Raw genomic sequence first — 113,675 nt, 5'->3', positions numbered from 1 at the left:
TGCAGCACAATACCTGGAAGACAATCCAGCAATCATGGAAGAAATTGAAGCAGGCATTCGTGATCAACTGCTGGTTAAGCTGGAAGACAAAAAAGCTGCCGAGCCTGAAAAAGAGCCTGCAGTTTCTGATGAGCTGCCACCACTGGAAGATTAATTTTTCCAGCCATGCCAAGTGACCCGTCAAGCGAAACCAGCCACAGTGAACTGCAAGCGTGGCAAAAGGGGCTCAGGGAAAGAGCCTTTCGCTTACTCGCCATGCGTGAACACAGCCGTCATGAGCTAGCCGAGAAACTATTTAAGCCCCGCAATTCGCCATCCAAGCACCAACTGCTACCACCACCGGAAGACCTGAGCTCTCAGGCCATTACTACCGAAATTCAAACCCTCTTGGATAAGCTGGAAGCTAATGACCTGTTAAGTGATGCACGCTTTGCTGAAACCCTCACCCGCCAGTATCTTCGCAAGGGCAAGGGCCTGCTCGCGCTCAAGCAGGCTTATCAACAACATCAGCTCGACCGAGCGATTACCCAACCACTGCTTGAAGGCCTGAGTCACCGCTGGCAAGAGCAAGCTTACAGAGTTAGGGAAAAGCGTTTTGGTAATCAGCCTCCAGCAGATCAAAAAGAAGCCGCCAAAATGCAACGCTTCCTGGCTTCACGCGGCTTTACACCCGAACAGATCCGAAAAGCTGTATTCCTTGAATAGCCTAGCACTTAGGACGATTATCATTTTTTTTTGAACCCCGTATAATAGTGCGCTACTAATACGCCAACCGCACCTACTAATAGAGAGGCAAGATGAAAAGCGCCGAAATTCGTGAGGCTTTCCTGAAGTTCTTTCAATCCAAAGGCCATACCGCTGTGCCCTCCAGTTCTTTGGTCCCCCAGGATGACCCTACCCTGCTGTTTACCAATGCCGGGATGAACCAGTTCAAAGATTGTTTCTTGGGCCTGGAGCAGCGTGGCTACACTCGCGCCACCTCCACTCAAAAGTGTGTGCGTGCTGGCGGCAAACACAATGACCTGGAAAATGTTGGCTATACCGCACGCCACCATACCTTTTTTGAAATGCTGGGTAACTTCAGCTTTGGTGACTATTTCAAAAAAGATGCAATTCATTACGCCTGGGAATTTTTGACCGGCGTACTCAAGCTGCCTGCTGAAAAACTCTGGATCACGGTTTACGCTTCCGATGACGAAGCCTATGACATCTGGAACCAGCAAATTGGCGTGCCTGCCGAGCGGATTATCCGCATTGGTGACAACAAGGGCGCGCCCTATGCTTCAGATAACTTCTGGGCGATGGGCGATACCGGCCCCTGCGGTCCTTGTACAGAAATTTTCTACGACCACGGTGAAACGGTCTGGGGTGGCCCTCCAGGCAGTCCTGAAGAAGATGGCGATCGCTATATTGAAATCTGGAATGTCGTCTTCATGCAGTACAATCGCAGTGCTGACGGCGAAATGAACCCGCTGCCCGCGCCTTCTGTCGATACCGGCATGGGCCTGGAAAGGGTTTCTGCCGTGCTTCAAGGCGTGCATGCCAACTATGAAATTGATCTTTTCCAAAACCTGCTGCAGGCCTGCGCCCAAGCCATCGGTTGTGAAAACAACGATGAACCCTCTTTACGGGTGGTTGCTGATCATATTCGTTCCTGCAGCTTTTTGATTGCCGACGGTGTGCTGCCTTCCAATGAAGGCCGGGGCTATGTGCTGCGCCGGATTATCCGCCGGGCCTGCCGCCATGGTCACAAGCTGGGCGCTGAAGGCAGCTTCTTCTACAAAATAGTTCCTGCCCTGGTTGCAGAAATGGGCGCAGCCTTCCCAGAACTGAAAAAACACCAGGCCCACATCGAAAAAAACCTGCGTCTGGAAGAAGAGCAATTTGCCAAGACGCTTGATAAAGGCATGAAAATTCTGGAGCAGGACCTCGCAAGCATCCAGGGCGATGTTATTCCCGGTGAAATCGCCTTCAAACTTTATGACACCTACGGCTTCCCACTGGACCTAACCGCTGATATCGCCCGTGAGCGTTCACTTACGGTGGATGAAGAAGGTTTTGAAAAAGAAATGCAAAACCAGCGCGAAAGAGCGCGCAGAGCCAGTCAGTTTGGTGTTGATTACAATGCCACCATCAAAGTTGACCGGGCCACTGAGTTCACTGGTTACGAGGCTGCTGAAGGTCAAGGCAGCATTCTGGCTCTCTATAAGGAAGGCCAGCCGGTTGATTCCCTGAATGAAGGGGAAGAAGGCCTGGTGATTTTGGATCGCACCCCCTTCTATGCCGAATCCGGTGGTCAGGTAGGCGATTGCGGCCAACTTCTGGCCAGTGGCAGCCGCTTTGATGTGCGTGATACAACTAAAGCAGGCGAAGCTCATGTTCATCATGGCCTGATTGCTGAAGGCTGCCTTAAAAAAGGGCAAACTCTGACCGCCAAGGTCGACAACAGCATTCGTCACAAAACCCGCCTTAATCACTCAGCAACCCACCTGTTGCATGCCGCCCTGCGCAAAGTCTTGGGAGAAGGTGTTCAGCAAAAGGGTTCTTTGGTGGATTCCCAGCGTCTGCGTTTTGACTTCAGTCATCCTGAAGCAGTTAAACCAGAAGAACTGGCCGAAATTCAGCAGCTGGTCAACGCTCAAATCCGGGCCAATGTGGCCACCCAAGTTGAGCTGATGGATCTGGACACCGCCAAGGCGCGCGGTGCCATGGCACTCTTTGGTGAAAAATATTCTGATGAAGTCCGGGTTCTAACCATGGGTACCCGCGAAGCTGACCAACCCTTTTCCATTGAGCTTTGCGGCGGTCTGCATGTTGAGCGCACGGGTGATATTGCCCTCATGCATATCACCAGTGAAGCGGGCATTGCTTCTGGTATTCGCCGTATTGAAGCGATTACCGGAGAAGCGGCTCTCAATTATTTGCTCAACCGTGAGCAGCAACTGGAGCAGGCTGCTGCCCAGCTAAAAGCCAAACCTGAACAGCTACTGGAACGCCTGGAAAGTAATCAGGAGCGCACCCGTCAACTTGAAAAAGAAGTTCAGCAATTGAAGAAAAAGCTGGCATCCGGTGCAGGTGGAACTGACCTCACTGCTGATGCCAAAGAAGTGGGTGGCATCAAGCTCCTAGCCACCCAGGTCGAAGGCGCAGACATGAAAACCCTGCGCGAGTTGATGGATCAACTCAAACAAAAGCTGGCACCTGCAGTCGTTGTGCTGGCAGCCATTGAGGGCGACAAGGTCAGCCTGGTGGCCGGAACTTCCGGTGAAGCCAAGGATCGCCTGCACGCAGGCAAGCTGGTCAATCATGTTGCTCAACAAGTCGGCGGCAAGGGTGGTGGACGCCCCGACATGGCACAGGCAGGGGGGACAGATACAGCTGCCCTGCCCAGCGCCCTTGCATCGGTACACGCCTGGGTCGCTGAACAACTGGGTCAGGATTAATTCACCAATAACCCGATATAACCCAAAAGGATCTCTATGGCACTTTATGTACAGAAATTCGGAGGCACCTCAGTCGGTACACCCGAACGCATCAAGAAGGTCGCCGAACGCGTTGGTCGCTTCCGCAAGGAAGGCCATGATGTGGTCGTCGTTGTTTCCGCAATGAGCGGCGAAACCAATCGCCTGATTGATTTGGCAAAACAAATCCACGAAGAACCCTCACCCCGTGAGATGGATATGCTGGTTTCTACCGGTGAGCAAGTCACGATTGCCCTACTGGCAATGGCACTGGAACAACAAGGGGTTCCTGCCACTTCTTATACAGGAGCTCAGGTAGGTATTGTCACTGACCAGGCGCATACCAAGGCTCGTATTAAAGAAATTGACACTGATGCTATCCGCCAAGACCTGAATGAAGGGCGTGTCGTTGTCGTTGCTGGCTTCCAGGGTGTTGATGAAGAAGGCAATATCACGACCTTGGGTCGCGGTGGCTCAGACACGACCGGGGTTGCTTTAGCGGCTTCCCTGAAAGCTGATGAATGCCAGATTTACACTGATGTGGACGGGGTTTATACCACTGATCCACGCATTTGTAGCCAGGCCAAGCGTCTGGAAAGCATTACTGTGGAGGAAATGCTGGAATTGGCCAGCATGGGCTCCAAGGTTCTTCAAATCCGCGCTGTTGAATTTGCTGGTAAATATAAGGTGCCTTTGCGCGTCCTTTCCAGCTTTGAAGACAATGAAGGCCCTGGCACACTAATTATTGCAGACGATGAGGAGACTCCCTCGATGGAAGAACCACTGATTTCCGGCATTGCCCACCATACCAACGAAGCCAAGCTGACTGTTTTGGGCGCACCTGATATTCCTGGTGTGGCAGCTAAAATCCTGAGCCCCATCGGTGACAACAACATCGAAGTGGACATGATTGTTCAAAACGTCTCCCCCGATGGTAAATCAACTGACTTTTCCTTCACCGTAGCCCGTGGTGACTATAAAAAAGCTCAGGAAATCCTGGAAAAAGTTGTTCAGGAAATGGGGTCCGGCAAGGTGGTTGGTGATACTGCCATTGCCAAAGTTTCCCTGGTCGGTGTCGGCATGCGCTCTCACGCCGGTGTTGCCAGCTTGATGTTCAAAACCCTGGCTGAGAACAGCATTAACATTCGCATGGTCTCTACCTCTGAAATCAAAATTTCAGTCGTGCTGGACGAAAAGTTCACCGAACTGGCTGTGCGTTCACTGCACACCGCTTTTGGACTGGACAAAGAAAGCCAAGACTCCTAGGCTAAATTAAAGATACATATCCGCTAAATAGCAAAAAATGATTTAACATTTATATGCCTTTAGCGGATAATGTATCAGTTAATGCTGAAAGCGCATGACAGTCTCTGGAGAGATTGATTCAGTATTAGCACCCATTAAAGAGGTGTGTACAGACTAGCTGGCTCACCTCTGCCTGTTGAGACTAAACTTCTCTGGACTGCTTGATAAGGAGATTCCACCATGCTCATTCTAACCCGCCGTGTTGGTGAAACCCTCATGATTGGTGATGATGTCACCGTGACTGTTTTGGGTGTCAAAGGTAATCAGGTTCGTATCGGTGTTAACGCCCCCAAAGAGGTGGCTGTGCACCGTGAAGAAATCTACCAACGTATCCAGCGTGAAAAGGAAGAAGAGGATAATCCAGGCAACAACTAAGCCTGTAACTCCCTTCGCTTCTGAGCCACGGTTGCAAAAGATGAGCAAGCTTTTGTGCCGTGGTTTTTTTATGCCTACCACCCAACTCCTTGGAAGCTAAAGTTTTTCCTTTCAGGGGTAGACAAACCTAAAGCACGTGGTATCATGTGCGCCGTGTTGGAGAGGTGGCCGAGTGGCTGAAGGCGCTCCCCTGCTAAGGGAGTATAGGGCAATCCCCTATCGAGGGTTCGAATCCCTCTCTCTCCGCCACTTTAGTTTTCTTGTTACGCGCTCGTAGCTCAGCTGGATAGAGTACCTGGCTACGAACCAGGCGGTCGGAGGTTCGAATCCTCCCGAGCGCGCCAATAAGAAGACGACCCTACTGCTTAGCAGATTAATGCGCGCTCGTAGCTCAGCTGGATAGAGTACCTGGCTACGAACCAGGCGGTCGGAGGTTCGAATCCTCCCGAGCGCGCCATTTCTTAAAGTCCCCTTAATTCCTTATTTAAAACGCCTTCCGTCCAGAAGCTCTTGTACCCGTGGCTGCATGATTAATTCCATAGCCAAAGGCAACTTGGGCCCCGGAATCACCAATGTCCGGGGACGTGACATAAAGCTATCCTGAATCATCGACAGCAAATAGGGAAAATCCACCTTCTGATTTTCCCTGAAGTTAATGACCACCAAGCTTTCATCGGCCGTAGGCACACTTTGGGGTTCAAAAGGGTTGGCGGTATCGACTACGGGAACTCGCTGAAAGTTAATGTGCGTGCGTGAGAACTGCGGCAGGATCAAACGCATGTAATCTTCCATGCGCGCTTGAATGGTATTGATCACCGCTTCCTGAGAGTAACCTCTAAGCTTGGTATCCCGATCGATCTTCTGAATCCATTCCAGGTTAATCGAGGGGGCTACGCCGATCAAAAGATCAACGTACTGGGCAATATTGATATCCTCAGTCACCAAACCACCATGCAGGCCCTCATAGAGCAGGAGATCCGTGCTTTCCGGTAAAGACTCCCAGGGCGTAAAAGTACCTACCTGATGCCCCTGTTCGACCAGCTCTTTGTCTTCTGCGTGAATATAGTGCCGATAAGTGCCTGTACCCTGCTGTGAATACTCCTGAAAAAGAGCTTCCAGGCGATCCAGCAAATTCGCCTCAACCGCAAAATGCGACAGAGTTTCTTCACGTTCTGGCTGGCTACTCAAAAGAGCATCCAGCTCCATTCGTGTATAGCGATGAAAGCTGTCACCATGCACAAAGGCGGCAATAAGGCCTTGATTGCCAAACATCCGGGCAAAAGCATCCTTAATGGTCGTGGTGCCAGCTCCTGAAGAACCGGTCAGAGCAATGATCGGATACTCACGGGACATGATCAGATCCTTCCAGACAAACGCAGAAAATTTTCAGGAACAGGAACAGCCTGGTGACTGACATAATCGAAAAAAACCATTCCGGTTTTAGCCATAGCAACCAGTTCACCATCACTACGAGTGACTCTATGCAAAACTTCAACGCCTTTTCGGCCTAGTTCACCCAAGGCTAAATCAATGGTCAGTTGATCTGGGTAGAAAGCCTCTTTACGATAATTCACGATCATATCAGCAACCACCCAACCCACAGTGCCACCATCAATACTTAGCTCAGTAATTTCAGCAGAGGCCAGCCAGCTACAACGTGCTTCGTGCAGAAAACTAACCAGGGTGTCATGCCCAAGGTGCTGACCATAGTTGATATCACTGATTCGCAGGGCCTGCCGGTGACTGAACACCGGGTCTGCTGGAAATTCTAACTGAACTCTTGCCACAAAAAGTCTCCTCCGACAAAAAAGCCCAGTTAGACTGGGCTCTAAGTATTAACAATTCATTATAAACGAGCGTTTAATCAAGTCAGCTTAACTCCTGCCCTGTTCACGAGCAATAGCACGATACCCTATATCTTTGCGATAAAAGACATCTTGCCAGTGGATTTTCTCAGCCAGCTGGTAGGCGCGCTCTTGCGCTTCTGAAACACTATTACCCAAAGCTGTAGCGCAAAGCACGCGCCCGCCACTGGTCACCACCTGCTGATCCTGCATGACTGTACCCGCATGGAATACTTTGGCATCTGCAGCTTCTTGCTCAGGCAGGCCACCAATCACCTGACCCTTGGCATAGCTGCCTGGGTAGCCACCCGCAGCCAGTACAACACCCAAAGAGGCCCTAGGGTCCCAGTCTGCCTTGACCTGATCCAAACGTCCTTCAAGCGCCGCCTGACAAAGCTCAACCAGATCTGAATTCAGGCGCATCATAATGGGTTGGGTTTCTGGATCACCAAAACGACAGTTGTACTCGATGACCTTGGGCGCTCCGGAAGCATCAATCATCAGGCCAGCATACAAGAAGCCGGTGTAGTCATTGCCTTCAGCGGCCATGCCTTTCACTGTCGGATAGATGACTTCATCCAAAATACGCTGGTGTATCTCAGGAGTGACGACCGGAGCCGGCGAATAGGCACCCATGCCACCGGTATTCAAACCGGTATCACCGTCACCGACCCGCTTGTGATCCTGACTGGTGGCCATGGAAAGTACGTTTTTACCATCCACCATGACAATAAAGCTGGCTTCTTCACCTTCTAAAAATTCTTCAATAACCACACGGGCACCGGCATCACCAAAGGCATTACCTGAAAGCATATCTTTAACAGCTGCTTCAGCTTCTTCCAGAGTCATGGCAACGATAACGCCCTTGCCAGCAGCCAAACCATCTGCTTTAACAACAATAGGAGCACCCTTTTCACGCAGATAGTCAAGCGCAGGCTCTACCTGGGTAAACACACCATAGTAGGCGGTTGGAATCTGGTGGCGAGCCAGAAAATCCTTGGTAAAAGCTTTTGAACCTTCTAGCTGGGCAGCGCCCTTGGAAGGACCAAAAATAGCCAGACCCTGTTCTTGGAAGTAGTCAACGATTCCCTCTACCAGAGGCACTTCAGGGCCTACCAGTGTCAAAGCCACCTGCTCTTTCTTGGCCAGTTCGGCAAGCGCCTGAAAATCCAGCACGTCCAGCGCAACATTGGTCATCTTGGGTTCAAGCGCTGTTCCCGCATTACCCGGAACAACCAGAACCTGAGAAACCTGTGGAGACTGGGCTGCTTTCCAGGCCAGGGCATGCTCCCGACCACCGCCGCCGACTACCAATACTTTCATGCGTGCATTTCCTCTTAGAAACGGATTGAGACTTACCAGAAAGGCCTATTATGGCAGATTTTCCCGTTTCAGGCTTGCAGCCAAAATTCCTAAACTGAAATTCAATGAAACGCTGTTTACCCAAAAACCAGTGGCATTTATCAGCATTTAACAGGTTTTTCTGCTGTCTTTGAGCCCTTATATACATTTTCCAACTTTTTTCAATATTGTCATTTGACGCTTATTGTGCAGTGCACTATATTCAAGTCACTTGTTGCAGTGCAGCAAAGAAAACTTTCCCAACGAAGAGGTACCTACTATGTTCGATAAAATGATGTCTGATATGCAAGCCATGATGAAACCCTACCAGGAAAACTTTAGCGGCAAGCAACTGAAGCCTGTCACTAACCTGATGAAAATTCAGGCTAAAGCTTTTGAAAAACTGGGCACTGAGCAAACGCGTTTCTACAGCGAATGTGTAGAAGCCATCAGCAAGCAAGTTGAAGGTCTGGGCAGCAAAGATCCTGCTGGCCTGCAAGAAGCTCAATTCAACTTTGCTCAGGATATGCAAGATCGCGTTGGTCGTCTGTTCAAAACCAACATGGATATTCTTAGTGAAGCCCGTGATGGCGCAACCACTGAGCTGGAAAGCCTGAAGACTCAGGTTCAGGAAAAAGCCACTAAAGCGGCCTAAGCTTTAAACCCGGTTTTTGCAGCTTGTTAAACAGCAAACTCCCTCTGCCTGTAAGACAAGCTGTTTTTTTGCCCAGCTCCGGCTGGGCTTTTTTATGCTTAGGAGGCTTCTGATTAATATTACGAGCGCAGGTAAGACAAGGCGAAATTGAACGAAAAGCGGAGTTTACACGAAGTAAATGAGCATTTTGAGGCCAATTTCGACGCAGTATTAGCAAGCGCAGTAATTAATCAGAGCTTCCTTCGCGGTTGCGGGGTGCTTCATAATCCTCAGAAGAATCAGCCTCGTCTTCTGAAGTTCGCTGGGAGGCTGCGGGGTTGGATAGATTTTTCCAAAGCAACAGGTTCTGCTCAGCAACCTTACGCATCAACTCCATCGGGCTGGCTGTCGGCATAGGTGAGCCTTTCATCACCTGCTGCATCTGCTGACGCAGAAGTTTCTGCTGCTCCATAAAGGTACTGATACTCTGCTCCAGGTAGCTGCTCATGGAGGTTTGCATGCTATCTCCATAAAAGCGAATGAGCTGCTGCAGCACCTTGTTACTAAACATGGGGGTCCCTTCCTGACTACCGCCCCGGTTTTCCTGTTCTGTTATAATTTGCAGGAGGATATTGCGGGTCAAATCTTCTCCAGACCTGGAATCCTCAACACGAAAGTCTTCACGATCCACGATCAACTGTCGAATATCTTCCAGAGTCACATAACGGCTCTCAGAGGTATCATAAAGACGTCGGTTGGCATATTTCCGGATTACTCGCAAAGGGCACCTCACTCAGGAACGCAAAACCATTTTATTGGTCGGTAAAAAGACATTCTATCACCCAATTTATTTTATTCACCTTATCCCTGCAGGCTTCTTGTTATCTTGCCTGGTTTCGCTAGACTAGTAGGAAAGTCTAAGGAGAACATTATGCTACTTAAAATCCGTAAAAGCAGTGCAATTTACTTTATTACCAACGACACCCCAAAAGGTCGCCTAATCAACCTCAGTAGTCACCTTTACTTGAACTTACATCAGATTACTGAACTTTCCCACTACACCCTGAAAACCTCGCTCGACAAGCAGAGCCTGGATGGCAAAAAATTAACCCTGACGCCTGAAACCAAAGTGCTCCACGTTACCCTAGCACCTACTTTTGCATCCTGGGAGGAAACCAAAGACAAGAAGAGCCGCAGGATTCATGAAAGACGCTTTTACACCCTGCATTTCTTGCCTGAAGCACTACAGGAATACCTGGCCATCCGCCAGGCGTTGAATGGCCAGATCCTTAATGATGACTAATGCCTTAGGCTAATTAAAAGGGCAGACAAGCTGTGCTGCCGGTCTTTCCATGCAGACAGAGTAGTAGTTTTGATTGCGGCGGGTCGAGAAGCTACGTCCTTGCTCACTGCTCTGGGACCTTAGTTGGCCTTCACTGGCCAAGGTTTGCCATTGCCCAGGCTGCAGGCTGATCCGACTTTCCACTTCGCTACCTGCTAAAACAGGTGGCGTGCCGGAGCGGGTCCTGGAATCTTTGGCTAGGTTGCGGCCACTGAACTCCAACACCACCTGCTCTCCTCTTAGCCGGGCAATCACCCAAACGCCACCGGCCATCCACTGGTAAGACTCCTGACTTCCCCAGGCCCTCACATCAGTCACTGGAATCCAAAAACCTCTTTCCAATCGGGCTGGCACCCCTTCAGTCAAATGCAAACTGATCAGGTCACTGCGAGCGGTTGAGTATTGACGACTTCCCGACCGCTGCCGCTCCTGCAAATCCTGCCGGCCCTGAGCAAACAGTAGCCTGAACTCTTCCTGGGGTTGATCCAAAGCTGCCAGAATTTGCTCTAGCTGCTCTAATTGGTCGGCAGGTCCTGTAATCAATAAACGCTGCCCCTGCTCGGAAACAGCGACCTGATCGCTTATATGCGGCCTTAGACCGGTAAGAACCTCAGCGGCTGAACGCTGCTCCAGATCATAGACCAGTAGTGAGCGTGAAGACTCTAAGGAAGCTTGCTCAGAAGCAACCACAGGCATTGCAAACAGTAACACCAGCATTAAAAGTAGACGCATTTTCAAATCATCCTGTCAGTAACCGTCTTAAACCACTAAGCGTGCTAAATTAATCAACGTTATTTCACCGGCAGTTACACCTTTACCAAGGCAGAGGTCTAGAAGTTTACCGTACAAAGGCTCTAGAATAGCCAGTAGGCTGCGCAAGTTGCCTTTTTTAATTTCAACCTGTTGAAGGGAAATAAGGAAGATGATGTCTCAGCCCAATCTACTCGATAAAAATAATGCAAGTCCAGTCACTCGCTTTGTTCGCAAACGCTACCCCTTAATCAATCTCAAGCTGCCGATCAGCTTCTTGCTCGACTCAGGAGCTTTTGACCTCGAAACTTCGGAAATCTCTCATGAAGAAGTCAGAGTTAGTTGCCCCGCAGCTGAGATTCCCAAGTTGGTTCCAAGAACAGCCCACCATCGGCCTGATGAGAAAATTCTGCACTCAGTACAGATCCAACTGAATAATAAACAGGTTTTGACCTTAAAGCTGCAAGTCAGCTTTTGCCGACGTTCTTCCCAAAAAGCCTTCAAGGTTGGCTTGAGATTCCACTCGATCAATGAAGAAGATCAGCGCAGCCTTCAGGTTAGACTTGAGCAAGCACTAGCTGGCAGTGCCCGGCCTGCCAGCATCATTAATTAAACCAGAGAAGGCTAAACCAGCTTGAACTTACTGCTTGTTGACCCGCTGGAACTGAATGACAATCAGCAAATCCGGCTCACTGGTCGGCGCCACCAACACCTTAGGGATATCCATAAGCTGCAACCTGGTGATCAACTGAAAGCAGGCGTACTGAATGGCCTGGCAGGGACTGCTACCCTGCTTGAGCTGGAGCAGGACTCCAGCTTATTAGCTTTGGATGTGCATTCACAACCACCCGCGCCCCTCCCCGTTACCCTGATTCTTGCCTTACCCAGGCCCAGAATGCTGGCACGCAGCCTGGAGCATCTTGCTACCTTGGGAGTTAAAAACATCCATCTTCTGCAAACAGCCAAAGTGGAGAAAAGTTATTGGCAGTCCCCTGAGTTACGGCCTGAAAAAGTTCACCAGCACCTGTTACTTGGGCTCGAACAAGCTAGGGATACGCTATTACCCACTGTAGAGCTTCATCAGCGCTTCCGTCCTTTTGTTGAAGATCTACTGCCCGAAATTAGTCGGGACACCTATAAGCTGGTTGCCCATCCGGGCGATTATCCAGCCTGTCCGCGTGGACTAGAAGAACCCACCACCTTAGCGATAGGCCCAGAAGGCGGGTTTGTGGATTTTGAAATAGAAAAGCTTGTCGAGCAGGGGTTTCAACCTGTTCAAATAGGTGAAAGAATCTTGCGCGTAGAAACAGCTGTCACCGCTCTTCTGGCAAAACTCTTCTAATTACTACATAGCCCGGGCAATCCAGGATGCAAAAAGACTGAAAACAGCAATGAAGCTCAACTGAAAACGCAGCTTGGCGTACCAACTGGGCCAGCCGCAGCCCTTCTCAGCAATCCAAGCCAAGAGCAAGCCCAGCATTAACACGATCAACCCATACTCAGCAGGCATCAGCAAAGCCATCCAGGCAACCAAAGCAGGAAAGCAGCTCCAAAGCAGGCGACCTGCAGAGCCAGTCTGAATACCATACCCCCAGTGAATACCCGTCAAGAATGAAAGGATCACCGCAGCATAGGCCATCTGCGCACTAATTGAATATTGGGGATAGGGTTCAGGCAGAAAGAAAGTAACTGCGGCCAGACCAACAAAGGGAATCAAGCCTGCGTAGCCAAGAAGATAGCCTGTTGATCGCAGCTTAACTCGTGATTCCCCCTGAAAGGCCGAAGAGTTCAAAGGCATGCTTAACTTCTCCTTGTGGACAGATAAGATCAGAATGCCTAGAGAATAACCGCTAAATAGCCGGGGGTACAGCCCCGGCTAAGGTCTCAAATCCTGCGTTTCTTACGCTTCAATTTAACCTTGGGTTTGATATCCAGGTTTTTGCGGTAAATATCCAATTCTTCAGCTGTTTCCATACCACTGATCAATCGGTGAGTTTCTGGATCATAGCTGGATTTAAGCTCATCCTTAACGCTGCCCTCCCACAAGGGGACACCAACAAAATAACCAGCACGGCCTATCGCATGGGCAGCTATGGGTGCGGTAATCAAAATAAACAAAATGACCGCCACGGCCTTGGTAACAACGACACTTTCAGCAAAAAACAGAGCCGCCGATGTCATAACCAGGATGGCCCCCAAAGCACCTGCCTTGGTACTGGCGTGCATACGTGTTGGCAAGTCAGGCAACCGCAGGATGCCCAAAGCCGCCAGGAGCATAAAGAAGGCACTGGACAGAAGCAGGAACATAATCAACCATTCAATCATGACGTGGACCTCCGCGTTCCAAGAAGCGAGCAAAGCCAATAGCTGCAAGAAAAGCCGTCAGGGCCATGACTATAGCCACATCGATAAAGCTAGATGTTTCTGTATGTATGGCGTGTACCCCTATCATACCGACCATAATAGAGGCAATCAGCTCCAAAGCAACGACACGATCAGGAAGGGTAGGCCCCTTGACCAGACGAACAAAAACAATGACAAGTGCCAGACTCATCAAGATAAAAGTCAGATAAACCACAAAACTCATCTTAAAACCTCCAGGGCTCGCCTTTCCATTTCTTTGAGATCTGCCCGCAGAGATTCTTCATCATCAAGGAACATGGCATGAATGAAAAGAACGCGCCTATCATCCGAAACATCCAGACTTAAGGTGCCTGGCGTCAAGGAAATAAGATTGGCAACAAAAGTAATTTCCATGTCTGTTTTTGCTTCCAAAGGCAGGGCAATCACGCCAGGCTTCATATACCAGACGGGGGTCATTACATCATAAGCCACCTTGATATTGGCTTTGATCAGCTCTGCGAAAAAGAAAAACACAAAGCGAATCAGGTTGGGAAAGCGCCGTGAATAGCCATTCAAAAGCGTAATATGTCGTTGCAAAATGCATAGGCTGACATACCCAAAAATGAAGCCGACCAGAAAGTTATAACCTGTGAAGTGACCTGTCAGAACCACCCAGATCAGAGCCAGCATCAGGTTCCACATAAAGGCAATCATTGTCCACCTCCCAACACCGCCTCGATATAACCATCAGGATTCAATAGCTGAGCTGCTGAGGCTTCAGCCAACTCATAGATGGGTTGTCCATACAAACCAATAAGAAGTGTACAAACTGCCAACAAGACAATGGGTACGTACATGTAAATCAAACCGGTATCGGCTTGCTTGCCTGTTAAGCGATCCGTGTTGGTCCCTTCAGGTACGGCTTTCCAGAAGGCTTCGGCCCAGATTTTAATCATGGAATAGAGCGTTAGCAGACCAACCAACAAGGCCACAAAGGTAATCAGCCAGGCTTCGGCTTCAATGCCCGCCCGGATAATAATGAATTTGGCAAAGAAGCCGGACAAAGGCGGCAGACCAGCCAGTGACAGCGCCGGTATCAGGAACAGGATTGCCAGGAAAGGCCGCTCCTTGTAGAGCCCACCTAGCTTCTTCAGATCGTAAGTACCCAACAAGCGATGGGCGACGCCACTGACCAAAAAGAGGTTGGTTTTCACAATAATATGGTGCGTGATGTAGAAAACCCCACCGACAATTGCCAGAGGCGTATAGAGTGCCAAGCCCATCATCATATAGCCGATCTGACTGATGATGTGGAAGGAAAGGATACGCCTGAATTCAAATTGAGCAGCCGCCCCCAGAACACCTGTAAGCATTGTCAGACCAGCACCCCAGAGCAACAGGGTATGCGTGAAGTCAGGATCATGAGCAAACATCAGGGTGAAAACCCGGAACAGGGCATAGACGCCAACCTTGGTTAAGAGGCCAGCAAACAGAGCGGAGACAGCAACCGGTGGCGTGTGATAGGAAGCTGGCAGCCAAAAGAACAAGGGAAAGGCACCCGCCTTGATCCCAAAGGCAACCATGAACATCACGGCAATCACATCCAGCATGCCGGTATCTTCAACTTCACGCAATTTGACTGCGATATCCGCAAAGTTAAGCGTGCCGACCATGCCATACAAGAGACCAATCGCGGTCAGGAAAATTGCCGAAGACAGCAGGTTCAAGGTGACATACTTGATTGCACCTTCCATCTGTGAGCGCTCACTACCTAAAATCAGCAGCGCAAAAGAAGCCACCAGCATCACCTCAAACCAAACATAGAGGTTGAAGATGTCGCCGGTTAGGAAGGAGCCAGCAACACCGGCAAGCAGCAGATGCATCAGTGGGAAGTAGCCAAACTTCTCATAGCTCTTGGAAGTAGTCGCCAAGGAATAGATGGCAATGGCAAAGCCCATCATCCCGGTCAACAGCACCATGATGGCACTGAGCAAATCAGCAACCAGAGTAATCCCAAAGGGTGCTTGCCAGCCCCCCATGTGCATAACCACATGGCCTTCTTCAATAACAGAAATCAGCAGCCAGATGCTGGATGCCAAAAGGGCACCAGTACCCAAAACTCCGATCCAGCGCTGTATCCAACTGCTGCGCCAGGCAGCTAAAGATAGAGCCCCACTAGTCAGGGCAATGAAAATGGGTAATGCGACCTCAGGCCTCATGTATCTGTTTCCTTCATCTGATCCAGGTCATCGGCTTTGACAATTTCATAGGCACGGTGAATCAAAACCACGGCAAAGGCCAGAACACCAAAGGCTATAACGATAGCCGTCAGTATCAGTGCCTGGGGCAAGGGGTCCGCCACCGCACCCGCTGGTGCCATGGCGCCCTCGGGAATCAAGGGGGGCGCCCCACGTGTCATACCTGAAACGGTAAAAATCAATAGATTGGCTGCGTTTGATAACAGCATCAAACCAATTACCAATTTAACGATACTTCGTCTGAGCATCATGTAGATCGCTGCTGCATAGAGCAGGCCCACTACAATTGCCATCAAGGGTTCCATGCTCGACTCCTTAAATTTCTTCGGATTCAGCTAAAGCCATTACAAAGGTCACCACTGTACCTATAACGGCCAAGTAAACACCGATATCAAAAATCAAAGGTGTTGAAAGTTTCAATTCAGCACCTCCTGGCAATTCCAAAGGCCACCACTGGGCCGTCAGAAAAGGCTGTCCATGCAGCAGTGCAGGAAAGGCCGAAGCTACGCCAAACAAGAGTCCTATACCCACTAGGGTGCGTGGATCGATGCGCATCAGATCACGCGTGACTTCAGAGCCAAAGGCGAACAGGTAAAGTGAAAAAGCAGCAGCAGCCACCAGGCCGGCGATAAATCCACCACCTGGCTCATCATGCCCGCGTAGCAGCAAGAACATTGAAAAAATCAACTGTAGTGGCAGCAGGAAACGGGCAGCCGCATAGAGTATCAAGGTTCCCGGTTTCATCATGATGCAGAACCTCCATCTTGCTGTTTTGTCTGCGGCTTAATGGCTTTATCGGTTTCCAGTGGAGGCAGTACCAGGCTACCTGCCAGCTCATTGGAACCTGGATCTGTTTCAGGGTGAAGTTTCAACATTGCATAGACACCTATTGCTGCCAAAGCCAAGACGAAGATTTCACCCAGGGTATCCAAGGCCCTGAAGTCCACCAGAATCACATTAACGATATTGCGTCCATAAGCCAGCGGCTGACTTTGCTCAATCATGTAACTGGAAATGCTGGGGAAGATTTGCACATCAATGGCAACCATCATCAACAAGGTCATCAAGCCACCTGTCAGCAGGGCAACCACCACATCGCGTGCACGCTGGGCAGGCGTTGAAAGACTGACAAAACTGGGCAGTTTAAACAGCACCAACACCAAGAGGATCACCGTCAGGGTTTCAACCAAAACCTGAGTAATACCCAAATCAGGTGCACTGAAGAGGATGAAAATCAGTGCTACAGCAAACCCAAACACGCCCATGGAAGCAACTGCACCCAGGCGAGAACGGGTGGTGCAAACAACAGCTGTTGCGCCTACCAGAAGACCGACAACGATCAGCTCATGAATCTGGAAGCTGACATCCCAGTTCCAGTGCAGCTGGTAGCGGTAGAAGAGCGTATAGCCAACCAGACCGACCAGAGTGACCAGGATCACACTCAGGTAATTACGCATGGAGCCATTCTGCAGCAGGCGGGTTTGGCCTTCAGCTGACCAAACCAGAAAGTCCATCATCTTGAAGTAGCCTGCTTCCGGCCCACGGGCAATCAAAGGGTTCAAAACTTCCAAGCGCTTGCGGAAAGCATCCCAACGCCAGAAGATCAGAGCGCCTAGGGCCAAGCTGGCCAGAGACATCAGCAGGGGAGCATTAATGCCATGCCAGAGATACAGGTGTACGTCCAGCGGCCGCCCAGCCACTGAACTGGCCGCAGCTTCAACCAACAGGTTTCCGGCCATACCTGGTAAAATACCAAATGCCAGAGAGATGGCGGCCAAAACCACCGGCCCTGCCAGCATTGCCCATCCCGCTTCATGAGGCTTTTTGGGTGTTTCTTTCAAGGCTCCATAAAAGGGTTTGAAAGCAATAATTGCAGCGACTGCAATGACAAAAGCTGCAGAGGTCAGAGCCAGCACCAGGGTGTAGGTCAGTAATACGGAACCACCCAGTGCGGCTTCAAACATCAATTCCTTGGCTACAAAACCAAACAAAGGTGGCAAGCCTGCCAGAGACATACCGGCAACCAAAGCTGCCAGTGCCGTCACTGGCATGACCTTACGTAAGCCACCCATTTTGGTGACATCCTTGGTTCCCGTGGAGTGATCCAGAGCACCAGCCACCATAAACAAAGCGCCTTTATACAAAGAATGGCCGAGTAGGAAGGCTGCAAAGGCGATCATAGCTGTTTCCGTGCCTATCCCCAGCAGCATCGTCAGGGTACCCAAAGCCATCACGGTGGAGTAAGCCAGTAGCTTCTTAACACCGGTGCTTCTCACGGCCAGGAAGGCACCCACAAACATGGTGGTCGCACCGAACAAGGGTAAAAGAATTTGCCAGGTCTCGGTGCCACCAACAGAGGGGTGCAAACGGGCCAAGAGGTAAATACCCGCCTTAACCATGGTTGCCGAGTGCAGATAGGAGCTGACCGGAGTTGGTGCAGCCATTGCATTGGGCAACCAGAAATGGAAAGGAAACTGTGCTGATTTAGTAAAAGCACCACCCAAAAGGCAAAGCAGCATAGGCAGGTAGAGCGGGTTATTAGCAATGACCTCACCTTGAGTCAATATTTCCTGCAAGGAGTAGCTACCCGCTGCATTGGCAAGCATCACCATACCTGCCAGCAGGGCTAGGCCACCGCCAACAGTAACGATCAAACCCTGAAGAGCCGCTTTGCGGGCTTCGGGATCCTTATGGTTAAAACCAATCAACATGTAGGAGGTGATACTGGTCAACTCCCAGAACACAAACAAGGTGATCAGGCTGTCTGCCAGAACCAAGCCCAGCATGGATGCCATGAAGGACAGGAGTACGACATAAAAGCGTGCCAAGTCCTGATGACCCGCCAGGTAGCCACTGGCATAAAGGAATACAAAAGTACCTATGACGCTGATCAACAGGGCAAACAGCAACGAAAGCCCGTCGAGCATCATGGTCAAAGAAATATCCAGACCTGGAATCCAGGCCATTTCCTGAACGATTACCTCTCCGGCCATGATGTCGGGAATAAAACTGGCAAACCAGACTGCCAAGGCGGCGGGCAGAAGTGCCAACACCAACCCCAGACGCTGGCGGAAAAGGTTATTCAGAAACGGTGTTAGGGCTGCCAGAAGGAAGCCTGATAGCACTGCAAACTGCATAGTTTGAGGTTCCCTTATGAATGCAATGACTGACTCATGGGTCGAAATTTTAAGCAAGTCCTGCCTGCCCATTGGCTGAACAGACAAATCAGACTAATACACTCAGATTTGATCGACAAGCAAAACTGCAATGCCTACCTGGGTAGGAATCCTTGTTGATTAAATAAGAAGAAAAGTTTTCAAAAATGCGACAAATTGCCCTAGCTGCCTTCCCCTTTCCTCTTACCAACCCTGAGTATGTTGATTAACCAGCTCATACAAAAGTTGTATATGGTCAGGTGAAGCATTCAAGGCTGGAATATAGCTGAAATCTTTTCCACCTGCCTGTTCATAAATCTCCCGATTTTCTTCTTCAATCTCTTCCAGAGTTTCCAGACAGTCAGCGCTAAATCCAGGACAGATCACACTAACGCCCCGAGTCTCTTTTTTACCCAACTCCGCCAAGGTGTAGTCGGTATAAGGCTGCAGCCAAGGCTCACGGCCGAAGCGGGACTGATAAGTCAGCATCCACTGATCTTCACCCAAACCCAGCTCACGGGCTAGGAGAAGCGCTGTCGTTTGGCAGTGGCGCGCATAGGGATCGCCTTGCTCGGTATATCTTTGCGGAATACCGTGAAAGGACATCAGCAGTTTTTCTGGTTCCCAGCCCTGCTTTTTCCAAGCTTCACGAACGGAAGCAGCCAGAGCCCGGATGTAAGCAGGATGCTGATGATAATCACGTACAAAGCGTAATTCAGGCAAATGGGGACAGGATTTAAGGCTTTTAGCAAGACGGTCAAATACAGCAGCCGTAGTGGTTGCTGAGTACTGGGGATATAAAGGCAGCACCAAAAGACGTTCAGCGCCGGAAGCACGCATTTCTCGACCAATTTCTTCCATCGAAGGGGAACCATAGGTCATTCCCAGGAAGACAGGAATTTCCTCGCCCATGCATTGCTGCAAACGCTCTTTCAGCGCCTGTTGCTGCTGACGGCCTATCGCTAACAAGGGCGAACCCTGGTCAGTCCAGACGCTTTTATAGTTTTCAGCAACTCGGCGTGGGCGAAATCTCAGAATAATGCCATTGAGGATCAGCCACCAGAGGGGCCGCGAAACATCAACAACCCGCTGGTCCCAAAGAAACTCAGCAAGGTATTTTCTGACCGCTGCAGGTGTTGGTTCATCAGGTGTTCCCAGATTAACCAAGAGGACAGCAAAAGGCGGTGGGGTGCTAGTGGACACTCAGTAACTCCCTATCACAAATTAGTAGCGTACAAGTTACGTACAATACTAACCTCGACAGGGTGAGGTCACAACCCGAAGTTGGTTGCCAAGGTTTTTTTTACAGGCTCAGAGGAATGGCAGCCGTTAAAGGATCAGAGTAACGCGGCTCACGCCCTAGAACCTCATCATGCGCTACCTGGCTGATCAAAACGGCTTTTTCAACGCCAAAACGTTTAAGCTCGCCCGTGGCCTGATCCAGACTGCGATAGACTTTTGGCTGACCACGCCAGCCTTTCAGCAGGTCCATATCTTCGCCCCAGCGAATTTGGATCAGGTAAAAACGACTAGCGGCATGGCTGATAATGCGCAACTCGACATCATCTCTTAGTTTCATGAGTTGTTTCAGATCTTTTGCTTGCATAGCAAACTCCTTGGACAGATACAAAGTTAAAGGCTTCCATAGAGAACTAAGGCCCTACTGTTTAGTAAGAATTTCTTGCAACAAGTTCCCATACTTATACAGTTTTTTTACACCTTTTAGCGGCTCTATACCATACAAACTAGTCTCCAGCTGTGACCAAGTGATGACATCTACTTAAGATTTCAATTAAAATTCCGCCCTGTTATCTGGATAAGTATTGCACTATAGTTGTATCTGTCTGCAAATTAAGACGCAAAAGCACTCTTTTTTTCTTAGGGAGAAACATCACTATGACTGATGAAAAAGATAAGCAGTCACCCCAGGATTCGACGGATCCTATGGTGCCTGATGGTGAAGTTAACCCCATAGACACTGACTACCAAATCGGCCAGGACAATATTGCTGTTCAGGTTGGCCCTTTTGGTTTGGATATCCATAATCGGGTATTTGCCATTTCAGGACTGGCAGTCATTGTCTTCGTTCTCCTGACGCTGATTTTCCAAAACCAGGTAGCTCCTCTCTTTGGAGACCTCCGTGGTTGGCTTACTTCCAACCTGGATTGGTTCTTTATCAGTGCGGCCAATATTTTTGTTATTCTCTGTTTGTTTCTAATTTTTTCTCCTTTGGGGAAAGTACGCCTTGGTGGCACTGAAGCTACGCCGGATTTCTCTTATCTAGGCTGGTTCTCAATGCTCTTTGCGGCTGGTATGGGTATCGGCTTGATGTTCTTTGGTGTTTCAGAGCCTCTCTCCCACTTCACCACCGCCTATGGCGGCACCAGCATGGAAAATGGTGTTAGAACCGACTGGGCACCCTTAGGTGGCGCTGCTGGCGATGCTTTGGCCGCCGAGCGTCTGGGCATGGCCGCGACCATTTACCATTGGGCCCTGCACCCCTGGGCTATCTATGCCGTACTTGCTTTGGGCCTGGCACTTTTCTCGTTTAACAAAGGTCTTCCCCTGACCATACGCTCTGTTTTCTACCCACTGCTGGGTGAGCGCGTTTGGGGCTGGCCTGGGCATGTCATTGACATCCTGGCCGTGTTTGCAACGCTATTTGGCTTGGCAACCTCTCTGGGGCTCGGTGCTTCCCAGGCAGCAGCTGGCCTGAACTATCTGTTTGGCTTGCCTGAAGGCAATACGATGGAAGTACTTCTCGTTGCCGGCATTACCCTCATAGCACTGGTTTCAGTCATGGCCGGCCTGGAAGCTGGGGTCAAGCGTCTTTCTCAAATCAATATGGTCTTGGCCGCACTTTTGCTGCTCTTCGTTATCATTGTTGGGCCTACTCTGGCGATCATGACGGGCTTTGCAGCTAACCTGGCTGCTTACTTCCAGCATCTGCCTGCTCTGGCTAACCCCATCGGGCGTGAAGATACCAACTTCTCCCAAGGCTGGACCGCCTTCTATTGGGCTTGGTGGATTTCCTGGTCACCTTTCGTCGGCATGTTTATTGCTAGGGTTTCACGGGGTCGCACCGTACGTGAATTCCTCGTTTCCGTACTACTGATTCCTTCTTTGGCCTGTGTTCTTTGGATGTCGGTCTTTGGTGGCACAGCTATCAGCCAGTATCTGGGCGGCTTTGAAGATGTTGCCAGTGCTGACCTACCCCTCCAGCTCTTCACCATGCTGGATGTACTGCCCTGGGCTCAGGTGACTTCTTTTGTTGCCATTATTCTGGTGGTTGTCTTCTTTGTTACCTCCTCTGACTCAGGGTCACTGGTTATCGACACCATTTCAGCGGGTGGCAAAGTGAATGCCCCAACTCCTCAGCGCGTGTTCTGGTGTACTTTTGAAGGCCTGGTTGCCATTGCCCTGATTCTGGGAGGCGGTTTGGTGGCCTTACAAGCCATGGCAGTATCCACTGGCTTCCCCTTCACCCTGGTTCTGCTAGTGTCCTGTGTGGCACTCGTCAAGGGCCTGGCCTCAGAACCCAAAGCGGTGTAAACCCTCGGTAACTTGCGTTACCTGAAAGACCAGGCGGATACTTGTTTTCAGGTATCCGCCTTTTCTTTTAACAATGACTATGGAGGCGTGGTAATGGAAGCAGAACATCTAGAAATAGTGGACTTTTTACGACGTTTTCCTCCTTTTAGTAAGCTACCTGAAGAAGTGCTTGCCAAAACCGCCAGTCATGTGGAGGTTGGTTATTTCAAAGAAGGCGAACAAATACTGGAATTCGGTCAAAGCATTGATGCCCTGCATGTTGTTCGCAGCGGTGCTGTTGAAGTCTTCCGACGCAATGGTGACCTTTACAATCGACTCAGTGAAGGTGGCTTTTTTGGTGAGTTTGGCCTGCTTAGAAATGGCAAGGTTCGCTTTCCTGCTGTCGCCCTTGAAGACAGCCTGATTTATTTTCTTCCCGAAGCTGTCTTTACTGAGCTTTTTGAAAACCACGAGCTCTTTGCTGATGCCGTTGAAGTCGAAGATAGAACCCGGCTGCGCCAGGCTGTTTCCCGCCGGGAAGATGCTAACCAATTAATGACTTCGCGGGTCATTCGTCTGGTAACTCGCGAACCTGTTACCATTGAAAGTACCCTTAGTGTACGCGCAGCAGCCCAGCGCATGAGTGAAGAAAAGGTTTCCTCGCTACTGATCACTGACACTGAAAGCCAGGACATCGTAGGCATTATTACTGACAAGGACCTGCGCAATCGGGTGGTTGCTGCCGGACTGGGTTATGACCTGCCCGTCTCGGAAATCATGTCGGTCAACCTGATTACCATCAATGCCCGCCAGTTTGTTTTTGAAGCTATGCTAGAAATGCTCAGGCATAACCGCCATCACTTACCGGTAATGCGACACGGTAAGGCCCTGGGGGTTGTTGCTCTAGCTGACATCATTCGCTATGAATCCCAAAACAGCCTATTCGTTGTCAGCAGTATTTTCCGCCAACACAACATTGAAGAGCTCAGCACCCTCGCCAAGGATGTCAAAGCCAGCTTTGTGCGCATGGTCAATGAAGATGCTAACTCGCATATGATTGGTAGTGCCATGGCAGTCATCGGCCGCAGCTTCAAACAGCGGTTGCTTGAGTTGGGTGAGGAACTTTTGGGGCCACCTCCGGTTCCTTACTGCTTTTTGGCCTTGGGCTCTATGGCTAGAGACGAGCAAACCCTGGTCACCGATCAGGATAATGCGATGATTCTCGATAATCGCTTTGATCCCAAAGAGCATGATGAGTATTTTTTCAAACTCGCCGAATTTGTCAGCAACGGATTGGCTGCTTGCGGTTATACCTATTGCTCCGGCGATATCATGGCGACCAATAAAACCTGGCGCCAGCCACTCAAGGTATGGGAAAAATACTTTAGTGACTGGATAGGCCACCCCGACCCGGCCGCCCTGCTGCACAGTTCAATTTTCTTCGACCTGGATGGTGTTTGGGGCAAGGTCGAATGGGCCGATAAACTCAACGACCTCATTCACCGCAATACCCAGCGCAACCCCCGTTTCCTGGCATGTATGGCGCGCAATGCTCTGAATCGCACCCCCCCCTTGGGCTTTTTCAAAGACTTTGTGATGGAAAAGGATGGTAAGCACAACAACTCCATTAACATGAAGCGGCGGGGGACAGCACCTGTAGCCGACCTGATTCGCGTCCACGCCCTGGCCGTTGGCTCCAAGTCGAGAAACTCCTTTGAGCGTCTTCAGGACATTATTGCAGCCAATATTCTCCCCAGTGGCCGCGGACAGGATATACGCGATGCCCTGGAGCTGATATCACGGGTTCGAATTCGTCACCAGGCCCTAGCTGTTGAGGAGGGCCGGGAACCTAACAACAATGTTGCACCAGAAAATCTGTCTGACTTTGAGCGCAAGAATCTGAAAGATGCCTTTCAAATCCTCAGTAATGCGCAAAAGTTCTTAAAATTCCGTTACCCCCTCTAGGGAGGCAGGCATGTTTTATCTCGACAAGGAAAAGCTCGGCTTGCCTGGTAAACAAGAACCCCAGCTACAGGCTGCCGATTCCGAGGTTCCTGACTGGCCGAGCCGATTTAAGGTGCTGCACCAACACGCCAAGGACAAGCGCCTGCAAGCCTTCTATGATGCAGGTGTCGTTGCTGGCGATACGCCCTTGGCAGAAACACCTTTGCTCGCCGTTGATTTTGAAACCACCGGCTTCAACCCCCGTAAAAACAGCATTGTCAGTATCGGATTGGTGCCGATGACGCTTAAGCGCATACGCTGCCATGCAGCCAAGCATTGGATCGTCAAACCCCTTAGTGGTCTTAGCCAGGAGTCTGTTGTCATCCACGGCATTACCCACAGTGAAATTCAACATGCACCGGATCTCAGTCAAGTTATAGATGAATTGCTGCAGGCCTTTGCTGGCCATGTGATGGTTGTGCACCACCGTGGTATTGAAAGGCCTTTTCTAAATGAAGCTCTGAAAGCACGGCTGGGTGAAGGGATTGAATTTCCAGTGATTGATACGATGGAATTGGAGGCACGCCTGCATCGCCAAAAAAGACTCAGCTGGTGGCAACGCTTTCTTGGACGCCAACCTCTGTCCATTCGTCTTGCCGATAGCCGTAACCGCTATCATCTGCCCTGGTATCGGCCGCATGATGCCCTGACCGATGCCTTGGCAACGGGTGAATTGCTGCAGGCGCAAGTAGCTCACCGCTTTACACCCGAAACTCCGATCAACGACCTTTGGAAATAGTTTACTTCAAGCAGCCTGGTCCAACAGCTCACTGGACCAGGTTCGGCTATACAAATAAATATCATTGAGGCGTTTGGTCAGTTTCGGTGACTTGTTAGCCAGGCTACCCTTCTCAAAAGCCTCAACCAGTCGCAGTAGTTTGCCATAGGGCCCTTCCCGTTTCATTAGAGCGGCGACCAACTGTTTATCCAGCGGTAGTTTTTCCAGCAAGGTGGAAAGCCGCTCCCCCATCAGCACATCAACCTTGGATAGCATACCCACCATAAAAGCACTGCGCGGGTCCAACTCCATGCCTTTGGCCAGATTTTCACACATGGAAGCCCGCGTCAGGGTTAAGAGCATCACTAGGCGGCTGCAAGGGCCATTACTGGCTAGCATCAGAGTCGTAACGATGCTGCTCATCCGGTCTACCCCCAAGCGCTTTAACGCCTGAGAAATCGAGGTAATTTCTTCCCGGCCCCGGTTCATTGCCGAGTTGGTATAACGCAACAAGAGCACACAGAGGTGAGGGTCCTGGGCCAGAAGTCTTTCCAGCTGTTCATAGTCAGGCTCTTCTTTTTGTAGCTCAGCCAGAATGCGTACTTCGGCAGTGCGATTTCCACCACGTTTGCGGCCTGTTTCAACAATAGATTCAGGCTTGGAAAAGAAAAAGCCCTGAAAGAAGTGAAAACCTAGCTCTTTACAGCGATTAAAAGTCAACAGATCTTCCACCCGTTCAGCCAACAGCTTCACCTTATATTCCTTGAAAACTTCCAAATCCAGCTGTTCAGGAATATTGGTAATCATGTCTATTTTAATAATATCAGCCACTTCCAGCAGTGGGCGGGTTGCATCGCTCAATTCAAAGTGATCCAGGGCGATAGCAAAACCCTGCTGTTTAATTTCTTTAATTTCACTCAAAAAACTGCTATCAACACGAGCATCATTTTGGATTTCTATAACCAACTGATCCTTGTGCTCAGGAAGTAGTTCAGGGCGGCGCAACCATTCGCGTGGCGCATTAAAAAATAGCGTTCGGTCACCAATCAAACGGTCCAGGCCGATCTCATGAATCGCCGCATTAAGTGCCCTGGCAGTAGCCTGCATGGGGTCACTAAAGTGGGAACTTTTCGAATGATAGCTGGATCGATAGAGTAGCTCATCAGCCACGTGCTGCATCTTTTGGTTACATATAGGCTGCAGAGCAATGCAGTAATCTGCTGGTGTTTCATTACCTGTCTCAACCATTGTCCACCATCCTGTAGAAAGAACTGACCTATTGGCATGTTAGTTAAGCATCCGGTAAACAGCAATGAACAGGAAATTTAATTTCCATTAAACCTGCAGACATAAACGGCTGCCCTGCACGTCACTTAGTACATCAATACGCTGATTTAACTGTTCTTTTAGCTCGCTAACATGGGAAATCACGCCAATCATGCGCCCCCCTGTTTGCAGCTCCATAAGGGTAGCCACTGCAAGGTCAAGTGTCTCAGTATCCAAGCTGCCAAAGCCTTCGTCAATAAACAGGGTTTCCAAGCGTACCCCACCGGCATAAGCCTGAACCACCTCTGACAAACCCAGCGCCAGAGACAAGGCTGCCATGAAGGATTCGCCACCGGATAGGGTCGCTACGTCACGACGCCTGCCCGAGTAGGCATCATGAACCTGCAGATCCAGGCCTGCTGCTCCGCGACCTCCCGTTTCTTGGGAGCGCACCAGTGAATAGCGGCCTCGGCTCATATGATCGAGTCGCCGTGAAGCCAGGGCCAGCACATCATCCAAGAGCACGCCCAGAACAAAGCGCTGGAAACTGATTTTACTGCCGCTGGCACCAGTGGCCACATCAGCCAGGGTTCCATAAATCCGGTAGCGGTCTTCCAAGGTTTGGTTTTCCCTATGCGCTTTTTCCAAGCGCTTAGCGGTTTCTTGCAATTGATTCCAGCGCTGATCGAGCTGCTGAAACTCCGTTTGCAACGCCTCGAGTGCTTGTTCGGCTGCAGTTTCCTGCTGCTTGAAATACTCCAGATCCGGGTGTTTTTGCTCAGCCAGCGTTTCTTTCAACTGATCCAGCTTACCTTCCAGTTGATGTTTTTTATCCTTCCAGGCATTGACCTGCTGGCTAAATACTTCCAGCTGCTGATCTTCCAGCAGAACTGCCTGCCAGGAGACGCTATTCTTAAAGCCGCTCGCCTCTAGTGCCTGCTCCCAGTTTTGTGCCGCTGTCTTCTGCTCTTCAAGGCTAGTACTTAGCTGTTCCTGTAAGTCTTTTTCTTGCTGAACCCAAGCAGCCAGCTGTTTGTCTTGCTCCTGGTCTTGTTGCTGGGCTTGGCTTTTGGCCTGCTCCAGAGCCTGGAGTTGCTGAGAGAGTTTATCCAATGCCTGGGCTAAAGCTTGACGAGTACGGAGTTGGGCTGGCAGCTCCTTTTCTAATTGGTTCAGGAGGCTTTGCTCGGTGACCAGCTCATCATTTGCCTGCTGCCAGCGATTTTGTACTTGCAGTAGCTGGGGTTCCAGTTCATTGAATTGCTCCTGGTACTGGCGCTGCTGCTCTGTCAGTTGCTGCTGGCGTTGCTGAGCAATTTTTAGCTGCTGCTCCTGTTGCACTAGCTGCTGAAAACTTGCCTGCAGGATCGCCAGGGGTTGCTCTGCCAACTCCTGCAAACCCGCAATGAGCTCCTGCTGCTGGCGATGATTTTCCTGCAACTGGTAATCCAGCCCTTGGCAGTGGGCGGTCCAATCCTGAAGCAGCTTGGCAGCCTTCTCCACCTCCTGCCGAGCAGTCTGCAGCTGCTCTTTACTAACCAAGCCTTGAGGGTTGGTCGGCTGAGCAGGTGCTGGGTGTTCCTGGCTACCACAGACCGGGCAAGGTTGACCGGGAAATAATTGCTGGGCCAGTTCAGCCGCCTGCCCCAGATGCCAGTGATATTCAGTCTCTTGAGCTTTTTGTTGTTGCTCCTGCCAAAAGCGCTGGGCAAGCTGCTCTTGCTCCTGTGCAGAGCGCTGATCTTCGCTTAGCTTTTGCTGCGCAAGGCGCAGTTCCTCCAAACGCTGGCGGCTTTGCAATTGCTGACTTAAGCGCTCACGTTGCAGAGGCGCTTCGGCCAAATTCTGCTGCTGTTGCGCTAGCTGGCTGAGTTCTTCTTCAGTAGCTTTAATCTGCTTTTTAAGTTGCTGCTCTTGAGCTTGCAGGTCAATGAGGGTGTCATTCGCCTTTTTTGCCTCCTTTTGAGCCAGGTTAACCTTCCGCTCTTGCTCGGCTAATTGCCCCACTTTTTCCTGATAACTCTGTAAGCGATGCTGCCCTTGCAGCAGGCCAGGGCGCTGGTTGCTATCGGCTTCTTCCGCCAACAAGCGAGCCTTTTCAGTCTGCTGTTTGTTGGCCAGTGCCTGCTGGTATTTTTGCTGGCACACCTGAAGCTGGTTTTGTAGTTGCTGGTGATGCTTTTCCAGACGATCCAATTCATTTTTTTGCGGCTGGATTTTTCGTGCCTTAGCATCCAGCGCCAGCTGTTCCTCTTGAACCTGAATAGCGGGCTGCTGGTCGAGATGCGACTGATACTGCGTCTTCAATTGGTTCAGAGTTAAAAACTGGGCTTGCAACTGCTGGGCTGAATTACTGGCTTTGACCGCCTGTAGGTGCTTTTCCTGAGCGTCTTTTTTCTGAACCAGTAGCTGCTGGTGTCGGGGCTTTAGCTCTTGTAGCTCCTGGGCGACTTCCTCTTCCGTGTGCAGCTTACAGCTTTCCAGAATCCCACTGATCCGCAGCTTATGATCCTGCATCTCCCGCTGAATCTGGCCCGCTCTGGCTTTGAGCTTATCTTCCAATTGTTTATAGATTTGGGTTTGAAACAACTGGCTGAAAATGGCCTCGCGATCGCGTGAACTGGCCAGAAGTAACTCACGAAACTTACCCTGGGGCAACACCATAACCTGGCGAAATTGATCAACAGTCAAACCCAGCAGTTCCTGAATATGGTTGATCACTTCACCTGCTTTAGTGCCCAACAGTTTTTCGCCTTCCTGAGCATCCAGTTGATAGAGCTCAACTCGGGCAGCCTGGGTTGTCCAGCCTTCTCCTTTTTGCTTGGGCCTTTCCTGTTCGGGAGCTCGATAAATGCGATAACTGCGCTGCCCCAGACTGAAAGTCAGCTCAACCCAGGTCAGATTCTTGGCTTCAGCACGGTCACAACGCATCTGGGCACCACTGCGATCATTACCCGTCGTCTGGCCATAAAGTGCAAAGCAGAGGGCATCCAGAAGAGTGCTTTTTCCTGCCCCGGTGGGACCATTGATCAAAAACAGCGGGCTTTCACCCAGGCGGGTAAAATCCAGTTCTTCACACCCGGCAAAGGGGCCGAAGGCTTGTAGGCTTAACTGACGTGGTTTCATCCCTGAGCTTCCTCCTGACGAATTTCTTCAAGCACATCCCGAACAACTTGTAGCTGCTCATCAGAAAGCTTCGCACCCTGCACCTGATGGAAAAAATCCTGGAACATATCCACCTCGCCGCGCTTGAGTTTTTCGCGCGCCAGCTGCAAGTCACTGGTGCTGGTAAAGCCGGTTTTTTCCAAGTGCAGAACATTGGGGTAGACTCGGCGCAGCTGAGTCATGGGCTCCAGCAGAGCTTCTGAATCGGTCAGGCGCACCAGCAGAAAGTCTTCGTTATGAGGGTCACTTTCGCCCTGTTCGAGGAGGCTTTTCAGATCACCCTCCAGAATACGCAGGTCTTTGCGAGGCTTCAGGGGCAGGAGTTCAAAGCCAACCAGCCCTTCTTGATTGATTTCCACCAGCGTTAGGGATTTGTTCTGGGTCGCTTCGGAAAAGCTGTACTTCATCAAGGAGCCACTGTAGCGAATAAACGGCTTGCCCTTGTACTGGGGTGAGTGCAAATGGCCCAGGGCCACATAATCAAAATCCGCCAACGGCTGCCAGTCCACCCGATCCGCCCCACCGATGGAAAGAGGTCGCTCCGAATCGGATTCGGCAGCACCATCTAAAAAGCAATGGCTTAGCAGCACCTTGGGGCGATCTGTTTTCGCCGCCTGCTTGACTTGTTCAACCAGAAATTGATGAGCTGAATTAAAGCAATGAACCTGCCCGTCCTCTAGCTGGTCTGCAAAAAGCGTTCTTACTTGAGCGGGGTCGGCATAGGGCAGGCCATAGAAATCAACCTGAACGCCATCTGTTTCCAGGGTCACTGGCTGGTCAACAGTTTTTAGGTCCGCCAGAATATGCAGGCCTGCCGACTGCAACTGGCGCGAGCCAAAACCCAGGCGCTCAGCACTGTCATGGTTGCCAGAAATAAGAATCACCGGAATCTTCAAACCCTGAATCACCCGATCCAAAAACTCATCCAGCACCTCTACTGCACTGGCAGGCGGAACCGAGCGATCATAGATATCCCCGGCAATGACCAAGGCATCTGCTTCTTGCTCCTGCAAGTGGCTAAAAACCTGATCCAGCAAATGCTGCTGGTCGGCAAGCAAAGACGTTTGATGAAAAATGCGGCCCAAATGCCAATCAGACGTATGAATAAACTTCATGCCCTTAGCACCCCTGGAGATCAGGGACACAACTACCTGCTGCTTTTAACTCGGCCAATCGGGTTTCCAGAGGAACCGGCTGATAACCCTGAGCCAATAGATGGTTCATTCCACCTTCAAGGTTGATCACCTGATAGCCCTGCTGACTTAAAAAATCGCTGATGGCACTGGTGCGATTCCCACTTCGACAAATAATCGCCAGAGGTTCCTCTTTACTGACATGCTTTTCAAGCTGCTCAAGAAAAGTCCGGGCATCGTATTGTCCCTGTTCATCAAAGAAGGTCAGTGGCAGGGCGCCTTCGGCCAGTCCGGTTTCCTGCCATTCTGAAGAGGTGCGTATATCAACCAAAGCCACACCTGAATCCAAAAACGCCTGGTCAGGATAGATAGAAGTTACTTCCGCCTTAGCCTGCAAGGCAAAAAAGCCTACGAAAACAACAGCAAGAATTAAACGCATAGTAAGCACCCAGCCAAAACCCCAGAAGATATAAGTCTTTCAAGTTTAGCAGCTCTAGGGGCAGGTGAGCAGCCACCTGATTACCACTTGCCGCTTCAGCTTCTGTGATACATGCTATAAAAATGAAAGCACTGTTAGCTAAGGAGCAGAAATGCATATTGAATTTTTAGGCGCGGCTCAGGAAGTCACCGGTTCCTGTCACCTGGTTGAAATTGGTCGCAGCCGAGTCCTCCTGGATTGCGGGCTGGTTCAAGGCGGTGGCAAAGCAAAAGATGGCGAGGAAAATGCCGCCGATTTTCCTTTCGACCCGGCCAGTATTGATGCTGTAGTGCTGAGCCATTCCCACCTGGATCACTGTGGCCGTATTCCGCTGCTGGTCAAACAGGGTTTTAAGGGCAAGATTTACACCCAGCGCGCCTGCCAGGAGATGTGCCGGGTGATGTATATGGATGCAGCGCATATTAATGAGCGGGATGCCTTTACCCAAAACCGCAAGCGTGAACGCAAACACCTGCCACCCATAGAGCCCCTGTTCACTAAAGAAGATGCTGAAAAAGCCCTGAGGCATTTTCGTGGTATGGATTATGAAAGCAGCCTGCAGGTTGCTGAGGGAGTAACCGCAACCCTCTTTGATGCCGGGCACATACTGGGTTCCTCCATCGTGCAGCTGGATGTCGATGACGGCCAGGGCCATCAAAGGCGCATCCTCTTCACCGGTGACCTGGGCCATGCCGGGGCACCCATACTCCGTAACCCAACCTTCTTACATCAGGCTGATGTTGTCTTGATGGAAAGCACCTATGGTGGTCGCTGCCACCGCAGTTGGGAAGAAAGCTTTCAGGAAATGGCCGAGGTTCTGAAAAAAGCCCGCGAAGGCGGCGGTAACCTGCTGATTCCTGCCTTTGCTGTCGGACGCACCCAGGAGTTGCTGTATCTCTTTGCCAAGCATTATAAAGAATGGGAAATGCACAACTGGCAGATTTTCCTGGACAGCCCCATGGCCATTGAAGCCACGGAAGTCTATTCGCATCACAGTGACCTTTACGATGCTGAAACTCGCAAGCTTTGGCAGAAACACCAGTACAAAAACCTGCTACCCAACCTGACCATCACCCGCTCGCCAGAAGAATCGATGGAAATTAACAAGCACAAGGAAGGTGCGATTATTATTGCCGGCAGCGGCATGTGCGAAGGGGGACGAATTCGCCATCATCTAAAAAACCATGTCTGGCGTGAAAGCACCCACTTGGTTTTTGTTGGCTTTCAGGCCAGAAATACTCTGGGGCGTCGCCTGATCGAAGGCGTCAAAACCATTAAACTTTGGGGCGAGGAAATCGAAGTAGCAGCCAAAATTCATACCATCAATGGCTTTTCTGCCCATGCTGACCAGCAGGGTTTGATTGAATGGTATCGGCAACTTGAAGATTCACCGCCGCTGTTGCTGGTTCACGGCGAAGAAGAAGCCCAACAGGCCTTGATTGAAGCCATTAAGCCCTGGACCCAGGCACGTGCGCCTGAAGCGGGTGATCGTCTGGATTTACTGGACCCTTTTGCGCCGCTAAGCAAAGGCTCGTAAAACGGCCTGCTTCTCAGCAGCTGCCAGTCAGAAAAAAGTAAAACACCGAGTCTGACTGGTAGCTAAACACAGGGCTCAAGCAATAGTTTTAGGACGCTTAAATATTAAAAATAAGGGGGAATGGACTACTTGGGAAGGCTGCAAGGTTTCACTTCGATGGTGCCCAGGAGAAGACTCGAACTTCCACGACCTTTCGGTCACTGATACCTGAAACCAGCGCGTCTACCAATTCCGCCACCTGGGCTTAAAGTGATAACCTGCGGTGTTGAGTGATGGTGCCCAGGAGAAGACTCGAACTTCCACGACCTTTCGGTCACTGATACCTGAAACCAGCGCGTCTACCAATTCCGCCACCTGGGCAACTCAACGGCTGCGTATTCTACAAGTTAAATTTTTCTGTGCAAGCTCTTTTTAATCTTTTTATCGCCATCAACATGTTAGACTCAAATCACTGCAAAAAACATTTTGCCTCTATTTTAAGCGAGAAGGAAGCCCAGCATGACAGCAATCTGGCCTTTGGAAAAAGACCCTCAAGCACTCAGGGAAGCCGGCACCTATGACAACCCGGTTCCCAGCCGCGAATATCTCCTCCAGTGTCTTGAAGAAGCCGGGCGGCCCATGACTCATGAGCAGCTCTGCGCCGCCTATGGCATGACCGACGAGGATTCAATTGAAGCACTCCGGCGTCGACTGATTGCCATGGCAAGAGATAACCAGCTTTTTTCCAATCGCCGTGGGGCCTATGCCCTGATCAGCAAGCTGGATTTGATCAAAGGCCGTGTACAAACGCATCGTGATGGCTTTGGCTTCCTGATTCCTGAAGGGGGTGGCGGTGATTTGTTTTTGCACAACAAACAAATCCGTAAAGTTTGGGATGGCGATCTGGTACTGGTCCGTGAAGATGGCAAAGATGGCCGTGGTCGCCGGGAAGGCATTATTGTCGAAATCCTCGAAAGAGGGGTCACACAACTGGTCGGCCGCCTGAAATTTCAATCCAGCGGTTTTGCCCTAGTGATTCCTGAGAACCCCTCCCTTCATCACGAAGTCCTGATTCCACCCGATCAGTTAATGGGGGCCAGTGAAGGTGAGATGGTTCAGGTGGAAATTCTGGAGCACCCGGCACCGCGCAAGAAGGTTGCTGGTCGTGTGGTTGAAATTCTGGGTGATTTCATGTCACCGGGCATGGAAATCGAAGTTGCCCTGCGTAGCTACGACCTCCCCTTCACCTGGCCCGATGAAGTCACTCGTGAAGCCAATGCCTTGAGTAGCAAGGTTCTCGAAGAAGACAAACAGAATCGTGTTGATCTGCGCAACCTCCCCCTGGTCACCATTGATGGTGAAGATGCCAGGGATTTTGATGATGCGGTCTACTGCCAAAAAAGCACCACCGGCGGTTGGAAACTTTGGGTTGCCATTGCTGATGTCTCCCACTATGTCCGGGTTGATTCACCCCTGGATCGGGAAGCACGCAAAAGAGCCACTTCGGTTTATTTTCCCGGGCAGGTGATTCCCATGCTGCCTGAAGCCCTTTCCAATGGCCTCTGCTCTTTGAACCCTGATGTTGACCGTCTGTGCATGGTCTGTGAAATGAACATCAGCAAGGACGGTAAGCTGACCCGTTATAAATTCTATGAAGCTGTCATGCGCTCACAGGCAAGGCTCACCTATACACAGGTTGGCGCCCTTCTGGATGAGCCTGAGTCAGATACCGCTCAATACCTCTATGAGCATCATTCAAAACTGCTGCCTGGACTTTATGAGCTCCACAATCTCTACAAAGCTCTGCGTGCAGAAAGAGATCAGCGCGGTGCGATCGATTTTGAAACCCGCGAAACCCGCATCGTCTTTGGTGCGGACCGCAAAATTGAAAAAATCGTGCCCGTTGTCCGTAATGATGCTCACAAAATCATTGAGGAATGCATGCTGGCTGCCAACGTGGCGACAGCACGTTTTCTGGAAAAACACCAACTGGCCGGGCTCTATCGCGTCCATGAAGGTCCCAAGGCGGAACGCTTGGAAACTCTGCGTGCCTTCCTGGGTGAGCTGGGTATTCATCTGGGTGGTGGCGACAAACCCACCCCTCAAGACTACCAGGATGTCTTTGAAACCATTCGTGGTCGGGCCGATGCAGACATCATTCAAACCATGATGCTCAGGTCCATGCGCCAGGCGGTTTACACACCCGTCAATGAAGGGCACTTTGGTCTGGCCTATCCCGCCTATGCCCACTTTACCTCTCCGATACGTCGCTACCCAGACTTACTGATTCACCGTGCCATTCGCGGCCTGCTAAGAAGTGATAAGCAAACCACTAACGTCAAACGTCTGGACTCCACTCCCAAAGAAAGCCTGCAAAAGTGGCTGCCTTACACCCCTCAGCAGATGTTGGAGCTGGGCGAACACTGCTCCATGGCTGAAAGAAGAGCTGATGAAGCCGTTCGGGATGTCACTGACTGGCTGAAATGTGAATTCCTTTCAGCCCATGTCGGCGAAGTCTTTATGGGCCGGGTCGCTTCAGTCGTCGGCTTTGGCCTCTTTATTGAGCTGAATGATTTCTTTGTCGAAGGCCTGGTGCATATCAGCTCCCTGCCGGGTGACTACTATCGCTTTGAACCAGAAAAACAGCGACTGCGCGGTGAACGCAGTGGCCGCAGCTGGCGTCTGGGCGATCAGGTTGAAGTCATCGTCTCACGAGTTGACTTGGATGACCGTAAGATTGATTTTGATCTAACAGAAAGCCTACCCACACCGGCACGCCAACCCAGGCAGCGTCAGCCAAAACGTCAGCCGGTCAGTCCGGTCGTCACCAGCGAACCTCAAGTTGCCCTGGAGCCCGAAGCACCCGGCAAGAAAAAAACCAAAAAGAAAAAGGATAAAGACAAAAACAAGGAAGCAGGCAGCAAACGTAAAAAAAGACCCGGTAAAAAAGAACGCGAAAAAAAGAAAAAGGCTAAGAAAGACTAAGCATGTCAAAACCAGCATTCAGGCGTAAGCCCAACAAAAAGAACCTAACCGAAAACGGCCAGGTTGCAGTCTTTGGTCTGCATGCGGTCACCAGCCTCCTTAAACACCGCCCACAGCAGGTTTTTAGCCTCTGGGTGATGGAAGGGCGTCTGGATGCCCGAATGCAACCCCTGCTTGAGCTGGCTCAAGCCCAGGGGCTGGAAGTGGCCACCAAGACCCGCGAAGAACTTGACCAGCAGGCAAGCGGCGCTCACCAGGGCATTCTCGCCTGGGCACAGCCCCGCCAAGCGGGCAATGAAACCGAGTTGGAAACCCTTTTAGAGCAAGCTGAAAAAGCTCCCCTACTGCTAATACTGGATGGCGTGACGGACCCCCATAACCTGGGGGCCTGTCTGCGTACCGCCGAAGCAGCCGGTGCCGATGCCCTGGTTCTTCCCAAAGACAAGTCCGCAGGCCTGAATGCCACTGTCCGCAAGGTCGCCTGTGGTGCTGCTGAAACCCTGCCCCTGATTCAAGTCACCAACCTGGCTCGCACCCTGCGCAGCCTGGCTGACTATGGAGTCTGGATTCTGGGCACAGCGGGTGAAGCCAAGCTTTCAGTTTACGAGGCCGATCTGGACCGCCCCCTCGCCCTGGTGATGGGTGCTGAAGGCAAAGGGATGCGCCGGTTGACCCGGGAACACTGCGATCAACTGGTTCACCTGCCGATGGCCGGGGAGGTTTCCAGTCTTAATGTCTCCGTTGCTTCCGGCATCGTCCTTTATGAAGCCGTACGTCAGCGCTTGCCCCAGGCAGGCCCGACAGGTTAGAATGCCGCGCTTGTCTGGGGTACTTTTGGAAATTGACCCGGACAGTAACAGGCTCCATCCTGTTATCCAGCACTAGCAGTTTCCTCCTTGCTTTTTGCTTCAGGCTGCACGCAGCCGCTGTAAAAGGCTATTAACCCGTAAGGAGCATTCCATGCGTCATTATGAAATCGTTTTCATGGTTCACCCTGATCAGAGCGAGCAAGTGCCTGCAATGATCGAGCGTTACACAGGCCTGGTTACTGAAAACCAAGGTCAGGTTCATCGTCTGGAAGACTGGGGCCGCCGCCACCTGGCTTACCCTATCGACAAGATTACCAAGGCCCACTATGTTCTGATGAACCTTGAGTGCCCTGAAAACGTAATCAGCGAACTGGAAGAAATTTTCCGTTACAACGATGCCGTTATCCGCAATCTGATTGTTCGTATGAACGAAGCTGTCACTGAGCCTTCTCCTATGAAAGCCAGCGAATCGCGTGAAGACCGTCGCCGCGATGATCGTGACACTCGTCAAGAAGAGTCTGAAGAACAAACTTCTGAAGACACTGCTGAATAAACCCGAATATCAGGAGAAGCAAAATGGCTCGTTTTTTCCGTCGTCGTAAGTTCTGTCGTTTCACTGCTGAAGGCATCAAGCAAATCGACTACAAAGATATCGATCTGCTGAAAGGCTACATCACCGAAACTGGCAAAATCGTTCCCAGCCGCATTACCGGCACCAAGGCCAAGTATCAGCGTCAGCTGTCAACCGCCATCAAGCGTGCTCGTTACCTGGCCCTGCTACCCTTTTCGGATAGCCACGAGTAAGTCCAACAACAGGGAACACCCCTGAGAGCAGACAAGCATGCGTTTTTTTGCAGAATTTGTCATGAAAAGCCGCAGCAGGGCCGCAGGCGCGGCTGTGCTGACTGCCTTTTTACCCGTCCTGTCCCTGATCAGCGGTGCCATCCTGGCACTCGTCTGGTTGAGAATGGGGCGGCACGAAGGGCTCTACCTGCTTTTCTGGGTCAGTTTGCCAGGGGTTTATTACCTCTTTGCACAAAACAATCCTGACCTACTACTGCTTCTGCTAGGAACTGCCCTGCTTGCCGAAATTCTGCGGCAGACCCAAAACTGGCCCCAGGTTCTCCTGGCCGGCATGGGTCTGGGCAGTTTGGTGGCTCTGGGCTACCAATGGCTACCCGACGATATCCAGGAACATTTCATCCAGGTACTCGTCAATCAGGGCGGCTTGGTGCAGTTTGATGAACTTAGCGCCAGCGACCAACAGCAGGTGATGGGCTTAATGTCCCTGCTGCTGAATGGTGTTATCACAGCAGTACAAATACTGTTGATCTTCATCAGCCTATTTCTGGCCCGCTGGTGGCAAGCCCTGCTTTACAACCCAGGCGGTTTTCAAGAAGAGTTTCACCAGCTGAGAATGCCCAGCTGGTTCCCGATCGCTTTTGGTGTTGTCATCCTGGCTGTTGCTCTAGGTATCCAACTGCTGCTACCACTGGTTCCACTGCTCTTTGTTCCTTTGTTAATCGCTGGTTTGGCCCTGATTCACTGGGTTGTAGCCATCAAGCAATACAACACCTTCTGGCTGGGCATGTTGTATGTACTGCTTTTATTTGCCCTGCCTTACTTGAGCGTTCTTTTGGTGCTGATCGCCATGGCGGACAGTCTGATGAACTTTCGTCAACGACTGGCGCCCCCTCCCCCACCCGCTGATAAGGGTGATGACGGGGACGCCTAACGTCTAGAGGATATAAACATGCAAGTCATTCTATTGGAAAAAATTGGTAAACTTGGCGCCCTGGGTGATGAAGTCAGCGTAAAAAACGGCTATGGCCGTAACTACCTGATTCCACAAGGCAAAGCCGTTCCTGCGACCAAAGAAAACCGTGAAATGTTTGAACAGCGCCGCGCTGAACTGGAAAAAGCGTCTGCTGAGCGTCTGGCGACTGCCGAAGCACGTAAAGCTCAGCTGGAAGGCCTGGAAAGAATCACTCTGGCCTCCAAAGCGGGTGACGAAGGCAAGCTATTCGGTTCTATTGGTCCTCGTGACCTGGCCGAAGCGGCTGTCGCTGCTGGTATTGAGCTGAACAAAAGCGAAATTCGTCTGCCAGAAGGCCCTCTGCGCATGACTGGCGAATACGAAATTCTGGTTCAGCTGCACCCAGAAGTAGAAAGCCTACTACGTGTCGCTGTTGTTGCTGAGTAAAATCAACAACGTTAGGGGCCTGCTCTTTTGAGGCCCCTGGTAAAATCCAAGGCACGGGCTCACCCTGTGCCTTTTTTGATTGATCCTATGGAGTTGCGGCCATGTCCAGCCCGGAAGCCAGCACTGACAAAGAAACCGCTCAGGTCAAAATGCCTCCCCATTCGCGGGAAGCAGAACAGTCAGTATTAGGTGGCTTGCTGCTTGATAATGCCTCCATGGATGCCGTAGCTGAGCTACTGGTCGAAACGGATTTTTATCTTAAGCCTCACCAGCTCATCTTTCGGGTCATGCGTGACCTGAATGAAAAGCTAACCCCTTTTGACCCCCTGATTCTTAGTAACAGCTTGAAAGAGCTGGGTCTTTTAGAATCCATTGGTGGGACGGCCTACCTTTATGAGCTGGGCAGAAACACACCCAGCGCCAGCAATATTCGGGCTTATGCCGAAATCGTTCGCGACCGCTCGGTAAGAAGGCGCTTGATTGAAGCCGCAAACCGTATTGCTGAAGCCGCCTTTCACCCCCAGGGACGCAACACGGATGAACTGCTCAATGAAGCAGAACAGCAGGTCTTTAAGATCGCAGAAGAAAGACCCAAATTCGGCGGTCCTCAGCATATTACCGACATCGCCAGCAATGTTGTGGAAATGCTGGAAACCCTGGATATCAACTCCACCGGGATTACCGGGCTACCCACGGGCTTTACAGACCTGGATGAAATGACCTCAGGCCTGCAGCCAGCCGATCTGGTCATCGTCGCCGGGCGTCCTTCGATGGGTAAAACCACTTTTGCCATGAACCTGGTAGAAAATGCTGCTGTTCATACGGGCAAACCCGTTCTGGTCTTTTCCATGGAGATGCCCTCTTCCCAGCTGATGATGCGTATTGTTTCTTCGCTGGGCCGGGTTGAACAAAACCGTTTACGCACCGGCAACCTGGAAGATGAAGATTGGGATCGCATCACTTCAACAGTGCGCCTGATCAAAGACACCAAGCTGTTTATTGATGATACTCCCGGTCTTTCACCCAATGATATGCGGACCCGTACCCGCCGCCTGGTTCGGGAGCAGGACTGCAACCCTGCTCTGATCATGGTCGACTATCTTCAGTTGATGCGGGTTCCTGGAAATTCCGAAAACCGGACCAATGAAATCTCGGAAATTTCACGCTCACTCAAAGCCCTTGCCAAAGAATTCAGCTGTCCTGTGGTGGCCCTTTCGCAGCTTAACCGGGGTCTGGAGCAGCGAACCAATAAACGCCCCATCATGTCGGATTTGCGTGAATCAGGGGCGATTGAGCAGGATGCGGATGTCATCGCCTTTGTTTATCGGGATGAGGTTTATCATCCAGAAAACCCGGATAATAAAGGGCTTGCAGAAATTATTATCGGCAAACAGCGTAATGGTCCTGTAGGGAGCGTGCACCTACTCTTTACCGGCCACTTCACACGTTTTGAAAACCTGGCACCTGAAAGTCTGGCTCAATACCGTGAAGCTGGCATCATCTATAGCGACTGATCAACATATCACGCAGCGCCTGCGCCGGCGATCATAGTCCAGTTCGATCCAGGCGAAGGCCTCGGCCTGGGTAAAAACACCGATCCATTCATATCTTCTGTCTGCAGCATAAATGACTTCCACCTGGTGCTCCTCCACCCGTTTGATACCATAACCACTCCACGGGCTGCCGAAATAGCCGACAAATTCAGGCTGCTGATTTGCTTCCGGGTTTTCCAGCCAAGCCGCAAATTCTTTAGCATCCAGTTCCAGGGCAACACAGGTTTTAGGCTCTTCAAGAAAGCGAGATTTCTGCACAGCCAGGTTGGCCGTGTCGTTAAATGCGCCCAAATGAAGAGCTTTGCTGCTAGAGACTCCAGCTAGCTCTGGCTGGAAAGCATAAAGGTGAAATTCGCCAGTTAGAGGCTGACAATATTGCCAAAACTGCCAAGGCGAGTTCTCGCCTCCTCTGGACACCAGCCTCGTTTTTTCATTATCTGTCGAATTCATATACCACCCAGCCTAAGTAGCCCTAAACCTGGCGTTTGTTTTCAGCCAGCCAGCCCACCAGAAAGAAGAGAGCCACCACTAGCGGACCCACCCATTTAACAGGAACCAGTGCCAACCAGTTCGCCAAGACCGGCGTAAACAAGACGGTTAGTGCACCATAGCCAAAGGCACACATAAGCACAAAGCCCAGAATACGGACCAGCTTGGGGTAGGGCCTTAATTGTTTCTTGACCAGACGGTTCAAATTATCCCCATAAATAACCAAGAGGGTCGCCACCAGAGCCAGAGCAATGCTGTTGATGTGCGAAAACGTCCAGTAGCCTGAACGTATCAGAATTTCATTGATAATATCCATTCAAAGTTTCTCACTGGTTGACATAACTGATGCATGATAAGCATCCACAACCTAAGTGCAACTTCCATCGATGTCATTTTGTTACTCCTAGGTATTGGAGGTTACTCCCAGTCGGGTTAGAGTAGCTTCCTCAGGATTAACCCCATAAAGAACAAGGTAAGGCTTCTGGACCCATGACTCACACAACCAATAATTCAAATAAATTAGCCAGCGCTCACATGCTTCCTGATGCGGAAGGTTTTTTTGGACCCTACGGTGGTCAGGCCATTCCCCCTCACCTCAAAGTCATCATGGATGAGATAGCCGCTGCCTATTTACAGATTCGGGAAACTCAGGCCTACCAAGATGAACTAACCCAGCTTTATCAACACTATGTGGGACGCCCCAGCCCTATCTATTTTGCCAAACGGCTGACCGAGGCCTGTGGTGGTGCCAAGATCTACCTTAAGCGGGAAGACCTTAACCATACCGGTGCCCACAAAATCAATCATGCTCTGGGTGAAGCCCTGCTTGCCAAGCATATGGGTAAAAGCAAGGTCATTGCTGAAACGGGTGCAGGCCAACATGGTGTCGCCATGGCAACCGCTTGTGCCCTGGTTGGCTTGCCGTGTGAAATCCACATGGGGGCTATCGATGTCGCCAAAGAACACCCCAATGTTGTCAAAATGAAAATCCTTGGCGCCAAGCTGATTAGTGTTGAAACAGGAACCCGCACACTTAAAGATGCGGTTGACAGTGCTTTTGAAGAATACTTGAAAGACCCAGACAACTATTTTTATGCCATAGGTTCAGTTGTTGGACCTCACCCCTTCCCAATGATGGTCCGTGATTTTCAATCCATTATTGGCCGCGAAGCCCGTCAGCAGTTCCCGGAAATGACTGGCAAACTGCCTGACTATGTTGTTGCCTGCGTCGGCGGCGGCTCCAACGCCATGGGACTTTTCTCGGGCTTTCTGGATGATGAACAAGTTAAACTGGTTGGTGTGGAACCCTCCGGCAATGGCCTGGGCAAAGGCGAGCATGCTGCCACCCTAACCTATGGTACTCCTGGCACCATGCACGGTTTTCATTCCTATATGCTGCAGGACAAGGAAGGTCAACCCGATCCTGTTTACTCCATTGCCTCTGGACTCGACTATCCTTCAGTAGGGCCCCATCATAGCTATCTTAAAGATCTTGGCCGGGCTGAATACCATGCAATCAATGATGACGGCTGTCTGGATGCTTTCATGAAACTTTCCCAGCTGGAAGGCATCATCCCCGCTCTGGAGTCCGCCCATGCTCTGGCCTGGGTCATGCAGGAAGCCAAGAACCTGGGCAGTGAAACTCAGGTGCTGGTCAACCTGTCAGGCCGGGGTGACAAGGACGCTGATTTCGTTGCCGATAAGCTGAAACTTTGAGCACTAAAATCTAGCCTCGTGCCAGCTGCCCTGGATCAAGGTTCTTCTGCCTTCCAGGCAGTAAAATGAAAAAATTATGCTGTCTGTATCCAGGCAGCTGGCATCAAGAAGGTGGAGAAAAAGAATGAATAAGTGGCTGGCCAACACCTCGATTCAGACCAAGGTTAATGCGGCCCTGCTTGCAGTTCTGCTGCTGGTTATGATTGCATCCATGCTTTTCACTATCCGGAGTGAAAGAGCCATGGTCGAGGAAACCATGTACCAGAATGTCCAGGATATGGCAGACACCTATCTGGATACCCTGAATATCATGATGCTTACCGGTACCCTGGCCCAGTTTCGCGAAGTTCATCGGGAAAAGGTACTCAGCCAGCCAGGTATGACTGAAGCAAGAGTGCTCAGAGCAGACCCAGTTATCCAATTCTTTGGCGAAGCAGCTGATATTGACCAGCCAGTGGATGAGCTGGATCAGCGTGCACTCAGAGGTGAAGCCATTCAGGAAATCCGTTCAACAGATGAAGGACGTATCATGACGGTGCTGCGTCCTGTCTTTAATGAAACGGATTACCGGGGCACCAATTGCATGACCTGTCATGTCGGAACCAAGGGCGAACTCCTGGGAGCCATCCGACTCAGTTACAACCTCTCGGATTTGGATAGACGCATCAACCTTAACCTCTTGCAATTAGGTGGCATTCAGTCCCTGCTTTTTGTCGCCGGGCTACTGCTGATATCCTGGGTTGTTTATCGCCTGATTCTCCGTCCCCTGCGCCGTATTCGTCGGACCATGCGCAATGTAGAGGAAAACTCTGATTTAAGTGTCCGTGTTCGGGGTATCAGCAGCAATGATGAAATAGGCAGCCTGGCTTCCAATTTCAACTCCATGCTCGACCGCTTTGCTGCCAGCATCAAACAGGTTGCGGCGACAACCCGTACACTTAAGAATTCCGCCCACACCATTTCATCAGTTGCTGAAGAAACCGTCAGCGCCGTTAATGCCCAACACAGTGAAACTGAACAAATGGCCAGCGCCATGGAGCAGATGCAAGCCAGTGCACAGCAGGCACGTGAACATGCCCAGCGCACCTCCCATGCTTCCAGCGAAGCTAACAATGAAGCCAGCTCCAGCCGCACGGTTACCCAAGCTTCGATTGCAGGCATTCACCAACTGACCGAACATATCAGCAAGGCCTCAGAGGTTATTCAGGCTCTGGATCACTATAGCGATGATGTTGGCAAAGTACTGGAGATTATCACTGGGATTGCTGAACAGACCAACCTGCTGGCGTTGAATGCGGCTATAGAAGCAGCCAGAGCGGGTGAAAGTGGTCGCGGTTTTGCCGTAGTTGCCGATGAAGTTAGATCCCTTGCCAACCGTACCCATGAAGCCACTCAAGAGGTCCGCCGCACCATAGATCGCCTACAGGAAGAAGCCAAGGGTGCCGTAAGCATGATGGAAACCGCTCAGGAAAGTGCCCACAAGAGTGTGAGTGATGTCGAACAGGTTGGTAAGTCCCTGAGCCATATTGCCGATGCTGTCAGCAACATCAGCACCCTCAACGCACAATTAGCCAATGCTGCAGAAGAGCAGCAGGAAGTTGCTGGCAGGGTTAATACCCAAGTCAGTCACATAGGCACCATTGCCCAGCAAACCTCTGCTGATGCACGCAAGTCCTCACAAGTCAGTGATGACCTGGTCAAGTTAGCAGACCATCTGGAAGAGCTGGTGGAAGGTTTCAAACTTGACTAGAAGAAGTCAGCCCGGCTATTAAGCCGGGCCAGCTTTAACCTTTGAGGGTTTTGCTACCGATGACATCACCAACGGTTGCCATAAAATAGACAGGATCAAAGGAAGGAGGCAGCTTGTCATGGATGATAAAGTACATAAACACCGCATGTAGCGCACCAAAGCGATAAAAAATTCCACTGACCAGGCGTGAAAAACGCTTCGGCTCATGACGCTGAAGCTTCAGCTTGCTCTTGGCTGCCCCAAAGAGGTAACCATAGGTGGCGCCAACAATCTTCTGATCTCTTTTCAAGCTACCGCTACTCACTAGTTGCTTTGACAAGCGCACAGCATCACGAATAGAGCGGCCCAGGGAAAAAGAAAGCTGACGACTGATATTCTGAGGAATCTCGGCTTTATCAGCGAGCAAACGATGCTTTTCAGTCAACACAGCATGCGCTTTAGCCAGGTGCAGTGAGATATCACCCTTGGCGGTTTGCCGGTAAAAAACATGGTCGCTAAGATGCATAAACAACCCCCGCTGGTTGAAAAAGCTCACACAACGGTTGATAACATCTTTGAAAGAGAAAAATGGCATGGTTGCCAAAGGGACCACTACCAACAAGGTCACTAGCATGCCTAAACTCAGAACCAGGGTTCTTCGTCCTAGAATCATCCCCTGGAAAAGTCCGAACAATGCTAGAGACAAGGCAACTAACACCAGGATTGCTAGAACGAGGCTATTCAACAAGTGGTTGACCAAAAACTTTCGGCCGTCTTGACTTGACAGAATTGCAACAAGAAAGCGCTGCGTTTCTCGAAGTCGAAAAGTGATTTCTGAAGCCATTTCTGGGTACTCCGGAACTTCCTACACGGCTGGAACTACTGACCAGGATGACACTACACCCGGAAAGGATATTTTACCAAATATCCACTCCAAAAGGGTGATTTGTGACCTGAGTCTCTGTAATTTTTCGATAAACCCCTTTAGACTAGAGAGTCAAGATTTCTTCCTGGTCATGGATACTATTCCGATGCTTGAAAAAGACATTGTTCTTGTCGTTGATGATTCGGCAACAGCTCGTAATGCAATTATCAATGTGCTTCGTGATCGCCTTTATTGCAAGGAAATCCATGAAGCAGCTGATGGCAAGGAAGCGCTCAGGATGCTTAAACAACACCCTGAAATTGATTGGATCTTTTGTGACTGGGAAATGCCAGTCATGGCAGGGGATGAGCTGCTCGCTGCAGTTCGCAAAGACCCCCAAACAGCCCACCTGCCTTTCATCATGATTACCTCCAAGGGTGACCGGGATTCCCTGGTCACTGCCGTACAGCTGGGCGTCACCTCCTTTGTCATCAAACCCTTTACCGCCAAAAAGCTGGTCGAGAAGGTGTTTCTAGCCCGTGGACGCATGGAAAGACGCAATGCCGAGCGCATCAAGGCATCCCGTGGCCAAAAGGCTCAATTGAAGTTTGCCAACAAGCAGCCGGTTGATAGCGATATGATTGATATATCCTTATCCGGCCTGCTGACCATGTGCAACCATGAAGAGGTACGCGATATCACCATCTTTGATCGCATGGAAGTCAAAGTCTACATGCCACATACAGAAGAGGAAATTCTTCTGCCTTGCCAGGTTATCCGGCTAGAGGCTGACCCTGCCCACCCATCAAGGGTGGAAGAAATACGTATCGCCACTCGCTTTATGCCGATGGAAGGCACGGTGCGCACCCAGCTGGTTGACTATATAGAGGCCACACGGCGAATTGCCAACCGTGAAGAAAAAGCCGTCAGCTAAGCAAGCCTTCGGCTTTAAGTAACTCTAGCGCAGCTGAAACTCGCGCTCTTCTTGGACTTCCTGGCCCTGTTGGTCTTTCCAGCTGAAGACCGCAGGGGTAGAAGTATCTAGCTTTAATTGAACACGGATATAAGGGTTGGCAGCAGTACCTGTGTGCAAACCAGCACGGAAGACTGTTTCTCCACCCAATTGCAGACGAAACGCCTCTATCAGGTTTTGATCAATCAACTTACCTTGGGCATCTTCACGCAACCCGGTTTCCATCGGATGGTTGATCAAAGTGCGCACATCCAGCGCCTGGCCTGCTGACATACGGCGAGGTAAAGCAATGCGTGGATTTTGCATGCCTGCTTCAGCATCTTCATCACTTCTCATCAAACAGCCACTGACAGTCACTCTGACTTCCCGCTCTGTCACCCAGGTGGCGCCTTCCCGGCTTTTGGCCACTGCAATGACTGTCTGAGTTTCATTCAACCTGACTCGGGTTGCCACTTTTGGCAAAACCCGTGGGTCCATAAAGTGGAACTCAATAATTTCAGGATTAGGGTTACCTGTTGAAAAAACATGAATGGATTCAAGCTGATCCCCTGACTTCAACTGCCCCTCAAAACTGACTTCCAAAGCCACGGAAGAGCCATCTTCAGAAACCAGGGGGAGATCCAGTTTGAGACCTGAGGTAGCAGGCTGGCTGCCATCCAAGAACTTCTTAACTGGCTCAAAAGACTGCCAGCTACTCGCCAGAACCAAAGGTGACAGGATCAAGGTGATGCTAGTCACCCAAAAAAAACGCAGCAAATAGTTGAACACAGAGGACTCCACAAGAATTGACTTAAAGACCCATCCCGAGGCCAGCTAAAGAAACTTAAGCCCTGGCTGCCAAACGAATTTTCAGCCAAGCACCGAAAAGAATGCCTACCAAAGCAACCATACTGGCCAGGGCCAGCGTTGAAACTCCGGTCAGCCCCTGGCCCAGGCTACAACCCAGAGCCAGAACACCACCAAAGCCCATTAGCAAACCACCAACAAGGGAGCCTTGTAATTGGGATATTGACTCAAAACCCTGCCAGGCAAACTCTCGGCCCAACAAGGCTCTCAACAAGGCACCGGCCAAAACACCAGCAACCAGAACCACCCCAAAGCTTAGGCGTGTTCCTGTAGACAACTGAAGATACTGCTGAGTTTCCGTTACTGGAGCCACAAAAGTCATCGAGGCCAAGCGGACGGGCTCAAAGTCATCAGCACCCAGATAACCGGTAATCCACCAGCCAGCAGGCACCAAAAGCCCAATCAAAGCACCCGCCAACAGTTGTTTGGGTGAGCGACGAAATTGATCTGACTTTAAAACCCAGGCCAGGGCAACAGCGACCAGGGGTAAAGTCATCCAGGCAGGCAGCTGGGCAAAGGGTAGTTCTACTCGGGTCAAATCTTCCAAATAGATGCGCACTGGCGCCAAGAGACCGGAAAGAGTCATTCCAGCCGCCAAAGCGAGTGCAAAGAGGGTAACCACTGAACGCAGATTGCCACTGGCAAGGAGTACCAGACTGCGCGCACCACAGGCATTGGCAAGGGCCATACCATAGCCAAAGAGGACTCCCCCTAAAAGCAGGGCAAGCAGCGGTGGTGTTGATTGAACATAGATCGAAGCCTGCAGATCAACGATGCCTTGCCACACCAAAAACTGGCTGCCCAGTAATGCAAAGGCCAGAGCAAGTACAAACAACCGCAGTTTCTGGTAACTCTGCTGCTGACAGGCCTCAACCAAGCCTCGCAACAAACAGAAACGACTCCACTGGGCAAGAGCACCAAAACTCAAACCCAGTAGAGCCGTTGACCAGAGTACCAGCAGCTGGTGATTATCCAGCAGATCCAAGTACCAGTCGTACATCAAAGTTTATCCAAGTTACAGACGTGTGCCCCAGGTATCCTGACTGATGGCATTATACCAGCCTACTGCATATTCTGCTTCGGCACGTCTTACCCAGCCATCCGCATCACTGGCACTCAAGCCACCCGAGCCTTGGGGACTAACAATTTCGTTATTTTCCAAGCGGTAAACGCCCGCCACTGAAATACCATAATCAGGATTAATCAAGCTGTAGCAGGTATTGGCCCAATGAGGGTCGACCGTTGAAGTTCCTTCCAAAGAGGCCACGATTGCTGCCGCAGCGACCTTACCCTGAGCGTTGGCCGCAAAGCCTGATTTGGGCATGGGCGCAGCAACGGTAGCGTCACCCACAACGTAGATATCTGCCGCCAGCTCCGCTTCAAAAGTGCGTGGATTGACAGGCACCCAGCCGCTGGAATTAGTTACCCCGGCACGCTCAGCAATTTTTCCTGCTTTTTGAGGCGGAACCACGTTTAGAACCCCAGCCTTATGGCGGGTACCAAACTCAGTTTCAACTTCACGCTTTTGCGCATCAACACGAACCACCTTGCCATCGCCGGAAAGTCCTACCCACTCAATGCGGTCGCCATAGACTTCCTGCCAGGCCGAGGTAAACAACCCCTGTTTGGAGAAGTTATCCTTGGAATCCAAAATCAGCACCTTGGAGCGCGGCTTATGTTGACTGAAATAGTGGGCAATCAGACTAGCACGCTCATAGGGGCCAGGTGGACAGCGGAAAGGATTAGCTGGAGCCGACAAAATGAAGGTGTCACCATCGTCCATGGCTTCCAGTTGGCGTCTCAGTAAGCGGGTTTGTTCGCCTGCCTGCCAAGCATGAGGAGCCAGCTCCGCAGCGGCCTGGTCATAGCCTTCCAAAGCATCCCAACGAATATCGATACCGGGTGACAGCACCAGGCGATCATATTTCAAGGTCGAGCCTGTGGATAGTCGGACTGTGTGAGCAACGGGATCAACATCTTCAGCATAGGCGTGAACCACTTCAACACCGTACACTTCTTTCAATTCCTGATAATTATGACCAATCGAATCGAGTGAACGCTCACCAGCCAGTACCAGGTTAGAGAAGGGGCAGGTATAAAAGGTTTTTTTCGGTTCAATCAGAGTGACCGCTATGGCAGGGTTACCACGCTTGATGTATTTCGCTGCGGTAGCACCACCGAAACCACCCCCAACAACCACTACATGCCCGGCCGTACCCTTGGAGACAGCTGTTGCACCACAGGCGGATAAAATAGGCAGCAAGCTGGCAGCACCGACACCTTTCAGTAGGCTACGACGACTCAGTGTTTTATTTTCTTCGCTCATTTTGGCTTTTCCTTATTTGTTATCCAGGTTGGCAAAGTAGTGGGCCAGAGCGCGTAGCTCCTCTTCAGTGTACCCCTTGGCAATGCGATCCATAACAGTGGCTCTTGGCTCTTCATCGCGCTTAAACGCTAACAGTTGAGCTTCAAGAACACCGGCTGGTCGCTTGGCAATGGCAGGCACCACGCCTGCCAGTCGACCTTCGGTGCCGTGACAATTGGCGCAGGAGCCAGCCATGACTTCAACTTGCCGCTGGCTGAAACCTTCAGCTTGAGCACTAGAAATTAAAAAACCACCTAAAACCAGAGCATAGAACCCTGTTTTTAGGTGGTTAGGTACTGAATTCAGTATTTTTTTGGTTTTTTTGCTGAACATAAGAGCCTGCCTTGCTGATGATCGAAGTATCAGATGCGACTACTTTAGTCCAGGTAGCTAGTAACCAAAAAGAATAAATAGTTATGCCGTTATTCCATTAATCAACAAAAGCCCTTTCAATCACATAGTCACCTGGATCACCCATACGCGGGGAGATCTTGAAACCCCGGTCATCCAGCATCTTACTGAGGTCTCTCAGCATATTGGGACTACCACAAATCATTGCCCGGTCCGTCTCAGGGTTGAGTTCAGGCAGGCCCAGATCGCTTGCCAGCTGACCTGTTGCGGCCAACTCAGTAATCCGCCCCCGGTGAACAAAATCTTCACGAGTCACACAAGGATAGTAGATGAGTTTCTCTTTGATTTCCTCACTCAGGTACTCGTGATTGGGCAGTTCTTCAGTCAGGAACTCTTGATAGGCCAGGTCTTTTTTCCAGCGAACCCCATGAACAAGAATAATCTTTTCAAAACGCTCGTAGGTATCCGGGTCTTGAATAACACTCAAAAAGGGTGCCAAGCCTGTTCCCGTACTAAACAGGTAGAGATGACGTCCAGGCAGCAGATCATCGAGCACCAGAGTCCCGGTTGGCTTTTTGCTGATCATAATCTGATCACCCTCCTGCAAGTGTTGCAGGCGTGAAGTCAGGGGACCATCAGGCACCTTAATGCTGAAAAACTCCAGCTGCTCACCATAGTTGGGGCTGGCAATGCTGTAAGCACGCATCAAGGGCTTACCACTCACCTCCAAACCTATCATCACAAACTGGCCGTTTTTAAATCTCAGGCCGTCGCTACGGGTGGTAGTAAAGCTGAACAGGCTTTCTGTCCAGTGATGTACGCTGGTAACTTCTTCAGCATAGAACTTGCTCATAGATGACCTCTCAACTGTGGCCGAGTAATTTAATCGGGTATTCTAGAGGTTTGCCACCCGGAGGTTAAATCTTTTGTTTTTATACCCTTATTCTATAAAAAGTTATTCAGATATAACCAAAAACAAAAATTCAGTCAGGCTTTTCAGCAAGCAAGACTGCTCTCACCGGTGCTGGATAGCCTTCCCGAGTCAAATCCGGGTTCTCTGAATCAAGAAAGTCGGCTAAGGATTGAAAGGTCATCCAGTCCGTTGCCCGCTGTTCTTCAGTTGTGGTTTTTTCTTGGCTAACACAGCGTATATTCGTAAACCCAGCACGGCGCAGCCAAAGTTCAAGGGCTTTAACCGAAGGCAAAAACCAGACATTGCGCATAGCCGCATAGCGGTCTTCAGGGATCAAAACGGCTTGCTCATCACCTTCTATGACCAGAGTTTCCAGGACCAGTTCGCCCCCAGGCCTTAGCGCCGACTTGAGTTCCAGCAGGTGATCAATAGGCGAGCGCCTGTGATATAAAACCCCCATGGAAAGCACCCAGTCAAAGGCTGCCAGCTGATCCGGCAGGGCCTCAATCCCCACGGGCAGGTGATACACTTCGGGCAAACCCTGAGTTCCCAAAAGCTTTTTAACCGCTTCAAACTGGGCATAAAAACGCGGCGAGGGGTCGATACAGAGAGTAAAGGCTGCGCCCTCTCCGGCCAAGCGCCAAGCGTGGTAACCACTGCCTCCACCGACATCGAGAATTTTGCGGCCTTCCAGTCGACCTAGATGAGGACGCAGTCGATCCCATTTAAAATCAGAGCGCCACTCAGTATCGATATAGGTGCCATGCAAATCAAAAGGCCCCTTCCGCCAGGGCATTAACCCCTTAAGCAGGCCTGCAATCTGATTTTTTTCTCCTTCTCCCAACGGCTGACCATCGGTTTTAAGCCCTTGAGTGGCTGTGATGGCAGCCGTTTGCAGGTTAAATTGGGAGGTCTCTATCTCGGGCAATTGCTTGACCCTTTGCCACCAACCATTAAATTCCGGGAAACGTTTTGGGTCCAGAGCTTCTTTTAACTGCCCAGGCAGTAAAGCAAGCCATTGGTGCAGGCCAGGTCGCTCACGCCCCTCTTCAGCCAGCAAACGGAATACGGCTGAAAAATCCGGTTCACTCATCATCTCTCCCCTTAATTGCCAGGAAAGAAGCAAAATTCAGGTATTGAAACCATTGGGTTGAAAAGCCAAAACCGGCCTGCTGCAAGCGCAATAGATGTTCTTCAGCAGTATCGGTTCGCAACACATCCTCCAGAGCGGTGCGCTTTTGACTGATTTCCATATCGGAATAGCCATTAGCCCGTTTAAAATCATGATGCAACTCGTACAACAGCTGAGACCGGCGCTGATCGGTAAAGTGTACTTTTTCACTCAGCAAGAGAGCGCCACCGGGACGTAAGCTAGCATAGAGCCTATCCAGCAGAGGCTGCCGGTCTTCGGCGGGTAAAAACTGAAGCGTGAAATTAATCATGATTAAATCACAAGGCTGATACTTAAGTGTGCGGATATCCGCACAGCAGACTTCAACTTTTCTGGCCGGTAGCTTCTCCGCTAACAGCTCACGGCAACGTTGATTCATAGCTGCTGAAGAATCCACGGCAATAATGTCCAGCTCCTGCAAATCATCCAGCTGCTGGGCAACACTCAGGGTACTGGCCCCTAGAGAAGCACCCAAATCATAAATACGGCCACCTTCAGGCACATAGCGGCGGGCAATCACACCCGCCATACCCAGAATTTGCGAATAACCAGGCACCGAGCGCTTGATCATATCGGGAAAAACTCTGGCCACCTGCTCATCAAAAGTAAAGCTGGCCAGCTGGTCCAAGGGGTTGGCAAAAAGGGCGTCTCTGGGTGGCGAAGTTTTTGAACTCATCAGTATTACCTGGTTTTTCTGGCCTGATAAACAGTAAATTTGCCTGTTTCAGCCAAGCGGGTAAAGCTGCCAAAAGCGGCATCCAGTAAATCGGGATAGGGTAAAAAGCGGTTGGCAACGATTCTTAGCTCTCCCCCCGGTTTCAACCAAGCTGGGGCCTGCTTTATCAAGCGCTCAGCGGGGCCATAATCAGTTCCGCGTCCGGTATGAAAAGGTGGGTTACTAAGGATCAAGTCTAGACTGGCGGGAGCGCAGGCATCATCTAGGCCGGTATAGACATCGGCAGCCAGGCACTGGCCTTGCAAGCCATTCGCCTCCAGCGTTTTGCGTGTCGCCAAGAGAGCAAAGCCATTGACATCCGTTGCCAGCAGCTGCCAAGCGGGCCGTTGACTTAAAAACCAGGCACCCAACAACCCCGTACCGCAACCCAGGTCCAGCAGCTTGCCCGTGGACGGCAACTGGCTCACTTCACGCTCAAGCGTTTCCAGTAACAGGGCTGAGCCTTCATCGACTTTGTTTTGACTGAACACACCGGGTTGATTAAATAGCTGCAGTCCAGCCGGACCTTCCAGCCAGGTGGTTGCAGGCTGAAGGGGAAGCAGCTCGCCAAGCGGCTGGGTAGCTTGCACGATATAGAGAGAACAACGCCGGGCTGAGTCGAGTTTACTGACCTGCAAACCAGCCTCTGCCAAGAGTTTAGCCGCTGCCTTTACACCGCCTTGATTTTCACCCAACAGGTAAAATTGCTGGATGGCTAGGTCTGCCAATTGTTGTAGCCACCAGTAGCCTTCGCCCTTGGCTTTGGGCCAGAGTAAAACCAAGCGCCCGTCCACCTCTGTCGGGGCCTGCTGGCTAATAAAATAGCTTTCCAGATCCAGCCGTTGAGCCGTGCTAGCCAAGCGCCAATCACTCGTCCAAACTCTTGTTTTTTGGTTAAAAAAACCAGGAGTCACCAAGGGTTGCAACTGAAAATCAGCTGCTGCTGCGATCAAAGTCAGCGGTTGATCCAGCCAGTCTGGTAAATGACGAAGAAGTAACTGCCCCCTTGGGCAAGCTGCAGATGACATAACTCAGTCCAATCACTAGGATTAAAGGGCGCTAAAGATAGAGGTTTTGCTATCGCATTACCAGTCGAAACTGTGGCACAAGTATTGCTAATACCTTTAGCGGGTACTTACCTGCGTCACCTAAAAACTTATAAGGAAACATCATGGCTGAATACAAAACTCTCCTCTTTGCAACAGACTTTTCTGAAGGTGCATCCAGTGCAGTTGATCAAGCCTTGAGTCTGGCCCAACTGACCGGAGCACGCCTGCATTTGTATCATGTCATCACTGAGCTGGCCGATAAGCGTCGTCGCTTCATACCTGCCGATGTGATAGACACCTTTATCACTGAAATTACCCGTCATGCACAAGAAGACATGCAGGCTTTTCATGATCGCCATTTTGCCAAGGCCAGCTTTCCAGTCACTACCGAAGTCGAGGTTGGCACCGGCTATGAAGACATCCTTGCAGAAGCTGATAAAATTAAAGCTGACCTGATTATACTGGGAACTCATGGACGCACAGGCATTGAAAAGGTGCTGGTCGGTTCAACCGCTGAGCGAGTTGTGCGTAACTCCAAGGTTCCAGTATTAACAGTAAGAGACTAAAGGCGTTAGGACAGACCATGCAAACCAGGGCTTATCAAGGATTCAAAGGACATCGCCACCTACTGGTAGCGGGCCTACTGTATCTTCCCCTGGTTTCTCCCCCCACCCTGGCCGGCACCGAGCGTCTGGCCTTTTCTTCGGGACCGGATGGAGGAACCTTCGAACACTTTGCCCGTGGCATATCCAGCTTCCTGAGTGACAGTAATCCCCGCCTAGAAGTTCTTCCCTTTATTTCCGCAGGCTCCATTGAGAACCTTCGCAGAATCAATGGCCGTGATGCTGAATTCGGAATAGTTTACGCAACCGACCTCTATCTGGGCAGCCAGGGGCGTCTGACCAATGACACCCGTATCTACCGCAATATCCAGGCCCTCAGCAGCCTCTACCCAGCGCCTGCCCAGCTTATCGTGCCCAGAGACTCGGACATCCACCAGCTGGAAGACCTAAAAGGCAAGCGCCTGGCCATAGGCGGCATAGGCTCAGGTTCAGCAGCCTTTGCAGAGCGTTACTTTCAAAGCCTCGGGCTTTGGCAAGAGCTAAGGCCCCGCTACCTGGGTTACTCCCATGGTGCTGAAGCACTTCTAAAAGGTGAGGTCGATGCCCTTTTTATCCTTGCCGGCCTGCCCACACCTGCAGTGACCGACCTGGCTAAGAATCTGCCCGTGCGCCTACTGCAAACCTACCCACAAGATGATCAGCAGCGCTTTTTCAGCGACCACCCCTATTACACAGAGACACTACTGCCTGCAGGCTCCTATCCAGGAATAGATCAGCCTGTACCCAGCTTTCAAGATATGGCGATTTTGGTTGCTGGCGTCCATGTAGACCAAGAGCTGGTTCTGGAAACACTTAATCTCCTTTACTTGAAAGGTGGCACTGAAGTTCTGAAGAATTTGACCCCAGCTGCCCAGGCAACCCAACTGGAAAAAGGGCTAACAGGCTTACTGACTCCTCTGCATCCTGGTGCACGTCACTTCTGGCAGTTTCAGGGCTACCCTCTAGAGGCAGAACCTGAACCCTAAACAACTGACCTGCACACCTGAATTAAAAAACCCCACCTTGCATCAGCAGGGCGGGGTTTCTTTTTGCAGTAACCGCTTGTTAGTGGTTTAGCTTTCCTGAGGAGCTTTGGCAGCAAGACTACGTGCTGTAGCCAACTGCCAAACCAGAACCAGACCACCGATACCCACACCAGCCAGGTCGGTCATCCAGCCCCCAGCAATCATTGCCAGAGCAGCAACCAGCAGCAGTACACGCTGGACCAGATTGGCACGATCATTTAGGAACCAACCTTGAACAGCCGCTGCCAGCAGGTAAATACCTATACCTGCCGTAAAGGCAACGCGCAGGATTTGGTCCCAGGTACCATCCATCAACAGTGCCGGACTATAGAAGAACATAAAGGGCACGATGAAGGCTGCCAGACCAAACTTAAAGGAAGTCATGGCTGTTTTCAGTGGGTCCGTTCCCGCGATTGCTGCAGCCGCATAACCTGCCAGTGCAACCGGGGGCGTAATCGCTGAAAGCACCGCATAGTAGAACACAAAGAAGTGAGCAACCAAGGGCGGAATACCTATCTGCTGCAAACCAGGAGCTACCACCGAAGCCGCTACCGCATAGGCCGCCGTGGTTGGCATTCCCATACCCAGCAGGATACTGATACACATGGCAAAAAAGAGCGCCAGCAGATGGCTTGCATCAGCAATGTTCAGCAACATGGATGCAAAGCGTGCGCCCACACCTGTCAGGCTGATCACACCAACAATAATACCAGCACAGGCACAGACCGCGATCAAAGGAATCGCCATGCGTGCACCCAAAGACAGGGCTTCAAGTAACTGTCTGGGCCCCATTTTATAAGGCGTAAACCAGGACACCACAGCCGCACTGACCATCGCAAGAGTACCAGCACGAATGACTGAGTAACCCATGAACAGGGTGGCAATCAGAATGATGATCGGGAAGAATAAATAGACCTGCTTAACCATCTTACTGAACTTGGGCAACTGATCTTTAGCCAAGCCAGACATACCTTCACGTCGCGCTTCCAGATCCACCATCAGGTAGATGGAAAGGAAGTAGAGAGCCGCAGGAATCAGCGCTGCCATGGCAATTTCGGTATAGGGAATACCGGTAATTTCTGCCATGATGAAAGCACCTGCACCCATAATCGGTGGCACTATCTGGCCACCGGTGGAAGCAGCCGCTTCAATACCACCCGCACTACGGGGGTGATAGCCCACTTTTTTCATCAGTGGAATGGTCAAGCTACCGGTAGCCACGACATTGCCCGCAGAAGTACCGTTGATCATACCCATTAAGCCGGAAGCAAAAACCGAGACCTTGGCAGGGCCGCCACGAGCTCGTCCTGCCGCAGCAAAGGCAAAGTTAACAAAGTAATCACCCACTCTGGATGCCTGCAAGAAGGCAGCAAAGGTGATAAACAGGATTATATAGGTCGAGGACACCGCTGTAGTGGGACCCAAAATCCCGTTATCCGTGTAGATATAGGTGAAGAAACGCTGCAGTGAATAGCCACGGTGCTCAAGTATCCCTGGCAGATAAGGGCCAGCAAAGGCATAAGCCAGGAACACCGCAGTGATAATAATTAGTGCCAAACCAGCTACACGGCGCGTCAGTTCCATAATCAGCATAACGCCGGACAGAGCAACCAAGAACTCCGTTTGCCCAACCATGGGTGTGCCTGCGGCCAAGCGCCAACGGTTCAACACAAACAACAGATAACCGGCAACAATTAGGGCAGCAGCCATTAACAACCAATCGGCCCAATGAATATGACGATTATTGTCCTTCCAAATCCAACTGCTAACGATTGCTAGAGTTGTACCCAAAAACAAAGCCCAGGCCAGAGTCGGCAGCAAGGCCACACCGTCGCCAAAAGGCAAATCTGGCGGCATTCTTAAGCCCATGTACTCCCGCGCAATCCAGGCAAAAGTAATTCCGGCAGCCGCATAAACAATAAAGCCCGCTGCAGGCACTAGTGCAAGCCATTGCAGGGGGGTCATCGGAACTGGGTCCTTGTTGCGATCCAAAGTAAAGGCAGCAATCAGGGCAAAGCCTACCGTCAGACCACCAGCGACGTGGATAATCCGGAAAGCCCAGGTTTCAATGGGGGAAATATTCAGTGCATAAAGGTGTAGCAGGGTGTAAAACACACAAACGAAGAAGATAACCTTACCGACCATACCGGTCAGGTCACGCTCGTTATGCCCCAAAGGGATATCGGAAACACCTTCAGCCCCGATTTTTTCAGCAGCTTCTGCTTCAGCAGTTGCAGGGGTTTTATTGGTCATGATTGTAATTCACGTTGGTAAACATGAAATAACGCCGACCCTCAGGTCGACGTTACCAACTTACTGACAAACTTAAATCAGTCTTTCATATCGGCAGGAATTTCAATGCCGTTTTCTTCGAACCAGCGAACAGCACCCGCATGCCAGGGAACAATCGTGTTGTACTGGGCATTTTCAGGCAGGGTTTCGCGTGCAGCACCATGAATTTGGCGCATACGCTCATTGTTTTCCATCACTGTTTTAGTTACGCCATAGACCAAGGACTCAGCCATATCCTTGTGAGTAATTGCAAAGTTCCAAAGAGAAAGTGCAGAAACATCATTATCCAAAGAAGAGTAAACAGAAGCAGGAATCACCCCAGCACTCAACTCAGGAAATTCAGCAACGATCTGCTCAATATCATCTTGTGAGTAAGAGAAGATGTTGACATCAGCTTGAGCTTCCAACTGACTAAAGGCTGAAATGGGAATACCAGCAGCAAAAGCAAAGGCATCAATCAAACCATCCTGCAGCTGACCCGCTTGGTCGGAAGCACCACCATTACGAGTACGCACATTCAAGCCCAGCTTTTCAAACAACTGTGGGTGATACATATCTGCAGTACCGCCGGAGGGCCCTACACCGACAGTTTTGCCATCCAAGTCAGCGACGGACTCAATACCAGAACTGGCCAGAGTAATAATTTGCAGAGTTGTTTGGTACATGGGGAAAACCGCACGTACATTATCGTGGCTCATGCCAGGAGCCAGCTCACTGTTACCTGCCAAAGCCTGAACCAGAGGACCTGTGGTGACCATACCAAAATCATGCTCACCCATTTCAACCAGAGTTGCGTTCTGTACTGGGCCACCGGTAACTTCGGCACCAGCAGAAATACCCAGAGCATCACCCACCATATTGGCCCAACCAGAACCATAGATGTAGTAGGTGCCGCCCTGACTCGCAGTGCCTACAGTGATGCTACGCGGCCAGTCACTACGGTCAGCAAAAGCCACACCTGCAGTTACGGTAATTGCTGCAGCAACACAGCCAGAAATCAAAGCTTTCTTGGATAAAAAGCGCATAGAGAAGTTTCTCCTAGTTATTTTTTTCTTCGATTAATTGTTATTCATCGTCGATTGCTACTACTGAGCAAACTGTATCTAGCAAAGCCTGTGCCAACTAACTTATGCCGTCAACAACCACCATTTAACTGCAATCAATAGTTTAATGTGCGGATTTCCGCACAAAACTCCCAATAAGTCGGCGGATATCCACCCCAACCTTCAGACATAAAAAAAGCACCCCTCGGGGGTGCTTGATTTGGAGCGTTAGAACAGACGTCAATCAGGATTGGCTTCCACCTTGGCAATCGCCGTATCCAAAGCTTTTTTCAATTTCTCTTCTATCTGCAGCATTTCTGCTTCCGACATATAAAAGGTGGTGTCTACATCAAAGCGCACATAGAAAGCAGGTAGCTGATTCAGCGTCAGACAGATGACGTCCTCAATGAAATCCTGGTTTTTACCTTCCAGGCGTTCATCCCGCGTCAAAAGACCATTCAAAGCCGTTTCATAATAGTTGTGAACATTCTCAGTCTCCATAACTCACCTATTTAGCTCGGTAAATGATACCAGGGCGACACTGCACCATTTCATAGAGGTCAGGCATGTTAGAAAGAGCCTCTGAAGCCCCCAAGAACAGGTAGCCGCCCGGCTTTAGGTTGGCATGCATACGCTTAAGGATGTCTTTTTTGAGATCGGCCGAGAAATAAATCAGCACGTTACGGCAAAAAACCACATCAAACTTACCCAGCATGGTGTAGCTATGCAGCAGGTTCATCATGCGGTATTCCACACGTTTTTGGATATTCGGGTTCACTTTCCAGCGCCCCTCACCGGTCTGGGTGAAGTGCTTGGTCAGGTGGTCTTTTGAAAGTCCTCGGCCTATCGCTAGCATTTCATAGGTGCCTGACCGCGCTGCACTTAACGCTGAAGCAGAAATATCCGTACCCAGAATTTTTTCACCCATCCGAAAAGCGCCCGGATTCTTGCGCTTAAACTCTTCGATGACCATCGAAATAGAATAGGGCTCCTGACCGGTTGAAGCAGCCGCCGACCAAATCTTCAAAGGCTCAGATTTCAGCTTGGGCGCAATTTCAGGAAGAACTTTGTTTTCAAGAATGTTGAAAGGGTGAACATCACGAAACCAAAGGGTTTCGTTAGTCGTCATAGCATCAACAACGGCTTCTTTAAGGCCAGAGCGCGGATTGCGCTGCATTTCCTTCATCAAATCCGTCAAGCTACCCAGCTTTTGCTGAACCATGATCTTACTCAGGCGGCTGGTAACCAGGTATTGCTTATTATCGCCCAGCAAAATACCGCAGGCCTCCTGCAAAAAGTTGCGGAAGGCTTCAAATTCCTGCGGACTCAAGGTTTTACTGATCGACATCCCTCACCACCCTTTCCAGCTAATGACTAAGCATAATAGTAACTCAAGTGCATGAAAGCTACGACCTGGATCACACTTTTTCACCAGCTACGGCTTGAATTTGCCCAATGACCACTCTGGCCAGCTCATCAGCATCATATTTTGCCAGGAAAAAGTTAGCACCTACTTTCTTCACCATGGCTTCATTGAAAATACCGCTCAATGACGAATGGAGCAAGACCGGAAGGTTCGCAAAGCGTGGATCTTCTTTAATACGACGGGTCAGGGTATAACCATCCATTTCCGGCATTTCAATGTCCGAAATGATCATCAGCAACTCGTCCTGAACCCTTTTGCCTTCATCAGCCATGGCATTGAGATAATCCAACGCTTCCTTACCATTGGTTAAACTGGTGAAACCTATGCCGGTTTCCTTCAGGTTACGTTCTACCTGATGACGAGCAACACTGGAATCATCAACCAGCAAGATATGGTAATTGGCAGCAGCCTGCTTGACCTCGTCCGTCAAAATCTCAGCCGAAACCCCTTGTGCAAAAGGATCAACACTGGCAATGATTTTTTCCACATCAACAATTTCAATCAGCTGATTGTCCATTTGGGTAACTGCAGTTAGAAAACTGTTTTTACCACTACCCCGGGGAGGTGGATGCACTTCTTCCCAGTTGATGTTAACAATTCGGTCCACTTCCCTGACCAAAAAGCCCTGAGTACGGCGATTGTATTCAGTGATAATCACAAAATGGGACTCAGGATTTTGCATCGCGGGCTGACGGATAGCCATGCCCAAATCAACAATGGAAACCGTACCATCACGAACATGAGCCACACCTCTGACATGAGGTGTATGATGGGGAAGATTGGTGAGTTTAGGGCAGGGTATAATTTCCTTGACCTTAAAAACATTAATCCCATATAACTGCTTGCCGTTGAGTCGGAACAGAAGCAATTCCATACGGTTGCCACCGGCAACCTTGGTACGCTCGGCCAATTTGCCTGCGGAAGTCGACATAGGCTTTCTTCTTTGACTGTAAGGTGATTAAAAAAGCTAGTTGGTCATGAGTATAAACCGCAACTCTACATATTTCTAAGTCGCTTCATGGGTTAATTTGTTATGTTACGAAAGCAGGGGCTCAAGATTCGAAGCCTTAACACCTTACTGGTCTGTACTCTTGGCCTTATTCTGCAATTTTTTGCCAGCAGCCTTAACGCTCAAAGCCATCAAGATCTCGAAGCCTTATTGGACGAAGCCAGAAGCTGGGTGTCTGGGCAGATGCAAGAGCACCAGGATTACCGGGTTGAATTCCGCCCCCTGGACCCGCGCTTACGCCTGGATCGCTGCTCCAGTCCGCTGCTTTTTGCTGTTCATGGCAATAGTGATCTCCGGGGCCGGGTCAACCTGCGGGTTACCTGCCAGGAAGAAAACTGGTTCATCTTCATCACCGCAGAAGTGCAAGTATTGGAACCGGTTGTGGTGGCCCGAAGCACTCTGGATCGGGGTGCTCGCTTAAGCACTCAGATGCTGGAAGTCAGAAAAATGGACACCTCACGCATTCGTGGTGATTACTTTTCCAGCATACAGGAAGTTGTCGGCATGCAGGTACGCAACCGAATACGTGCTGGTGATCCGGTAACCAGTCGCCAGATTAATGTCACCCAAGCGGTCAACCGAGGCGACCAAGTGATTATTCAGGCCAGGAGTGAAACACTAAGAATCAGAATGACAGGTGAAGCCTTGGAAGCAGGACGCATTGGTGATCAAATTCGTGTGCGTAACCTGCAGTCAGGTCGAACCCTACGTGCTAGAATAGTGGATAGAGGCTTGGTCGAAGTCCAACTTTAGTGAATTTCTAAGACTTTTTTGTAAATAAAGACTAAAGTTTTTTTAGGTAGCGCCGAAACCCTAGGTAACAAGCTACTTGATTAACTAACGGGATAAGCAATTATGGCTATCGAACTCAATGGTATCAACAACAACCTCAACCCAAGGGTTCGAGGGGGTGATCAGGGTTCGGCAAAAGATAGCGCTGCTGCTTCAACCAAAACGACCGAAGCACCAGTCAGCGCCGAAGATCGTGTGCAACTGAGCACTCATGCACAAAACCTTTACAAGGCAGAGAGTGATGAGTCGATTGATAACAACAAGGTTGCCGCCTTACGCCAGCAAATTGAAGAAGGTAATTACAAAATTGATTACCAAAAACTGGCTGGAAAACTGATGGATCTTGAGTCAAAACTCTAGTTATTTTCTGGAAAGCCTCCTATCAACCCAGCAAATGCTGATTAACAGAGGCCTTCTGGGGATCTTAAGAGCCCGCTGCCCTTGGTAGTGGGCTCTTTTGTATTACACCCTGATCAGCTACACTGCTTAAAGATCAAGTCATCAGGAAGGTTCAGCGTGTCGACTAATTCAACCCAGGCATTTAAAGATTTGCTACTGGTTGCCATAGGCAATCTCAAAAAGCTTTTGCAGGTTGTTGAGCAGGAGTACCAACTGCTGCAAACCGGCGCATCCGATGCTGAAGAGCTAGAAGCGCTAACTGAAAAAAAGAATCAACTCTTGCAGCAGATTGAAGTCGATGTTGACCAACGCAAAGAATTCCTGAAAACCCAAGACCTCAATCCGGATATGGATGGCCTGGAAAGCTTCTTTGCTTCATTACCAGAAGCTAATGCAGCAGCCCTGCGCAAAGGCTGGAACCAGCTAATCAGCCTACTAGAAAAAATCCACCAGCAAAATAATATCAACGGCCGCCTGATTAACCGCGCCCTGCAACATTTCGATGTTCTACTCAATGCCATGCAGGAAACCCAAGGCAAGGTAAGAGTCTACCATCCCTCCGGTGGCGCTGGTGATTTGAATATCCCCCGTAATCTTGGCAAAGCCTAAGACCCAAGGAGATACAGCATGGCTGAGGGAGCTTCAGAAAATCTAGTCAGCAACCCGGCAGAAATTGCCAGCCTGCTGGCTTCACTCTATCGCAAACACGCCTCCATCACGGTCAACTTTCGGGGGAAAAGCCAGCATTATGCCAGCATGATTCTGGATCTGGATCGCGAAGAAGGTGTTTTTTACCTGGATGAGTTCAACCCACCCAGTGGTCACAAACGCGCACTCTCGGGCGAGCCCTTTTCCATTCGGGCCTCCACTCAGGGCCTATCGATTTTCTTTAACCATTGCCAACTTCTGGATATTATCAAGGAAGAGAAAGGTGCCATCTACAAGGTTGCCTTCCCCAAACTGGTCAAACACGACCAAAAGCGCCAAGCCTTCCGGGCACGTGTACTCAGATCCATGAGCGCACCCATCACCCTACTCTCTTATGAACGCGGAGAACCTTTCAAGGGTTCCCTGGTTGACCTCTCCAACGGCGGCTGCAACTTCATCTTGAATGAGTTGGTTGATCCACCCTTGCGTGACCTGGAAATCTTTGAAGAACTCACCCTGGATATCGAAGACTTTGAGCGCAGCATTACAGTCGCAGCTGAAATGCGCCGAATCAGTGAAGATGAACAAAAAGAAATCACCTCCTGCGGTGTGCGCTTCATCAATGTTGACGGCTCGACCCAAGCAGAAATTGACCGCCTGGTTATGTTCCTGCAGCGCGAAGCTCTAAGAATGGACGTAAGCCGCCAATAAGCATTATAATTCAGCCCCTTCCAGAAAGGCCCCGATAGCTCAGCTGGATAGAGCGTCCCCCTCCTAAGGGGAAGGTCTCAGGTTCGAATCCTGATCGGGGCACCAATCAAGTCAACAACTCAAGAATCAACACTGATCAAGAAGTCTCCACTACCAAGAGTAGAGAAACGGCTAGAACAGTGAGTCGGCACAAGCACTTTCAACCTCTACCCGACATCGATTACGAAAAAGCCCTGACTAGCAGCCAGGGCTTTTTGTTTAAGGACAAGGGTTAGGTTGCTCTAGATGAATGCGCTCAATGGCTTCCAGCTGTTCTTCAGTCAGGGTGATTTCTGCTGAGGCCAGGTTGCTTTCCAACTGTTCAAGGGTGGTTGCGCCGATGATATTGCTGGTCACAAAGGGGCGATCATTGACGAAGGCCAGGGCCATTTGTGCGGGGTCCATGTCCAGTTTTTTCGCCAGTTCTACATAGTGGCGGGTGGTTTTTTCTGCCAGAGGCGAGGTGTAACGTTGAAAGCGCTCATAAAGAGTCAGGCGGGCACCCGAAGGTTTGGCCTGGTTCAGGTATTTGCCGCTTAAAACCCCAAAGCCGAGTGGCGAATAAGCCAAGAGACCAACATCTTCACGAATGGCCATTTCGGCCAGTCCCACTTCAAAGGTGCGGTTTAAGAGGTTGTAGGGGTTTTGAATTGATTGAATGCGGGGCAATTGCTTTTCTGCTGCCACCCGCAAGTATTCATGCATTCCCCAGGGGGTTTCATTGGAAATACCCAGATGACGTACCTTGCCTTCTTTAACCAACTCATTCAACGCAGTCAGAGTTTCTTCTATAGCAATAGCATCCTGATCATCCCGGTACTTGTAGCCCAGTTGACCAAAAAAGTTGGTTTTACGCTCTGGCCAATGTACTTGGTAGAGATCGATATAATCTGTTTGCAGGCGTTTAAGGCTGGCTTCGCAGGCTTCTTTGATTTGGCTGGCATTCAGCCGGGGACCACCGCGCAGGTAATTCATATCTGAGCGGCCAACAACCTTGCTGGCAAGCACCAAATCATCCCTTTTACCGCGCTTGTTCAACCAACTGCCCAGGTATTCTTCGGTCAGACCTTGGGTTTCAGCTTTGGGGGGCACAGGGTACATTTCTGCTGTGTCGATAAAATTGACCCCAGCTTCCAGAGCCCTATCCAACTGTTGGTGGGCTTCTTCTTCGGTGTTTTGCTCACCCCAGGTCATGGTGCCCAGACAGATCTTTGAAACTTCAAGCGAGGTTTTACCCAGTTTGCGGTATTCCATCCTGCCTCCAGTCAATTGCGGTTTAACAGATAAAAAGCTTCTTGATTGCGGCCTTGTCGATAGCTGGCCAGTTGGTTGTTAATGCGTTGCTGTCCAACTTGTCTAAAGTGAGTTTCGAATTCGTCCAGAAGAGCACCCTGCATGGCACCACGATGGCGCCTTTCTTCGGCTTTTAAAAGCGCCCAGTCGGCAGCTGTCATGGCTGCAAAAATACCCGCGCCGGTAACCAAAGCACCGGGACCACTGGGTGAGGTGGCTGCTGCGGCTGCTCCACTGGCTGCTGATTTAATAGCAAAGCGTGCAGGCAGACGCGCCAGATAGCGCCTAACCACTCGCGAGGCAGCGGCCATTGCCGGAGTTCCAGCCAAGCGGCTGGCCAATAATCGTCCGGTTGGCAGAGCAATGGCAGCACCGGCCAGAGCACCACTTCCGGCACTGATTTGCCAGCGTCTAAGGTCGTAATCGCTAGGCCTAATCGCATTTTGCAAATCCCAGTGAAGCTCCTGTCGGGTGATCCGTGGGTCTTCATCATCCAGTTCTCGATAGCCAGGTCTTTGCCGCTGTTGAAATTTTTGCTGCAGCGCCTGGAGTTGTGTTTCAGTTTCCTGTTCACCCAAGGATTGCCAGGCAGTAACCAGATGGGGCTGGATGGCCAGCATACGATCACGCCAAAGGGCGTGAAGTTCAGGGTCATCAAGCAGGTAGTCTTCCAGGCGCTGGTGCAACAGATCATCCAGATCACCAGTGAGTGCGATGAACAAACGCGTGTAAGAGCCGGGCAAGGAGAAATACCAATCCAGATAAGCATTAACGCCCTTTTCTGCCTGAGCACGAATTTGCAAACTTTCATTCTTTAACCAAGCTTCCAGGTGAGCTTCCAAGGCTGCATCCTGATCTGAAGTCAAAGCCATCAGCTCGCGGCTGAAGTCCTGAAAATCATCTTCAGCCAGGGTGAGGGCTTCACCCAAAAAGACCAGACGCACCAGGGGTTGGTGGGCAGAAGCTGTGAGCAACTGGTTTTGGGTATAGCTGAAAACAGCAGACCCCAACATCAGCAAAGCCAAGAGCAACAAGAAAGCCTGCTTGCTTCTGCCGGTGGTGTTGCTTGGTTCAAAGGCGTCAGTTTTCTTGTTCATACAGCTTCCTGATTAAGTAGTCAGCAGCCACCAGCCAGTAGCTGACTGCCAGGGCCAGGCTGGCTTGAACGCCCAGCACCAACAACCAGGCCAGCAAGCCCAGCCAGCCTGATCGCCCCAAATCGCCAATAAAGTTCTGCAAAGCCCAGTGTTGAGTCAAGACCACCAGCTGTAAACCGCGTTCCAGAGCCCCCAGAAGACTGGAGCTGCGACTGACATCCAGGTGTTCATTGATCACTTGGCTCAAGCTGCTGCCAATCAACCAGGGCTGGGGTTGATATACAAATGCCAGTGTTAATAAGGCGGTCAGCAACAGTGTCAGAATAATAACCAACCAGTAGCAGCCCAATAAGCGTCTGTATTCTGTTCGGACCTGAGGCAACAGCCAGAGGTTCAGCCCTTTTTTTATAAAGTGAAGTAAAGGTAGGCTAAGTGCCAAGGTCAGGGCCAGCTCCCAGGAAATTAATAAGACTTGCAATAGCAGCAGTAACGCCAGCAAAAGGCTCACTAAAAGATGGGATACTAGGCCCAGCCAGCCCACCTGAAGGGGTTGCTGGAGACTGCTTTCGGCCTCGAGGTATTGATTCAGCCATACCTGGCGTTTTTGACGGGCCAGATCCAGACGCAAATTGAAGATAACCCAAGTCACCAAAAGTAGAAACGGCAAAAACAGCCAATCCTGCCAAGCTGAGGGCAGCAGCCGCCAGATCAGCAGATCGGCCAAAGCAGCCAGGCCCACCAGCAGAGAAAGCATTAGCGTTCCCCCACGCCCTGAACCGGGTAGAGCTTGTAGACTTTAAAGAACTCATCACGGGAGAAGGTTTTCAGCAGCTGCTTGCTGTAGGCGATTTTGCGGTTGCGATGAAGATCAAAGCCTTTATAACCCAGTAGCTGCAAGCAGTGAGCACACACTTGTTTACGGGTTTCTTGTTCAGGCCCCAAGGGCAAGGGGCCGGTACGCCGAGTGCTGATCCAGACATAGGCACCCGCTTCCCAGGTCTGAGTTACTTCACACTGGGCCAGATGGTAGTCTTCAGCTTCGGACAGGTAAACTGCCAAACGGGTATTTTTATAGCCCCAGGTATCATCAGCCAAGTGTTTCAGGCGAGTCCAGGGTAGGTAACGGCCTTCCCGGTCCAGTTCCGAGCGTTCACGCCCGGTCAGGTGGCGTTCCGGATCAAAGAGTTCAAAGTGACCTCGTTTGCGCGCACCCATAGCACGACGCAATTCAACGAAGGGTTCAAACTCAGTGAAATCCGGTAATTTCATAAGGCTTCCAGGGCCTCGGAATTCCTAGAGCCACGCTGCTGTTGCAGAATATCCCGGATACGGGCATCGGCATCAGTACGCACCCTAAATTCCACCCGGCGGGAAAGTTCCGCATTTTCACTGCCATCCGGATTCAGGATCGGCTGGGAAGATGAAAGGCCGTTAGCAGTCAGGTTACGCTTCAACCAAGCCTGTTCATGGCTGACTTCGGAAAGATTAAGCACATGCTCAAGGCTAGAGCGCGTGCGCGCCTGAGACAAGCGCATATTGTTGATGTAGGCCTCATTGTCATCCCTCGCTTGCGTCCATTCGCTGGAGGTGTGGCCTTCAATTCTCACTTCTTCAATTTCATCCCGGTATTCAGGTGCAGTGATAACACGTACATAACGGGGGAAGAATTCACTGAGGATTTCAGCAAAACGTGGCCTTAAATTAGACGAGCCCAGTTCATAAAGGGCACCTGAATCCTGAAAGGTAATCACTAGGTCCGGGCTGAGTTCAGCACCCCAGCGCGGCAGGTCATCTTCAAATTCTTCGAGCAGGTCTTCATAAAGGGCTTCGCGCAAATCCAGGTAGATCTCGGCTACTTCACGCATCCGCTCGCTTTCTTTCTGAACGATGACCATAAACACCACAGCGACCAGCAGAAATACCATCATCAGGCCAGCCATCAAGTCACTGACTGAAATCCAATGAGCCCCCTCTTCACCGGCGAGGGTTTCTTCTTCTTGATTCTGGTCCAGGCTGCTCATGCGCCACCTGTTTTCCGTTCAGCTGTTTTCTCAAGTTTTTCTGCCACCTGCACCAACTCCCGCAGCTTGTCAGTGAGCGGTGTGTAGTCACTAACAAACTTTTCAGACAGAGCCGCCAATTGACTACCAAAGGTTTGCAGGGAGGTGGTCAGTTCATGCTCCAAAGCAGCATCCAGGCGAACCAGCTGTTGCTCGGTACGGTCCAGCGTTCGATCAGTATGCTTCTGCTGACGCAATAATTGTTCATCCAGGCGTTTACCGAGAATCTCGTTGAGACTTTCGACACTTTCAGTGACACGACGGCCCGAGCTATCCAGTAGTTTCTGCATCTGCTGATGCTGACGATCCAACTGACCGGCCAGACCATCGGTTAGGGTATGGATGCGTTCTTCCAATTTGGGCAAGCCACCACCGGCTTTATTAACCAGATTGGCGAGTGAATCCAGATAAGAACCCAGGGATTCCGACTGCTGCTGCAAACCGCCCATGACCTCACCCAGGGTTTCTGCCACCACATTGAAAGACTGAGTATGCTCCACCATGGTTTTATAGGCTTCAGTGGCTTTATCCAATACCTGACCATTGGCTCTTTGTTCACTAAGCAGGGCTTCCAGTTCTTCCTTGTAGTTCTCCTGCCACTCCAGCATCTGGCCCACAGCTTGATTAAGGCGATCAAAGTTTTCACCATACTGGGCACCGATCTGCTGATTGAAGTCAGCCAGCAGGGTCTCCAGCGCAGCAACCAGTGCCTTGGAATTGGCATCCGCCATCTTCTGCTGGTAATCCCCAATGCCCTCACCCAGTTTTTGCAGACTTGCTTGAAGACGCTGGTCGTTATTCTTCATGTATTCATCAATACGGGTTAAACCTGAGCTTTTCAGCAGTAGGCGAATATCACCCAGTAGTGTCGCCAGATCATCCATGGTTGCCCCGGTAACCTGGGTGCTACCATCCATGCCACGCACATGGTTGAGAACATGGCGCAGCTTAATGGTCATTGCGCCCAGCAAACCGGCAATCGATGACCAGAAAGCGGTCTTCAGGCCTTCAATCAATTGGGGGACACTGGCTTCAACATCGGCGGCATCAAATTCCATTAAACCCAGAGCGATACCAAAAAAGGTACCAAAGATACCCACGCTGGTAAGGATGGAAGGCGCCGCATTAACAGTGCGCAGTGAATAAACAGGGCCGTGAAAATAGACCGTCATCACGGCAATTAGGCCCATAAAAAACAGGGTCAGGGGCGAAAACATTTCGAAGAAGACCATGGTCGCTAGCAAATATCCTTGGTGGCAGGCAGGTGACAAAACCTGTCCAGTTTACCTCTAGCCTGCGCTGACGGTAAATGCTTCAGGCGTTTCAGGGATCTGGCTTATCCGTTACAATGAAGCCGACCTCGTTACTCTACAGGAAAAGTTCAGTGAATAAAGCCAAGCTCTTTGCACTCAGTCAGTATCTCCTACCCCACCATCTGCTATCCCGCATCACCGGCCGTTTAGCTGAATGTCGGGTTGGCTGGCTGAAAAACCTGTTGATTTCCAGCTTTATCAAGCGCTTTCAGGTCGACATGAGTGAGGCTGAACAGGAAGACCCCGCCGCCTATAGTAACTTCAATGAGTTTTTTACCCGCCCTTTAAAAGAAGGTGTGCGTGAAATTGCTGCTGACCCTAAAAGCCTGGCCAGCCCGGCTGATGGTTCGATCAGTGAACTGGGTGGCCTGGAGCATGGCCGGGTTCTGCAAGCCAAAGGCATTCACTACAGCCTGACCCGCCTACTGGGTGGCGACACTGAAAAAGCCAAGCCTTTTATGGGCGGCTCCTTTGCCACCATCTATCTTTCACCCAAAGATTACCATCGGGTACACATGCCCTTGGGTGGAACTCTGAAGGAAACTCTCTATGTGCCTGGGCGCTTGTTCTCGGTAAACCAGGCCACCGCTGATAATGTTCAGGGTGTGTTTGCCCGTAATGAGCGTTTGGTGTGTTTCTTTGATACCCCGGCAGGCCCCATGGCCATGATTCTGGTAGGCGCCATGATTGTGGCTGGAATCGAAACGGTCTGGGACGGCCAGGTGACACCACCTGTTAGAAAAGTGAAGCTGAAAAACTTCACTGATCCCGAACCCCTAGTATTTGAAAAAGGCCAGGAAATGGGCCGCTTCAAGTTAGGCTCTACAGCTATTTTGGTATTTGGCCCGAATGCCGTGCAGTGGCGTGAAGACCTGAAAAACGGCACCCAGGTCAGACTCGGTGAAGCTTTGGCCGAGATTAAGAGTTCCTAGAAACGATACAAGAGAGCGGCAAAAACCCCGGTGACATACTCGCGATCAACCAGCGGACTAGCCACCACTGAGCTGGGTAGTTTGCGGGTGCGTCCCGCCACCATGAGTGAAGTTCTGGGGGTAAAAGCATACATGATGTTAAGACTAACACTCGGCTCCCAGCCTGAATCCACCTGGTAAGCTATGCGTCCAATTGCCGGGTTTGCTTCAGACTCGGTGACGCCAAAGTAATAATCCAAAAGATCTGCACTTTGCCAACTAAGGCCAACGCCTGGGCTGACCCGCAACTTATCCGTGACCTCAAAGCCATAGCTATAGGTGCTGCTGAGTTCATAGCCCTGGTGTTTGTCGAGCAGATCATGTACCGCCTTGACAGAAAACTGGTGGCTGTTTACCCGGCCCGAGAAACCCACACCGCCATCCAGTGACCAGCCACGACTATCCATTCCAGCCAAATAGCTGGAATCGCTACTGGAATAACCGGCCAGACGACCGCTCACCAGCACACTGGCTTGAACACCACCCCAGGAACCACCGGCCCCCCAGGCATTGATACCGGCTTCTGTGCCACGAATATAGGCGAAGCGGCCCCGATAACTGACAAAAGCGGGGATGGTATTGGGGTTACTACTGATGCCCTGGTAGGGGCTCTGACCCTGAGCCGCACCCACACCGGCACTCCAGTCGGCAGAAGCCATAACTGGCATCAATAACAGCCCTGCTGGCAGCAACTGCTTCAAGCGCATGTTTTTTTCCTTGGTTTAAGCGATTAACCCGGCAATTTTAGACTAGTGCGTCTAATAACCCAAGTTGAATACTGAAATTTACCTAAACGGAGATCTTTCCGCTAGAATAGACTCATCAATCCTTTCTACTATTTGGCTGGGTATGCGCAGATTACTGAGAAAAATATTACTCTGGTGGTGGCGACTCCTTGCTCTGGCTGCACTCACCCTAACGCTTTTGTTGGGTGTTAATGCCTGGTTTGTTGGCAAAACAGTCGACCGCATCAACAAAACCGATGCAGCCTGCACCAGCATGGACGTGGGCATCCTCTTTGGAACCAGCCAGTATCTGCGCTCAGGCCTACCCAACCCCCACTACTACGGCCGCATCAATGAAGCGGCCCGCCTTTATCGTGAAGGCAAGATTCAGCATCTTTTGGTTTCTGGGGATAACCGCACTCGTTACTACAACGAACCCAAACGAATGCAGCAGGATCTAATATATAGAGGCTTACCAGAAACAGCCATGTCTCTGGATCATGCAGGTTTTAGTACCTTTGATACCTTGAAGCGTGCCAAGCAGGTTTTTAATGTTAATCAGGCCCTGCTAATCACTCAAGACTATCACCTACCTAGAGCCCTCTTCATAGCCGAGTCCCTGGGTATTGAAGCCTATGGTTGCCAGGCTACCGGTCCCAGTTGGACAGGAATGAAGAATATTTTGTTACGTGAGCTGGCTGCTCGTCTGCGTACCCTGGGTGATCTTTATATCTGGAAACGAGAACCTCGCATTTTAGATGACCCCCAGCCATTGGACTTTTAATGTTGCAACCAGAGCTCTGTTGCCTCTAGATGTTCTTCAAGCTCAGCAAGCAGAATTTGCAGATCGGCGGACAGCTCCCCTCCACCCTCTTGCAGAACCTCTTCACAAGCACGCTGTAACTCCTGCTCATGATCCAGCAGCAGATCCAAAGCAACTGTTTCCGGCTCTTGCCAAAGACGACGAAACTGCTCAAGCAAGTGAGTAAGGCCTTCAATATCCTGATCCGCTGTGCGAGGGCGAATATGCAGCTCTTCAACAGCGGCCTGACGCAGCTTTTCCTGAAGCTGTTGGCGCTGCTCTAGCATAAGGTCCAACTGAGCTTTACGGCTGGTTGCTGGTAAGCGGTCACGCATATCCTGATAGAGATCCAGACTTTCATCCAGTAGTTCCAAAACCCCATTAAAAGCAGCCTGGGTGGCAGTGAGCAGCATGGTCATTTCTCCCGACAGATCAAGCTTCCATCATACCAGTAGTTCCCTTACAAAAAACCCCAGCAAAGCTAGCTGGGGTTTTTGAGTACTTCAATTGCAAGGCTTAGGCTTTAACAATCAGGGCCTGCTTTTCTGCTTTCATTTCTGCGAACTCATCTTCGTAAAAGAATTTCTCTTCTCCGAAGGCGGGCTTCAGGTGATTGAGCCAGGTGGCTTCTTCATCATATTTGGCAAAGAAGGGGCGCTGCACCCAATCCGAACTGCGGCCTTGTATAAAACGCAGGACAAACACTTTTTCACCCTGAATTTCCGTAACCCCCTGAATTTCGACTTTGCCTGGATCAGCGGACATTGAAGGGCCACGTGCAGTGCGGCACAGCCCAGGAACCTGCTTCATGGCTTCACGATAAATCTCCCAAGCCTTGACCAGGGGCACTTCAAAGTAATGACGTGCGCCGGTATCCCGCTCAGCAAACATATAGTAAGGAATCATCCCCTGCTGAACCTGCATCTTCCACATCTTCGCCCACTGGTCTGCATCATCATTAATGTGCTTGAGTAGCGGCGCCTGGGTGCGGATTTCAGCACCAGTTGCCCGAATACGGCGCACTGCTTCACGACAAACAGGGGTGTCCATTTCTTTCCAGTGATTGAAATGGCCCATAAAGGCAATGTGCTTACCAGCAGCGGTTAGCTCACGGAAAAGTTGCAGAATATCGTTGGCGTCATCATCGGTTACAAAGCGATAAGGCCAAAAGGTCAAGCTCTTGGAGCCAATGCGGATATTTTGAATGTGATCCAACTCTGGCTTCAGCAAGCCTTCAAGATACATGCGCAAGTGCTTGGCTTTCATAACCATAGGGTCGCCACCGGTCAGCAGCAGATCGGTCACTTCTTTATGTTCGGCCAGGTAGGCGTGCAGGGACTCAGCTTCATTGGAAGAAAATTTCAGGTCCTTGTCACCGACAAACTGTGCCCAACGGAAACAAAAGGTGCAATAACTATGACAGACCTGCCCTTGGCTGGGGAAAAAGAGGACCGTTTCCTGGTATTTATGTTGCATTCCCTCCAATGGCTGACCATCTAGTAGAGGTAGATTGAGATCCATTTGCCCGGCAGGGTGAGGATTCAATTCAGAGCGCACTCTTTCAACAGCTTCTTTTAGTTCAGCAGCCGGGGCTTCTGCCTGCATTAAGGCTGCAATTTCATCAAAATGCTCGGGCTTCAGCATGCCGCGCTGAGGAAAAGTCAGCTGAAAAATCGGATCCTCAGGAACCTTGTCCCAATCAATAAGCTCATCAATAACATAGTTATTAACCCGAAAAGGGAGCACCTGACTAACTACGCGCATATCAAAGCGCAAGTCTTCGGGTAGTTTCTCCAGAGCTTCGATCTTATCCAACTGACGCTGGGTATAAACCTTGAAAGGGCGAGCCTCTATGGCCGGTGTGTCAAGCGTTACACGCTGGTTCATGGTCCGTCTCCTCCGCTGGCAAGGGGAAAGTGTCACTAGTCTAGTATCTGGAGGAGGACTTTTACATAAAAAAGCAAAAATTTGCAAGAAAAAGGGATAAAAAAGCTAAAAAAAGGTGCTTTTTGCGCAAATATTTGCGCAAAAAGCACGGAAGGCAAAAAAAGCAAAACTCGTTTTATTCGCCTGACATAGGATGCTGGTAAAGATGCACATCCCTTTGTGGGAAGGGAATAGTGATACCCGCCTCATCAAAAGCCAATTTAACCTTCTCCATCAAATCCCACTGTAAATACCAAAAGTCATCAATAGTGGCCCAAACCCTAAGTGAAAAATTCACTGAGTTATCACCAAAGTCAGTAATAATGACTCTAGGTTCTGGGTCTGTCAGTGCTCGTTCATCTTCTTCTGCCAGTTTCAACAGCAGTTCTTTAACGACACGAATATCCTCGTCATAACTAACACCCACCAGAATATCCATACGCCTATGCGGTTCAGAGGTATAGTTCACTAGGTTGCCATCAGTCAGTGCAGAGTTGGGAATCATGATGCGCTTGTTGTCAGGTGTAATCAGATAGGTATGCAGAAGGGTTAATTTTTCTACAGTTCCCCCCGTACCTGCACCCTCAACATAGTCACCCTTGCTAAAAGGATGCAGAGCGACCAGCAGGAAACCTGATGCCAGATTCTGCAAAGAATCCTTAAGTGCAAGGCCGACTGCCAAACCAAGAGCACCCAAGGCGGCCAGAAGTGAAGTGGTATTGACACCCAACTGACTGAGTACCGCAATAAAAAGAATAACCAGTAGAAGCGCATGAATAATTTGCCCCAGAAACTGGGCAGATGCAGCTTCCATTTTTTTGGCCAGATTATTAACTGTCAGTTTTTTTAGGCGCTTGACCAGCCACCAACCAAAAATCAACAGCAGCACTGCTGGCCAGAGGGTGTCGAACAATCCCCATAAGCGCTCGGTTAAAGCATTGGATTCATGAATTAAAAAGTCCAGCATGGGTCTCTCCTTTAGTAACTGTCCATTAACACTAAACCAGATCCCCAAACAAAAAAACCCCGAACGAGTCGGGGTTTTCAAGAACCAACAAGGTGCTTAGTTGGCTTTTACCCAGGACTGACACCAGCCTTTGGGTTCAACAGAGTTCTGCGGGAAGAGCGAACAACCATTGTTGGCCGGACGCCAGAACATGCAGTTGTCGCAGTACTCACCCTCATTCCAGCGAGGATGACCTTTTGCATCAGCAGCTACCTTGACATAGTTCAGTGCTTTGGCCTGGGGCGCGTCTTCACTCAGAGGAGGCAAAGAGGAAGCGAATGCCTGAGAAGTCAGCGCACCCATACCGAAAGGCAAGGCGGCCAAACCGAAAAGGCCCTTTTTCAGAAAAGCACGACGGCTGTTTTGTGTCATGGTTACATCCTCATCATCATTTAGTTTTATATACCAGCTGATTGCAAAACAAAAAAGCTGGCTGGGCATTAACCTGTATCAATTAATACTTTATGACTGCCATTATTACCTAGTTAACTCGACATCTGCATTAACTTTAGTCGAAAAAGCCTGCGGCAGGGCGTCACACCTCAAATATAACGCTTGAAGGAGCAAAGAAAAACACTACAAAGAATACAGGTATAGTAAGTAGAGTTAACCAGTCACTTCCCGGTCGCTTAAATCCTTGAGCATTTGGGAATCAAAAGTATGCTGACTCAGGTCCAGGCCTTCTGCTTGCATTTTTTCTTCAAGAGCTTTTTTTTCAGCCTTAATTTCTAGCGGGTTGGCTTCATTGCCATCCAGACGATGCATTTCTTCAACCGCCAGATGATAAAACCTCAGAAGCTTCATTGCCTGGTGGCTGCCAGCTTCAGCCAGAGGCTTGATACGATGCATAACATTGGTGATTCGCATCAGGCTGCGCTTGAGATGCCAACCATAAACTGCTTCACGCATAAAAGGCTGCTGGCTGAGGTAGTACTTAACGAGCAATACTGTCAAAATCAGTCCGGATAGCACACCCAAAAGATTCCAGCGAAAATTATTCCCTCCAGGGGTGCCCAACAGGCTTACCAGAAGACTGGCTAGTCCCATGCCCAGCAGAGCAAATATCAGAATAATAATCACGCTGCTTTTACGTGTTTTGCTACGATATTCCTGGGGATCAAGAAACTCTAATTGAAACTTACTCATGATATTTTCAGGCTGTCTCCGCTTGGTGTTGGGCTCGCTTAACCTCAACGGCCAATTGCAGCAAAGCTTGTTGCGTTGCTTCCCAATCCAGACAGGGGTCCGTCATCGATTGACCATAGGTGCCAGGGCCAGCTTGCAAGGGCTGATTACCTCCACGCAGAAAGCTTTCCATCATAATACCCAAAACAGGGTGTCCTGTTCTTAGAAGTTCAGCCACCTCTTCCAGCACCTGGACCTGACGCTCAGCAATTTTGCCACAATTGGCGTGGCTGGCATCAACCAGAATACGTGAATTCACTCCCGTTGCCTGCAATTCCCGACTGGCTTTTAACAAAGATGCCGACTCGTAATTAGGGCCAGATTTACCGCCTCTGAGTACCAAATGGCTATCAGCGTTGCCTACTACAGCTTCTTGGACCAGCTGGCCGGCAGCATTAATTCGGGTGATCACTTGAGGAGCAGCAGCAGCTTTCATGGCATGAATAGCCACATCAATACTGCCATCGGTAGCATTTTTAAAGCCTATCACTCCAGGCAGGCCACTAGCCATTTCACGATGGGTTTGAGACTCGGTTGTGCGGGCACCCAAAGCGTACCAGCTCACTAAATCATCAAAGTAGCCTGCCAGATGTGGATTCAAGGCCTCGGTTGCAACCGGCAAGCCCAGCTTGATGACATCCAGCATCAGTTGCCGACTGCTTTGTAAACCAGTATTGATATCAATTTGCCCATCCCTTTGTGGGTCAGTCACCAGGCCTTTCCAACCCAGGCAGGTACGGGGCTTTTCAACATACACCCGCATCACCAGCAGGAGCTGATCACCCACTCTTTCTTGCAGTTCAGCTAGGCGCTGGGCGTAGTCCAGGGTGGCTTCCCGATCATGAACTGAGCAGGGACCAACAATGGCCAAAAAACGTGAGTCTTTTTCTGCCAGCAGACTTTTCAGCTGCTCTCGTTGTTGATCAACTCTTTGCTGCACCCCTGGGGGCAAGGGAAGCTTTTTCTTAAGTTCTGCTGCAGTCATCAACGGCCGCTGGTTTAACTGCTGGTTAAGTGAAGAATTCATGCCGGTTTCCTTAAATATTTGCACTTGGCTGCTTCAGGCTATAAAAAAACCCCGGTGTGGCTGCACCGGGGTTTTAAGAAACTTTTGCCTGGGCAGCCACTGGGCGCCCGAAACCTAAAGTTCAGACGCAAGTCATTTTGCTAAACCAATAGCCATAAAAGTTGGTGTTGCTAAAGATATTGGTTTTAACAGTTTTCACAGACTTGCACCTGATTCGTTTATTTCAGTGGTTAAAGCTAACCACACTGGCACTAAAAAAACAAGTTTTAATGTTGGGTGATTTTACCCGAGGTGGTTTTTTTCTGCTCCATCATCAAGGCTGTCACATACTCAGCACGGGTTGAAGCATTTACCGGCTTGTCCTTTTCCTGGCACCAGGCAATCAGTGCCTCCACATCGACATCAACCTTTTCGATTTCTATCCCTCGGGTTGCAAAAACCTCGATCATCTCCAGGCTTTTGGACTGCCATTCTTCCCAGCTGCTTTCCAAACGATCACTGTCTTCGGCAACCTCCAGAAGACGTTGCCACTGCTCTGGCCGAACCCAACAAAGCCCTGCTTTTTGTACTTTTTCTTTGGCTGGCTGACTCATCGTTTCTCCCGCATTTTATTTACATCTTTGGATTCTAACATAGTATTAAGTTGCCTTCTCGGCGTAAGCATCCAACAGGGTCTCCTGAGCACTCACTTCATCCTTGCCTTTACCGGGTGCATTCAACAAATAGCTACCATCTTCCTGCAACTCCCAGCTCTGGCAGTTATCCAGCAAATAGGTTTCCAGATCCTTGCGCACCCGGGTAGCCAGTTTTGTATCCAATAGAGGGAAACAGGTTTCCACCCGATTGAACATATTGCGCTCCATAAAATCGGCACTGGCGCAGTAGATTTCTTCCTGGCCATTATTGTAAAAGCTGAACACACGGGTATGTTCCAAAAAACGTCCGATAATCGAGCGTACTCGAATATTTTCGGAAACTTCGGGCAGTCCAGGTTTGAGGCAGCAAATACCACGCACGATCATATCCACCTTAACACCCGCCTGACTGGCCTTGTATAGAGCCTTGATCAGTTTAGGCTCAGTAACTGAGTTGGTTTTGATAACAATACGGGCTTTTTTTCCAGCTGCGGCAAAATCTGCTTCCCGCTCGATCATTTCAACCAGGCGCTTGTGCAGGGTGAAGGGGGCATGCAATAACTTGTGCATATTCAGTACCTGCCCCATGCCACAGAGCTGCAAGAAAACGCGATGCACATCCTCACACAAATCCTGGTTGGCGGTCAGCATGCCATAGTCGGTATACAAGCGTGCTGTTTTGGCGTGGTAGTTACCTGTACCCAGGTGGGCATAGTGATGCAGCTGGCCATTTTCACGCCTTAGGATATGCATCATCTTGGCATGGGTTTTATAGGCAACCACACCATAAATCACTATCGCTCCGGCTTCTTGCAAACGGCTGGCCAAGGTCAGGTTGTCGGCTTCATCAAAACGCGCACGCAGCTCAATAACAACAGTCACTTCCTTGCCATTACGAGCGGCTTCTACCAACGCATTGACGATATTGGAATCAGGGCCGGTTCGGTAGAGTGTCTGCTTGATCGCGACCACATCCGGATCACTGGCCGCTTCGCGCAGCAGGTCTTCAACCGGTGAAAAACTTTCAAAAGGGTGATGTAGAAGAATGTCGCCCTGGCGTATGGCATTAAAAATAGAACCTTCATCTTTGCGCAGTAGGCGTGGCAAGCCAGGTGTAAAAGGTGAATACTCTAAGTCTGGACGCTTCACCTGCCCCATCAAGGCCATCAAGCGGTTCAGGTTAACTGGACCATTTACCCTGTAAAGCTCTTCCTCCCCCAAACCAAACTGCTTTAGCAGGAAGTTAACCAAGTCATCCGGGCAGTTATCGGCGACTTCCAAACGCACGGCATCACCGTAGCGGCGTGAAAGAAGCTCACCGCGCAGGGCACTAGCCAAGTCAGATACTTCTTCGGAATCAACCGTCAAATCAGCATTACGGGTCAAGCGGAACTGATAGCAGCCCTTGATCTTCATGCCAGGGAATAAAAGATCAGCGTGGGCATGAATCATTGAGGAGAGGAATACAAAGTTATCCCCTTCATCACACAACTCATCCGGTATTCGAATCAGGCGTGACAGAGAGCGGGGCGCTGGCAAAATAGCCATGCCGCCTTCGCGGCCAAAGGCATCTTTACCTTCCAAAGAAACAATAAAGTTAAGGCTTTTATTGACCAGGCGTGGAAAAGGATGCGAGGGGTCCAAGCCTATAGGACTGATGACGGGTAGGATTTCTCCCTTAAAAAAGCCTTCAACCCATTTGGTTTGCTGCTTGGTCCACTGATCACGGCGAATAAAGCGGATTTTATGCTCTTCCAGGGCTGGAATCAGCAGTTCATTGAGTATCTTGTACTGGCGCTCCACCTGCTCGTGACAAATGCGGGAAACTTCTTTCAGCACTTCGGTAGGCCGCATACCGTCAACACCGGATTTTTCCCGATCCAGGGCAACCTGGCGCCTAAGGCCGGCCACTCTGATTTCAAAGAACTCGTCCAGATTGCTTGAAAAAATCAACAAAAAGAGCAGACGGTTCAATAGCGGGTGACTGGTATCCAGCGATTGTTCCAACACCCGAATATTAAACTGCAGGTGTGACAGCTCACGATTGAAGTAAAGCTCAGGGTTATCCAGATCGACACTGTCATCGGTCTTGCGTCGCCTTACTCCACTCTTACTTTGGTTGATACGCAAGATGGCCCGGGGCGCGGTTGCCAAGGTGTTTGCATCCTGCTCTGCCAACTTGGCTGGAGCTACCGAAACTGGGGTGCTGCTCTTTTCTGTCATTTTCAAAATCCTTGAAAAGCTGAGAAATCAACAGGCTAAGCGTTCAGCAACTGAGCTGCCCGCTTGCCAAAATAAGTCAGAATGCCATCACTGCCTGCGCGCTTGATGCTCACCAGAGCCTCCATCATGGCGGCTTCTGTCAGCCAGCCTTTTTCGATTGCTGCCTGGTGCATGGCATATTCACCGGATACCTGATAAACAAAGGTCGGAACGCCAAACTCGCTTTTCACACGACGGACAATATCAAGATAAGGCATACCGGGCTTAACCATCACCATATCCGCACCTTCCGCCAAATCCAAAGCCACTTCATGCAGAGCCTCATCAGTATTGGCTGGGTCCATCTGGTAGCTGGACTTATCAGCCTTACCCAGATTGGCTGCTGAATCCACGGCATCCCGGAAAGGACCATAGTAGGCAGAGGCATACTTGGCGGCATAAGACAGGATACGGATATTGACCAGATTTTCCTGCTCCAGCACCTGACGAATCGAACCTATGCGCCCATCCATCATGTCAGAAGGTGCCAGCACATCTGCCCCTGCCTCAGCATGGGACAAAGCCTGCTTGACCAGGGTTTCAACAGTACGGTCATTAAGCACATAACCCTGCTCATCGATAATGCCATCCTGGCCGTGAGAGGTGTAAGGGTCCAGGGCGATATCGGTAATGATGCCCAGCTCAGGAACAGCATCTTTTAGCGCTTTAATGCTGCGCTGAACCAAACCATTGGCGTTATAGGCTTCCTCGGCCATCTCACTTTTACCCTCGGAATCCACTACGGGGAAGAGGGCAATGGCAGGAATGCCCAGACTGAATAATTCTTTGGCTTCAGCAACCAGCAAATCAATGCTCAAACGTTCAACACCCGGCATGGAGGGCACAGCTTCCTTTTCGTTTTTACCCTCTTTGACAAATAGAGGAACCAGCAGGTCATTCACTGTTAGAGTTGTTTCACGCATCAAGCGACGGGAGAAGTCATCGGCACGCATACGGCGCATGCGGGTGGCAGGGAAGATACGATGATTAGTCTGCACAAATAGAACCCTCTAAACTTGTAATTTCCTGCAGTATATCAACACCTGAGTGTTTATGAAGAGAGACAGCTTGTCACTGACTTAGCTCAGCACTAGAGTTGAAGTTTGAACTTGGAATAAAACAAGGAGATGAAGATGCCCAAAAAAGTTGCTGTCCTGCTATCCGGCTGTGGTGTTTATGACGGCGCAGAAATCTATGAAAGTGTACTGACCCTTCTGCGCCTGGATGAAAAAGAAGTTCAATACCAGTGTTTTGCTCCAAAAATTCCGCAAATGCATGTCATCAACCATGTAACAGGTGAAGAAACACCTGCTAGCCAAGCTGAAGGACCAGCAGCTCGCGATGTGTTCACCGAAGCGGCACGCGTGGCAAGAGGCGAACTTCAGGATCTCGCCGAAGCCAATCCTGATGACTTTGATGCAGTCATCCTACCGGGTGGCTTTGGTGTTGCCAAAAACTTCTCAACCTTTGCAACGGAAGGCTCTGACTGTGAGGTCAATGCTGACGTTAAAAACTTTGTTCAAGCCTTCCATAAAGCCGGTAAACCCATAGGCCTGATGTGCATAGCCCCAGCCCTAACTGCCAAACTGGTTGCTCCAGGTGCACTTTGCACCATAGGTAATGATGCCAGCATTGAAGGTGCTTTGATTAGCATGGGGGCTCTGCATAAAACCTGCCCTGTTGACGATATCGTAGTCGATACCAACAACAAGCTGGTTACCACCCCCGCCTACATGCTAGCCACACGCATCACTGAAGCCCGTGCTGGCATTTTTAAACTGGTCGATAAAATCCTGGAGATGGCTTAACCCCAGTTTCCGACCCTTTCCAAAAAAAGGGAAGGGTCGGAAGATCAAATCAAATTAGATCACTAACACCGGAAAGATCCGGTGTATTGCTAACTCTAATGGCATCAATACCCCAAAGGGTAGCCGGATTGATCCGGATTCTTTCATTAACATTACAGGCACCTCGGATCGAAAAATTATGCGAAGCCGTATTACGCCGCCTTGGTGACAAAAACAAATCGCCACTGGCTTTTCTAACACTGGCCACCAGAGGCGATTTAGGATCGGGTGTACGCCCTACTACTACGGCCAGCTCACCATTGTTTAGCTTTACATAAACACCGGGGGGATAGAGCCCCAGCTCATTCAAAAACACCAATGTCAGTTTGGAATCAAACTTACTCCCGCGCTGAGTAAAAATATCCTTCAAAGTATCCTTGTGCTTGATCGGATTACGGTAAGGCCGGGGAGTCACCATAGCCGTGTACACATCCGCCAATGCCAGAATCCGGGCCTCACGGCGAATTTGATCGTCCTGCAAACCTTGGGGGTAGCCTGTCCCGTCCAGCTTTTCATGATGCTGAGCTACCAGCTCCAACCAGAGGGCATCATCCACACCCACTTCTTCAAGACGCCTTCGGCTTTGCTCGGGATGTTTTTCAATAACACGGCGCTGTTGATCATTCAAAGGCTGTTTTTGCTGATGCAGGCGCTGCTGATAAGGATTCATTGCCAGGTTACAGGTCAGGGCCGCGGCCAATACCGACAAACGAACTTCCTGGTCGACCTTCAAACGTTCCAAAATCAGCTCGGAAAGCACGGCTATCTGCATGGGATGATGAATCGTATAAGGAAACTGATCAGCCAGATGCACCGCACCCAAAAGGGCATCGGCATCATATTCGGTTAGGCCTTGCAGATGGGTAGCAATATCAAAAATCCTTTTTTTGACAACGCCGGGATTGGGTACTTCATCTTTTTCAATGAGTTTAAAAACCTCTTCCAGCTTCAGGCAAAGCTCATCGAACTCGGCAAAGGGATTGACCTTACGACGAAAACGTACCGGTTGGGGAATGAGACTTTTAGGATCAGGTTTGATTTCGCGTGCAAAAAGCCCAACGCGCGTCAGGATTTCTTTTTGTCGATCCGAACGCAGAATGGCCCCCTTAGCCATCAGCAGCTTCCCAAACTCATCATAGATAGGCCAGGGAACCGGTTGATCTATTTTCAAGAGTTCGGGCGTTATCCGCGTTAACTCAAAATCACGCAACATCATAAGCTCATCCTTGCAGTCGATCTGCAATCTATACAGGCTGTCCTGAATAAATAGCCTGCAACTGATCACCACCACACTCTAATTCTTCAAACCAGGATAAAAAATTCTCTACTTGGTCACCCGCAAACATGGAGCCATGCTGGGGTACCATCATTTTAACCGGCTGGGGTAGGTTGCGAATCTGCTTGACCCAATGCCTGCATACGGCATTGGAGTGCATATAACGCTTATGAAAAGGCTCCATAAACGCTTGGTGTTCATCAAAATCTTCAACGAAAAGTTTACGCTTTCCTGCAGGAAAAATGGAAGCGCCAATATCGCCTGAAAAAAGTATGCCGGAACGTTCGTCGAAAACGCTGAAATTCCCTTCACTATGCAAGAAATGAGCAGGTAAGAGCAAGAGGTGATCACCAGAAGGAAGTCGCAACTTGGCACCCTTGTCCGGCAAGGGCACCACCCTTTCCGGCTCATCCAAGCCAAAGTGGGAAACAAAATGCAGCCACAAGCGGGAAATCAACAGTTTGGCATCGGTCACCTTCATCCAATAGGGTGCCGATGAACAGACATCCGGGTCCTGGTGAGTGGCAATCAAGGTATTAATTTGACGCGGGTGCAGATAGCGGGTGACCTGCTCCAATACCTGGTGAAAAACATAGGTACCACCTGGGTCAAACAAATAACCCTGGTCCTGGTTGATCACCAGGCACTGATTCGTCTGCACGAAAGAGTTTGAGCCCTCTTTTTCTTCCCATCCAAACCAGACAAACTGGTGTTCATCATCTTCGTACAGTAGTCGGTTTTCTTCTGGCGCTGCAGTCATGGTAGAAGCTCCTGGTCCTCGTCGATGGTTCAACTACTCTAGGGCATTTGGAGATTGCTAAAACTGAGCCAACTCAAAAACCATAGTATTCGTCTAACAAATCAGTTCCGCACTGCAAGTTTTCCAGCCAATCCAAAAACGCTGGAATATGTTCTTTGCCAATAATGGCGCCGTGCTGGGGAACAATCATTTCAATCGGGTACTGGCGTACCATCGCCACCCATTTGCGCAGAGCTGCATTATTGCCCATATAACGTTTATGAAAACCTTCGGTGTAAAGCAGGTGTTTTTCCCAGTCTTCAACCATTAAATAGCGCTCACCCTTTGGGAAAACAGCAGCACCTATATCACCGGAAAAAAGAATTTTGGAGCGGCTATCGTAAAAACAAAAGTTGCCTTCACTGTGTAGAAAGTGTGCTGGCAAAAGCACTATTTCCCCACCGGCAGGCAATTTGACCATTTTGCCCTTATCTTCAATAGCAATAAGGCGTGAGTTATCACTAAATCCAAAATGGGAAACAAAGCGTATCCACAGCCTCGAAACCAGCAAACGGGCATTGGTTGCTTTTAGCCACAGAGTCACTGAGGAGAGAACATCCGGGTCTTGGTGGGTTGCCAGCAGATAGCGAATCGATTCCAGTGGAATATACTTGTTCACCTCTGCAGCCACTTCGGAAAAGATAAAAGCGCCACCTGGATCAAACAGATAGCCCTGGTCCTGATTAATCACCAATACCTGATTGGATTGCACCAGGCTTTCTTCAGCATCAGGGTCTTCCCAACCAAACCAAATGTACTGGTGTTCATCATCCTCATACAAAACCTTGCTGCTTTCGACCATTGAAGGCTCCATTGCCAAATTGGGTTCCTGTTGCTTCCATGTATATCAATAAAGCCTTCCAGCACCATTGATATAAAACAAAAAACCCGGCGGGTAGCCGGGTTATCTTGTACGCTTTTGTAATCTTATGTTTTATTCTTCTTCTGCTTCCTGCTTTCTTTTCGGCAGCAAATAAGAAATCAAAATACCCACTTCAAACAAAAGCCACATAGGTAAGGCCAACAGGGTTTGCGAAAAGATATCCGGTGGCGTCAGCAACATGCCCACAACAAAGCAGCCCAAAATTACATACATGCGTTTGGCCGCCAGCTTTTTAACGTCCGTCACCCCTGCCAAAACCAATAATACGGTGGCTACAGGAATTTCAAATGCCAAACCAAAAGCAAAAAACAGCTTGAGTACAAAATTCAGGTAGGCATTAATATCCGTCATCACCGCAACCCCTTCTGGAGCCGCCGTGGTGAAAAAGGCAAAAAGCAAAGGAAAGACTGCGTAGTAGGCAAAAGCCATACCTGCATAAAACAGCAGAATGCTGGATGCCACTATCGGGAAAGCCAGTTTCTTTTCGTGCTCATAAAGACCGGGCGCTATAAACCCCCAAATCTGAAAGAGAATAAAAGGCATGGCAACAACGACAGCTGCAAAGAGCGTCAGCTTAAAAGGAGCCAGGAAGGGCGAAGCAACTTCCGTAGCTATCATCTGCGTGCCTTCCGGCATCAGCAGTCGCAAGGGCTCGGAAACAAACAGGTAAATATCATTGGCGAAGAAGAAGAGGCCCAGAAAAATGACCAAAATCGCCAGTAGCATCTTGATGATGCGATCACGCAATTCAACCAAGTGCTCAACCAGAGGGGCATGGCCTTGCTGGGATTGAATTTCTTCTTCAGAGCCTGTCTCTGGAGAGGAGTTATGCTGACTCATGAAGACTTATCCTCTTTACCTTCAGGCTGCCCAGAGACCTCTTTTGAATCAGTTGTGCCTTGTTTTTCAGGTTTCTCTTCTTGCTGAAAGTCTTTTTCAATTTCTTGTTCAGCATCCAAAATACCTGACTTCACTTTCTTTTCATGTTCAGCCAAACGCTGACGCATTTCTTCCAACTGCAGCTGTTCATTCACTTCCTGCTGAATGCCCGTGACTGCCTTACGGATACGGCCAATATAAAGACCAACCGTACGTACAGCCTGGGGAAGGCGCTGCGGGCCAAGTACCAGCAGCCCCACGACTGCCAGTACCATAAGCTCAAAAAAGCCGATATCGAACATAGTCTGCAGCGCTTATTTGCGCTCCTGCTCCTGTTCATCCTGTTTGACTTTTTCAGCCTTAACGTCGATAGCATCGTCGTCTTCAACAGCTGATTTATCCAACTTGTCGTCTTCTTTTTTGTTCTTCAAATCGTCTTCCATTTCTTTTTCGCCATCTTTCATGGCGTTTTTGAAGCCTTTCACAGCACCGCCCAGGTCACCACCCAGGTTACGCAGCTTCTTGGTACCGAAAATCAGAATAATGATGCCCAGTACAATCAGAAGCTGCCAAATACTAATGCCACCAAAGCCCATGTTCTTCTCCTGCTTTTTCGTTATTTAATTAATTGTTACGGCTGGCTTTTTCTTCCAGACCCGAAATACCCATACGACCAGCTAGTTCATCCAGCACCTGCTGATGACTGATCCCCAGATGCGACAGCATAACCAGAGAATGAAACCAGAGATCGGCTGTTTCTGCAATCACTGCTTCCTGGTTCCCGCTCTGTTCAGCATCCTTGGCCGCCAACAAAGTTTCAGTGGCTTCCTCACCGACTTTTTCCAGAATCTTATTCAACCCTTTGGCATGCAACTGAGCTACATAGGAGGTATCCGGTGCAGCCTGGCGCCGAGTTTGCAGAATTTTTTCAAGCTGCTGAAGAATATCACTCATCAGGTTTTAAGCCTTTCATCGTTAAAATCAACGGTCAGCCAGCATAGCGCAAATGAGCTGAAGGCACCATATTACCAAAAGCCAATATCAGCGTCTGAGCAGGAGCAAAAAGCCAACACCGGCCAACACCCAGGGCTGCCATTCACCTTGCAGTTTTGGCAAAAAAACTTCACCAGCACCTGAAAAAATACCCAGCAGAACAAAAAGCACCCCCAGCACCAGCTGACCCTGTCTGCGTCTGGAACGTGCCATTTCCTGACGTATTTCCTGGAGAACCAAGCGTTGCCCCTGCTGTTCTTCCTGCCATGAACGCAGCTGACTGAGGCTTTCATGAGCCAACTGGGGTAGCTCTGGAATCTGTTCCAACCAGTCAGGTAGCTTTTCCTTGGCCTTCAGGAAAATGCCTCTGGGACCGACCCTTTGTTTCATCCAGTTTTCCAGGAAGGGTTTGGCCGTCGTCCAAAGATCCAGGTCCGGATACAGCTGACGGCCTAGGCCTTCAATATTCAGCAAGGTTTTCTGTAATAGCACCAGTTGGGGCTGAACTTCCATATTGAAGCGTCGTGCTGTTTGGAAAAGCCCCAAAAGCACCTGTCCAAAAGAGATGTCTTTTAAAGGTTTTTCAAAGATGGGCTCACATACTGCGCGTATGGCTGCAGCAAACTCATTGGCACGGGTGCCTTCACCAACCCAGCCGGATTCGATATGCAAGCGCGCCACTTCATAGTAATCCTGCTTAAAGAAAGCCAGGAGATTACGGGCCAAATAATTTTGATCCTGAATGCTTAAAGAGCCGACTATGCCACAGTCGATGGCAATATAGCGGGGGCTTTCCGGTTTGCTGGTATCCACAAAGATGTTGCCCGGATGCATATCAGCATGAAAGAAGTTATCCCGAAACACCTGGGTGAAAAAGATTTCAACACCCCGCTCGGCCAGCTTTTTCATGTTCACGCCCTGAGCTTTCAGGGTTTCCACCTCAGCAACAGGAACCCCGTAAATACGCTCCTGGACCATGACATTTCTGCGTGTGAAGGACCAGTGAATGGCGGGCACATAGAGCAAATGAGAATCTTGAAAATTACGCTTGAGCTGGGAGGTACTGGCCGCTTCCTTCTGCATGTCCAGCTCATCCATCAAACTGATTTCATAGTCAGCAACGACTTCAACAGGATGCAGGCGCTTGGCATCAGGAACCAGCTTCAGGACCAGGCGCGCCAACATATAAAGCAGTTGTATATCCTTGCGGATGACCCGGTGAATACCCGGACGGATAACCTTGACGACAACTTCTTCGCCCGTGTGCAAACGAGCCGCGTGAACCTGAGCAACCGAAGCTGACGCCAGGGACTCGCTGCCAAACTCTGCGAAGGCTTCAGAAACCGGCATACGCAGAGACTTTTCAATAGTGGCCTTAGCCAAGGCTGCGGAAAAGGGTGGCACCTGATCCTGAAGGCGTTTGAGTTCATCGGCAACATCTTCTGGAAGCAGGTCACGGCGTGTGGAAAGCATCTGACCAAACTTGATAAAGATAGGACCCAGTTCTTCCAAGGCCATGCGCAAACGCTGACCGCGGTTGTATTTTCCTAAAGGAAACAAGCGAATAGGGTTAAACTTTAACAGAAGCACTACAGCGGCAGGCAGCCTTTCCAAAGGAATCAATGCATCCAAACGGTAACGTGCAAGCACCCAAGCAATCTTGATAGCACGGTAAAAACGACCCACTAGCTTTCTCCAGCTTGTTTTTTGGTCGCTGCTTCCAGCAAACCGACACGCGCTTCCAGACGATCCACATCCAGACGCAGTTCTTCTAAGCCATCCTCAAGAAGATGCAGGCTATTCTGGCCTGGCAGTATCCCGGTTTCATCTTCAAGATAATCCTTAAGATCCTGCTGAGCAGCCGCTGAGGCTCGGCGTCCCCAGCCGAGCAACTGGCCCAAGCCTGCCTGAATACTGGCAACCGGCAAGGGGCCCGCCAAACGGGTAAGTACATCACCGGCATCCAGGCCCAAGGCAGCCAATAATTCCTGCAACCATTCAAGTTTTTGGGTATCACCACCGATAGCGACTTCCGGACCGAACAGCACCTCCTGGGAGTTGGCACTGGTTGCCATTTTCAAATAAGCCTGAGGCGTTGTTTCTATCCAGGCATCAGCCCTGTCTTCCAGGTGCCGTTGAAAAAACAGCCCTTCTTCTGTCACCTGCAGGTAGACCTTCATTCCCCAAGGCAACACACCTATTTCAAACCAGCTGCCTTGTAGCTGTGCCAGGCGCGCACTGGTCAGACTACCCTGCGCACTGAGTTGGCGAATCAGTGGATTAACCAGGCTTTCCAGGGCGGTTAAAGCGGCCAGGGGTATTTGCATCCGAGTCTCCACTAAAGCTTGAATCCACGGTGCAGAGCCACCACACCGGAAGTCATATTGTGGTATTCGACATCACTGAACCCGGCATTTTCCATCATCTCCTTCAGGGTTTCCTGATCGGGATGCATGCGGATCGACTCAGCCAGATAGCGGTAGGAGTCACTGTCACCAGCAAAAAGCTTGCCCATAAACGGCAGCGCGGTAAACGAATAGGCATCGTAAACCTTGCTCATCAGGGGGTTGGTTGGTTTGGAAAACTCCAGCACCAGAAGCCGGCCACCCGGCTTGAGGATTCTGGCCATATCCTTCAGGGCTCTCGCCTTGTCAGTGACATTGCGCAAACCAAAAGCAATAGTAATCACATCAAAGTGGTTGTCCGGAAAAGGCAAGCTTTCAGCATTGGCCTGAACAAACTGGATATTGCCGCCGTAACCCCGGTCCAAGAGGCGATCACGACCAACCTTAAGCATGGAAGCATTAATATCGGCCAGAATCACCTGCCCCTCATCACCCACCAGGCGGGAAAATTGCAGGGTTAAATCCCCAGTGCCCCCGGCAATATCCAGCACCCGATGCCCCTTGCGTACACCAGACAGCTCAATGGTGAATTTCTTCCAGAGGCGATGAATACCCATGGACATGAGGTCATTCATCAGGTCGTACTTGGCAGCCACGGAATCAAAAACTCCAGCGACCCGCTTTTGCTTTTCTTCGTAGGGTACTTCCTGGTAACCGAAATCAGCAGTTTTTTTCTGCTGTTCGTTTGTTTCTTGAGTCATGGCTGTGTCCTGAAAACGGTTTTAACAATCGCTCGCGGAGCGAGCTCCTACACAAGGGTGGCGTGACTTCGGCCTCGGTTCAGATGTTCCTTGTCAGGTTCCTATTTTTTTCCGGCATCTACTGCCAAAGGAATCAATTTGGGCTCCCGGCTTTCACCCGCAGCTTCCAGCTGGTTGAGGTATTTTTGCCAGAGGCGCTGCTGATTTTGTCCCAGGTGCCAAAAGTAATCCCAGGAAAAAAGCCCCGAGTCATGTTCATCATCAAAGCAAAGTTTGACCGCATAGCGACCAACAGGCTCGATTTTCCAGATGCGCACGTTTTTCTTTCCCACCTGGAGGATAGGGTCACCATGCCCTTGAACTTCAGCAGAAGGCGAGAGTACACGCAGAAACTCTGCAGGAAATTCAAAGACTTCGCCATCAGCATAAGTCAGCTCCAGACAGTTGCGGCTTTTGCTGTAGTTGATCTTTTCAGGTTGAGGGGCATCGCTCATGGTTAACTCCTAGAGAATGTAGCGGGAAAGATCCTGGTCTTTGACCAGTTCACCCAGCTGTTGATCAACAAAAGCAGCATCCACTACTAGCTTGTCACCCAATTTGTCAGCATTGAAGCTGGCATCTTCCAACAAACGCTCCATCACCGTATGCAGACGGCGTGCACCGATGTTGTCGGTATTTTCATTGACCTGAAAAGCAATTTCCGCCAAACGCTCGATGCCATCATCAGTAAAGCTGACATCCACGCCTTCAGTGCCCATCAAAGCTGTTGCCTGGCGGGTTAAGGAGGCATCGGGCTCGGTCAGGATACGGCGGAAGTCTTCTGGCGTTAGTGCTTTCAATTCAACCCGAATGGGCAGGCGGCCTTGAAGCTCTGGAATCAAGTCAGAAGGTTTAGCCAGGTGGAAGGCACCTGAGGCAATGAAAAGAATATGATCGGTTTTGATCATGCCGTATTTGGTGGTCACGGTGCTGCCTTCAATCAAAGGCAAGAGATCCCGCTGCACCCCTTCGCGGGAGACATCACCACTGGCGTTTTCACCACGCTTACAAACCTTATCCAGTTCATCCAGGAAGACGATGCCGTTTTGCTCTACCAAATCCACGGCTTCACGTTTGATTTCATCTTCATTAACCAGGCGGGCCGCTTCTTCATCGCGGATGATGCGGTAGGCATCACGAATTTTAAGTTTACGGCTTTTGCGCTTTTCCTGGCTCATGTTGGAGAAAAGGCTCTGCAATTGCTGAGTCATTTCTTCCATACCCGGCGGGCTCATGATTTCTACGCCAACCTGAGGGCCGGCCACTTCTACATCAATTTCTTTGTCATCCAGTTGGCCTTCACGCAGTTTCTTACGAAACATCTGGCGTGTGGAGGACTCTTCTGTTTCATGAATCGGATGACCGTTATTGTCTCGGGCAGGTGGCAGCAGAGCATCCAAAATACGCTCTTCGGCAGCATCTTCAGCACGATGGCGGTTCTTTTTCATGGCTTCTTCACGAAGCATTTTGACCGCAGATTCCGCCAGGTCACGGATAATGGTTTCCACATCCCGACCAACATAGCCCACTTCGGTGAACTTGGTGGCTTCGACTTTGATGAAGGGCGCACGCGCCAGCTTGGCCAGGCGTCTGGCAATTTCAGTTTTACCAACGCCAGTCGGGCCGATCATCAAAATATTCTTGGGAGTCACTTCTACCCGAAGATCAGGGTCCAGTTGCATACGGCGCCAGCGATTACGTAGGGCAATGGCCACCGATCGCTTGGCTTCAGCCTGACCAATAATAAAACGGTCGAGTTCGCTGACGATTTCACGCGGGGTCATACTGCTCATTTTTTCAGCCCTTCAATTGTCATTTCATGATTCGTAAATACGCAGATGTCACCCGCCATGCGCAGGCTTTTTTCAACGATATCCCGGGCACTCAGATCAGTATTTTCCAGCAGGGCCCGAGCTGCAGCCAATGCAAAATTACCGCCTGAGCCTATAGCCAGGACACCATGCTCAGGTTCAACCACATCACCCGTACCACTGATGCACAGGGTGGCGGTTTCGTCAGCAACAACCAGCATAGCTTCCAGACGTCTCAGAGCACGGTCAGTCCGCCAGTCTTTAGCCATTTCTACCGCTGCACGAACCAGTTGGCCCTGGTGTTTTTCCAATTGACCTTCAAAACGCTCAAACAGAGTGAAGGCATCGGCAGTGCCTCCTGCAAAGCCCGCCAATATTTTGTCATGGTACAAGCGACGTACCTTGCGGGCATTGCCCTTCATCACGGTATTGCCTAAAGAAACCTGGCCATCACCGCCCAGGACAACTTCATTATCACGACGCACACAAACAATAGTGGTCATGGAATCTCCTTAAACAGGTTATTCGGTTAATGCTTCCCGTGTTTCTATTGCTTCCACCTCAGGAGCAGCCGTTGACTGCCCTGCTTCTTCTTGGGGTTCATCACGAAGGCGCAGCAGCATAAAATCAAAACCTGCTGCAGCCAAAGTATCCTGAGCACGCGCCAGCAGGCGACGATCCTGGTAAGGGCCCACTTGAACCCGGTGCCAGGTATCACCATTTGCTGTTTCTACGGGGTAGATACGTACTCCTTCAAAATCCAAACCCTTCAGGCGTTGCTGGTGTCTTTCAGCATCTTCATGACGGCGAAAGGAACCGACCTGCAACATGAATTTGGGCTGATCCTCGGCATCCCTGGGAGTGGATTGATAAGCCTCAATTTTGGGCGCAATCACTTCACTTTCAGGCAGCAGGGTATAGAAGTCAAAACGCGGCTGGTGACCAGGACTGGTTTCTTCAACAACCACTGCACCGCCTTCTACTTCGGACTCTTCAGCAGCAACCAAGGGCTGTTCAGGAGCCGGAGACAGCATTTGTGCTATCAGAAAGCCTGCCACCAGACCGATACCTAGCCAGCCCCAGCCCGGCAGGCGGGACCAGACATTAGGCAGTGCCTCTTGATCTGCGCTAGTGTCTTGAGGCTTGGGTACCGCGCCTCTGACTCGGCGTTCACCCTGTTCAGCCTGGCTCTTTTTGCGCTGACGACTGGCAAAATCATGAGCCATGGTTTACCTCTCTTGCCTTATGAGCATCAGTGTTACATGGATTCAGGAGCAGAGACTCCCAACAAATGCAGGCCATTATTGAGTACTTGCCGTGTTGCAGCCGCCAGAGCCAAGCGTGCTGAGCGCAAGGCTTCATCTTCAACCAGAAACTGACAGGCGTTGTACCAGGAGTGCATAGCAGCAGCAAGATCTCTCAGGTATTGGGCAATTTGATGCGGTTCCAGTTCACGCGCTGCAATGGAGACCACTTCCGGGAAGCGTGCCAACTGGTTGAGTAGTGCCTGCTCCTGCTCGCTTTGTAGCTGTTCAAGATCTGTTGTTTCCAACGACCAGCTATAGCCCTTCTCTTCAGCCTGACGCGCTACGCTGCATAGGCGGGCATGAGCGTACTGAATGTAGTAAACCGGGTTGTCATTGGTTTGTGAGCGTGCCAAATCGATATCAAAAGTCAGCTGCGAAGTGGCTGCACGGGCAGCCAAAAAATAGCGGGTCGCATCACAGCCCACTTCATCAATCAGATCACGCAGGGTGACATAACTTCCGGCCCGCTTGGAGATTTTCACCTCTTCGCCCGAGCGCATCACGGTAACCATCTGATGCAATACATAATCCGGCCAGCCTTCAGGAATATCAACTTTCAAACCCTGCAGTCCGGCTCTAACACGGGTAATAGTGGAATGGTGATCCGCGCCCTGCTCATTAATGACCTTTTTAAAGCCACGCTGCCACTTGTTCAGGTGATAAGCCACATCAGGTACAAAATAGGTGTAGCCACCATCAGTTTTGCGCATTACCCGATCTTTATCATCACCAAACTCAGTGGTTTTCAGCCAGAGAGCGCCACCCTCTTCATAGGTAAAGCCATTCTCTATCAAGGCCTGGACGGCTTCTTCCACTTTCCCTTCCTGATAAAGCGAAGATTCCAGGAAGAACACATCAAAATCCACCCCAAAGGCTTTTAGATCCAAATCCTGTTCACGGCGCAAGCTGGCTACGGCAAAGTAGCGAATGGCTTCCAAATCCTCAGCATCCGCCGCTCCTTTGACTTGGCGGTCATCGGCAGTCACCGTTTCACCGGCCATATAGGCAGTTGCAACATCTTGAATATAGTCACCGCGATAGCCATCTTCTGGCCAACTGGGGTCTTCCGGGGTTAAGCCCTTCGCGCGTGCTTGCACAGAAAGGGCCAGATTATTGATCTGGGCACCGGCATCGTTGTAATAGAATTCACGGGTCACCTTCCAGCCTGTCGCTTCCAATAAACGGCAAAGGCAATCACCGACTGCAGCACCCCGGCCATGACCCACATGCAAAGGGCCTGTGGGGTTGGCAGAAACAAACTCCACCTGCACCTTTTCACCCTGGCCCTGGTTGCTTTGGCCAAAGGTGCTTTCCTGGGCAAGCACTTCCTTAATCACTGAAGTCAAAGCACTGGTCGACAGGAAGAAGTTAATAAAGCCTGGCCCGGCAATTTCCATCTTGCTGACTTTCTGCATAAAAGCAGCATCAGCTTGCAGAAGAGCCACCAGCTTTTCAGCCAGATCACGTGGCTTCATACCAGCTTGCTTTGCAGCCATCAGAGCCAGGTTGCTGGCCAGGTCACCATGCGCCTTGTCTTTGGTATTGTCGATCTGAATTCGCGGTTGAAATTCCTCCGGCAAGAGCCCTTCGGACTTGAGCTGGGAAACCACCTGATCTAACTGGGAAATAATAAAGGCTTTCATGAAATTGGACTGACCTTGCAAACTTTGCGGGTTAGTGAAAAACAGCCTGCCATTATCCAAGGAAGCAAGGCAAAAGTCACCCGTCAGCGACGGCCTTCTGGCCAGTCATTTTTTCGGATCAGCGGCAGGTAGCGATTCAACTGGGCCTGGGAAATATAATTGGCATGGCGCATATCCATTAAAATTCGTCGATACTTGCGCTCCAGACCAGGCGTGACATTCCGGTTTTGAAAGAGAGTGTAGTGATAGCGCCGCGGACTGGGCAACAACAAAGCCAAATAAGCCCCTTCAGCAGCATTAATGGCAGCAGGCGGTTTGCCAAAATAATGGCGGCTGGCCGCATCCACACCATAAATATCTGGCCCAAATTCCGCTAAATTCAAATAAAGCTCTAAAATCTGATTTTTGCTAAAGCGGTTTTCCAGCCGTCGCGTCAGCACAGCTTCCTGCAACTTGCGATAATAGGTTTGTTCCTGGGTTAAAAACAGATTCTTTACCGTCTGCTGGGTCAGGGTACTGCCCCCAAAAGCGGTTTCTCCCCGGCGCAAATTGGTGATAAACGCATCCAACAGGGCATCATAATCCAGCCCGCGATGCTGAAAAAAGCGCGCATCCTCGGCTAAAACCACGGAATACAAGAGATCCCGATTCACTTGGCGCAAAGGCACCCAGCGATAAGGAGCTTCTGGTGCTTCCAAGCGACTTTTAACGCGTGTTTCCGCTTGCGCCTGCAAGTCTTCAAAAGAAGGGTTCACAGCATCCGGCAGGGTAGAGAAAAAAGTAAAAAGCACCCCCGCCACCAGCAGCAAAAACCCCAAGGTCAACCAGCCCAACCAATAGACCAGACGATTCAACCAACGCCAAGGCAAGACCAACCAAGCCAAGAACCTCTCAACCAAGGGGTGGCGTGGCTTCCTGCGGGTAGCTTTCTTTCTTCTTGGTGCGGGTGGCATGATTTCTTTTATTTAAGAAGTTGCTTGGGAAAGTCCGTTAACTCTGCCAGATTGCCTCGCAAGAAACCAGTCAGACAAGTTAGTAGCCTTCAACTCCATGCATTAGCTGTTAAAATACTTTTCCTTTATCGACCCAACCCAGCCGGAGCCCCATGCCTGCTTCTTTTGTACATCTGCGCATCCACTCAGAATTTTCTCTGGTTGATGGCTTGGTGCGCCTGAAACCCCTGATCAAACAGTCCCAGGCACTGGGTTTTCCAGCACTGGCTCTAACGGATGACAGCAATCTTTTTGCCCTGGTCAAATTCTACAAAGCGGCTCAGGGTGCAGGCATCAAGCCCATCGTTGGCAGTGATGTCTGGATTCAAAGCGATGAAGAAGGCGCGGCTGGCTACCGTCTGACCCTTTTGGCGATGAATAACCTGGGCTATCGCAACCTGACCGAGCTACTGTCCAAGGGTTGGCTGGAAGGACAGCGTGATGAAAAGGCTCACATCCACCCGCGTTGGCTGGAAGAAAAAGCTGGCGGCCTGATTGCCCTTTCTGGCGCCAAAGAAGGTGAAGTGGGTCAACTGCTGCTTGCAGGTCATTCTCATCTGGCGCAGGAACGCTTACACCACTGGATGCAGGTTTTTCCCGATGCCTTTTATCTTGAAGTTCAGCGCACCTTCCGCCCCGGTGATGAAGACTGCCTGCATGCCAGTGTCGAACTGGCAGCAACAACAGGCTGCCCCGTGGTTGCCACCAATGATGTGCGCTTTATGGAGCGTAAGGACTTCTGGGCGCATGAAACCCGCGTCTGTATCGGTGACAGCCGCACTCTGGATGACCCGCGCCGGGAAAAACGCTACTCAGAAGAACAGTATTTAAAAAGCCCGGAAGAAATGCAGGAACTCTTTAGTGACCTGCCCGAAGCCTTACAAAACAGTGTCGAAATTGCCAAACGCTGTAATATCGACCTGCGCCTGGGTGAATATTTCCTGCCTGAATACCCCATTCCCGAAGGCATGACTCAGGATGAGTTTTTCCGCCAGATTTCTCATAAAGGCCTCACCAAGCGTCTGGAAAAACTCTACGACACCAGCCGTCCGGACTTTCCCGAAATTGAAGCCCGCTACCGCAAACGCCTGGATTTTGAGCTGGATACCATTCTGGACATGGGTTTCCCCGGCTACTTCCTGATCGTTATGGACTTCATCAAATGGGCCAAGGAAAACGGCGTCCCTGTCGGTCCAGGCCGAGGCTCGGGTGCCGGCTCCCTGGTTGCCTATGCTCAGGAAATCACGGATCTGGACCCCCTGGAATACAGCCTGCTATTCGAGCGCTTTCTAAACCCCGAACGGGTTTCCATGCCCGACTTTGATATCGACTTTTGCATGGATGGCCGGGACCGGGTCATAGAATATGTTGCTGACACCTATGGTCATGATGCCGTATCCCAGATCGTTACCTTCGGCACCATGGCGGCCAAGGCTGTGGTCCGGGACGTTGCCCGTGCTCAAGGCAAACCCTATGCCGTAGGTGATCGCCTTTCCAAGATGATTCCTTTTGAAGTCGGCATGACCCTGGAAAAAGCCGCCGATGAAGTCGAAGACCTGGGTGCGTTGGAAAAAGCCTACCAACTGTCCCTGGAAAGGGAGTTGACCGATCAAGACCTGGAAAGCCTGGATCAGGAAGGCCTGGAAGTCTGGAGCATGGCGCGTGAGCTGGAAGGCATCACCCGTGGCACCGGCAAGCACGCAGGTGGCGTGGTGATCGCCCCGACCAAACTGACCGACTTTGCCCCCCTGCTGGCTGAAGAAGATGGCAGCAGCCTGGTTGTTCAATTCGACAAAAACGATGTTGAAGATGCCGGACTGGTTAAATTCGACTTTCTGGGTCTGCGTACCCTGACCATTATCGACTGGGCACTCAGGGATGTGGACAAGGTCCGTGCTCTAGACAACAAGCCACCTCTGGATATTTCCACCATCCCGCTGGATGACAAGAAAACCTTTGAACTGCTCAAGCGCGCCGAAACCACTGCGGTTTTCCAGCTGGAATCGCGCGGCATGAAAGAGCTGATTAAAAAGCTCAAGCCCGACAGCCTGGAAGACATGATCGCCCTGGTCGCCCTCTTCCGCCCCGGTCCTCTGCAATCCGGCATGGTGGATGACTTCATCCAGCGTAAGCACGGCCAGGCTCCGCTGGCTTACCCTCACCCTGATTATCAGCTGGAAATGCTCAAACCTGTTCTGGAACCCACCTACGGGATCATTCTCTACCAGGAACAGGTCATGCAGATTGCTCAGGTCATGGCTGGCTTTACCCTGGGTGGAGCCGACATGCTCCGCCGCGCCATGGGTAAGAAAAAACCTGAAGAAATGCAGAAGATGCGGGCCATGTTTCTGGAAGGCAGCCAAAACAATGGCATTGATGCCACCCTGGCCGGGCAAATCTTCGACCTGGTGGAAAAGTTCGCTGGCTACGGTTTCAACAAATCCCACTCCGCTGCCTATGGCCTGGTCTCCTACCAAACCGCCTGGCTGAAAACCCACTACCCAGCCCCCTTTATGGCTGCTGTTCTTTCCACGGAAATGAACAACACCGACAAGGTGGTCATGCTGGTGGAAGAATGCCGAGCCATGGGCCTGACCATTACCCCACCGGATGTCAATCAAGGCAGCTGGCGTTTCACCGTCAATGAAGACGGCCACATTATTTACGGCCTGGGTGCCATTAAAGGTGTTGGTGAAGGCCCGGTCGAAGCCGTTGTTGACGCGCGCAGTGAAGGCGGTAACTTCAGCGACCTGTTTGATTTCTGCAATCGCGTCGACATGAAGCGCCTCAACAAACGCAGTATCGAAGCCCTGATTCGTAGCGGCGCTCTGGATCATCTGGCTGAAGGTGCAGCGGGACGCAACCTCTTGATGGCCGCTCTGGATGATGCTCTCAAAGGCGCTGAGCAAACCAAACGCAATGCCAGCATCGGCATGGACGATCTCTTTGGTAGCGTTTTTTCCAGCGAACCGGAAACCAGCACAGCATCCCAAGACCCCTATGCTGATTATCGTCACCTACCCAAGTGGACCGATAAACAACGCCTGGCTGGTGAAAAAGATACCCTAGGGCTCTATCTGACCGGGCACCCGATTGATGAATATGAAGATGAACTGCGCCGCTTTGTAGGCCGCAAAATTTCCAGCCTACAGCCGTCGCGCGATGCCCAGCGAGTCGCCGGGCTGGTCGTTGCCTTCAGAACCATGAAAAACAAGCGTGGTGACACCCTGGGCTTTATGACCCTGGATGACCGCTCTGGACGCATCGAAGTCTCAGTGATGGGTGAAACCTTCGAGCGCTACCAGCATCTGCTGGAAAAAGACACCCTGCTGATCGTAGAAGGAGAGGTGCGCGAAGATAACTTTACCGGCGGACTGGCCCTGCGTTGTAAAGAAGTGACCGCCATGGCGGATGCGCGTAGCCGCTATGCAACGGCCTTGCAGATTCACCTAAACGAAAACGAATACCAGCAAAACTTTACAGAAATCTTGACCGCAACTCTGGAAAAATACCGGCTGCAAGAACAAGGGTTGGGCATACAAATTGCCTTCCACTGCCAAGCGGGTTCAGGCACCCTGGTTTTTCCAGAAACCTGGAAGATTATTCCCCATGACCACCTGCTTGAAGAACTCATGCAGCAGTTTGGAAAAGAGCGCGTTCAACTGGTCTATGATTAGAAGCCTTTGGATTAACGTTATGAGCGCAGGTCAGGCAAGGCGAAATTGAACGAAAAAGCGGAGTTTACACGAAGTAAATGAGCATTTTGAGGTCAATTTCAACGCAGCATCACCAAGCGCAATAGTTAATCCATGGCTTCTTATTTTGAGTCTTAATCGCTTTTCAACTATAGTAGCAGCAAAAATTGACCTACTCCCCTTACTCCAAAACCAGTAGACACCATGAATCTTAACTATCTTGATTTTGAACAGCCCGTTGCCGATCTGGAAGCCAAGATTGAAGAACTACGCTTGGTCGGCAATGACACTGATGTTAACCTGACGGATGAAATTGCCCGCCTACAGGAAAAAAGCACCAAGCTGACCGAACAGATTTTCTCCAACCTCAGCTCCTGGCAGGTCTCCCAGCTTTCGCGTCACCCCATGCGCCCCTACACCCTGGACTATCTGAATCTGCTGTTTGAAGATTTTGATGAACTCCACGGTGACCGTCACTTTGCCGATGATGCAGCCATTGTTGGCGGCATGGCCCGCATTGATGGTCGCCCGGTCATGGTCATTGGCCACCAGAAAGGCCGCGACGTCAAAGAAAAGGTCAAGCGCAACTTCGGCATGCCCCGCCCTGAAGGCTACCGTAAAGCCCTGCGCCTGATGGAAATGGCTGAACGCTTCAAAATGCCGATTCTTACCTTCATCGACACTCCTGGTGCCTACCCAGGAATTGATGCTGAAGAACGCGGTCAATCCGAAGCCATCGCCTTCAACCTGGCGGTCATGTCGCGCCTGAAAACCCCGATCATTGCCACCGTTATTGGTGAGGGTGGTTCTGGTGGTGCTCTGGCCATCGGTGTCTGCGACGAACTGATGATGCTGCAATATTCCACCTACTCGGTCATTTCCCCCGAGGGCTGCGCCTCCATTCTGTGGAAAAGCGCCAGCAAAGCCTCAGATGCGGCTGATGCCATGGGCCTGACCGCTTCACGTCTGAAAGAACTCGGCCTGGTCGACACCCTGATTCCCGAACCTCTGGGCGGTGCCCACCGCAACCCCGAGCAGATGGTGCAAAGCCTTAAATCCAGCCTGCTGCAAGCCCTCGACAAGCTGGATAAAAAAGACACCGACACTCTGATCGAACGCCGTTACCAGCGCCTGATGAGCTATTCCTCGCTGGAAGACCTCAAGTAAAAGGCCCTACTGCATGAACCCTCTGGTTCAGCAGCTGCAGCAGGCTCTGGAAACCTTCCAGCCTGCTGCGCCTTTAAAAATCTGCGTGGCCCTCAGTGGCGGCTTGGATTCACGGGTTCTACTCGAAGCCGCTCGCCAACTACAGCGCCAGACTCAGCCTTTCCAACTACGCGCCCTGCATATTCATCATGGCCTTTCACCCCAGGCTGACTCTTGGGCTGACTTCTGCCAGCACCTCTGCCAGCAGCACGAAATTCCGCTCACCTGCGTTAAAGTAAACCCACAAGACCAACCCGGCGCCAGCCTGGAAGCCCGTGCCCGCCAGGCCCGCTACCAGGTCTTCAGTGAACACCTGCAATCGGGAGAACTTCTTCTTCAGGCCCACCACCGCAAAGACCAAGCTGAAACCCTGCTGCTGCGCCTACTGCGCGGAGCCGGAACCCAGGGCCTCAGCAGCATTCCGGCCACCCGCCCACTGGGCCAAGGTCACCTGTTGCGACCCTTTCTTACTATCCCCAGAGAAACCCTGGAAGCCTTTGCCCAAAACCACCAGCTGCAATGGATCGAAGACGAAAGCAACCAGCAGGATCACTTTGATCGCAACTACCTGCGCCTCAAAATCCTGCCGCAACTGACTGAACGCTTCCCCGCCGCAGAAAAAAACCTGGCCTTAAGCGCCCAACTGGCCAGCGAAGCCCAGCAGCTTCACCAAGACCTGGCTGAACTGGACCTGTGCAAAACCCAGACCGCTTCCGGTGACTGCCTTGATGTTCCAGCCATCCTGGAACTTCCCAACTACCGGCGCACCAACCTGCTGCGCTTCTGGCTACACCAGCGCCAACTGCCCCTACCCGGTATGCATCTTTGGCAACCTCTGGAACAACTCCTCATCGCCCGTGAAGATGCCCAGCCCCTGGTGGAATGGGGCGAAACCGGCAAGCGCATTCAGGCCCGGCGTTTTCAAAACCACCTCTATATCGAAGCCGCCAGCCACTTCCTGCCACTGCCCAAAAACTGGCAAGCCACCTGGAACAATCAGCCACCACTGACCACCCCCTGTGGACTAATCAACCTACAACTGCGTAACACCCAAACCGGAGAAACACCCAGCGAACTGCAAGTCACCGCTCGCCAAGGTGGTGAAAAAATCCGCCTGCCCAACCGCGGCACGCGCGACGTCAAACGCCTGCTCCAGGAACGCAACCTCCCCCCCTGGCAACGCCAGCAACTGCCCTTCATCTGGCACCAGGGACAACTCATCGCCGTGGGCGACCAGCTTCTTGCCGAAGGTTGGGAGAGATTCTAGAGTCAACTTATAAGTTGCCTTATAATAATTAAGCAACAAATATGTTGACTATGAATAGCCTGCTTACCAAATCAAAAACCGACGCCAGCAACTCGGCTATCGGCAAAGCGATATGCAAAACCGTATCGGCATGTCCCGGCAGCAATATCAACGCCTGGAAACCCAGGGCAACCCCCGCCTGGATACCCTGGAACTCCTTGCCAAGGGGCTGAATGCCGAACTCCTGCTAATTCCCAAAGAAAAAGCCATACAAGTCAGGGCATTGCTGGAAGGGCCAGATAATAATGACTCGGAAATGAGTAACGACAGCTTGGTCGATGACCCCTGGCAAGGGCTTCTGGATACCGAGGAAACCTCCGATGACTAGCCTCAGCCTTCTGGAACTAACACTTCACGGCCACAAGGTAGGCCACCTGGCCGGCTACAAGAACGGTAAAAATCTTTTACTCTTCTCACCTGAATTCATACAAGATAAAGCCCGACCCACTTACTGGAGCCTCATCTACCAGGATCATTTCACACCCAGACTAGCGCCAGCCTATGACATTCTCTGCACTCAAGCTTTTATGGCAAACGAACAAACCCTTGCCCTCAACCTGGCCAAGAATAAACACTGGTATCGTATCTCACTGGAAAGCTTCGAAGCCTGGGCCAAAAAAGCGGATATTCCCTGGCGGCTGATTCAGCCACATTTAAAGTCCACCCTGGAAAAAGCAAAAACACTCTGGCCCAAGGCATTGGACGAACTACCCATGCAGAAGCAGCAGAAAGAAACCCTCATCAAACATTGGAAAAACCTGCATCCCGACTTCAGGCTACTGAACAAATAAAGCCGCCCATCAGTAGCTTTGCAGCTCAATCCTTGCCGAAGGTTGGGAAGGGTTGTAGAGTAGAAATCAACCAACGGATTCAAAAAAACAACCAGCAAGGAGGCTAAAAATGAACTCTGCAGAACACCGCTTCTGGCAACTGGAACTTATAGCCTACTGGGAAGGCAAGGTGACTCCGCGCCAGCTGGCTGACCACTGGCAAGTCAGCCGCCAGCATGCCAGTAATCAACTACAGGACTATTTACAAAAACATCCCGACAGCCTGAGCTACCACCCCAGCAGCAAAAACTACCAACCCACGACCAGCTTTCAGCCTCAACACTTAAGCGGCGATGTCACCGAATACCTGGAATGGGCCACCCGCCAAACCCTGCCACCCAGCAAGGACAGCCCCGGCCACTTGCCTCATGAAACCCTGCAACACCCACCCCGGCAGATCACCCCACAAATTATGCGCCCCCTGGTTCAGGCCATTCGTGAAAACCGCCGCCTGGACGTGGACTACATTTCCCTGACCCACCCCGATAACCAGGGCCGCATTCTTGTGCCCCACCACTTCGTTAACACGGGTCAGCGCTGGCACCTACGCGCCTGGTGTGAAAAAAGCCAGACCTTTAAGGATTTCGTCCTCAGCCGTTTTCGAGGCGAACCCGAGTTGATGGACACCTCTGCCATCACCCCGGACCAGGACAAAGGCTGGAATACCCAGCTTACCCTGATTCTGGAACCCGACCCCCGCCTGACACAACTACAAAAACAAGTGCTGGAAGAAGACTACGCCATGCACAACGGCCAGCTACACATCAAAACCCGCGCCTGCCTGGCCAACTACCTGCTAAAAAACCTGCAAGTTCACCCTCGCATCCTGGAAGGAGAACCCGAAGCTCAGCAACTGATCATCGTCAACAAAGACGACATCAAACCTTGGCTTTTTGGGTGAAAAGTTGCAGTTAATTCCTGATAACTGACATAGATCATGAAAGACTGTCAGAAAAAATGACGGTACAAATATACAGGGTTGTTGCTGGCAATAAAAAAGGGCAGGGTAATGGAAAAGAAATTCAGGAAGAGCCATGGTGTTAAGATCCAAAACAGCTATAAAGCCAATACCAGTCATTTCTTACAAGGATTGTATTGCCAAATCTTATAGCACTGAAAATTCTATCGTACCTGGGCACAGCGTTCTAACTCATTGCCAAATTGTCGGTCATGTTGCCCGTGAACTTATTGCTCGTTACCCAACAAGCCTGCGTACAGCACTGTTTCCAGAAGGCAGTCCTTTGGTTGCTGCGGCTCATGATAACGGAAAGGTCAGCCCAACATTTTTCAACAAAATCATGCGCGCCTGTTCATTGGCACAATTTCCAGGCTTCAACCCTGAAATTGAAAAAACATGGGGCGGCCATGCCGGGGTAAGTCAATTAACAGCAAAGCAATTAGGGCTGCCGGAATACGTACCGGAAATTCTTGGCCAGCATCATGGTTTTTCGCCGAATTTGTCAGGAATGCGCGCAACCGATGAAGTGCTTGGTGGCCTTCCATGGCATCAGGAGCGGGAAAAGCTGCTTACGGCATTAAAGAAACTGCTTGAAGAAAGCTGGCCGCAAATAGAATCTGTAGCCCAGGCCCGCTTATTGGCTGGCCTGACTTCTGTTTCTGATTGGATAGGGTCAGGCCACCCTTTTGACAACCCTCAAACACCCTGGAGTAACAAGGCTGGTGAAGTGCTCAACCAGCTTGGGTTTGTTGCTGCAACCTATAAGCCACAACTTAGTTTTAAGGAATTATTCGGTTTCTCGCCAAGGGAGGCTCAGGCATTGCTAGTTGAGCAAGTTTCCTCTCCCGGCGTTTATGTTTTGGAAGCACCGATGGGGCTGGGAAAAACGGAAGCTGCTCTTTACGCCGCATACAAAGTACTGGCCAGCGGCCAGGCTCGCGGCATTTATTTTGCCTTACCGACTCAATTGACCTCCAATAAAATTTTTGAGCGCTTCAATGAGTTTCTTCAAGGCAATAAAAAAAAGCAGTTGGCAGGCATTCTCGCAGATGACTGCGCTCACCGCTCTTTATTATTACATGGCAATGCGTGGCTATTGGACACCGATATGGGCGAAGAAGGACGCCCCGGCGGGGCCTGGTTTAATCAAAGCAAGCGTGGCCTGCTAGCACCTTTTGCAGTGGGCACCATTGACCAGGCATTGATGGCCGCCATGAACGTTAAACATGGTTTTGTACGTGCTTTCGGCTTGGCAGGCAAGGTAGTCATTCTTGATGAAGTGCACACCTATGATGCCTACACCAGCAGCTTGCTCGATGCATTAATTACGCTGCTTCGTGACCTGCATTGTACGGTCATCATCCTCAGTGCAACTTTAAACCAGGAGCGTCGGCAACAACTGTTAGATCGACCAGCAACCTCCATGGATTACCCTTTAATTACGGCCAGCCCAACTAATAACAAAGAGGAAGTCACAGAAGTCAGTGTTCCACCCGGTGAGAACAGGCACGTAAATATTTCACTGCATTCCGATGATTCTTTTGCTGTAGATCAAGCTTTGCTGCGAGCAGAGCAGGGGCAACAAGTGCTGTGGATAGAAAACACAGTCAGGGAAGCCCAGCAGCGTTATCTTTCATTAGCTGCCCGTGCCTGCGAACTGGGCGTAGCCAGTGGCTTGCTACATTCACGGTTTACTGTCGATGACCGTCAAAGGATCGAAGATAAATGGGTGAACCTGTATGGCAAAGCAGGTTGGCCAGATCGCCAAACACAAGGGCGAATTTTGGTGGGCACCCAGGTTCTAGAGCAGTCACTGGATATTGATGCCGACTTTATGGTGTCTCGCTTTGCTCCGACAGATATGTTGCTGCAGCGGCTGGGACGGTTGTGGAGGCATAGTGAAACGCCCCGCTGCACCACTGCAAAACCAGAAGCCTGGTTGTTAGCTCCAATACTTGATGATGCTATTGAAACCCCACAAAGCCACTTTGGTGCCAGCGCCTTTGTTTATAGCCCTTATGTGCTCTGCCGTAGTCTGGAGGTTTGGCAAGAAATAACAAATGTTAGCCTGCCGGATGATATTCGCGGTTTGATAGAACGTACTTATGCTACTCGCACTGAGCAGGGTGCAATGAGTCGCTGGTTGCAAGAATTAGAGGAAGGAACGCGTCATCGTACTGGTCGTAATACATTACAGCAGCTGGCAAGAGTGGCTTTAGCGGAAGGCGGGAATACTCTGCCAGAAAGCAAGGCACAAACTCGTTATAGCGAAACGGACAGTTATGAAGTGCTGATGTTACGAAACATTGAGGGAGACCCTGAAGGAAAAATGGCAACCCTGACACTATTGGACGGAAGGAGGGTTCAACTGCCCACTCAGAACCGCGCCCTACTTACCAAGCATGAGTTGCGCCAACGCACTGGAATACTAATGCGCCAAGTTGTTTCTGTACCCCAGGGAGATAAACCCAAGGCTGTGCCTATTGACAGGCTTAAACGCTTTGGACTACACCACTGCTTCTTTCTTGGCCATCCTGACTGGCCGGAAGATGAAAGCGTTTTGCGTGTGGCACTGGTGGACGAAACCGACGCCTTGCGCGCTATTGATAACAATGAAATACATGAAAAACATCAGCTTGAATACCGTGATGACCTCGGTTATCGAGTCATAAAGAACCAGGAAGGATGACCATGGAAAATCATTTTAATCTGATTGATGAGCCCTGGATACCCGTTGCTGATTATGGCCGTGTGAGTCTGCGTCAGATATTTAGTCATCCAGAATATCGAAGCCTGGGCGGAAACCCGGTACAGAAAATTGCCTTGCTCAAGCTACTGCTTGCCATTGCTCAAGCGGCAGCAACACCAAAGGATGAAATCGAGTGGAAAGCACTGGGCGCTGAAGGGCTTGCAAAGCGTTGCCTGGCTTATTTGGATCAATGGCATGATCGGTTTTACTTGTATGGAGAAAAACCATTTTTGCAGGTTCCAGCTATTAGGCCTGCAAAAGTGCAACCCTATGGTGCTGTACTTCCTGAAGTTTCTACTGGCAATACAACTGTACTCAACCAGTCTCAGGTGCAAAGAGCTCTGGATGATGGGGACAAAGGGTTGTTGTTGCTAACCCTGATGGGTTTTGCCCTTTCGGGTAAAAAAACCGACAACAGTATCATTCTTTCTGCTGGCTATACCGGAAAGAAAAATGACAAAGGTAAACCATCAACAGGCAAGCCAGGCCCATCAGTCGCACACATGGGATTACTACATAACTTTCTGATGGGAGAGAGTATTCAGGAAACAATTTGGCTCAACCTGTTTTCTTTAAAGCAAGTGAGTCAGATGAATATTTATCCCGAGGGTGTGGGTACCGCACCTTGGGAGGCCATGCCTGAAGGTGAAGACTGCACTCAAGCATGGAAGCTCAAGCGCTCCTTAATTGGGCGACTCTTACCTCTTTGCCGTTTCTGCTTGCTTACCGAAGATGGGCTGCATTATTCAGAAGGCATTGCCCATCCCGGCTATAAAGAGGGAGTTATTGATCCAAGCGTGGCAATCAATAACTCCGGCAAAGAACCGAAAGCACTTTGGGTTGACCCTGAAAAACGTCCCTGGCGTGAACTAACAGCTTTGCTCGGTTTTTTGGGTCAGTCTGAAACGCAAGGTTTCCAAAGCTGGCAGTTACGAAATGGACTGGAACGGGCACGGGATGTGACTGAGGCATTTTCCATTTGGTCAGGCGGGTTACGTGTCAGTAGTAATGCCGGTGAGCAGTATGCATCAGGTAGTGACGACTTTGTTGAGTCACTGGTCTGGATCCAGGCTGAAATTTTGGGTGAGCAGTGGTTCAGTCATCTCAAAATAGAAATGGATTCACTTGATGGGCTGGCTAGGAATCTTTATGGACGAGTTCAGGGCTTTCTCAAAGAACAAACCGTTGAAGGCGGAAAAATCGCCCCACAAGCCACTCAGCTTTTTTGGCAGTTATGTGAACGTGAATTTCAGGCTCTTGTTGACCACTGTGAACCTACTGAAGAAGCTGCCTTGGAGCGCCAAAAACTCCGCCGCCGTTTCGCAAGCTATGTTCATCAAGCCTACGACAAATTCTGCCCTCATGATACGGCCAGACAACTGGATGCCTGGGCGAAGCATCGGCCAAACAACAGTAAATATCTTAAGCAGGAGGCATGATCGCCATGCAAGATGATCAAGAGTCTGCGCAGCCAGACAAAAAGAAAAGCAACGAGCAGCGATTTGTAGAGGCTGTAATTGAGCGGTGCCAGAAAGACAAAGGGATGTCTGCACGACTTCGCCGTGCAGATAACCCGGCAACTGAATACCAGAGCTGGGAGTTACTGGGTTCGCTGAACTATCTAGGTGTAGATTTGGAGCAGGACTATAAGCGCCTGCCTTTTGTAACGGTTGCAGCGGCCATAGCCAAATCCAAGGCAGGGCGAAATGGAAGCCTAACATTAGGCAAGGCCATACTGGCATGTTATGAAAATGACCGAGAAAGTGATCAGGCCAAGGCACGACTTCGGCGTTTGCTGGCATGTGATGAGCTGGCTGAGGTATGTCGAATCCTGCGGCCCGTACTGACCTTGATCGACAGCAAAGTTGGTGCCCCTTTGGATTTTGTTCGTCTGCTGAAACAACTGAAGTTTTTTGGCCACAGAACAAAAACCCAATGGGCACAGGAGTTTTATGGTCAAGCTGCTCAGCCAGAGAACCAGGAGGGCGCGATATGAATATGGTTGCCAGTGCACTCCATCTGGATCGGGCCGCAGTCAAAGCACTGCGTATTACCGATGCCTACTCTCTGCACCGTGTTGTGTACAGCTTGTATGAAGATGATCGTACTGCTCAGCAGAAGCAAACGAGCACCCCAAGTGGCATTCTCTATGCTGATCAGGGTGGTGATTACCGAGGCCGCAAGATTTTAATGCTTGCCAATCGAGAACCAATGGAAAAGGTAAACGGGCAGCATGGTGAAGTGCATAGCAAGCTAATCCCGGAAAGCTTTTTAGAACACGAGCAGTACCGTTTCAAAGTGATTGTTAACCCAACTCGCCGTGACAGTGCCAGCCGCAAGCTGGTTGCCGTGCGTGGGCGTGAAGAGGTTGGCCAATGGTTTACTGAGCGTGCAACAACCAGCTGGGGGTTTGAAGTAGCCTCTCAGCATTTGCAAGTGGATAAAATTGAAGTATTGCAGTTCAAGGATAAGCAACAGCGACCAATTACTATTGGTCAAGCTCACGTGCAAGGCCTATTGCACATTACCGATAAAAAACAATTCACCAGTAGTTTCACACAAGGTATCGGCCGTGCCCGCGCCTTCGGATGTGGCTTGCTGCAGATCGTACCCCTTATTGATAACCCGTTTGCTTAAATTCAAGGAAAACTCTGATGACCAATGTTTATACCAACACCCGTATCGAATACCACATCCTGCAGTCTTTTCCAGTGACCTGCCTGAACAGAGATGATGTAGGTGCACCAAAATCTGCCATCGTAGGCGGTGTACCCCGTGCACGGGTTAGCTCACAGTGCTGGAAACGTCAAGTGCGCCTGGCTATGCAAGACTTCGGTGTCAAACTAGGCATTCGAACCAAAAAGGCAGAAGAGATTTTTATCAAAGCGTGTCAGGGAGCAGGCGCAAGCGAAGAGCAGGCAATTGCCTGTGGCAGTAAGATTGCCGCTCAGCTATCCGATGATACGCTGCTATTTATCAGTGATACTGAAGCGGCAGCTTTTGCTGTTTATGCAGCCGAGAAGGAGTTTGATGACAGCAAGATCAAAGATAAAGAGCTGGCCAAGGTTGCAAAGAAAGTCTTGAACCCCTCGATAGATGCACTGGATATTGCATTATTCGGACGTATGGTAGCCAAGGCCTCCGAAATGAATGTTGAGGCTGCGGCCTCCTTCTCACATGCCATCTCTACACATAAAGTCAGCAACGAAGTGGAGTTCTTTACGGCACTGGATGACATGCCGGGAGAGGACGCACGTTCTGCTCATATGGGTAGCCTTGAATTCAACTCTGCGACCTACTATCGCTATATCAGCCTGGATATTGGACAGCTCGCAGAGTCCATGGGCGAAGCTGATCTGAAGCAGGCAGTTGAAGCTTTTACCAAAGCCTTGTTTGTTGCCATTCCTCATGCTCGCCAAACCACTCAGTCTGGTGCCAGCCCTTGGGAGTTTGCCCGTGTACTGGTACGAAAAGGTCAGCGTCTGCAAGTACCATTTGAAACTCCAGTCAGAGCACGTGACGGTGGTTACCTTAAAGCCAGTATTGACTCACTGAAAGAGTACCTGGACAAGAAAGAAAAGCTGGCTGGCTCCATGTTTGGAAAACAGGCCTCTTATGACTGGGGGGAAGACGAAAACTTTAGTATTGATACCCTGGTGGAATCACTGCAAAGCCATATCACTGCTGATCAAACCCAGTGAGGTGAATCATGAGTGATCCTTACCTGCTTATGTGGCTGGAGGCTCCACTCCAGTCATGGGGGCATGATTCAAAATTCGGGCGACGAGACAGCCTAGACTTTCCAACCAAGTCAGGTGTGCTGGGGTTGCTGTGCTGTGCCTTTGGTGCTGGAGGAAAGCAGACTGAGCTGCTGGCGTACTGGGCTGATAGTGACATGCAAGTACAAGCCTATGTGCCTACTGACAAACAAGGCAAAACCTTGCCCCGCCAGCCCTTGCTGCGTGATTTCCAGATGGTTGGCAGTGGCTATGATGACCAAGACCCTTGGCAAAACTTGTTAATTCCAAAAACCAGTGAAGGGAAAAAGCCTAATGGTGCAGGAACCAAAATGACCTACCGTTATTACCTGCAAGATATGGCCTTTGCTGTTGCTTTACAGGGCCCACAAGAGGCGCTGACTGAGCTGGAAACAGCTTTGCAGAATCCAGTATGGGATTTGTACTTGGGACGCAAAAACTGTGTGCCCACCGAGTTCATTGCCCAAGGAGTTCATTGCGATGCTTTGCAGGCAATGAGCAAAGCATCGCAGCTAGCAGAATCCAAAAAACGTGTGCCGGTATTTCAGGTATTGCAGGGTGAACATGATGGTGAGATTTTAACTCTCAATGATGTTCCCCTGCAGTTCGGTGAACACAAACTCTACCGTGACCGGCGTGTCACTGTATTGCCGGTCACATAGTCATGGCTGCTGGTGAGCGACTCTTTGTCAAGGTCACCCGCGATTCCCTGCCCCAGGTAAAGGATAAGTACCCTTTTCTTTACTTGGAGCGGGGAAGGCTGGAAATCGATGACAGCAGCATCAAATGGATAGATTGCGACAACAATGTTGTCCCCTTACCGGTGGCAACTCTCAATGCTCTACTACTGGGGCCAGGCACCACCATCACCCATGATGCAGTCAAAACTGCTACGGCAGCGAATTGTTCTGTATGTTGGGTAGGTGAAGATAGCCTGCTCTTCTATGCAGCCGGCTTTCTGCCCACAGCTGATACCCGTAATTTAAAGCAACAGATTGAATTAGCCGCTGATCCAGAAAAGTCTGTTGAGGTGGCTAAACGCATGTTTGCCCGCCGTTTCCCCAACGCACAACTGGATGGCAAAAGTCTCAAGGAAATGATGGGCATGGAAGGCCATCGTGTGCGAGCACTTTACAAGGAGAAAGCTGAAAAATACCAAGTCGGTTGGAAAGGACGAAAATTTGTACCGGGCAAGTTTGAAACAAGTGATATTACCAACCGGATACTGACTTCAAGTAATGCCGCTTTGTACGGCATTTTGTGTTCTGGAGTACATAGTATGGGGTATTCACCCCATATTGGGTTTATCCATTCAGGCAGCCCTCTACCCTTCATCTATGATCTTGCTGACCTTTATAAGGAGCACCTGTGTATTGATCTAGCTTTTATGCTGACCCGTGATTTGGCAGGCCGATATAACAAGCAAAAAGTTGCTGCTGCATTCCGTGAACGGGTCATTAAAATGGATTTTCTTGCACGGCTTGCTGATGACATAAATGAAGTTCTGGGGGTGAAGCGTGCTCGTAGTAGTCGCAAATGATTTGCCGCCAGCTGTACGCGGCCGAATGAAGCTTTGGTTTGTGGAACCCCGCGCCAATATTTTTGTATCAGGTGTCAAAGACTCAGTTGCCAAAACAGTAATTGACTACCTGTACAAGCACTGCCCACCTGAATCCGGCATCGTCATTTTTCGTTCCTTGCCAGGGCCACCTGGCTATGAAGTTCGTACTATCGGCCCTACCCGAAAAGCGCTGACAGAGATCAGTGGCCTACAGCTAGTCATCGAAACCCTGAAAACCCAATAAATCGAATATATTGTGTTTTTCTTGGGGCTCTTTAACAATATACTGGTGTCTTCCCCACGCCCGTGGGGGTGTTTCTGGTTGTGGGCAAAGATGACGGCGGCAGCGTTAGTCTTCCCCACGCCCGTGGGGGTGTTTCTTCAGAATATGATTTTACTTGGTGATAGGTACGGTCTTCCCCACGCCCGTGGGGGTGTTTCTTAGTTCAAAAAGCCTTACATTCATGAAGCCTGGTCTTCCCCACGCCCGTGGGGGTGTTTCCTGGTCGGAAAGCTGGCCAGGGCCACCGACGGCGTCTTCCCCACGCCCGTGGGGGTGTTTCTCGTTTAGGCGAAGGAATTGACGGTTTAGGTGAGTCTTCCCCACGCCCGTGGGGGTGTTTCTACACCCGCCAAGCCTCTGGATGGATTGGGAGCGTCTTCCCCACGCCCGTGGGGGTGTTTCTCCGAGTCATTCAAGGTTCTGGAAAGGTTGCTGGTCTTCCCCACGCCCGTGGGGGTGTTTCTCATAGGCGAGCCACTGTACCCGGTGACTGGCAGTCTTCCCCACGCCCGTGGGGGTGTTTCTAACCGGCGGTATAGTTGATATACCGGATGACCGTCTTCCCCACGCCCGTGGGGGTGTTTCCGGGGCGCGTGGTCGATTGTTCAAAAACGGCACGTCTTCCCCACGCCCGTGGGGGTGTTTCCGCCTTTCTTACGGCTTCGTCCTCAAGCTCTACGTCTTCCCCACGCCCGTGGGGGTGTTTCCGGCCCCGATGATTGCACCTGGGCGGTAAAGGTGTCTTCCCCACGCCCGTGGGGGTGTTTCCGTTGCGTCCGTCACGTTGATGCTAACCGCTTGGTCTTCCCCACGCCCGTGGGGGTGTTTCTTCGAGGCGTGGCGAACACGGAAGCGCAGGAACGTCTTCCCCACGCCCGTGGGGGTGTTTCCCAGGGCCTGCACACTTACTGACAACTAGTGTTGTCTTCCCCACGCCCGTGGGGGTGTTTCTCTTCCCCACCACTTCCGGTAGGTTTCGGCCTGGTCTTCCCCACGCCCGTGGGGGTGTTTCTGACTGAAATCCTTGTTGTTTCGACAGCCCACAGTCTTCCCCACGCCCGTGGGGGTGTTTCCGGTTTTGCCTGGGCAGGCTGGCGCTCGACAGGGTCTTCCCCACGCCCGTGGGGGTGTTTCTAAACGCTCCTTTAATCCGCGCATTGCAAAACCGTCTTCCCCACGCCCGTGGGGGTGTTTCTAAACACCTAGCCCCCTAGCGGGGCTTTTTTGCGTCTTCCCCACGCCCGTGGGGGTGTTTCCCAGCAGCAGAAGGCTTGGCGGCTGGCTGATTAGTCTTCCCCACGCCCGTGGGGGTGTTTCTAAATTTTTGTTCTTCATAGCAGAACCAGCCTAGTCTTCCCCACGCCCGTGGGGGTGTTTCTAATATCACTGTTCTCACTGGTGCTGTGATAGCGTCTTCCCCACGCCCGTGGGGGTGTTTCCATTTTATTAATCTGATCACAAACGGACAGGCTGTCTTCCCCACGCCCGTGGGGGTGTTTCCGCATGACCTCATCTTTTAGGTTGCGACCCTGGGTCTTCCCCACGCCCGTGGGGGTGTTTCCCAGCAGCAGAAGGCTTGGCGGCTGGCTGATTAGTCTTCCCCACGCCCGTGGGGGTGTTTCCCAAGCTCCCAAACGGCGGCCACCACACTGGCAGTCTTCCCCACGCCCGTGGGGGTGTTTCTTGGGTTGAGAGGTCTCTGCAAAGATCAGCTTTGTCTTCCCCACGCCCGTGGGGGTGTTTCCAAAATTACCGGGCATTTCAGCAAAGCCTTTGAGTCTTCCCCACGCCCGTGGGGGTGTTTCCGAGTGATCTGGCTCCAATCTATGTGAGAGCTGGTCTTCCCCACGCCCGTGGGGGTGTTTCTGCAGTGCTTCCACTGATCTGTTCTGGTTTCCGGTCTTCCCCACGCCCGTGGGGGTGTTTCTATCCATTGATTCAAAGTCTGCTTTCCAGCAGCGTCTTCCCCACGCCCGTGGGGGTGTTTCCGTCACGTCGCGCCGTGGCTTGTACGCAAATGTGTCTTCCCCACGCCCGTGGGGGTGTTTCCAAAGCGCTAGCTGGCACGTTTAAGCAAAAAGAGTCTTCCCCACGCCCGTGGGGGTGTTTCTAGAG

The 113,675-nt window shown here is 50.6% G+C and carries 113 protein-coding genes, 6 tRNA genes and 1 CRISPR repeat array (1 of these 120 running past the window's edge); of the genes, 50 read left to right on the top strand and 69 right to left on the bottom strand.

The features are described 5' to 3' along the window. From recA to BM185_RS05005, 8 genes are all read left to right on the top strand, one after another. Positions 1-154 carry the 3' end of a recombinase RecA gene (recA, locus tag BM185_RS05040; RefSeq protein ID WP_091960262.1) on the top strand. Its footprint begins 914 nt before the window's first position, so only the last 154 of its 1,068 coding nucleotides appear in the window; its start codon lies beyond the left edge, outside the window; the stop codon is at positions 152-154. Between the two features lie 11 nt (positions 155-165). After that, positions 166-705 (top strand): regulatory protein RecX, encoded by a 540-nt coding sequence (locus tag BM185_RS05035; protein WP_091960259.1) that lies wholly within the window; start codon positions 166-168, stop codon positions 703-705. 92 nt (positions 706-797) lie between these two features. Continuing rightward, complete coding sequence (gene alaS, locus BM185_RS05030; RefSeq protein WP_091960256.1) at positions 798-3,443, top strand: alanine--tRNA ligase; 2,646 nt, start codon at positions 798-800, stop codon at positions 3,441-3,443. A gap of 36 nt (positions 3,444-3,479) precedes the next feature. Then, positions 3,480-4,727 (top strand): aspartate kinase, encoded by a 1,248-nt coding sequence (locus tag BM185_RS05025; protein ID WP_091960254.1) that lies wholly within the window; start codon positions 3,480-3,482, stop codon positions 4,725-4,727. A 219-nt stretch (positions 4,728-4,946) separates the two neighbouring features. Beyond that, the gene (csrA, locus tag BM185_RS05020; RefSeq protein WP_091960251.1) at positions 4,947-5,141 is read left to right on the top strand and encodes a carbon storage regulator CsrA; all 195 of its coding nucleotides are present in this window, start codon (positions 4,947-4,949) and stop codon (positions 5,139-5,141) included. A gap of 158 nt (positions 5,142-5,299) precedes the next feature. Beyond that, positions 5,300-5,390: transfer RNA gene (locus BM185_RS05015), tRNA-Ser, on the top strand. A gap of 18 nt (positions 5,391-5,408) precedes the next feature. Further along, positions 5,409-5,485 (top strand) — tRNA-Arg (locus BM185_RS05010). Between the two features lie 36 nt (positions 5,486-5,521). Beyond that, positions 5,522-5,598 (top strand) — tRNA-Arg (locus BM185_RS05005). Between the two features lie 23 nt (positions 5,599-5,621). On the opposite strand, the gene BM185_RS05000 is transcribed toward BM185_RS05005, so the two are convergent. From BM185_RS05000 to purD, 3 genes are all read right to left on the bottom strand, one after another. After that, on the bottom strand, positions 5,622-6,494 hold the full coding sequence (locus tag BM185_RS05000; RefSeq protein WP_091960247.1) for a phosphoribulokinase: 873 nt from the start codon (positions 6,492-6,494) through the stop codon (positions 5,622-5,624). A gap of 2 nt (positions 6,495-6,496) precedes the next feature. Further along, positions 6,497-6,928: an acyl-CoA thioesterase gene (locus tag BM185_RS04995; protein ID WP_091960244.1), complete on the bottom strand. Its 432-nt coding sequence runs from the start codon at positions 6,926-6,928 to the stop codon at positions 6,497-6,499. An 87-nt stretch (positions 6,929-7,015) separates the two neighbouring features. Next, positions 7,016-8,308 carry a phosphoribosylamine--glycine ligase gene (gene purD, locus BM185_RS04990; protein ID WP_091960241.1) on the bottom strand — a complete coding sequence of 431 codons (1,293 nt, stop codon included), beginning with the start codon at positions 8,306-8,308 and terminating at the stop codon, positions 7,016-7,018. A 298-nt stretch (positions 8,309-8,606) separates the two neighbouring features. On the opposite strand from purD, the gene BM185_RS04985 reads away from it, so the two are divergent. Continuing rightward, positions 8,607-8,981 carry a phasin family protein gene (locus BM185_RS04985; RefSeq protein ID WP_091960238.1) on the top strand — a complete coding sequence of 125 codons (375 nt, stop codon included), beginning with the start codon at positions 8,607-8,609 and terminating at the stop codon, positions 8,979-8,981. A gap of 226 nt (positions 8,982-9,207) precedes the next feature. Here the strand turns inward: BM185_RS04985 and phaR are convergent, their stop codons facing one another. Continuing rightward, the gene (gene phaR / locus BM185_RS04980) at positions 9,208-9,741 is read right to left on the bottom strand and encodes a polyhydroxyalkanoate synthesis repressor PhaR (RefSeq protein WP_091960236.1); all 534 of its coding nucleotides are present in this window, start codon (positions 9,739-9,741) and stop codon (positions 9,208-9,210) included. 150 nt (positions 9,742-9,891) lie between these two features. Between phaR and BM185_RS04975 the strand changes: the two genes are divergently transcribed. Then, positions 9,892-10,263, top strand: a complete 372-nt coding sequence (locus tag BM185_RS04975; protein ID WP_091960233.1) for a hypothetical protein — start codon at positions 9,892-9,894, stop codon at positions 10,261-10,263. 9 nt (positions 10,264-10,272) lie between these two features. Here BM185_RS04975 and BM185_RS04970 read toward each other — a convergent pair whose 3' ends face one another. After that, complete coding sequence (locus BM185_RS04970; protein WP_091960231.1) at positions 10,273-11,034, bottom strand: secretin N-terminal domain-containing protein; 762 nt, start codon at positions 11,032-11,034, stop codon at positions 10,273-10,275. Between the two features lie 190 nt (positions 11,035-11,224). Here BM185_RS04970 and BM185_RS04965 point away from each other — a divergent pair, with 190 nt between their 5' ends. Next, complete coding sequence (locus BM185_RS04965) at positions 11,225-11,665, top strand: hypothetical protein (RefSeq protein ID WP_143089486.1); 441 nt, start codon at positions 11,225-11,227, stop codon at positions 11,663-11,665. A 21-nt stretch (positions 11,666-11,686) separates the two neighbouring features. Beyond that, positions 11,687-12,394 carry a 16S rRNA (uracil(1498)-N(3))-methyltransferase gene (locus BM185_RS04960; RefSeq protein WP_091960225.1) on the top strand — a complete coding sequence of 236 codons (708 nt, stop codon included), beginning with the start codon at positions 11,687-11,689 and terminating at the stop codon, positions 12,392-12,394. A 3-nt stretch (positions 12,395-12,397) separates the two neighbouring features. Here BM185_RS04960 and BM185_RS04955 read toward each other — a convergent pair whose 3' ends face one another. The 10 genes from BM185_RS04955 to BM185_RS04910 all read right to left on the bottom strand — a co-directional run bounded on the left by BM185_RS04955 (position 12,398) and on the right by BM185_RS04910 (position 20,414). Continuing rightward, a complete protein-coding gene (locus BM185_RS04955) occupies positions 12,398-12,850 on the bottom strand; it encodes a DUF3429 domain-containing protein (RefSeq protein ID WP_091960221.1) in 453 nt (150 codons plus the stop codon). Positions 12,851-12,936: 86 nt separating this feature from the next. Next, positions 12,937-13,377, bottom strand: coding sequence for a monovalent cation/H(+) antiporter subunit G (gene mnhG / locus BM185_RS04950; protein WP_091960217.1), 441 nt, complete (start codon positions 13,375-13,377; stop codon positions 12,937-12,939). Next, positions 13,370-13,639, bottom strand: coding sequence for an MrpF/PhaF family protein (locus BM185_RS04945; protein ID WP_091960213.1), 270 nt, complete (start codon positions 13,637-13,639; stop codon positions 13,370-13,372). The genes mnhG and BM185_RS04945 overlap by 8 nt, the downstream gene beginning before the upstream one ends. Next, the gene (locus BM185_RS04940) at positions 13,636-14,109 is read right to left on the bottom strand and encodes a Na+/H+ antiporter subunit E (RefSeq protein WP_091960210.1); all 474 of its coding nucleotides are present in this window, start codon (positions 14,107-14,109) and stop codon (positions 13,636-13,638) included. Before BM185_RS04940 ends, BM185_RS04945 begins: the two co-directional genes overlap by 4 nt. Then, positions 14,106-15,614 (bottom strand): Na+/H+ antiporter subunit D, encoded by a 1,509-nt coding sequence (locus BM185_RS04935; protein ID WP_091960208.1) that lies wholly within the window; start codon positions 15,612-15,614, stop codon positions 14,106-14,108. The genes BM185_RS04940 and BM185_RS04935 overlap by 4 nt, the downstream gene beginning before the upstream one ends. Beyond that, a complete protein-coding gene (locus BM185_RS04930; RefSeq protein WP_091960205.1) occupies positions 15,611-15,958 on the bottom strand; it encodes a Na+/H+ antiporter subunit C in 348 nt (115 codons plus the stop codon). The genes BM185_RS04935 and BM185_RS04930 overlap by 4 nt, the downstream gene beginning before the upstream one ends. 10 nt (positions 15,959-15,968) lie before the next feature. Then, positions 15,969-16,400, bottom strand: a complete 432-nt coding sequence (locus BM185_RS04925) for a Na+/H+ antiporter subunit B (protein ID WP_091960202.1) — start codon at positions 16,398-16,400, stop codon at positions 15,969-15,971. Then, a complete protein-coding gene (locus BM185_RS04920; protein WP_091960198.1) occupies positions 16,397-18,790 on the bottom strand; it encodes a putative monovalent cation/H+ antiporter subunit A in 2,394 nt (797 codons plus the stop codon). The genes BM185_RS04925 and BM185_RS04920 overlap by 4 nt, the downstream gene beginning before the upstream one ends. A 222-nt stretch (positions 18,791-19,012) precedes the next feature. Beyond that, entirely contained in the window at positions 19,013-20,011 is a 999-nt protein-coding gene (hemH, locus tag BM185_RS04915) for a ferrochelatase (RefSeq protein WP_091960196.1), read from the bottom strand. Positions 20,012-20,111: 100 nt separating this feature from the next. Continuing rightward, positions 20,112-20,414 (bottom strand): DUF6482 family protein, encoded by a 303-nt coding sequence (locus tag BM185_RS04910; protein WP_091960194.1) that lies wholly within the window; start codon positions 20,412-20,414, stop codon positions 20,112-20,114. A gap of 290 nt (positions 20,415-20,704) precedes the next feature. Here BM185_RS04910 and BM185_RS04905 point away from each other — a divergent pair, with 290 nt between their 5' ends. The 3 genes from BM185_RS04905 to BM185_RS04895 all read left to right on the top strand — a co-directional run bounded on the left by BM185_RS04905 (position 20,705) and on the right by BM185_RS04895 (position 25,082). Beyond that, positions 20,705-22,360, top strand: a complete 1,656-nt coding sequence (locus BM185_RS04905; protein WP_091960191.1) for a BCCT family transporter — start codon at positions 20,705-20,707, stop codon at positions 22,358-22,360. 93 nt (positions 22,361-22,453) lie between these two features. Beyond that, entirely contained in the window at positions 22,454-24,304 is a 1,851-nt protein-coding gene (locus tag BM185_RS04900; protein WP_091960188.1) for a putative nucleotidyltransferase substrate binding domain-containing protein, read from the top strand. A 10-nt stretch (positions 24,305-24,314) separates the two neighbouring features. Next, complete coding sequence (locus BM185_RS04895; RefSeq protein ID WP_091960185.1) at positions 24,315-25,082, top strand: 3'-5' exonuclease; 768 nt, start codon at positions 24,315-24,317, stop codon at positions 25,080-25,082. A gap of 6 nt (positions 25,083-25,088) precedes the next feature. On the opposite strand, the gene BM185_RS04890 is transcribed toward BM185_RS04895, so the two are convergent. From BM185_RS04890 to BM185_RS04875, 4 genes are all read right to left on the bottom strand, one after another. Next, entirely contained in the window at positions 25,089-26,231 is a 1,143-nt protein-coding gene (locus BM185_RS04890; protein ID WP_177203477.1) for an EAL and HDOD domain-containing protein, read from the bottom strand. A gap of 165 nt (positions 26,232-26,396) precedes the next feature. Next, positions 26,397-29,453, bottom strand: a complete 3,057-nt coding sequence (locus tag BM185_RS04885) for an AAA family ATPase (RefSeq protein ID WP_091960180.1) — start codon at positions 29,451-29,453, stop codon at positions 26,397-26,399. Next, on the bottom strand, positions 29,450-30,607 hold the full coding sequence (locus BM185_RS04880) for an exonuclease SbcCD subunit D (protein ID WP_091960178.1): 1,158 nt from the start codon (positions 30,605-30,607) through the stop codon (positions 29,450-29,452). The genes BM185_RS04885 and BM185_RS04880 overlap by 4 nt, the downstream gene beginning before the upstream one ends. A gap of 4 nt (positions 30,608-30,611) precedes the next feature. Then, on the bottom strand, positions 30,612-31,064 hold the full coding sequence (locus BM185_RS04875; RefSeq protein ID WP_091960175.1) for a rhodanese-like domain-containing protein: 453 nt from the start codon (positions 31,062-31,064) through the stop codon (positions 30,612-30,614). A gap of 151 nt (positions 31,065-31,215) precedes the next feature. On the opposite strand from BM185_RS04875, the gene BM185_RS04870 reads away from it, so the two are divergent. Next, complete coding sequence (locus BM185_RS04870) at positions 31,216-32,640, top strand: MBL fold metallo-hydrolase RNA specificity domain-containing protein (protein ID WP_091960172.1); 1,425 nt, start codon at positions 31,216-31,218, stop codon at positions 32,638-32,640. A 157-nt stretch (positions 32,641-32,797) separates the two neighbouring features. On the opposite strand, the gene BM185_RS04865 is transcribed toward BM185_RS04870, so the two are convergent. Beyond that, positions 32,798-32,884 (bottom strand) — tRNA-Leu (locus tag BM185_RS04865). A gap of 29 nt (positions 32,885-32,913) precedes the next feature. Next, positions 32,914-33,000 (bottom strand) — tRNA-Leu (locus BM185_RS04860). 138 nt (positions 33,001-33,138) lie between these two features. Between BM185_RS04860 and rnr the strand changes: the two genes are divergently transcribed. The 7 genes from rnr to dnaB all read left to right on the top strand — a co-directional run bounded on the left by rnr (position 33,139) and on the right by dnaB (position 40,130). Further along, positions 33,139-35,604, top strand: a complete 2,466-nt coding sequence (rnr, locus tag BM185_RS04855; protein WP_091960170.1) for a ribonuclease R — start codon at positions 33,139-33,141, stop codon at positions 35,602-35,604. A gap of 2 nt (positions 35,605-35,606) precedes the next feature. Further along, positions 35,607-36,413, top strand: a complete 807-nt coding sequence (gene rlmB / locus BM185_RS04850; protein ID WP_091960168.1) for a 23S rRNA (guanosine(2251)-2'-O)-methyltransferase RlmB — start codon at positions 35,607-35,609, stop codon at positions 36,411-36,413. Between the two features lie 151 nt (positions 36,414-36,564). Then, positions 36,565-36,966: a 30S ribosomal protein S6 gene (gene rpsF / locus BM185_RS04845; protein ID WP_091960165.1), complete on the top strand. Its 402-nt coding sequence runs from the start codon at positions 36,565-36,567 to the stop codon at positions 36,964-36,966. A gap of 23 nt (positions 36,967-36,989) precedes the next feature. Continuing rightward, entirely contained in the window at positions 36,990-37,217 is a 228-nt protein-coding gene (gene rpsR / locus BM185_RS04840) for a 30S ribosomal protein S18 (protein ID WP_091960162.1), read from the top strand. Between the two features lie 37 nt (positions 37,218-37,254). After that, positions 37,255-38,148, top strand: a complete 894-nt coding sequence (locus BM185_RS04835) for a YybS family protein (protein ID WP_091960160.1) — start codon at positions 37,255-37,257, stop codon at positions 38,146-38,148. A gap of 18 nt (positions 38,149-38,166) precedes the next feature. Beyond that, the gene (rplI, locus tag BM185_RS04830) at positions 38,167-38,616 is read left to right on the top strand and encodes a 50S ribosomal protein L9 (protein ID WP_091960157.1); all 450 of its coding nucleotides are present in this window, start codon (positions 38,167-38,169) and stop codon (positions 38,614-38,616) included. A 101-nt stretch (positions 38,617-38,717) separates the two neighbouring features. Further along, positions 38,718-40,130, top strand: coding sequence for a replicative DNA helicase (gene dnaB, locus BM185_RS04825; protein ID WP_091960154.1), 1,413 nt, complete (start codon positions 38,718-38,720; stop codon positions 40,128-40,130). Here dnaB and BM185_RS04820 read toward each other — a convergent pair whose 3' ends face one another. After that, positions 40,131-40,619, bottom strand: coding sequence for a hypothetical protein (locus BM185_RS04820; RefSeq protein WP_091960151.1), 489 nt, complete (start codon positions 40,617-40,619; stop codon positions 40,131-40,133). Positions 40,620-40,641: 22 nt separating this feature from the next. Next, complete coding sequence (locus BM185_RS04815) at positions 40,642-40,974, bottom strand: DUF3392 domain-containing protein (RefSeq protein WP_091960148.1); 333 nt, start codon at positions 40,972-40,974, stop codon at positions 40,642-40,644. 173 nt (positions 40,975-41,147) lie between these two features. Between BM185_RS04815 and trpB the strand changes: the two genes are divergently transcribed. Continuing rightward, the gene (gene trpB / locus BM185_RS04810) at positions 41,148-42,374 is read left to right on the top strand and encodes a tryptophan synthase subunit beta (RefSeq protein WP_091960146.1); all 1,227 of its coding nucleotides are present in this window, start codon (positions 41,148-41,150) and stop codon (positions 42,372-42,374) included. A 124-nt stretch (positions 42,375-42,498) separates the two neighbouring features. Next, a complete protein-coding gene (locus tag BM185_RS04805; RefSeq protein ID WP_177203476.1) occupies positions 42,499-44,124 on the top strand; it encodes a methyl-accepting chemotaxis protein in 1,626 nt (541 codons plus the stop codon). Positions 44,125-44,158: 34 nt separating this feature from the next. On the opposite strand, the gene BM185_RS04800 is transcribed toward BM185_RS04805, so the two are convergent. Continuing rightward, positions 44,159-44,809 carry a hypothetical protein gene (locus BM185_RS04800; protein ID WP_218149388.1) on the bottom strand — a complete coding sequence of 217 codons (651 nt, stop codon included), beginning with the start codon at positions 44,807-44,809 and terminating at the stop codon, positions 44,159-44,161. Between the two features lie 325 nt (positions 44,810-45,134). Between BM185_RS04800 and BM185_RS04795 the strand changes: the two genes are divergently transcribed. Beyond that, the gene (locus BM185_RS04795; protein WP_091960135.1) at positions 45,135-45,902 is read left to right on the top strand and encodes a response regulator; all 768 of its coding nucleotides are present in this window, start codon (positions 45,135-45,137) and stop codon (positions 45,900-45,902) included. 24 nt (positions 45,903-45,926) lie between these two features. Here BM185_RS04795 and BM185_RS04790 read toward each other — a convergent pair whose 3' ends face one another. The 8 genes from BM185_RS04790 to BM185_RS04755 all read right to left on the bottom strand — a co-directional run bounded on the left by BM185_RS04790 (position 45,927) and on the right by BM185_RS04755 (position 53,330). Further along, positions 45,927-46,709 carry a thiosulfate oxidation carrier protein SoxY gene (locus BM185_RS04790; RefSeq protein ID WP_143089485.1) on the bottom strand — a complete coding sequence of 261 codons (783 nt, stop codon included), beginning with the start codon at positions 46,707-46,709 and terminating at the stop codon, positions 45,927-45,929. A 55-nt stretch (positions 46,710-46,764) separates the two neighbouring features. Beyond that, positions 46,765-47,787 carry a YeeE/YedE family protein gene (locus BM185_RS04785; protein WP_218149387.1) on the bottom strand — a complete coding sequence of 341 codons (1,023 nt, stop codon included), beginning with the start codon at positions 47,785-47,787 and terminating at the stop codon, positions 46,765-46,767. A 15-nt stretch (positions 47,788-47,802) separates the two neighbouring features. Beyond that, the gene (locus BM185_RS04780) at positions 47,803-49,113 is read right to left on the bottom strand and encodes an NAD(P)/FAD-dependent oxidoreductase (protein WP_091960130.1); all 1,311 of its coding nucleotides are present in this window, start codon (positions 49,111-49,113) and stop codon (positions 47,803-47,805) included. 12 nt (positions 49,114-49,125) lie between these two features. Beyond that, positions 49,126-49,485: a c-type cytochrome gene (locus tag BM185_RS04775; protein ID WP_091960127.1), complete on the bottom strand. Its 360-nt coding sequence runs from the start codon at positions 49,483-49,485 to the stop codon at positions 49,126-49,128. Between the two features lie 97 nt (positions 49,486-49,582). Then, a complete protein-coding gene (locus BM185_RS04770) occupies positions 49,583-50,356 on the bottom strand; it encodes a ferredoxin--NADP reductase (RefSeq protein WP_091960125.1) in 774 nt (257 codons plus the stop codon). 130 nt (positions 50,357-50,486) lie between these two features. After that, positions 50,487-51,512: a tRNA 5-methoxyuridine(34)/uridine 5-oxyacetic acid(34) synthase CmoB gene (cmoB, locus tag BM185_RS04765; protein ID WP_245751702.1), complete on the bottom strand. Its 1,026-nt coding sequence runs from the start codon at positions 51,510-51,512 to the stop codon at positions 50,487-50,489. Beyond that, complete coding sequence (gene cmoA / locus BM185_RS04760; RefSeq protein WP_091960120.1) at positions 51,502-52,263, bottom strand: carboxy-S-adenosyl-L-methionine synthase CmoA; 762 nt, start codon at positions 52,261-52,263, stop codon at positions 51,502-51,504. Before cmoA ends, cmoB begins: the two co-directional genes overlap by 11 nt. 5 nt (positions 52,264-52,268) lie before the next feature. Beyond that, positions 52,269-53,330: a methyltransferase gene (locus BM185_RS04755; protein WP_091960117.1), complete on the bottom strand. Its 1,062-nt coding sequence runs from the start codon at positions 53,328-53,330 to the stop codon at positions 52,269-52,271. A gap of 143 nt (positions 53,331-53,473) precedes the next feature. On the opposite strand from BM185_RS04755, the gene BM185_RS04750 reads away from it, so the two are divergent. Both BM185_RS04750 and BM185_RS04745 read left to right on the top strand, forming a co-directional pair. Then, positions 53,474-53,917, top strand: coding sequence for a universal stress protein (locus tag BM185_RS04750; protein ID WP_091960114.1), 444 nt, complete (start codon positions 53,474-53,476; stop codon positions 53,915-53,917). A gap of 17 nt (positions 53,918-53,934) precedes the next feature. Further along, positions 53,935-54,939, top strand: coding sequence for a TAXI family TRAP transporter solute-binding subunit (locus BM185_RS04745; protein ID WP_091960112.1), 1,005 nt, complete (start codon positions 53,935-53,937; stop codon positions 54,937-54,939). An 87-nt stretch (positions 54,940-55,026) separates the two neighbouring features. Here the strand turns inward: BM185_RS04745 and BM185_RS04740 are convergent, their stop codons facing one another. The 5 genes from BM185_RS04740 to BM185_RS04720 all read right to left on the bottom strand — a co-directional run bounded on the left by BM185_RS04740 (position 55,027) and on the right by BM185_RS04720 (position 60,670). Further along, complete coding sequence (locus tag BM185_RS04740; RefSeq protein ID WP_091960109.1) at positions 55,027-57,231, bottom strand: TRAP transporter permease; 2,205 nt, start codon at positions 57,229-57,231, stop codon at positions 55,027-55,029. A gap of 77 nt (positions 57,232-57,308) precedes the next feature. Then, on the bottom strand, positions 57,309-58,295 hold the full coding sequence (locus BM185_RS04735; protein ID WP_091960107.1) for a TAXI family TRAP transporter solute-binding subunit: 987 nt from the start codon (positions 58,293-58,295) through the stop codon (positions 57,309-57,311). A 258-nt stretch (positions 58,296-58,553) separates the two neighbouring features. Then, positions 58,554-58,814 carry a late competence development ComFB family protein gene (locus BM185_RS04730; protein ID WP_091960104.1) on the bottom strand — a complete coding sequence of 87 codons (261 nt, stop codon included), beginning with the start codon at positions 58,812-58,814 and terminating at the stop codon, positions 58,554-58,556. A 7-nt stretch (positions 58,815-58,821) separates the two neighbouring features. Beyond that, positions 58,822-59,661: a CheR family methyltransferase gene (locus BM185_RS04725; RefSeq protein ID WP_091960101.1), complete on the bottom strand. Its 840-nt coding sequence runs from the start codon at positions 59,659-59,661 to the stop codon at positions 58,822-58,824. 70 nt (positions 59,662-59,731) lie between these two features. After that, the gene (locus BM185_RS04720; protein ID WP_091960098.1) at positions 59,732-60,670 is read right to left on the bottom strand and encodes a chemotaxis protein CheV; all 939 of its coding nucleotides are present in this window, start codon (positions 60,668-60,670) and stop codon (positions 59,732-59,734) included. 102 nt (positions 60,671-60,772) lie between these two features. On the opposite strand from BM185_RS04720, the gene flgA reads away from it, so the two are divergent. From flgA to BM185_RS04695, 5 genes are all read left to right on the top strand, one after another. Then, positions 60,773-61,501 carry a flagellar basal body P-ring formation chaperone FlgA gene (gene flgA / locus BM185_RS04715; RefSeq protein ID WP_091960096.1) on the top strand — a complete coding sequence of 243 codons (729 nt, stop codon included), beginning with the start codon at positions 60,773-60,775 and terminating at the stop codon, positions 61,499-61,501. A 102-nt stretch (positions 61,502-61,603) separates the two neighbouring features. Then, positions 61,604-61,900 (top strand): flagellar biosynthesis anti-sigma factor FlgM, encoded by a 297-nt coding sequence (gene flgM / locus BM185_RS04710; protein WP_091960093.1) that lies wholly within the window; start codon positions 61,604-61,606, stop codon positions 61,898-61,900. A gap of 156 nt (positions 61,901-62,056) precedes the next feature. Beyond that, positions 62,057-62,548 (top strand): flagella synthesis protein FlgN, encoded by a 492-nt coding sequence (locus BM185_RS14815; RefSeq protein WP_245751700.1) that lies wholly within the window; start codon positions 62,057-62,059, stop codon positions 62,546-62,548. An 18-nt stretch (positions 62,549-62,566) separates the two neighbouring features. Next, a complete protein-coding gene (locus BM185_RS04700) occupies positions 62,567-63,298 on the top strand; it encodes a flagellar brake protein (protein ID WP_091960088.1) in 732 nt (243 codons plus the stop codon). A 28-nt stretch (positions 63,299-63,326) separates the two neighbouring features. After that, positions 63,327-63,403 (top strand) — tRNA-Arg (locus tag BM185_RS04695). A gap of 153 nt (positions 63,404-63,556) precedes the next feature. Here BM185_RS04695 and BM185_RS04690 read toward each other — a convergent pair. From BM185_RS04690 to BM185_RS04665, 6 genes are read right to left on the bottom strand one after another with little or no spacing between them, the layout of a single operon-like run. Beyond that, positions 63,557-64,591, bottom strand: coding sequence for an NADP(H)-dependent aldo-keto reductase (locus BM185_RS04690; protein WP_091960085.1), 1,035 nt, complete (start codon positions 64,589-64,591; stop codon positions 63,557-63,559). Between the two features lie 11 nt (positions 64,592-64,602). After that, entirely contained in the window at positions 64,603-65,727 is a 1,125-nt protein-coding gene (locus BM185_RS04685; RefSeq protein ID WP_091960083.1) for a hypothetical protein, read from the bottom strand. Beyond that, the gene (locus BM185_RS04680) at positions 65,711-66,481 is read right to left on the bottom strand and encodes a hypothetical protein (RefSeq protein ID WP_091960080.1); all 771 of its coding nucleotides are present in this window, start codon (positions 66,479-66,481) and stop codon (positions 65,711-65,713) included. The genes BM185_RS04685 and BM185_RS04680 overlap by 17 nt, the downstream gene beginning before the upstream one ends. Continuing rightward, a complete protein-coding gene (locus tag BM185_RS04675) occupies positions 66,481-66,996 on the bottom strand; it encodes a hypothetical protein (RefSeq protein ID WP_091960077.1) in 516 nt (171 codons plus the stop codon). The genes BM185_RS04680 and BM185_RS04675 overlap by 1 nt, the downstream gene beginning before the upstream one ends. Continuing rightward, on the bottom strand, positions 66,993-67,748 hold the full coding sequence (locus BM185_RS04670) for an OmpA/MotB family protein (RefSeq protein WP_091960075.1): 756 nt from the start codon (positions 67,746-67,748) through the stop codon (positions 66,993-66,995). Before BM185_RS04670 ends, BM185_RS04675 begins: the two co-directional genes overlap by 4 nt. Then, positions 67,745-69,019 (bottom strand): hypothetical protein, encoded by a 1,275-nt coding sequence (locus tag BM185_RS04665; protein WP_091960072.1) that lies wholly within the window; start codon positions 69,017-69,019, stop codon positions 67,745-67,747. Before BM185_RS04665 ends, BM185_RS04670 begins: the two co-directional genes overlap by 4 nt. Before the next feature lie 152 nt (positions 69,020-69,171). Between BM185_RS04665 and asd the strand changes: the two genes are divergently transcribed. Next, positions 69,172-70,032 (top strand): archaetidylserine decarboxylase, encoded by an 861-nt coding sequence (gene asd, locus BM185_RS04660; protein WP_218149386.1) that lies wholly within the window; start codon positions 69,172-69,174, stop codon positions 70,030-70,032. On the opposite strand, the gene BM185_RS04655 is transcribed toward asd, so the two are convergent. After that, entirely contained in the window at positions 70,029-70,778 is a 750-nt protein-coding gene (locus tag BM185_RS04655) for a MipA/OmpV family protein (RefSeq protein ID WP_091960066.1), read from the bottom strand. The genes asd and BM185_RS04655 overlap by 4 nt on opposite strands. A 142-nt stretch (positions 70,779-70,920) precedes the next feature. On the opposite strand from BM185_RS04655, the gene BM185_RS04650 reads away from it, so the two are divergent. Next, the gene (locus BM185_RS04650) at positions 70,921-71,580 is read left to right on the top strand and encodes a SanA/YdcF family protein (protein ID WP_091960063.1); all 660 of its coding nucleotides are present in this window, start codon (positions 70,921-70,923) and stop codon (positions 71,578-71,580) included. Here BM185_RS04650 and BM185_RS04645 read toward each other — a convergent pair. The 9 genes from BM185_RS04645 to hemB all read right to left on the bottom strand — a co-directional run bounded on the left by BM185_RS04645 (position 71,577) and on the right by hemB (position 80,637). Further along, positions 71,577-72,011 (bottom strand): hypothetical protein, encoded by a 435-nt coding sequence (locus BM185_RS04645; RefSeq protein WP_091960061.1) that lies wholly within the window; start codon positions 72,009-72,011, stop codon positions 71,577-71,579. The two genes, BM185_RS04650 and BM185_RS04645, sit on opposite strands and share 4 nt — an antisense overlap. Positions 72,012-72,114: 103 nt before the next feature. Then, a complete protein-coding gene (locus BM185_RS04640) occupies positions 72,115-73,485 on the bottom strand; it encodes a KamA family radical SAM protein (protein WP_091960058.1) in 1,371 nt (456 codons plus the stop codon). A 175-nt stretch (positions 73,486-73,660) separates the two neighbouring features. Next, positions 73,661-74,491 carry a mechanosensitive ion channel family protein gene (locus BM185_RS04635; protein WP_091960056.1) on the bottom strand — a complete coding sequence of 277 codons (831 nt, stop codon included), beginning with the start codon at positions 74,489-74,491 and terminating at the stop codon, positions 73,661-73,663. Positions 74,492-74,587: 96 nt separating this feature from the next. Next, positions 74,588-74,902: a high-potential iron-sulfur protein gene (locus BM185_RS04630; RefSeq protein ID WP_091961306.1), complete on the bottom strand. Its 315-nt coding sequence runs from the start codon at positions 74,900-74,902 to the stop codon at positions 74,588-74,590. Positions 74,903-75,136: 234 nt separating this feature from the next. Continuing rightward, the gene (locus tag BM185_RS04625; RefSeq protein ID WP_091960053.1) at positions 75,137-75,676 is read right to left on the bottom strand and encodes a DUF3087 family protein; all 540 of its coding nucleotides are present in this window, start codon (positions 75,674-75,676) and stop codon (positions 75,137-75,139) included. A 7-nt stretch (positions 75,677-75,683) separates the two neighbouring features. Then, the gene (locus BM185_RS04620; protein WP_091960051.1) at positions 75,684-76,742 is read right to left on the bottom strand and encodes a 3-deoxy-7-phosphoheptulonate synthase; all 1,059 of its coding nucleotides are present in this window, start codon (positions 76,740-76,742) and stop codon (positions 75,684-75,686) included. A 266-nt stretch (positions 76,743-77,008) separates the two neighbouring features. Further along, complete coding sequence (locus tag BM185_RS04615; protein ID WP_091960048.1) at positions 77,009-77,335, bottom strand: hypothetical protein; 327 nt, start codon at positions 77,333-77,335, stop codon at positions 77,009-77,011. A gap of 45 nt (positions 77,336-77,380) precedes the next feature. Next, a complete protein-coding gene (gene ppk1, locus BM185_RS04610; RefSeq protein WP_091960045.1) occupies positions 77,381-79,600 on the bottom strand; it encodes a polyphosphate kinase 1 in 2,220 nt (739 codons plus the stop codon). A gap of 35 nt (positions 79,601-79,635) precedes the next feature. Further along, positions 79,636-80,637 carry a porphobilinogen synthase gene (gene hemB / locus BM185_RS04605; protein ID WP_281247326.1) on the bottom strand — a complete coding sequence of 334 codons (1,002 nt, stop codon included), beginning with the start codon at positions 80,635-80,637 and terminating at the stop codon, positions 79,636-79,638. A gap of 135 nt (positions 80,638-80,772) precedes the next feature. Between hemB and elbB the strand changes: the two genes are divergently transcribed. After that, positions 80,773-81,447: an isoprenoid biosynthesis glyoxalase ElbB gene (elbB, locus tag BM185_RS04600; RefSeq protein WP_091960042.1), complete on the top strand. Its 675-nt coding sequence runs from the start codon at positions 80,773-80,775 to the stop codon at positions 81,445-81,447. A 49-nt stretch (positions 81,448-81,496) separates the two neighbouring features. On the opposite strand, the gene BM185_RS04595 is transcribed toward elbB, so the two are convergent. The 16 genes from BM185_RS04595 to BM185_RS04520 form a co-directional block, all read right to left on the bottom strand. After that, complete coding sequence (locus BM185_RS04595) at positions 81,497-82,702, bottom strand: HD-GYP domain-containing protein (RefSeq protein WP_091960040.1); 1,206 nt, start codon at positions 82,700-82,702, stop codon at positions 81,497-81,499. Positions 82,703-82,730: 28 nt separating this feature from the next. Then, on the bottom strand, positions 82,731-83,522 hold the full coding sequence (locus tag BM185_RS04590) for an oxygen-binding di-iron domain-containing protein (protein ID WP_091960038.1): 792 nt from the start codon (positions 83,520-83,522) through the stop codon (positions 82,731-82,733). A 73-nt stretch (positions 83,523-83,595) separates the two neighbouring features. Next, positions 83,596-84,363, bottom strand: a complete 768-nt coding sequence (locus tag BM185_RS04585; protein WP_091960036.1) for an oxygen-binding di-iron domain-containing protein — start codon at positions 84,361-84,363, stop codon at positions 83,596-83,598. Between the two features lie 132 nt (positions 84,364-84,495). After that, a complete protein-coding gene (tatC, locus tag BM185_RS04580) occupies positions 84,496-85,284 on the bottom strand; it encodes a twin-arginine translocase subunit TatC (RefSeq protein WP_091960033.1) in 789 nt (262 codons plus the stop codon). Next, positions 85,281-85,625 (bottom strand): Sec-independent protein translocase protein TatB, encoded by a 345-nt coding sequence (gene tatB / locus BM185_RS04575; RefSeq protein WP_091960030.1) that lies wholly within the window; start codon positions 85,623-85,625, stop codon positions 85,281-85,283. The genes tatC and tatB overlap by 4 nt, the downstream gene beginning before the upstream one ends. Positions 85,626-85,637: 12 nt before the next feature. Next, positions 85,638-85,919, bottom strand: coding sequence for a Sec-independent protein translocase subunit TatA (gene tatA / locus BM185_RS04570; RefSeq protein ID WP_091960029.1), 282 nt, complete (start codon positions 85,917-85,919; stop codon positions 85,638-85,640). 28 nt (positions 85,920-85,947) lie between these two features. Then, entirely contained in the window at positions 85,948-86,277 is a 330-nt protein-coding gene (locus tag BM185_RS04565; RefSeq protein ID WP_091960026.1) for a phosphoribosyl-ATP diphosphatase, read from the bottom strand. Positions 86,278-86,364: 87 nt separating this feature from the next. Then, the gene (gene ubiB, locus BM185_RS04560; protein WP_177203475.1) at positions 86,365-88,002 is read right to left on the bottom strand and encodes a ubiquinone biosynthesis regulatory protein kinase UbiB; all 1,638 of its coding nucleotides are present in this window, start codon (positions 88,000-88,002) and stop codon (positions 86,365-86,367) included. After that, positions 88,002-88,643: a ubiquinone biosynthesis accessory factor UbiJ gene (locus BM185_RS04555; RefSeq protein WP_091960023.1), complete on the bottom strand. Its 642-nt coding sequence runs from the start codon at positions 88,641-88,643 to the stop codon at positions 88,002-88,004. Before BM185_RS04555 ends, ubiB begins: the two co-directional genes overlap by 1 nt. A gap of 11 nt (positions 88,644-88,654) precedes the next feature. Then, positions 88,655-89,422 carry a bifunctional demethylmenaquinone methyltransferase/2-methoxy-6-polyprenyl-1,4-benzoquinol methylase UbiE gene (gene ubiE / locus BM185_RS04550; RefSeq protein WP_091960021.1) on the bottom strand — a complete coding sequence of 256 codons (768 nt, stop codon included), beginning with the start codon at positions 89,420-89,422 and terminating at the stop codon, positions 88,655-88,657. A gap of 101 nt (positions 89,423-89,523) precedes the next feature. Next, positions 89,524-89,916, bottom strand: a complete 393-nt coding sequence (locus tag BM185_RS04545; protein ID WP_091960018.1) for a gamma-butyrobetaine hydroxylase family protein — start codon at positions 89,914-89,916, stop codon at positions 89,524-89,526. A 9-nt stretch (positions 89,917-89,925) separates the two neighbouring features. Next, complete coding sequence (gene hslU, locus BM185_RS04540; protein ID WP_091960015.1) at positions 89,926-91,254, bottom strand: ATP-dependent protease ATPase subunit HslU; 1,329 nt, start codon at positions 91,252-91,254, stop codon at positions 89,926-89,928. Beyond that, positions 91,251-91,775, bottom strand: a complete 525-nt coding sequence (gene hslV, locus BM185_RS04535; protein WP_091960013.1) for an ATP-dependent protease subunit HslV — start codon at positions 91,773-91,775, stop codon at positions 91,251-91,253. Before hslV ends, hslU begins: the two co-directional genes overlap by 4 nt. A gap of 18 nt (positions 91,776-91,793) precedes the next feature. Beyond that, on the bottom strand, positions 91,794-92,498 hold the full coding sequence (locus BM185_RS04530) for an SPOR domain-containing protein (protein WP_091960010.1): 705 nt from the start codon (positions 92,496-92,498) through the stop codon (positions 91,794-91,796). A gap of 32 nt (positions 92,499-92,530) precedes the next feature. After that, complete coding sequence (argS, locus tag BM185_RS04525; protein WP_091960007.1) at positions 92,531-94,222, bottom strand: arginine--tRNA ligase; 1,692 nt, start codon at positions 94,220-94,222, stop codon at positions 92,531-92,533. Between the two features lie 83 nt (positions 94,223-94,305). Continuing rightward, positions 94,306-95,106, bottom strand: coding sequence for a biosynthetic peptidoglycan transglycosylase (locus BM185_RS04520; RefSeq protein WP_177203474.1), 801 nt, complete (start codon positions 95,104-95,106; stop codon positions 94,306-94,308). Positions 95,107-95,327: 221 nt separating this feature from the next. Here BM185_RS04520 and dnaE point away from each other — a divergent pair, with 221 nt between their 5' ends. The 14 genes from dnaE to cas2e all read left to right on the top strand — a co-directional run bounded on the left by dnaE (position 95,328) and on the right by cas2e (position 111,521). Further along, the gene (gene dnaE, locus BM185_RS04515; protein WP_091960001.1) at positions 95,328-98,891 is read left to right on the top strand and encodes a DNA polymerase III subunit alpha; all 3,564 of its coding nucleotides are present in this window, start codon (positions 95,328-95,330) and stop codon (positions 98,889-98,891) included. A 222-nt stretch (positions 98,892-99,113) separates the two neighbouring features. After that, positions 99,114-100,076 (top strand): acetyl-CoA carboxylase carboxyl transferase subunit alpha, encoded by a 963-nt coding sequence (gene accA, locus BM185_RS04510; protein WP_091959999.1) that lies wholly within the window; start codon positions 99,114-99,116, stop codon positions 100,074-100,076. Between the two features lie 13 nt (positions 100,077-100,089). Next, positions 100,090-101,382 (top strand): tRNA lysidine(34) synthetase TilS, encoded by a 1,293-nt coding sequence (gene tilS, locus BM185_RS04505; protein WP_091959996.1) that lies wholly within the window; start codon positions 100,090-100,092, stop codon positions 101,380-101,382. A 70-nt stretch (positions 101,383-101,452) separates the two neighbouring features. After that, positions 101,453-101,749, top strand: coding sequence for a helix-turn-helix domain-containing protein (locus BM185_RS04500; RefSeq protein WP_281247329.1), 297 nt, complete (start codon positions 101,453-101,455; stop codon positions 101,747-101,749). Continuing rightward, positions 101,742-102,212, top strand: a complete 471-nt coding sequence (locus BM185_RS04495; protein ID WP_177203473.1) for a HipA domain-containing protein — start codon at positions 101,742-101,744, stop codon at positions 102,210-102,212. Before BM185_RS04500 ends, BM185_RS04495 begins: the two co-directional genes overlap by 8 nt. Positions 102,213-102,321: 109 nt before the next feature. Continuing rightward, positions 102,322-103,152: a helix-turn-helix transcriptional regulator gene (locus tag BM185_RS04490; protein ID WP_091959987.1), complete on the top strand. Its 831-nt coding sequence runs from the start codon at positions 102,322-102,324 to the stop codon at positions 103,150-103,152. Positions 103,153-103,285: 133 nt separating this feature from the next. Beyond that, positions 103,286-105,898, top strand: coding sequence for a CRISPR-associated helicase Cas3' (cas3, locus tag BM185_RS04485; RefSeq protein WP_091959986.1), 2,613 nt, complete (start codon positions 103,286-103,288; stop codon positions 105,896-105,898). Between the two features lie 2 nt (positions 105,899-105,900). Beyond that, positions 105,901-107,397 carry a type I-E CRISPR-associated protein Cse1/CasA gene (casA, locus tag BM185_RS04480; RefSeq protein WP_091959982.1) on the top strand — a complete coding sequence of 499 codons (1,497 nt, stop codon included), beginning with the start codon at positions 105,901-105,903 and terminating at the stop codon, positions 107,395-107,397. Between the two features lie 5 nt (positions 107,398-107,402). Then, positions 107,403-107,954, top strand: coding sequence for a type I-E CRISPR-associated protein Cse2/CasB (gene casB / locus BM185_RS04475; protein ID WP_218149385.1), 552 nt, complete (start codon positions 107,403-107,405; stop codon positions 107,952-107,954). Next, positions 107,951-108,595 (top strand): type I-E CRISPR-associated protein Cas6/Cse3/CasE, encoded by a 645-nt coding sequence (cas6e, locus tag BM185_RS04470; protein WP_091959977.1) that lies wholly within the window; start codon positions 107,951-107,953, stop codon positions 108,593-108,595. Before casB ends, cas6e begins: the two co-directional genes overlap by 4 nt. 17 nt (positions 108,596-108,612) lie before the next feature. Further along, a complete protein-coding gene (cas7e, locus tag BM185_RS04465) occupies positions 108,613-109,659 on the top strand; it encodes a type I-E CRISPR-associated protein Cas7/Cse4/CasC (RefSeq protein WP_091959974.1) in 1,047 nt (348 codons plus the stop codon). Positions 109,660-109,667: 8 nt separating this feature from the next. Continuing rightward, positions 109,668-110,378, top strand: a complete 711-nt coding sequence (cas5e, locus tag BM185_RS04460) for a type I-E CRISPR-associated protein Cas5/CasD (RefSeq protein WP_091959971.1) — start codon at positions 109,668-109,670, stop codon at positions 110,376-110,378. Between the two features lie 2 nt (positions 110,379-110,380). Then, positions 110,381-111,256, top strand: a complete 876-nt coding sequence (cas1e, locus tag BM185_RS04455; RefSeq protein WP_091959969.1) for a type I-E CRISPR-associated endonuclease Cas1e — start codon at positions 110,381-110,383, stop codon at positions 111,254-111,256. Next, on the top strand, positions 111,234-111,521 hold the full coding sequence (gene cas2e / locus BM185_RS04450) for a type I-E CRISPR-associated endoribonuclease Cas2e (RefSeq protein WP_091959965.1): 288 nt from the start codon (positions 111,234-111,236) through the stop codon (positions 111,519-111,521). Before cas1e ends, cas2e begins: the two co-directional genes overlap by 23 nt. A gap of 47 nt (positions 111,522-111,568) precedes the next feature. After that, positions 111,569-113,670: a CRISPR direct-repeat array (repeat unit 28 nt; unit sequence GTCTTCCCCACGCCCGTGGGGGTGTTTC). Positions 113,671-113,675 lie beyond the last annotated feature (5 nt).

Origin of the sequence: Marinospirillum celere, assembly GCF_900112235.1 — a bacterium.
GTDB lineage: Bacteria > Pseudomonadota > Gammaproteobacteria > Pseudomonadales > Halomonadaceae > Marinospirillum > Marinospirillum celere.
This window is presented reverse-complemented; position numbering and strand designations above follow the sequence as displayed.

What these genes read in the sequence shown, in the direction of transcription:
- BM185_RS05035 (WP_091960259.1), top strand. Translation starts at nt 166, where the DNA reads ATGCCAAGTGACCCGTCAAGCGAAACCAGCCACAGTGAACTGCAAGCG.
- alaS (WP_091960256.1), top strand. Translation starts at nt 798, where the DNA reads ATGAAAAGCGCCGAAATTCGTGAGGCTTTCCTGAAGTTCTTTCAATCC.
- BM185_RS05025 (WP_091960254.1), top strand. Translation starts at nt 3,480, where the DNA reads ATGGCACTTTATGTACAGAAATTCGGAGGCACCTCAGTCGGTACACCC.
- csrA (WP_091960251.1), top strand. Translation starts at nt 4,947, where the DNA reads ATGCTCATTCTAACCCGCCGTGTTGGTGAAACCCTCATGATTGGTGAT.
- BM185_RS05000 (WP_091960247.1), bottom strand. Translation starts at nt 6,494, where the DNA reads ATGTCCCGTGAGTATCCGATCATTGCTCTGACCGGTTCTTCAGGAGCT.
- purD (WP_091960241.1), bottom strand. Translation starts at nt 8,308, where the DNA reads ATGAAAGTATTGGTAGTCGGCGGCGGTGGTCGGGAGCATGCCCTGGCC.
- BM185_RS04985 (WP_091960238.1), top strand. Translation starts at nt 8,607, where the DNA reads ATGTTCGATAAAATGATGTCTGATATGCAAGCCATGATGAAACCCTAC.
- BM185_RS04975 (WP_091960233.1), top strand. Translation starts at nt 9,892, where the DNA reads ATGCTACTTAAAATCCGTAAAAGCAGTGCAATTTACTTTATTACCAAC.
- BM185_RS04970 (WP_091960231.1), bottom strand. Translation starts at nt 11,034, where the DNA reads ATGCGTCTACTTTTAATGCTGGTGTTACTGTTTGCAATGCCTGTGGTT.
- BM185_RS04965 (WP_143089486.1), top strand. Translation starts at nt 11,225, where the DNA reads ATGATGTCTCAGCCCAATCTACTCGATAAAAATAATGCAAGTCCAGTC.
- BM185_RS04955 (WP_091960221.1), bottom strand. Translation starts at nt 12,850, where the DNA reads ATGCCTTTGAACTCTTCGGCCTTTCAGGGGGAATCACGAGTTAAGCTG.
- mnhG (WP_091960217.1), bottom strand. Translation starts at nt 13,377, where the DNA reads ATGATTGAATGGTTGATTATGTTCCTGCTTCTGTCCAGTGCCTTCTTT.
- BM185_RS04945 (WP_091960213.1), bottom strand. Translation starts at nt 13,639, where the DNA reads ATGAGTTTTGTGGTTTATCTGACTTTTATCTTGATGAGTCTGGCACTT.
- BM185_RS04940 (WP_091960210.1), bottom strand. Translation starts at nt 14,109, where the DNA reads ATGATTGCCTTTATGTGGAACCTGATGCTGGCTCTGATCTGGGTGGTT.
- BM185_RS04935 (WP_091960208.1), bottom strand. Translation starts at nt 15,614, where the DNA reads ATGAGGCCTGAGGTCGCATTACCCATTTTCATTGCCCTGACTAGTGGG.
- BM185_RS04930 (WP_091960205.1), bottom strand. Translation starts at nt 15,958, where the DNA reads ATGGAACCCTTGATGGCAATTGTAGTGGGCCTGCTCTATGCAGCAGCG.
- BM185_RS04925 (WP_091960202.1), bottom strand. Translation starts at nt 16,400, where the DNA reads ATGATGAAACCGGGAACCTTGATACTCTATGCGGCTGCCCGTTTCCTG.
- BM185_RS04920 (WP_091960198.1), bottom strand. Translation starts at nt 18,790, where the DNA reads ATGCAGTTTGCAGTGCTATCAGGCTTCCTTCTGGCAGCCCTAACACCG.
- BM185_RS04910 (WP_091960194.1), bottom strand. Translation starts at nt 20,414, where the DNA reads ATGCAAGCAAAAGATCTGAAACAACTCATGAAACTAAGAGATGATGTC.
- BM185_RS04905 (WP_091960191.1), top strand. Translation starts at nt 20,705, where the DNA reads ATGACTGATGAAAAAGATAAGCAGTCACCCCAGGATTCGACGGATCCT.
- BM185_RS04900 (WP_091960188.1), top strand. Translation starts at nt 22,454, where the DNA reads ATGGAAGCAGAACATCTAGAAATAGTGGACTTTTTACGACGTTTTCCT.
- BM185_RS04895 (WP_091960185.1), top strand. Translation starts at nt 24,315, where the DNA reads ATGTTTTATCTCGACAAGGAAAAGCTCGGCTTGCCTGGTAAACAAGAA.
- BM185_RS04885 (WP_091960180.1), bottom strand. Translation starts at nt 29,453, where the DNA reads ATGAAACCACGTCAGTTAAGCCTACAAGCCTTCGGCCCCTTTGCCGGG.
- BM185_RS04880 (WP_091960178.1), bottom strand. Translation starts at nt 30,607, where the DNA reads ATGAAGTTTATTCATACGTCTGATTGGCATTTGGGCCGCATTTTTCAT.
- BM185_RS04875 (WP_091960175.1), bottom strand. Translation starts at nt 31,064, where the DNA reads ATGCGTTTAATTCTTGCTGTTGTTTTCGTAGGCTTTTTTGCCTTGCAG.
- BM185_RS04870 (WP_091960172.1), top strand. Translation starts at nt 31,216, where the DNA reads ATGCATATTGAATTTTTAGGCGCGGCTCAGGAAGTCACCGGTTCCTGT.
- rnr (WP_091960170.1), top strand. Translation starts at nt 33,139, where the DNA reads ATGACAGCAATCTGGCCTTTGGAAAAAGACCCTCAAGCACTCAGGGAA.
- rlmB (WP_091960168.1), top strand. Translation starts at nt 35,607, where the DNA reads ATGTCAAAACCAGCATTCAGGCGTAAGCCCAACAAAAAGAACCTAACC.
- rpsF (WP_091960165.1), top strand. Translation starts at nt 36,565, where the DNA reads ATGCGTCATTATGAAATCGTTTTCATGGTTCACCCTGATCAGAGCGAG.
- rpsR (WP_091960162.1), top strand. Translation starts at nt 36,990, where the DNA reads ATGGCTCGTTTTTTCCGTCGTCGTAAGTTCTGTCGTTTCACTGCTGAA.
- BM185_RS04835 (WP_091960160.1), top strand. Translation starts at nt 37,255, where the DNA reads ATGCGTTTTTTTGCAGAATTTGTCATGAAAAGCCGCAGCAGGGCCGCA.
- rplI (WP_091960157.1), top strand. Translation starts at nt 38,167, where the DNA reads ATGCAAGTCATTCTATTGGAAAAAATTGGTAAACTTGGCGCCCTGGGT.
- dnaB (WP_091960154.1), top strand. Translation starts at nt 38,718, where the DNA reads ATGTCCAGCCCGGAAGCCAGCACTGACAAAGAAACCGCTCAGGTCAAA.
- BM185_RS04820 (WP_091960151.1), bottom strand. Translation starts at nt 40,619, where the DNA reads ATGAATTCGACAGATAATGAAAAAACGAGGCTGGTGTCCAGAGGAGGC.
- BM185_RS04815 (WP_091960148.1), bottom strand. Translation starts at nt 40,974, where the DNA reads ATGGATATTATCAATGAAATTCTGATACGTTCAGGCTACTGGACGTTT.
- trpB (WP_091960146.1), top strand. Translation starts at nt 41,148, where the DNA reads ATGACTCACACAACCAATAATTCAAATAAATTAGCCAGCGCTCACATG.
- BM185_RS04805 (WP_177203476.1), top strand. Translation starts at nt 42,499, where the DNA reads ATGAATAAGTGGCTGGCCAACACCTCGATTCAGACCAAGGTTAATGCG.
- BM185_RS04795 (WP_091960135.1), top strand. Translation starts at nt 45,135, where the DNA reads ATGCTTGAAAAAGACATTGTTCTTGTCGTTGATGATTCGGCAACAGCT.
- BM185_RS04785 (WP_218149387.1), bottom strand. Translation starts at nt 47,787, where the DNA reads ATGTACGACTGGTACTTGGATCTGCTGGATAATCACCAGCTGCTGGTA.
- BM185_RS04780 (WP_091960130.1), bottom strand. Translation starts at nt 49,113, where the DNA reads ATGAGCGAAGAAAATAAAACACTGAGTCGTCGTAGCCTACTGAAAGGT.
- BM185_RS04775 (WP_091960127.1), bottom strand. Translation starts at nt 49,485, where the DNA reads ATGTTCAGCAAAAAAACCAAAAAAATACTGAATTCAGTACCTAACCAC.
- BM185_RS04770 (WP_091960125.1), bottom strand. Translation starts at nt 50,356, where the DNA reads ATGAGCAAGTTCTATGCTGAAGAAGTTACCAGCGTACATCACTGGACA.
- cmoB (WP_245751702.1), bottom strand. Translation starts at nt 51,512, where the DNA reads ATGATGAGTGAACCGGATTTTTCAGCCGTATTCCGTTTGCTGGCTGAA.
- cmoA (WP_091960120.1), bottom strand. Translation starts at nt 52,263, where the DNA reads ATGAGTTCAAAAACTTCGCCACCCAGAGACGCCCTTTTTGCCAACCCC.
- BM185_RS04755 (WP_091960117.1), bottom strand. Translation starts at nt 53,330, where the DNA reads ATGTCATCTGCAGCTTGCCCAAGGGGGCAGTTACTTCTTCGTCATTTA.
- BM185_RS04750 (WP_091960114.1), top strand. Translation starts at nt 53,474, where the DNA reads ATGGCTGAATACAAAACTCTCCTCTTTGCAACAGACTTTTCTGAAGGT.
- BM185_RS04745 (WP_091960112.1), top strand. Translation starts at nt 53,935, where the DNA reads ATGCAAACCAGGGCTTATCAAGGATTCAAAGGACATCGCCACCTACTG.
- BM185_RS04740 (WP_091960109.1), bottom strand. Translation starts at nt 57,231, where the DNA reads ATGACCAATAAAACCCCTGCAACTGCTGAAGCAGAAGCTGCTGAAAAA.
- BM185_RS04735 (WP_091960107.1), bottom strand. Translation starts at nt 58,295, where the DNA reads ATGCGCTTTTTATCCAAGAAAGCTTTGATTTCTGGCTGTGTTGCTGCA.
- BM185_RS04730 (WP_091960104.1), bottom strand. Translation starts at nt 58,814, where the DNA reads ATGGAGACTGAGAATGTTCACAACTATTATGAAACGGCTTTGAATGGT.
- BM185_RS04725 (WP_091960101.1), bottom strand. Translation starts at nt 59,661, where the DNA reads ATGTCGATCAGTAAAACCTTGAGTCCGCAGGAATTTGAAGCCTTCCGC.
- BM185_RS04720 (WP_091960098.1), bottom strand. Translation starts at nt 60,670, where the DNA reads ATGTCGACTTCCGCAGGCAAATTGGCCGAGCGTACCAAGGTTGCCGGT.
- flgA (WP_091960096.1), top strand. Translation starts at nt 60,773, where the DNA reads ATGTTACGAAAGCAGGGGCTCAAGATTCGAAGCCTTAACACCTTACTG.
- flgM (WP_091960093.1), top strand. Translation starts at nt 61,604, where the DNA reads ATGGCTATCGAACTCAATGGTATCAACAACAACCTCAACCCAAGGGTT.
- BM185_RS04700 (WP_091960088.1), top strand. Translation starts at nt 62,567, where the DNA reads ATGGCTGAGGGAGCTTCAGAAAATCTAGTCAGCAACCCGGCAGAAATT.
- BM185_RS04690 (WP_091960085.1), bottom strand. Translation starts at nt 64,591, where the DNA reads ATGGAATACCGCAAACTGGGTAAAACCTCGCTTGAAGTTTCAAAGATC.
- BM185_RS04685 (WP_091960083.1), bottom strand. Translation starts at nt 65,727, where the DNA reads ATGAACAAGAAAACTGACGCCTTTGAACCAAGCAACACCACCGGCAGA.
- BM185_RS04680 (WP_091960080.1), bottom strand. Translation starts at nt 66,481, where the DNA reads ATGCTTTCTCTGCTGGTGGGCCTGGCTGCTTTGGCCGATCTGCTGATC.
- BM185_RS04675 (WP_091960077.1), bottom strand. Translation starts at nt 66,996, where the DNA reads ATGAAATTACCGGATTTCACTGAGTTTGAACCCTTCGTTGAATTGCGT.
- BM185_RS04670 (WP_091960075.1), bottom strand. Translation starts at nt 67,748, where the DNA reads ATGAGCAGCCTGGACCAGAATCAAGAAGAAGAAACCCTCGCCGGTGAA.
- BM185_RS04665 (WP_091960072.1), bottom strand. Translation starts at nt 69,019, where the DNA reads ATGGTCTTCTTCGAAATGTTTTCGCCCCTGACCCTGTTTTTTATGGGC.
- BM185_RS04655 (WP_091960066.1), bottom strand. Translation starts at nt 70,778, where the DNA reads ATGCGCTTGAAGCAGTTGCTGCCAGCAGGGCTGTTATTGATGCCAGTT.
- BM185_RS04650 (WP_091960063.1), top strand. Translation starts at nt 70,921, where the DNA reads ATGCGCAGATTACTGAGAAAAATATTACTCTGGTGGTGGCGACTCCTT.
- BM185_RS04645 (WP_091960061.1), bottom strand. Translation starts at nt 72,011, where the DNA reads ATGCTGCTCACTGCCACCCAGGCTGCTTTTAATGGGGTTTTGGAACTA.
- BM185_RS04640 (WP_091960058.1), bottom strand. Translation starts at nt 73,485, where the DNA reads ATGAACCAGCGTGTAACGCTTGACACACCGGCCATAGAGGCTCGCCCT.
- BM185_RS04635 (WP_091960056.1), bottom strand. Translation starts at nt 74,491, where the DNA reads ATGCTGGACTTTTTAATTCATGAATCCAATGCTTTAACCGAGCGCTTA.
- BM185_RS04630 (WP_091961306.1), bottom strand. Translation starts at nt 74,902, where the DNA reads ATGACACAAAACAGCCGTCGTGCTTTTCTGAAAAAGGGCCTTTTCGGT.
- BM185_RS04625 (WP_091960053.1), bottom strand. Translation starts at nt 75,676, where the DNA reads ATGAGTAAGTTTCAATTAGAGTTTCTTGATCCCCAGGAATATCGTAGC.
- BM185_RS04620 (WP_091960051.1), bottom strand. Translation starts at nt 76,742, where the DNA reads ATGAATTCTTCACTTAACCAGCAGTTAAACCAGCGGCCGTTGATGACT.
- BM185_RS04615 (WP_091960048.1), bottom strand. Translation starts at nt 77,335, where the DNA reads ATGAGTCAGCCAGCCAAAGAAAAAGTACAAAAAGCAGGGCTTTGTTGG.
- ppk1 (WP_091960045.1), bottom strand. Translation starts at nt 79,600, where the DNA reads ATGACAGAAAAGAGCAGCACCCCAGTTTCGGTAGCTCCAGCCAAGTTG.
- elbB (WP_091960042.1), top strand. Translation starts at nt 80,773, where the DNA reads ATGCCCAAAAAAGTTGCTGTCCTGCTATCCGGCTGTGGTGTTTATGAC.
- BM185_RS04595 (WP_091960040.1), bottom strand. Translation starts at nt 82,702, where the DNA reads ATGATGTTGCGTGATTTTGAGTTAACGCGGATAACGCCCGAACTCTTG.
- BM185_RS04590 (WP_091960038.1), bottom strand. Translation starts at nt 83,522, where the DNA reads ATGACTGCAGCGCCAGAAGAAAACCGACTACTGTACGAAGATGATGAA.
- BM185_RS04585 (WP_091960036.1), bottom strand. Translation starts at nt 84,363, where the DNA reads ATGGTCGAAAGCAGCAAGGTTTTGTATGAGGATGATGAACACCAGTAC.
- tatC (WP_091960033.1), bottom strand. Translation starts at nt 85,284, where the DNA reads ATGAGTCAGCATAACTCCTCTCCAGAGACAGGCTCTGAAGAAGAAATT.
- tatB (WP_091960030.1), bottom strand. Translation starts at nt 85,625, where the DNA reads ATGTTCGATATCGGCTTTTTTGAGCTTATGGTACTGGCAGTCGTGGGG.
- tatA (WP_091960029.1), bottom strand. Translation starts at nt 85,919, where the DNA reads ATGGGCTTTGGTGGCATTAGTATTTGGCAGCTTCTGATTGTACTGGGC.
- BM185_RS04565 (WP_091960026.1), bottom strand. Translation starts at nt 86,277, where the DNA reads ATGAGTGATATTCTTCAGCAGCTTGAAAAAATTCTGCAAACTCGGCGC.
- BM185_RS04555 (WP_091960023.1), bottom strand. Translation starts at nt 88,643, where the DNA reads ATGCAAATACCCCTGGCCGCTTTAACCGCCCTGGAAAGCCTGGTTAAT.
- ubiE (WP_091960021.1), bottom strand. Translation starts at nt 89,422, where the DNA reads ATGACTCAAGAAACAAACGAACAGCAGAAAAAAACTGCTGATTTCGGT.
- BM185_RS04545 (WP_091960018.1), bottom strand. Translation starts at nt 89,916, where the DNA reads ATGAGCGATGCCCCTCAACCTGAAAAGATCAACTACAGCAAAAGCCGC.
- hslU (WP_091960015.1), bottom strand. Translation starts at nt 91,254, where the DNA reads ATGAGCAGTATGACCCCGCGTGAAATCGTCAGCGAACTCGACCGTTTT.
- hslV (WP_091960013.1), bottom strand. Translation starts at nt 91,775, where the DNA reads ATGACCACTATTGTTTGTGTGCGTCGTGATAATGAAGTTGTCCTGGGC.
- BM185_RS04530 (WP_091960010.1), bottom strand. Translation starts at nt 92,498, where the DNA reads ATGGCTCATGATTTTGCCAGTCGTCAGCGCAAAAAGAGCCAGGCTGAA.
- argS (WP_091960007.1), bottom strand. Translation starts at nt 94,222, where the DNA reads ATGAAAGCCTTTATTATTTCCCAGTTAGATCAGGTGGTTTCCCAGCTC.
- dnaE (WP_091960001.1), top strand. Translation starts at nt 95,328, where the DNA reads ATGCCTGCTTCTTTTGTACATCTGCGCATCCACTCAGAATTTTCTCTG.
- accA (WP_091959999.1), top strand. Translation starts at nt 99,114, where the DNA reads ATGAATCTTAACTATCTTGATTTTGAACAGCCCGTTGCCGATCTGGAA.
- tilS (WP_091959996.1), top strand. Translation starts at nt 100,090, where the DNA reads ATGAACCCTCTGGTTCAGCAGCTGCAGCAGGCTCTGGAAACCTTCCAG.
- BM185_RS04495 (WP_177203473.1), top strand. Translation starts at nt 101,742, where the DNA reads ATGACTAGCCTCAGCCTTCTGGAACTAACACTTCACGGCCACAAGGTA.
- BM185_RS04490 (WP_091959987.1), top strand. Translation starts at nt 102,322, where the DNA reads ATGAACTCTGCAGAACACCGCTTCTGGCAACTGGAACTTATAGCCTAC.
- cas3 (WP_091959986.1), top strand. Translation starts at nt 103,286, where the DNA reads ATGGTGTTAAGATCCAAAACAGCTATAAAGCCAATACCAGTCATTTCT.
- casA (WP_091959982.1), top strand. Translation starts at nt 105,901, where the DNA reads ATGGAAAATCATTTTAATCTGATTGATGAGCCCTGGATACCCGTTGCT.
- casB (WP_218149385.1), top strand. Translation starts at nt 107,403, where the DNA reads ATGCAAGATGATCAAGAGTCTGCGCAGCCAGACAAAAAGAAAAGCAAC.
- cas6e (WP_091959977.1), top strand. Translation starts at nt 107,951, where the DNA reads ATGAATATGGTTGCCAGTGCACTCCATCTGGATCGGGCCGCAGTCAAA.
- cas7e (WP_091959974.1), top strand. Translation starts at nt 108,613, where the DNA reads ATGACCAATGTTTATACCAACACCCGTATCGAATACCACATCCTGCAG.
- cas5e (WP_091959971.1), top strand. Translation starts at nt 109,668, where the DNA reads ATGAGTGATCCTTACCTGCTTATGTGGCTGGAGGCTCCACTCCAGTCA.
- cas1e (WP_091959969.1), top strand. Translation starts at nt 110,381, where the DNA reads ATGGCTGCTGGTGAGCGACTCTTTGTCAAGGTCACCCGCGATTCCCTG.